General features: G+C 38.0%; 132 protein-coding genes, 5 pseudogenes and 1 riboswitch (1 of these 138 running past the window's edge). Of the genes and pseudogenes, 117 read left to right on the top strand and 20 right to left on the bottom strand.

What is annotated here, in order from left to right:
• From J2Y67_RS05290 to J2Y67_RS05270, 5 genes are all read left to right on the top strand, one after another.
• A protein-coding gene (locus J2Y67_RS05290; protein ID WP_310171473.1) for an MBL fold metallo-hydrolase crosses the window boundary here: on the top strand, nt 1-326 show its final stretch. 634 nt of this gene lie to the left of the window's left edge; the window shows 326 of its 960 coding nt (coding positions 635-960); its start codon lies beyond the left edge, outside the window; the stop codon is at nt 324-326.
• 9 nt (nt 327-335) lie between these two features.
• Nucleotides 336-1,133 (top strand): SDR family NAD(P)-dependent oxidoreductase, encoded by a 798-nt coding sequence (locus J2Y67_RS05285; protein ID WP_310171471.1) that lies wholly within the window; start codon nt 336-338, stop codon nt 1,131-1,133.
• Nucleotides 1,134-1,286: 153 nt separating this feature from the next.
• Entirely contained in the window at nt 1,287-2,666 is a 1,380-nt protein-coding gene (locus J2Y67_RS05280) for a beta-propeller fold lactonase family protein (RefSeq protein ID WP_310171469.1), read from the top strand.
• A 173-nt stretch (nt 2,667-2,839) separates the two neighbouring features.
• Nucleotides 2,840-3,562: a response regulator transcription factor gene (locus tag J2Y67_RS05275; protein WP_310171467.1), complete on the top strand. Its 723-nt coding sequence runs from the start codon at nt 2,840-2,842 to the stop codon at nt 3,560-3,562.
• On the top strand, nt 3,540-4,619 hold the full coding sequence (locus J2Y67_RS05270; protein WP_310171465.1) for a sensor histidine kinase: 1,080 nt from the start codon (nt 3,540-3,542) through the stop codon (nt 4,617-4,619). The genes J2Y67_RS05275 and J2Y67_RS05270 overlap by 23 nt, the downstream gene beginning before the upstream one ends.
• 67 nt (nt 4,620-4,686) lie before the next feature.
• Here the strand turns inward: J2Y67_RS05270 and J2Y67_RS05265 are convergent, their stop codons facing one another.
• Nucleotides 4,687-4,881 carry a YqzH family protein gene (locus J2Y67_RS05265; protein WP_310171463.1) on the bottom strand — a complete coding sequence of 65 codons (195 nt, stop codon included), beginning with the start codon at nt 4,879-4,881 and terminating at the stop codon, nt 4,687-4,689.
• Between the two features lie 160 nt (nt 4,882-5,041).
• Here J2Y67_RS05265 and J2Y67_RS05260 point away from each other — a divergent pair, with 160 nt between their 5' ends.
• The 4 genes and pseudogenes from J2Y67_RS05260 to J2Y67_RS05245 all read left to right on the top strand — a co-directional run bounded on the left by J2Y67_RS05260 (nt 5,042) and on the right by J2Y67_RS05245 (nt 8,320).
• Nucleotides 5,042-6,301 carry a Y-family DNA polymerase gene (locus tag J2Y67_RS05260; protein WP_310171461.1) on the top strand — a complete coding sequence of 420 codons (1,260 nt, stop codon included), beginning with the start codon at nt 5,042-5,044 and terminating at the stop codon, nt 6,299-6,301.
• Between the two features lie 142 nt (nt 6,302-6,443).
• Nucleotides 6,444-6,665: pseudogene (locus tag J2Y67_RS05255) on the top strand (IS607 family transposase); the annotation flags it as partial.
• Nucleotides 6,662-7,816, top strand: a pseudogene (locus J2Y67_RS05250) (RNA-guided endonuclease InsQ/TnpB family protein). The pseudogenes J2Y67_RS05255 and J2Y67_RS05250, both read left to right, overlap by 4 nt.
• A 168-nt stretch (nt 7,817-7,984) precedes the next feature.
• Nucleotides 7,985-8,320, top strand: a complete 336-nt coding sequence (locus J2Y67_RS05245) for a YolD-like family protein (protein ID WP_310171460.1) — start codon at nt 7,985-7,987, stop codon at nt 8,318-8,320.
• 50 nt (nt 8,321-8,370) lie between these two features.
• On the opposite strand, the gene J2Y67_RS05240 is transcribed toward J2Y67_RS05245, so the two are convergent.
• Nucleotides 8,371-8,577 carry a CDGSH iron-sulfur domain-containing protein gene (locus J2Y67_RS05240; protein WP_026573371.1) on the bottom strand — a complete coding sequence of 69 codons (207 nt, stop codon included), beginning with the start codon at nt 8,575-8,577 and terminating at the stop codon, nt 8,371-8,373.
• A gap of 122 nt (nt 8,578-8,699) precedes the next feature.
• Between J2Y67_RS05240 and J2Y67_RS05235 the strand changes: the two genes are divergently transcribed.
• On the top strand, nt 8,700-9,020 hold the full coding sequence (locus tag J2Y67_RS05235) for an iron-sulfur cluster biosynthesis family protein (RefSeq protein ID WP_310171456.1): 321 nt from the start codon (nt 8,700-8,702) through the stop codon (nt 9,018-9,020).
• Nucleotides 9,021-9,050: 30 nt separating this feature from the next.
• On the opposite strand, the gene J2Y67_RS05230 is transcribed toward J2Y67_RS05235, so the two are convergent.
• Complete coding sequence (locus J2Y67_RS05230; protein ID WP_310171454.1) at nt 9,051-9,971, bottom strand: alpha/beta hydrolase; 921 nt, start codon at nt 9,969-9,971, stop codon at nt 9,051-9,053.
• Nucleotides 9,972-10,065: 94 nt separating this feature from the next.
• Nucleotides 10,066-10,206 (bottom strand): hypothetical protein, encoded by a 141-nt coding sequence (locus J2Y67_RS05225; protein WP_310171450.1) that lies wholly within the window; start codon nt 10,204-10,206, stop codon nt 10,066-10,068.
• Between the two features lie 192 nt (nt 10,207-10,398).
• On the opposite strand from J2Y67_RS05225, the gene J2Y67_RS05220 reads away from it, so the two are divergent.
• Together J2Y67_RS05220 and J2Y67_RS05215 are read left to right on the top strand one after the other, a co-directional pair.
• Entirely contained in the window at nt 10,399-11,067 is a 669-nt protein-coding gene (locus tag J2Y67_RS05220; protein WP_310171449.1) for a 3-oxoacid CoA-transferase subunit B, read from the top strand.
• 138 nt (nt 11,068-11,205) lie between these two features.
• The gene (locus tag J2Y67_RS05215) at nt 11,206-11,448 is read left to right on the top strand and encodes a YqkE family protein (protein ID WP_310171447.1); all 243 of its coding nucleotides are present in this window, start codon (nt 11,206-11,208) and stop codon (nt 11,446-11,448) included.
• A 146-nt stretch (nt 11,449-11,594) separates the two neighbouring features.
• Here J2Y67_RS05215 and J2Y67_RS05210 read toward each other — a convergent pair whose 3' ends face one another.
• Together J2Y67_RS05210 and mciZ are read right to left on the bottom strand one after the other, a co-directional pair.
• A complete protein-coding gene (locus J2Y67_RS05210) occupies nt 11,595-12,506 on the bottom strand; it encodes an aldo/keto reductase (RefSeq protein WP_310171445.1) in 912 nt (303 codons plus the stop codon).
• Nucleotides 12,507-12,568: 62 nt separating this feature from the next.
• Entirely contained in the window at nt 12,569-12,700 is a 132-nt protein-coding gene (mciZ, locus tag J2Y67_RS05205) for a Z-ring formation inhibitor MciZ (protein WP_310171443.1), read from the bottom strand.
• A gap of 73 nt (nt 12,701-12,773) precedes the next feature.
• On the opposite strand from mciZ, the gene J2Y67_RS05200 reads away from it, so the two are divergent.
• The 19 genes from J2Y67_RS05200 to J2Y67_RS05110 all read left to right on the top strand — a co-directional run bounded on the left by J2Y67_RS05200 (nt 12,774) and on the right by J2Y67_RS05110 (nt 29,099).
• Complete coding sequence (locus J2Y67_RS05200; protein WP_310171441.1) at nt 12,774-13,328, top strand: NUDIX hydrolase; 555 nt, start codon at nt 12,774-12,776, stop codon at nt 13,326-13,328.
• A complete protein-coding gene (locus J2Y67_RS05195) occupies nt 13,325-14,491 on the top strand; it encodes an endonuclease Q family protein (protein WP_310171439.1) in 1,167 nt (388 codons plus the stop codon). The genes J2Y67_RS05200 and J2Y67_RS05195 overlap by 4 nt, the downstream gene beginning before the upstream one ends.
• Nucleotides 14,492-14,619: 128 nt before the next feature.
• On the top strand, nt 14,620-15,267 hold the full coding sequence (gene spoIIM, locus J2Y67_RS05190) for a stage II sporulation protein M (RefSeq protein WP_310171438.1): 648 nt from the start codon (nt 14,620-14,622) through the stop codon (nt 15,265-15,267).
• Nucleotides 15,268-15,375: 108 nt separating this feature from the next.
• The gene (fur, locus tag J2Y67_RS05185; protein ID WP_310171435.1) at nt 15,376-15,846 is read left to right on the top strand and encodes a ferric iron uptake transcriptional regulator; all 471 of its coding nucleotides are present in this window, start codon (nt 15,376-15,378) and stop codon (nt 15,844-15,846) included.
• Nucleotides 15,847-15,976: 130 nt separating this feature from the next.
• Nucleotides 15,977-16,204 carry a YqzK family protein gene (locus J2Y67_RS05180; protein ID WP_310171433.1) on the top strand — a complete coding sequence of 76 codons (228 nt, stop codon included), beginning with the start codon at nt 15,977-15,979 and terminating at the stop codon, nt 16,202-16,204.
• A 6-nt stretch (nt 16,205-16,210) separates the two neighbouring features.
• A complete protein-coding gene (xerD, locus tag J2Y67_RS05175; protein WP_310171431.1) occupies nt 16,211-17,104 on the top strand; it encodes a site-specific tyrosine recombinase XerD in 894 nt (297 codons plus the stop codon).
• A gap of 211 nt (nt 17,105-17,315) precedes the next feature.
• Nucleotides 17,316-18,500, top strand: a complete 1,185-nt coding sequence (gene deoB / locus J2Y67_RS05170) for a phosphopentomutase (protein ID WP_310171429.1) — start codon at nt 17,316-17,318, stop codon at nt 18,498-18,500.
• A gap of 15 nt (nt 18,501-18,515) precedes the next feature.
• Nucleotides 18,516-19,334, top strand: a complete 819-nt coding sequence (locus tag J2Y67_RS05165) for a purine-nucleoside phosphorylase (RefSeq protein ID WP_310171427.1) — start codon at nt 18,516-18,518, stop codon at nt 19,332-19,334.
• 38 nt (nt 19,335-19,372) lie between these two features.
• A complete protein-coding gene (locus J2Y67_RS05160; RefSeq protein ID WP_310171425.1) occupies nt 19,373-20,677 on the top strand; it encodes a pyrimidine-nucleoside phosphorylase in 1,305 nt (434 codons plus the stop codon).
• 162 nt (nt 20,678-20,839) lie between these two features.
• Nucleotides 20,840-22,012, top strand: a complete 1,173-nt coding sequence (locus J2Y67_RS05155; RefSeq protein WP_310171422.1) for a D-alanyl-D-alanine carboxypeptidase family protein — start codon at nt 20,840-20,842, stop codon at nt 22,010-22,012.
• A gap of 128 nt (nt 22,013-22,140) precedes the next feature.
• The gene (spoIIAA, locus tag J2Y67_RS05150) at nt 22,141-22,491 is read left to right on the top strand and encodes an anti-sigma F factor antagonist (protein ID WP_071355424.1); all 351 of its coding nucleotides are present in this window, start codon (nt 22,141-22,143) and stop codon (nt 22,489-22,491) included.
• A gap of 2 nt (nt 22,492-22,493) precedes the next feature.
• The gene (spoIIAB, locus tag J2Y67_RS05145) at nt 22,494-22,934 is read left to right on the top strand and encodes an anti-sigma F factor (protein ID WP_310171725.1); all 441 of its coding nucleotides are present in this window, start codon (nt 22,494-22,496) and stop codon (nt 22,932-22,934) included.
• 12 nt (nt 22,935-22,946) lie between these two features.
• Nucleotides 22,947-23,705, top strand: coding sequence for an RNA polymerase sporulation sigma factor SigF (sigF, locus tag J2Y67_RS05140; RefSeq protein ID WP_310171418.1), 759 nt, complete (start codon nt 22,947-22,949; stop codon nt 23,703-23,705).
• 111 nt (nt 23,706-23,816) lie between these two features.
• Nucleotides 23,817-24,437, top strand: a complete 621-nt coding sequence (locus J2Y67_RS05135) for a stage V sporulation protein AA (RefSeq protein ID WP_310171416.1) — start codon at nt 23,817-23,819, stop codon at nt 24,435-24,437.
• The gene (locus J2Y67_RS05130; protein WP_310171413.1) at nt 24,427-24,849 is read left to right on the top strand and encodes a stage V sporulation protein AB; all 423 of its coding nucleotides are present in this window, start codon (nt 24,427-24,429) and stop codon (nt 24,847-24,849) included. The genes J2Y67_RS05135 and J2Y67_RS05130 overlap by 11 nt, the downstream gene beginning before the upstream one ends.
• A 31-nt stretch (nt 24,850-24,880) precedes the next feature.
• On the top strand, nt 24,881-25,492 hold the full coding sequence (gene spoVAEA, locus J2Y67_RS05125) for a stage V sporulation protein SpoVABEA (protein ID WP_310171723.1): 612 nt from the start codon (nt 24,881-24,883) through the stop codon (nt 25,490-25,492).
• The gene (locus tag J2Y67_RS05120) at nt 25,443-26,921 is read left to right on the top strand and encodes a spore germination protein (RefSeq protein WP_310171412.1); all 1,479 of its coding nucleotides are present in this window, start codon (nt 25,443-25,445) and stop codon (nt 26,919-26,921) included. Before spoVAEA ends, J2Y67_RS05120 begins: the two co-directional genes overlap by 50 nt.
• A 155-nt stretch (nt 26,922-27,076) precedes the next feature.
• Nucleotides 27,077-28,381: a diaminopimelate decarboxylase gene (gene lysA, locus J2Y67_RS05115; RefSeq protein ID WP_310171411.1), complete on the top strand. Its 1,305-nt coding sequence runs from the start codon at nt 27,077-27,079 to the stop codon at nt 28,379-28,381.
• Nucleotides 28,382-28,748: 367 nt separating this feature from the next.
• Complete coding sequence (locus J2Y67_RS05110; RefSeq protein WP_310171410.1) at nt 28,749-29,099, top strand: GNAT family N-acetyltransferase; 351 nt, start codon at nt 28,749-28,751, stop codon at nt 29,097-29,099.
• 29 nt (nt 29,100-29,128) lie between these two features.
• Here the strand turns inward: J2Y67_RS05110 and J2Y67_RS05105 are convergent, their stop codons facing one another.
• Together J2Y67_RS05105 and J2Y67_RS05100 are read right to left on the bottom strand one after the other, a co-directional pair.
• Complete coding sequence (locus J2Y67_RS05105) at nt 29,129-29,650, bottom strand: DUF309 domain-containing protein (protein WP_310171408.1); 522 nt, start codon at nt 29,648-29,650, stop codon at nt 29,129-29,131.
• Between the two features lie 125 nt (nt 29,651-29,775).
• Complete coding sequence (locus tag J2Y67_RS05100; RefSeq protein WP_035423899.1) at nt 29,776-29,862, bottom strand: YjcZ family sporulation protein; 87 nt, start codon at nt 29,860-29,862, stop codon at nt 29,776-29,778.
• A gap of 203 nt (nt 29,863-30,065) precedes the next feature.
• Here J2Y67_RS05100 and J2Y67_RS05095 point away from each other — a divergent pair, with 203 nt between their 5' ends.
• From J2Y67_RS05095 to J2Y67_RS05080, 4 genes are all read left to right on the top strand, one after another.
• Nucleotides 30,066-30,836: a segregation/condensation protein A gene (locus J2Y67_RS05095; protein WP_310171719.1), complete on the top strand. Its 771-nt coding sequence runs from the start codon at nt 30,066-30,068 to the stop codon at nt 30,834-30,836.
• On the top strand, nt 30,823-31,410 hold the full coding sequence (gene scpB / locus J2Y67_RS05090; RefSeq protein ID WP_310171406.1) for an SMC-Scp complex subunit ScpB: 588 nt from the start codon (nt 30,823-30,825) through the stop codon (nt 31,408-31,410). The genes J2Y67_RS05095 and scpB overlap by 14 nt, the downstream gene beginning before the upstream one ends.
• 90 nt (nt 31,411-31,500) lie before the next feature.
• Nucleotides 31,501-31,908: a hypothetical protein gene (locus tag J2Y67_RS05085; protein WP_310171404.1), complete on the top strand. Its 408-nt coding sequence runs from the start codon at nt 31,501-31,503 to the stop codon at nt 31,906-31,908.
• 32 nt (nt 31,909-31,940) lie between these two features.
• On the top strand, nt 31,941-32,429 hold the full coding sequence (locus J2Y67_RS05080; protein ID WP_310171402.1) for a YpuI family protein: 489 nt from the start codon (nt 31,941-31,943) through the stop codon (nt 32,427-32,429).
• A 91-nt stretch (nt 32,430-32,520) separates the two neighbouring features.
• Here the strand turns inward: J2Y67_RS05080 and J2Y67_RS05075 are convergent, their stop codons facing one another.
• Nucleotides 32,521-32,688, bottom strand: coding sequence for a hypothetical protein (locus J2Y67_RS05075; protein ID WP_310171400.1), 168 nt, complete (start codon nt 32,686-32,688; stop codon nt 32,521-32,523).
• A gap of 76 nt (nt 32,689-32,764) precedes the next feature.
• Between J2Y67_RS05075 and J2Y67_RS05070 the strand changes: the two are divergent.
• The 15 genes and pseudogenes from J2Y67_RS05070 to J2Y67_RS05000 form a co-directional block, all read left to right on the top strand.
• Nucleotides 32,765-32,935, top strand: a pseudogene (locus J2Y67_RS05070) (IS5/IS1182 family transposase); the annotation flags it as partial.
• A 493-nt stretch (nt 32,936-33,428) separates the two neighbouring features.
• Nucleotides 33,429-34,319 (top strand): superoxide dismutase, encoded by an 891-nt coding sequence (locus J2Y67_RS05065; RefSeq protein WP_310171398.1) that lies wholly within the window; start codon nt 33,429-33,431, stop codon nt 34,317-34,319.
• A 119-nt stretch (nt 34,320-34,438) separates the two neighbouring features.
• The gene (locus J2Y67_RS05060) at nt 34,439-35,581 is read left to right on the top strand and encodes a D-alanyl-D-alanine carboxypeptidase family protein (RefSeq protein ID WP_310171396.1); all 1,143 of its coding nucleotides are present in this window, start codon (nt 34,439-34,441) and stop codon (nt 35,579-35,581) included.
• Entirely contained in the window at nt 35,574-36,161 is a 588-nt protein-coding gene (locus J2Y67_RS05055; RefSeq protein ID WP_310171394.1) for a nucleoside recognition domain-containing protein, read from the top strand. Before J2Y67_RS05060 ends, J2Y67_RS05055 begins: the two co-directional genes overlap by 8 nt.
• A gap of 7 nt (nt 36,162-36,168) precedes the next feature.
• Complete coding sequence (locus tag J2Y67_RS05050) at nt 36,169-36,705, top strand: spore maturation protein (protein WP_310171717.1); 537 nt, start codon at nt 36,169-36,171, stop codon at nt 36,703-36,705.
• A 175-nt stretch (nt 36,706-36,880) separates the two neighbouring features.
• Nucleotides 36,881-37,618: a 23S rRNA pseudouridine(2605) synthase RluB gene (gene rluB, locus J2Y67_RS05045; protein ID WP_310171391.1), complete on the top strand. Its 738-nt coding sequence runs from the start codon at nt 36,881-36,883 to the stop codon at nt 37,616-37,618.
• A gap of 99 nt (nt 37,619-37,717) precedes the next feature.
• Entirely contained in the window at nt 37,718-38,242 is a 525-nt protein-coding gene (gene resA / locus J2Y67_RS05040; RefSeq protein ID WP_310171389.1) for a thiol-disulfide oxidoreductase ResA, read from the top strand.
• A gap of 20 nt (nt 38,243-38,262) precedes the next feature.
• Nucleotides 38,263-39,894 (top strand): cytochrome c biogenesis protein ResB, encoded by a 1,632-nt coding sequence (gene resB, locus J2Y67_RS05035; RefSeq protein WP_310171386.1) that lies wholly within the window; start codon nt 38,263-38,265, stop codon nt 39,892-39,894.
• Nucleotides 39,895-41,079, top strand: coding sequence for a c-type cytochrome biogenesis protein CcsB (gene ccsB, locus J2Y67_RS05030; protein WP_310171384.1), 1,185 nt, complete (start codon nt 39,895-39,897; stop codon nt 41,077-41,079).
• 173 nt (nt 41,080-41,252) lie between these two features.
• Complete coding sequence (locus J2Y67_RS05025) at nt 41,253-41,969, top strand: response regulator transcription factor (protein WP_310171382.1); 717 nt, start codon at nt 41,253-41,255, stop codon at nt 41,967-41,969.
• Entirely contained in the window at nt 41,966-43,747 is a 1,782-nt protein-coding gene (locus J2Y67_RS05020; RefSeq protein ID WP_310171379.1) for an ATP-binding protein, read from the top strand. The genes J2Y67_RS05025 and J2Y67_RS05020 overlap by 4 nt, the downstream gene beginning before the upstream one ends.
• Nucleotides 43,748-43,976: 229 nt before the next feature.
• Entirely contained in the window at nt 43,977-44,528 is a 552-nt protein-coding gene (gene sigX, locus J2Y67_RS05015) for an RNA polymerase sigma factor SigX (protein WP_310171377.1), read from the top strand.
• A complete protein-coding gene (locus J2Y67_RS05010; protein ID WP_310171375.1) occupies nt 44,503-45,687 on the top strand; it encodes a hypothetical protein in 1,185 nt (394 codons plus the stop codon). The genes sigX and J2Y67_RS05010 overlap by 26 nt, the downstream gene beginning before the upstream one ends.
• A 170-nt stretch (nt 45,688-45,857) precedes the next feature.
• On the top strand, nt 45,858-46,595 hold the full coding sequence (locus tag J2Y67_RS05005; RefSeq protein ID WP_310171373.1) for a peptidoglycan DD-metalloendopeptidase family protein: 738 nt from the start codon (nt 45,858-45,860) through the stop codon (nt 46,593-46,595).
• An 80-nt stretch (nt 46,596-46,675) separates the two neighbouring features.
• Nucleotides 46,676-46,808, top strand: a riboswitch (FMN riboswitch).
• A 161-nt stretch (nt 46,809-46,969) separates the two neighbouring features.
• Complete coding sequence (locus J2Y67_RS05000) at nt 46,970-47,542, top strand: ECF transporter S component (protein WP_310171370.1); 573 nt, start codon at nt 46,970-46,972, stop codon at nt 47,540-47,542.
• A gap of 95 nt (nt 47,543-47,637) precedes the next feature.
• Here the strand turns inward: J2Y67_RS05000 and J2Y67_RS04995 are convergent, their stop codons facing one another.
• Entirely contained in the window at nt 47,638-47,886 is a 249-nt protein-coding gene (locus J2Y67_RS04995; RefSeq protein WP_144563023.1) for a ferredoxin, read from the bottom strand.
• A gap of 253 nt (nt 47,887-48,139) precedes the next feature.
• Here J2Y67_RS04995 and J2Y67_RS04990 point away from each other — a divergent pair, with 253 nt between their 5' ends.
• The 5 genes from J2Y67_RS04990 to J2Y67_RS04970 all read left to right on the top strand — a co-directional run bounded on the left by J2Y67_RS04990 (nt 48,140) and on the right by J2Y67_RS04970 (nt 52,543).
• On the top strand, nt 48,140-49,186 hold the full coding sequence (locus J2Y67_RS04990; RefSeq protein WP_310171365.1) for a YpbB family protein: 1,047 nt from the start codon (nt 48,140-48,142) through the stop codon (nt 49,184-49,186).
• Nucleotides 49,177-50,685, top strand: coding sequence for a RecQ family ATP-dependent DNA helicase (locus tag J2Y67_RS04985; RefSeq protein ID WP_310171363.1), 1,509 nt, complete (start codon nt 49,177-49,179; stop codon nt 50,683-50,685). Before J2Y67_RS04990 ends, J2Y67_RS04985 begins: the two co-directional genes overlap by 10 nt.
• Entirely contained in the window at nt 50,682-51,284 is a 603-nt protein-coding gene (locus J2Y67_RS04980) for a CPBP family intramembrane glutamic endopeptidase (protein ID WP_310171361.1), read from the top strand. The genes J2Y67_RS04985 and J2Y67_RS04980 overlap by 4 nt, the downstream gene beginning before the upstream one ends.
• The gene (locus J2Y67_RS04975; protein WP_310171359.1) at nt 51,281-51,994 is read left to right on the top strand and encodes a LysM peptidoglycan-binding domain-containing protein; all 714 of its coding nucleotides are present in this window, start codon (nt 51,281-51,283) and stop codon (nt 51,992-51,994) included. The genes J2Y67_RS04980 and J2Y67_RS04975 overlap by 4 nt, the downstream gene beginning before the upstream one ends.
• 93 nt (nt 51,995-52,087) lie before the next feature.
• Complete coding sequence (locus J2Y67_RS04970; protein WP_310171357.1) at nt 52,088-52,543, top strand: YpbF family protein; 456 nt, start codon at nt 52,088-52,090, stop codon at nt 52,541-52,543.
• A gap of 30 nt (nt 52,544-52,573) precedes the next feature.
• Here the strand turns inward: J2Y67_RS04970 and cotJC are convergent, their stop codons facing one another.
• Genes cotJC through J2Y67_RS04955 form a run of 3 tightly spaced genes read right to left on the bottom strand, consistent with a single transcriptional unit; the run spans nt 52,574 to nt 53,655 of the window.
• Nucleotides 52,574-53,143, bottom strand: a complete 570-nt coding sequence (gene cotJC / locus J2Y67_RS04965) for a spore coat protein CotJC (RefSeq protein WP_310171354.1) — start codon at nt 53,141-53,143, stop codon at nt 52,574-52,576.
• A gap of 24 nt (nt 53,144-53,167) precedes the next feature.
• Nucleotides 53,168-53,428, bottom strand: coding sequence for a spore coat protein CotJB (locus J2Y67_RS04960; protein WP_310171352.1), 261 nt, complete (start codon nt 53,426-53,428; stop codon nt 53,168-53,170).
• The gene (locus J2Y67_RS04955; RefSeq protein ID WP_310171350.1) at nt 53,425-53,655 is read right to left on the bottom strand and encodes a spore coat associated protein CotJA; all 231 of its coding nucleotides are present in this window, start codon (nt 53,653-53,655) and stop codon (nt 53,425-53,427) included. The genes J2Y67_RS04960 and J2Y67_RS04955 overlap by 4 nt, the downstream gene beginning before the upstream one ends.
• A gap of 146 nt (nt 53,656-53,801) precedes the next feature.
• Here J2Y67_RS04955 and J2Y67_RS04950 point away from each other — a divergent pair, with 146 nt between their 5' ends.
• From J2Y67_RS04950 to J2Y67_RS04905, 10 genes are all read left to right on the top strand, one after another.
• Entirely contained in the window at nt 53,802-54,437 is a 636-nt protein-coding gene (locus J2Y67_RS04950; protein WP_310171715.1) for a CBS domain-containing protein, read from the top strand.
• A 57-nt stretch (nt 54,438-54,494) separates the two neighbouring features.
• Nucleotides 54,495-54,860 carry a hypothetical protein gene (locus J2Y67_RS04945; protein WP_310171348.1) on the top strand — a complete coding sequence of 122 codons (366 nt, stop codon included), beginning with the start codon at nt 54,495-54,497 and terminating at the stop codon, nt 54,858-54,860.
• Nucleotides 54,861-54,886: 26 nt separating this feature from the next.
• Nucleotides 54,887-55,651 carry a metallophosphoesterase gene (locus J2Y67_RS04940; protein ID WP_310171346.1) on the top strand — a complete coding sequence of 255 codons (765 nt, stop codon included), beginning with the start codon at nt 54,887-54,889 and terminating at the stop codon, nt 55,649-55,651.
• An 86-nt stretch (nt 55,652-55,737) separates the two neighbouring features.
• On the top strand, nt 55,738-56,319 hold the full coding sequence (locus J2Y67_RS04935) for a genetic competence negative regulator (RefSeq protein ID WP_310171343.1): 582 nt from the start codon (nt 55,738-55,740) through the stop codon (nt 56,317-56,319).
• A gap of 232 nt (nt 56,320-56,551) precedes the next feature.
• Nucleotides 56,552-57,829: a Glu/Leu/Phe/Val family dehydrogenase gene (locus tag J2Y67_RS04930; protein WP_310171340.1), complete on the top strand. Its 1,278-nt coding sequence runs from the start codon at nt 56,552-56,554 to the stop codon at nt 57,827-57,829.
• 227 nt (nt 57,830-58,056) lie between these two features.
• Nucleotides 58,057-59,022: a YpdA family putative bacillithiol disulfide reductase gene (locus J2Y67_RS04925; protein ID WP_310171337.1), complete on the top strand. Its 966-nt coding sequence runs from the start codon at nt 58,057-58,059 to the stop codon at nt 59,020-59,022.
• Nucleotides 59,023-59,107: 85 nt separating this feature from the next.
• A complete protein-coding gene (prsW, locus tag J2Y67_RS04920) occupies nt 59,108-59,797 on the top strand; it encodes a glutamic-type intramembrane protease PrsW (protein WP_310171335.1) in 690 nt (229 codons plus the stop codon).
• A gap of 444 nt (nt 59,798-60,241) precedes the next feature.
• Nucleotides 60,242-60,943 carry a spore cortex-lytic enzyme gene (gene sleB, locus J2Y67_RS04915; RefSeq protein WP_310171712.1) on the top strand — a complete coding sequence of 234 codons (702 nt, stop codon included), beginning with the start codon at nt 60,242-60,244 and terminating at the stop codon, nt 60,941-60,943.
• Between the two features lie 12 nt (nt 60,944-60,955).
• A complete protein-coding gene (ypeB, locus tag J2Y67_RS04910; protein ID WP_310171334.1) occupies nt 60,956-62,305 on the top strand; it encodes a germination protein YpeB in 1,350 nt (449 codons plus the stop codon).
• 76 nt (nt 62,306-62,381) lie between these two features.
• Nucleotides 62,382-62,561, top strand: a complete 180-nt coding sequence (locus J2Y67_RS04905; RefSeq protein WP_310171332.1) for a YpfB family protein — start codon at nt 62,382-62,384, stop codon at nt 62,559-62,561.
• A gap of 102 nt (nt 62,562-62,663) precedes the next feature.
• On the opposite strand, the gene J2Y67_RS04900 is transcribed toward J2Y67_RS04905, so the two are convergent.
• Nucleotides 62,664-62,807: a hypothetical protein gene (locus tag J2Y67_RS04900; RefSeq protein ID WP_310171329.1), complete on the bottom strand. Its 144-nt coding sequence runs from the start codon at nt 62,805-62,807 to the stop codon at nt 62,664-62,666.
• A gap of 84 nt (nt 62,808-62,891) precedes the next feature.
• Nucleotides 62,892-63,366, bottom strand: a pseudogene (locus tag J2Y67_RS04895) (transposase); the annotation flags it as partial.
• A 490-nt stretch (nt 63,367-63,856) separates the two neighbouring features.
• On the opposite strand from J2Y67_RS04895, the gene cmk reads away from it, so the two are divergent.
• The 4 genes from cmk to fni all read left to right on the top strand — a co-directional run bounded on the left by cmk (nt 63,857) and on the right by fni (nt 67,489).
• A complete protein-coding gene (gene cmk, locus J2Y67_RS04890; RefSeq protein ID WP_310171327.1) occupies nt 63,857-64,534 on the top strand; it encodes a (d)CMP kinase in 678 nt (225 codons plus the stop codon).
• A gap of 2 nt (nt 64,535-64,536) precedes the next feature.
• Nucleotides 64,537-65,118: a lysophospholipid acyltransferase family protein gene (locus J2Y67_RS04885; protein WP_310171326.1), complete on the top strand. Its 582-nt coding sequence runs from the start codon at nt 64,537-64,539 to the stop codon at nt 65,116-65,118.
• Between the two features lie 160 nt (nt 65,119-65,278).
• Entirely contained in the window at nt 65,279-66,418 is a 1,140-nt protein-coding gene (rpsA, locus tag J2Y67_RS04880; RefSeq protein WP_310171324.1) for a 30S ribosomal protein S1, read from the top strand.
• A 12-nt stretch (nt 66,419-66,430) separates the two neighbouring features.
• On the top strand, nt 66,431-67,489 hold the full coding sequence (gene fni / locus J2Y67_RS04875) for a type 2 isopentenyl-diphosphate Delta-isomerase (protein ID WP_310171322.1): 1,059 nt from the start codon (nt 66,431-66,433) through the stop codon (nt 67,487-67,489).
• 37 nt (nt 67,490-67,526) lie between these two features.
• Here fni and J2Y67_RS04870 read toward each other — a convergent pair whose 3' ends face one another.
• A complete protein-coding gene (locus J2Y67_RS04870) occupies nt 67,527-67,673 on the bottom strand; it encodes a YpzI family protein (protein WP_310171319.1) in 147 nt (48 codons plus the stop codon).
• A gap of 109 nt (nt 67,674-67,782) precedes the next feature.
• Here J2Y67_RS04870 and J2Y67_RS04865 point away from each other — a divergent pair, with 109 nt between their 5' ends.
• The 29 genes from J2Y67_RS04865 (at nt 67,783) to J2Y67_RS04725 (ending at nt 93,307) form a co-directional block, all read left to right on the top strand.
• Nucleotides 67,783-68,391 carry a YphA family membrane protein gene (locus tag J2Y67_RS04865; RefSeq protein WP_310171316.1) on the top strand — a complete coding sequence of 203 codons (609 nt, stop codon included), beginning with the start codon at nt 67,783-67,785 and terminating at the stop codon, nt 68,389-68,391.
• A 176-nt stretch (nt 68,392-68,567) separates the two neighbouring features.
• Entirely contained in the window at nt 68,568-69,878 is a 1,311-nt protein-coding gene (gene der / locus J2Y67_RS04860; protein ID WP_310171314.1) for a ribosome biogenesis GTPase Der, read from the top strand.
• Nucleotides 69,879-69,898: 20 nt separating this feature from the next.
• Nucleotides 69,899-70,954: an NAD(P)H-dependent glycerol-3-phosphate dehydrogenase gene (locus J2Y67_RS04855; RefSeq protein WP_310171311.1), complete on the top strand. Its 1,056-nt coding sequence runs from the start codon at nt 69,899-69,901 to the stop codon at nt 70,952-70,954.
• Between the two features lie 209 nt (nt 70,955-71,163).
• A complete protein-coding gene (locus J2Y67_RS04850; RefSeq protein WP_310171308.1) occupies nt 71,164-71,349 on the top strand; it encodes a DUF2768 domain-containing protein in 186 nt (61 codons plus the stop codon).
• Nucleotides 71,350-71,379: 30 nt separating this feature from the next.
• Nucleotides 71,380-72,096 (top strand): hypothetical protein, encoded by a 717-nt coding sequence (locus J2Y67_RS04845; RefSeq protein ID WP_310171307.1) that lies wholly within the window; start codon nt 71,380-71,382, stop codon nt 72,094-72,096.
• Between the two features lie 329 nt (nt 72,097-72,425).
• Complete coding sequence (gene spoIVA / locus J2Y67_RS04840) at nt 72,426-73,904, top strand: stage IV sporulation protein A (RefSeq protein WP_310171304.1); 1,479 nt, start codon at nt 72,426-72,428, stop codon at nt 73,902-73,904.
• Between the two features lie 361 nt (nt 73,905-74,265).
• A complete protein-coding gene (gene hbs, locus J2Y67_RS04835) occupies nt 74,266-74,538 on the top strand; it encodes a non-specific DNA-binding protein Hbs (RefSeq protein WP_034676225.1) in 273 nt (90 codons plus the stop codon).
• A gap of 175 nt (nt 74,539-74,713) precedes the next feature.
• Nucleotides 74,714-75,280 carry a GTP cyclohydrolase I FolE gene (gene folE / locus J2Y67_RS04830; RefSeq protein ID WP_310171300.1) on the top strand — a complete coding sequence of 189 codons (567 nt, stop codon included), beginning with the start codon at nt 74,714-74,716 and terminating at the stop codon, nt 75,278-75,280.
• A 30-nt stretch (nt 75,281-75,310) separates the two neighbouring features.
• Nucleotides 75,311-75,592: a trp RNA-binding attenuation protein MtrB gene (gene mtrB, locus J2Y67_RS04825; RefSeq protein ID WP_310171298.1), complete on the top strand. Its 282-nt coding sequence runs from the start codon at nt 75,311-75,313 to the stop codon at nt 75,590-75,592.
• Between the two features lie 204 nt (nt 75,593-75,796).
• Entirely contained in the window at nt 75,797-76,609 is an 813-nt protein-coding gene (locus J2Y67_RS04820; protein ID WP_310171296.1) for a heptaprenyl diphosphate synthase component 1, read from the top strand.
• A gap of 2 nt (nt 76,610-76,611) precedes the next feature.
• Nucleotides 76,612-77,316 carry a demethylmenaquinone methyltransferase gene (locus J2Y67_RS04815; protein ID WP_310171294.1) on the top strand — a complete coding sequence of 235 codons (705 nt, stop codon included), beginning with the start codon at nt 76,612-76,614 and terminating at the stop codon, nt 77,314-77,316.
• A 40-nt stretch (nt 77,317-77,356) separates the two neighbouring features.
• Nucleotides 77,357-78,319, top strand: a complete 963-nt coding sequence (hepT, locus tag J2Y67_RS04810; RefSeq protein ID WP_310171292.1) for a heptaprenyl diphosphate synthase component II — start codon at nt 77,357-77,359, stop codon at nt 78,317-78,319.
• 107 nt (nt 78,320-78,426) lie between these two features.
• The gene (gene ndk, locus J2Y67_RS04805) at nt 78,427-78,873 is read left to right on the top strand and encodes a nucleoside-diphosphate kinase (RefSeq protein ID WP_310171290.1); all 447 of its coding nucleotides are present in this window, start codon (nt 78,427-78,429) and stop codon (nt 78,871-78,873) included.
• A gap of 170 nt (nt 78,874-79,043) precedes the next feature.
• Nucleotides 79,044-80,216, top strand: coding sequence for a chorismate synthase (aroC, locus tag J2Y67_RS04800; protein ID WP_310171710.1), 1,173 nt, complete (start codon nt 79,044-79,046; stop codon nt 80,214-80,216).
• Nucleotides 80,216-81,286, top strand: a complete 1,071-nt coding sequence (gene aroB / locus J2Y67_RS04795) for a 3-dehydroquinate synthase (RefSeq protein WP_310171285.1) — start codon at nt 80,216-80,218, stop codon at nt 81,284-81,286. Before aroC ends, aroB begins: the two co-directional genes overlap by 1 nt.
• 19 nt (nt 81,287-81,305) lie before the next feature.
• The gene (gene aroH / locus J2Y67_RS04790) at nt 81,306-81,680 is read left to right on the top strand and encodes a chorismate mutase (protein WP_310171283.1); all 375 of its coding nucleotides are present in this window, start codon (nt 81,306-81,308) and stop codon (nt 81,678-81,680) included.
• Nucleotides 81,681-81,716: 36 nt separating this feature from the next.
• Entirely contained in the window at nt 81,717-82,829 is a 1,113-nt protein-coding gene (gene hisC / locus J2Y67_RS04785) for a histidinol-phosphate transaminase (RefSeq protein WP_310171281.1), read from the top strand.
• A gap of 11 nt (nt 82,830-82,840) precedes the next feature.
• The gene (locus tag J2Y67_RS04780) at nt 82,841-83,944 is read left to right on the top strand and encodes a prephenate dehydrogenase (protein WP_310171280.1); all 1,104 of its coding nucleotides are present in this window, start codon (nt 82,841-82,843) and stop codon (nt 83,942-83,944) included.
• Between the two features lie 13 nt (nt 83,945-83,957).
• A complete protein-coding gene (gene aroA / locus J2Y67_RS04775) occupies nt 83,958-85,247 on the top strand; it encodes a 3-phosphoshikimate 1-carboxyvinyltransferase (protein ID WP_310171277.1) in 1,290 nt (429 codons plus the stop codon).
• Between the two features lie 103 nt (nt 85,248-85,350).
• Nucleotides 85,351-86,250, top strand: a complete 900-nt coding sequence (locus J2Y67_RS04770) for a hypothetical protein (protein WP_310171275.1) — start codon at nt 85,351-85,353, stop codon at nt 86,248-86,250.
• Between the two features lie 31 nt (nt 86,251-86,281).
• Nucleotides 86,282-87,550 carry a tetratricopeptide repeat protein gene (locus J2Y67_RS04765; protein WP_310171272.1) on the top strand — a complete coding sequence of 423 codons (1,269 nt, stop codon included), beginning with the start codon at nt 86,282-86,284 and terminating at the stop codon, nt 87,548-87,550.
• 33 nt (nt 87,551-87,583) lie between these two features.
• Entirely contained in the window at nt 87,584-88,150 is a 567-nt protein-coding gene (locus J2Y67_RS04760; RefSeq protein ID WP_310171270.1) for a ReoY family proteolytic degradation factor, read from the top strand.
• A gap of 42 nt (nt 88,151-88,192) precedes the next feature.
• The gene (locus tag J2Y67_RS04755) at nt 88,193-88,693 is read left to right on the top strand and encodes a YpiF family protein (protein WP_310171266.1); all 501 of its coding nucleotides are present in this window, start codon (nt 88,193-88,195) and stop codon (nt 88,691-88,693) included.
• A 142-nt stretch (nt 88,694-88,835) separates the two neighbouring features.
• Nucleotides 88,836-89,342, top strand: coding sequence for a QcrA and Rieske domain-containing protein (locus J2Y67_RS04750; protein ID WP_310171263.1), 507 nt, complete (start codon nt 88,836-88,838; stop codon nt 89,340-89,342).
• A 3-nt stretch (nt 89,343-89,345) separates the two neighbouring features.
• Nucleotides 89,346-90,020 (top strand): menaquinol-cytochrome c reductase cytochrome b subunit, encoded by a 675-nt coding sequence (gene qcrB / locus J2Y67_RS04745; protein ID WP_026573265.1) that lies wholly within the window; start codon nt 89,346-89,348, stop codon nt 90,018-90,020.
• Nucleotides 90,021-90,089: 69 nt separating this feature from the next.
• A complete protein-coding gene (locus tag J2Y67_RS04740; protein ID WP_310171259.1) occupies nt 90,090-90,863 on the top strand; it encodes a menaquinol-cytochrome c reductase cytochrome b/c subunit in 774 nt (257 codons plus the stop codon).
• Between the two features lie 234 nt (nt 90,864-91,097).
• Nucleotides 91,098-91,691, top strand: a complete 594-nt coding sequence (lhaT, locus tag J2Y67_RS04735) for a lipoprotein heptaprenylglyceryl N-acetyltransferase LhaT (protein WP_310171257.1) — start codon at nt 91,098-91,100, stop codon at nt 91,689-91,691.
• A 78-nt stretch (nt 91,692-91,769) separates the two neighbouring features.
• Entirely contained in the window at nt 91,770-92,564 is a 795-nt protein-coding gene (gene ypjB / locus J2Y67_RS04730) for a sporulation protein YpjB (protein WP_310171255.1), read from the top strand.
• 59 nt (nt 92,565-92,623) lie between these two features.
• Nucleotides 92,624-93,307, top strand: coding sequence for a zinc metallopeptidase (locus J2Y67_RS04725; protein ID WP_310171253.1), 684 nt, complete (start codon nt 92,624-92,626; stop codon nt 93,305-93,307).
• 30 nt (nt 93,308-93,337) lie between these two features.
• Here J2Y67_RS04725 and J2Y67_RS04720 read toward each other — a convergent pair whose 3' ends face one another.
• Nucleotides 93,338-94,210, bottom strand: coding sequence for a YitT family protein (locus tag J2Y67_RS04720; RefSeq protein ID WP_310171251.1), 873 nt, complete (start codon nt 94,208-94,210; stop codon nt 93,338-93,340).
• Between the two features lie 177 nt (nt 94,211-94,387).
• Between J2Y67_RS04720 and J2Y67_RS04715 the strand changes: the two genes are divergently transcribed.
• The 18 genes from J2Y67_RS04715 to J2Y67_RS04630 all read left to right on the top strand — a co-directional run bounded on the left by J2Y67_RS04715 (nt 94,388) and on the right by J2Y67_RS04630 (nt 110,117).
• Nucleotides 94,388-94,732, top strand: coding sequence for a nucleotide pyrophosphohydrolase (locus tag J2Y67_RS04715; protein WP_310171248.1), 345 nt, complete (start codon nt 94,388-94,390; stop codon nt 94,730-94,732).
• Between the two features lie 5 nt (nt 94,733-94,737).
• Nucleotides 94,738-95,541 (top strand): 4-hydroxy-tetrahydrodipicolinate reductase, encoded by an 804-nt coding sequence (gene dapB / locus J2Y67_RS04710; RefSeq protein ID WP_310171246.1) that lies wholly within the window; start codon nt 94,738-94,740, stop codon nt 95,539-95,541.
• Nucleotides 95,542-95,553: 12 nt separating this feature from the next.
• Nucleotides 95,554-95,973 carry a methylglyoxal synthase gene (mgsA, locus tag J2Y67_RS04705; RefSeq protein ID WP_310171243.1) on the top strand — a complete coding sequence of 140 codons (420 nt, stop codon included), beginning with the start codon at nt 95,554-95,556 and terminating at the stop codon, nt 95,971-95,973.
• Nucleotides 95,960-96,679, top strand: coding sequence for a bacillithiol biosynthesis deacetylase BshB1 (bshB1, locus tag J2Y67_RS04700; RefSeq protein WP_310171241.1), 720 nt, complete (start codon nt 95,960-95,962; stop codon nt 96,677-96,679). The genes mgsA and bshB1 overlap by 14 nt, the downstream gene beginning before the upstream one ends.
• Nucleotides 96,676-97,821, top strand: a complete 1,146-nt coding sequence (gene bshA / locus J2Y67_RS04695; protein WP_310171239.1) for an N-acetyl-alpha-D-glucosaminyl L-malate synthase BshA — start codon at nt 96,676-96,678, stop codon at nt 97,819-97,821. Before bshB1 ends, bshA begins: the two co-directional genes overlap by 4 nt.
• Entirely contained in the window at nt 97,814-99,013 is a 1,200-nt protein-coding gene (locus J2Y67_RS04690) for a CCA tRNA nucleotidyltransferase (RefSeq protein WP_310171237.1), read from the top strand. Before bshA ends, J2Y67_RS04690 begins: the two co-directional genes overlap by 8 nt.
• The gene (locus tag J2Y67_RS04685; RefSeq protein WP_310171235.1) at nt 98,998-99,975 is read left to right on the top strand and encodes a biotin--[acetyl-CoA-carboxylase] ligase; all 978 of its coding nucleotides are present in this window, start codon (nt 98,998-99,000) and stop codon (nt 99,973-99,975) included. The genes J2Y67_RS04690 and J2Y67_RS04685 overlap by 16 nt, the downstream gene beginning before the upstream one ends.
• A gap of 244 nt (nt 99,976-100,219) precedes the next feature.
• Nucleotides 100,220-101,056, top strand: coding sequence for a 3-methyl-2-oxobutanoate hydroxymethyltransferase (gene panB, locus J2Y67_RS04680; protein ID WP_310171233.1), 837 nt, complete (start codon nt 100,220-100,222; stop codon nt 101,054-101,056).
• Entirely contained in the window at nt 101,053-101,901 is an 849-nt protein-coding gene (gene panC, locus J2Y67_RS04675; RefSeq protein WP_310171231.1) for a pantoate--beta-alanine ligase, read from the top strand. The genes panB and panC overlap by 4 nt, the downstream gene beginning before the upstream one ends.
• A 45-nt stretch (nt 101,902-101,946) precedes the next feature.
• Nucleotides 101,947-102,330, top strand: coding sequence for an aspartate 1-decarboxylase (gene panD / locus J2Y67_RS04670; RefSeq protein WP_310171228.1), 384 nt, complete (start codon nt 101,947-101,949; stop codon nt 102,328-102,330).
• Between the two features lie 135 nt (nt 102,331-102,465).
• A complete protein-coding gene (gene dinG / locus J2Y67_RS04665; RefSeq protein ID WP_310171226.1) occupies nt 102,466-105,264 on the top strand; it encodes an ATP-dependent DNA helicase DinG in 2,799 nt (932 codons plus the stop codon).
• An 83-nt stretch (nt 105,265-105,347) separates the two neighbouring features.
• Entirely contained in the window at nt 105,348-106,202 is an 855-nt protein-coding gene (locus J2Y67_RS04660; protein ID WP_310171224.1) for a ComEC/Rec2 family competence protein, read from the top strand.
• 101 nt (nt 106,203-106,303) lie between these two features.
• Nucleotides 106,304-106,474 (top strand): YpmA family protein, encoded by a 171-nt coding sequence (locus tag J2Y67_RS04655; RefSeq protein WP_071353850.1) that lies wholly within the window; start codon nt 106,304-106,306, stop codon nt 106,472-106,474.
• Between the two features lie 12 nt (nt 106,475-106,486).
• The gene (locus J2Y67_RS04650; RefSeq protein WP_310171220.1) at nt 106,487-106,960 is read left to right on the top strand and encodes a cell wall elongation regulator TseB-like domain-containing protein; all 474 of its coding nucleotides are present in this window, start codon (nt 106,487-106,489) and stop codon (nt 106,958-106,960) included.
• A 27-nt stretch (nt 106,961-106,987) separates the two neighbouring features.
• Nucleotides 106,988-108,178, top strand: a complete 1,191-nt coding sequence (locus J2Y67_RS04645; RefSeq protein ID WP_310171217.1) for a pyridoxal phosphate-dependent aminotransferase — start codon at nt 106,988-106,990, stop codon at nt 108,176-108,178.
• Between the two features lie 128 nt (nt 108,179-108,306).
• Nucleotides 108,307-109,011, top strand: coding sequence for a DnaD domain-containing protein (locus J2Y67_RS04640; protein ID WP_310171214.1), 705 nt, complete (start codon nt 108,307-108,309; stop codon nt 109,009-109,011).
• A gap of 64 nt (nt 109,012-109,075) precedes the next feature.
• Nucleotides 109,076-109,738 carry an endonuclease III gene (gene nth, locus J2Y67_RS04635; RefSeq protein WP_310171213.1) on the top strand — a complete coding sequence of 221 codons (663 nt, stop codon included), beginning with the start codon at nt 109,076-109,078 and terminating at the stop codon, nt 109,736-109,738.
• The gene (locus J2Y67_RS04630; RefSeq protein ID WP_310171210.1) at nt 109,731-110,117 is read left to right on the top strand and encodes a YpoC family protein; all 387 of its coding nucleotides are present in this window, start codon (nt 109,731-109,733) and stop codon (nt 110,115-110,117) included. The genes nth and J2Y67_RS04630 overlap by 8 nt, the downstream gene beginning before the upstream one ends.
• Nucleotides 110,118-110,144: 27 nt before the next feature.
• On the opposite strand, the gene J2Y67_RS04625 is transcribed toward J2Y67_RS04630, so the two are convergent.
• Nucleotides 110,145-112,760 (bottom strand): transglycosylase domain-containing protein, encoded by a 2,616-nt coding sequence (locus J2Y67_RS04625; protein WP_310171208.1) that lies wholly within the window; start codon nt 112,758-112,760, stop codon nt 110,145-110,147.
• Between the two features lie 37 nt (nt 112,761-112,797).
• Complete coding sequence (recU, locus tag J2Y67_RS04620) at nt 112,798-113,412, bottom strand: Holliday junction resolvase RecU (protein ID WP_310171205.1); 615 nt, start codon at nt 113,410-113,412, stop codon at nt 112,798-112,800.
• A gap of 121 nt (nt 113,413-113,533) precedes the next feature.
• On the opposite strand from recU, the gene J2Y67_RS04615 reads away from it, so the two are divergent.
• Entirely contained in the window at nt 113,534-114,496 is a 963-nt protein-coding gene (locus J2Y67_RS04615) for a DUF2515 domain-containing protein (RefSeq protein WP_310171202.1), read from the top strand.
• A gap of 217 nt (nt 114,497-114,713) precedes the next feature.
• Here the strand turns inward: J2Y67_RS04615 and J2Y67_RS04610 are convergent.
• Nucleotides 114,714-114,967: pseudogene (locus J2Y67_RS04610) on the bottom strand (transposase); the annotation flags it as partial.
• Nucleotides 114,968-115,343 lie beyond the last annotated feature (376 nt).

Below are 115,343 nucleotides of genomic sequence, written 5' to 3'. Positions count from 1 at the left end.
TCATACAGCATAATGAATCCATGAAAAAATTGTTATCTTACCCGATTTCTGTTGTTTACACTGGACATGGGGATGAAGTTTACCAATTAGATGAGCTAATTAAAAAAAGGCTTACTCGTCAGCATGAGAGGGCTATGACAGTTTTAAACTGGCTGAGGGAAGAGCAGTTAAGTGTTTTTGAAATTTGCAAACGGCTGTTTCCTTCCGTCTATAAACGCGAACTGATGTTGACGATATCGGAGACCGTTGGGCAGCTTGACTATTTATCATCTATCGGTGAAATTACTAACAAAGACACACAGCCTGTTCTTTTTCAGGCTAGATGAGGTGATAAAGTGGTTAGAGAACATTTGAAAGGCAAAAATATTGTTATTACGGGCGCTTCAGGGGGGATTGGTGCGGAAATTGCTAAGCTGTCCGCTGCAAGCGGAGCCAATCTTGTCCTTTTGGCAAGAAGCATCGAAAAGCTGGAAAAGTTACAAAGTGAATTGCAGCAAAAACATCATGTTAAAGTGGTAATTTTTCAGCTTGATGTGTCTGATACTGATCAAGTTCAAGAAGTTTTTCGGCGTATTTTTGCAGAAATTGGTTCGGTCGATATTCTTGTAAATAATGCCGGCTTTGGAGTTTTTCGTGAAGCCCACGCGGCGACAATGGATGAAATCAAGGGGATGTTTGAGGTAAATGTGGTCGGGTTGATGGCGTGCACAAGCATGGTGCTGCCGAAAATGCGCGAGCGGCGGTTCGGCCATATTATTAATATTGCTTCTCAAGCCGGGAAAATTGCTACGCCAAAATCAAGCGTCTATTCCGCAACAAAGCATGCTGTTCTCGGTTACACCAATTCACTCCGAATGGAATTGGATGACTATAATATTCAAGTGACATCGGTAAACCCTGGACCGATTGCCACCAACTTTTTTAATATTGCTGACGAAAAAGGGACTTATGTGAAAAATGTTCAGCGATTCATGCTTAAGCCGGAGTATGTTGCTGAGAAAGTGGTTAACAGTATGCTTACAAAAACGAGGGAAATTAACCTGCCGCGCTGGATGAACATGGGCAGTGTCGTTTATGTTCTTTTTCCAGGATTGTTTGAACGGATTGGGAAAAAGGCGTTTAATCAAAAATAAGCAATAATTATTTAACCGCATTTTAGCGGTTTTTTTTTTTATATGTGTATACCTAAAATTGAATTTTAATCTTTATAAAATCTTTACAAAGGGCTTGTATAGTGATTACTAGGAAGTAATCAAGTAAAAATTCTAACCTGAGGTGAAAGAATGATGAAAAAAGTAAAATTAAAAAGTATGTTACTTGCTGTATTACTATTTGTTTTTATTCTTCCTGGTGCCAGTCTTGCCTCTTCCAATGAAACAAAAACACCTACAGAGGTGGAAGGTTTTGATGGTAATATCACGAACAACTCCCTTGCGGTAAGCCCGGATGAGAAGACCGCAATTGTATCGGATAGTCGTGAGCAATTTCTCCGTGTGTATAATTTAGGTAAAGGTACCTTGAGGAAGGAGATTAAGGGATTTGTTACACCAAGGAACATTGTATTCATCGCCGAAGGATCGGAGTTTGTCGTTTCTGACAGCACGTTAGGAACCTTACGTTTTTATAATACGAAAACATTAAAACTAAAGGATGAGGTCGTAGTGGGTCCAGGAGCATTTGGGACAGCTGTAAGCCCAGATGGTAGGACAATGTATGTTAATAACCAAGCACACAGCACGGTGACAATCGTTGATTTAGAGACTCGAAAGCCAACCGCTGTGATAACTGGATTCTCTCAACCGCGTCAAGGGATTGTTGTTTCGCCCGATGGAAAGTATGTTTATGTCACGAACTTTTTAGGAGATAAGGTGTCTGTAGTTGATGCAGCTGCTAAACGGATTGTAGGTGAGATTAACGGATTTTCTAAGATTCGAGCGATTTCCGTTACTCCGGATGGAGCTACCTTGTATGCAGCGAACAGCGGTCGTAATAGTATTTCTGCTGTAGACATTGCGCAAGGCAAAATTGTAGATGAAATTAGTGTGGGACAAGACCCATATGGAGCATCTTTATCGCCTGATGGAAAATTACTTTTCGCCAGCAATAAGCTGGATAATACCATCAATGTTGTTTCTGTTTCCAATAACCGTGTAATCGGAACGATTGAAGGTTTTAATGAGCCCCGCCAAGCAATCGTTTTCAGTAAAGATAGTAAACGGGCATATGTTCTTAATCATGATTTATCCATTTCTGTCGTGGATGTAAATAATCATACAATAATGGATACAATCCGTTATGACCGTCTAGATCAAAAAGACCAATATAGGCTTCAAGTTCTACATTCAGAAAAGGTAGGAAAATATTTAGCTGATTCAAAAGGAATGACACTTTATTATTTCACAAAGGATGAACCAGGAGTAAGTAATTGTACGGGTAAATGCCTTGAGATATGGCCTCCTTTTCATGCGGATAATGTAAAAGCTCCAAGTGGATTCCATCGGGATGATTTTGGAACAATCATCAGAGGGGATGGACAGAAGCAAACAACGTATAAAGGCTATCCGCTTTATTACTTCAATAAAGATCAAAAGCCTGGTGACGTAAATGGCCAAGGAGTAAATAACGTATGGTTTGTTTTAAATAAAAGTTTTTTGAAGGATAAGTAACAGGTCAAAAATTGTCTACTATAGGGCAAAAACCTCTTCTGAAATATAAGAAGAGGTTTTTGTTCCTTTTAAACTATCAAAATCTAATGAAAAATATGGCAGGAACATGATAATATAAAAAATGGTAATGAAAATAGTTCGAAATTTCTTTAAATTGAATCTTAGGAGGAGTCATGAAACTATCCTATTTAACCGGACCGGTTCTCGTTGTCGATGATAATCCATCCCTTGTTACTTTTCTTATGGATTATTTTGAAGGGTTAGGCTGTAAGGTGTATTGTGCCAAAAATGGACAAGAAGCTTTGAGTCTCATAAAGAAAGTATCTCCTTCATTTATCATATTAGACCTCATGATGCCGTTTTTAGATGGGTATGAAACCTGTAAAGAAATAAGGAGAAACAGCCAAGTACCCATTATTATGCTTACCGCTAAAGTCGAAGAGGAAGACAAACTCCGTGGATTATATTCGGGAGCAGATGATTATTTAACCAAACCATTTAGTCCTCGTGAGCTTGTCGCACGGATGCAAACCATTTTGCGTCGGTGTTTAAGTGAAACTGATTTTCCCAACAAACTTCAGTGTGGCTATCTTTTATATGATGAAGATAAGCATATGTTTTTTTGGAAAAAGTCACTTATTCATTTAACTCTTCAGGAGGCACAAATTGTTATTCATTTGTTGGAATGTAAAGGAAAAGTCTGCACTAGGGAACAACTCCTTAATTGTTTGTATCCGAACGGTGACTATGATGTAGTTGATCGTATTGTAGATGTGCATATCGGGAATATCCGGCAGAAAGTTAGAACTGTGGACCCTGAGTTTAATTTAATTAAAACGATACGAGGGATAGGCTACCGTTTGGAGGTGCCCAATGAAAATCAAGCTTTTATATAAGCTCCTAGCTATCAATGCTTTTGTAATTATAGCGACCGTGATCGGAATTAGCCTTGGTCTCAGGCATTATTCCATCGCATTAATTGAGCAGAATCGGATGATGGCTTATAACAATTTTCTAACTTTTAAACAAACAACAGAACAGTATCTGCTTTATACAAGTCTTACCATTATTCCGATTTCAATTATTTTTGGGTGGATTGTTACCCGTGCCATTGTTCGGCCGTTAACAAAAATGCGCGGACTTCTTAAAGAAATTGGAAGAGGAAATTACTTAGTCCAATTAAACGTTCGCTCTAAAGACGAGATTGGAGATCTTGCAAAATCATTTAACGAAATGAGTAAGGAATTGGAAAGAATTGAACGTCTACGGCGTAATTTAGTCGCTGATGTTGCACATGAATTACGAACACCTTTGTCTACTATTTGCGGGTACATAGAGGCACTGAAAGATGGGATTTTGCCAGCATCACCACAAGTTTTGGAAAAAAGCTATGCTGAGGTACAACGTTTAGTCCGATTAGTGGAGGATCTTCATCAATTAACTCTTATTGAAGGGGAGTACCGTGACGAAAATTGGCACGAAACAATTGATGTAGGAAAATGTGCTTTGGAAGTTGCGGAAGATTTTCTTCCAAGATGGAAAGAAAAATCCATTAAATTCCAAATGGGCTCGTTAGAAAAATCTCTAAGTGTAACGATGAAGAAATCTCGTTTTTTTCAGCTTTTTGTGAATCTATTTGATAATACCGTTCGCTATACTCCATCCGGTGAGTCCGTTCATTTGGAAATAAAAACTCAAAAAGAACATGTCTATATCCATTTAACGAATACTGGAATAGAAATCCCTGCTGAAAGTCTTACACTAATCTTTGAACGTTTTTACCGAATCGATCAATCCCGGTCCCGTGAACTAGGCGGCGGTTCTGGGATTGGACTTGCCATTGTGAGTGATATTATTAAACGATCAAATGGTAAGATTTGGGCCACAAGTGAAAACCAACAAACGACTTTCCATATCCTTTTGCCTTTAAGTAAACGATTTAAGTTCAATTAACTCAAGCTTCACGTAAAGAAGTCCCCATTATTAACTAGGGTGAACCTTGAGTTTCTTTTTTTTATACTTATCCCGTTAAAAACTCATAAACTGTATCATTAACAACCTCATACAAATCCGCTTCCGGTTCAAGAGTTTTTGTCCTTAGGACCTGATGATAAAGCTCCTCTAATTCCTTTTCATTCATCGGTAATGAATCTGCCTCTGCATTGTATTGTTTAAAGCAATTTCTAATCATTTTGATTATCAGTTTTTTGTCCACGGCCATGCACCTCCCTTCCATTATACTGTTTTTTGGTTACATCACCACAATGGAAAATTGTCATTAAATTCCCATTGAATACGAACGCATATTCGCTTACTATATAGAATATAATATAAAGGAACTAATGTTCGTATTTTGGGCCGTGGAGGGAAGAAGTATGGTCGATTACAGCATAGCACCGCAAAATAAAATTCTATGTGTAGACATGAAGAGTTTCTATGCAAGCTGTTCGGCTGTTATGTACGGGCTTGATCCGCTTGAGTGCTATTTGGTTGTGGCCGGCAATCATGATCGGCAGGGGAGTGTCATCCTTGCCGCCTCACCAAGGATGAAAAAGGAATTTGGTATTAAAACTGGCTCCAGGTTATTCGAGATTCCCAATGATCCGCGGATTCAGGTAGTCGAGCCGAGGATGGCTACCTATTTACGAATTTCCACAGAAATTAGCCGTGTTTTCAATCGCTACGTTCCAAAGGAAGCCATTCATACGTATAGCGTGGATGAAAGTTTTATAAAAGTGGATGGTGTAATCCATCTATGGGGGGATGCTCATACCATTGCCCAAAAAATAAAAAGTGACATTGAGCGAGAGTTCCAGCTGCCATGTGCGGTCGGAATCGGACCGAATATGTTAATGGCGAAGCTTTGTCTTGATTTGGATGCAAAAAAAAAGGGGATTGCTGAATGGACCTATGAAGATGTGCAGACAAAGCTTTGGAGGGTGTCACCGCTTCGAGAAATGTGGGGAATTGGCAGAAGGGTTGAAAAAACGTTAAATGGGATGGGGATTTTTACGGTCGGACAGCTGGCCCGTTATGATTTAGAACAGTTAGAAAAGAAATTCGGCATCATGGGCAACCAGCTTTACTATCATGCTTGGGGCATTGATCTTTCTGAGTTAGGTGCACCGATTGTCGAAGGACAAATCAGCTTTGGAAAAAGCCAAATTCTCTTAAGGGATTATAAAGAGGAAGAGGAAATTAAGCATGTCATTTTAGAAATGTGTGAGGAAGTGGCGCGAAGGACCAGAACGCATCGAAAGGCTGGGAGAACGATTAGTCTTGGAATTGGCTACAGTCAGGATGAATTTGGCGGAGGATTCTACCGCTCAAGGACGATTGCGCAGCCGACCAATGTGACAATGGAGCTTTACCGTGTTTGTCTTGAGTTGTTTCATGAGCACTATAATGGCAAAACCGTAAGGCAGATTTCACTCTCACTTGGCAATATTGTTGATGACAAGGAGCTCCAGCTTGATCTGTTTGACATGGATGCATACAAAAAACGAGATTTGGGTTATGTAGTAGACTCGATTCGCAGCCGCTTTGGAGCAGGTTCTTTATTGCGGGCAGTTTCCTATACGGCTGCAGGAACTGCTAAACATCGAGCCACACTCGTTGGCGGGCATAAGATGTAATAACGAAAAGCGGAAGCGCCTTGGGTAGGCACTTGAGCTAGATCATAATACAGAAAGAAGGAGGGCGTAATAGTTATCAAAATCACAGGAAAATATAGACACTTCAAAGGGAAGAAGATACTATACAGAAGAACAGTACAAGATTATCATTGCTCATAAGGACCGTTTTGTTCGTTTTGGTTATGATTGGTTTGAAAGATTATTAAGCAGAAACAACGTAGAAATTTTTAATGTAAACAATGAAAAAATGTCTCCGCAAGAAGAGCTTGTTCAAGATTTAATTTCTATCATCCATGTCTTTTCTTGTTGTATATACGGATTAAGAAAATATAAGAAAAAGATTAAAGAGGATGATGGAATATGAAAAGAGCATTTAAAACAGAAATTCTTTTAACAGAAGAATAATGTCAAAAAGTCCATCAGACCATTGGTGTTTGCCGCTATGTGTACAATTTGTATCTTTCAACAGCTCAAAGTCATTATCAAGATACAGGCAAGCACTTATCAGGCTTTGATTTTTCTAAATGGTTGAATAATATTCATACAAAACAGACTGATTTCTGGATTAAAGATGTTTCCAGTAAAGCTGTTAAACAGTCTATCATGAATGGAGACAAAGCGTTTAAAAACTTTTTCAAAGGTTTAGCCAAGTTTCCGAAGTTTAAAAAGAAGAAAAAGCAAGATGTAAAAGCATATTTTCCAAAAAACAATCCAACTGATTTATCAGTGGAACGCCATCGGATTAAGATTCCAACTCTGGGTTGGGTGCGTTTAAAAGAATATGGACACATTCCATCCAATGCAAAGGTATATAGTTGTACGGTTTCACAAAAAGCAGACCGTTATTATGTATCGGTTTTGTGTGAAGTCGATTCAAATGAAAATACTCAACTAAATAATAACGGTGGGATTGGCGTTGATGTAGGCATTAAAGTTTTTGCTACATGTAGCCATCATGAAACATTTAAAAATATCAATAAAACACAAAAGGTAAAGAAATTAGAAAATCGTTTAAAACGGCAGCAACGAAAGTTAAGCCGTAGTTTTTTATTAAATAAAAATCGAAAGAGAGGTGAATTCTGCGCTAAAAACAAGCAGAAGCAACTTGTAAAAGTTCAAAAACTGCACGCTAGACTAACCCATATTCGCAAAGAATATGTCCAATCTGTGGTGAATCAGTTGGTGAAAACCAAGCCGGCTTATATCACGATTGAAGATTTAAACGTAAAAGGCATGATGAAAAATCAACATCTATCCAAATCCGTCGCGCAGCAAAATTTTTATTATTTTAAAGAATGGCTCACAGCTAAATGCAGGCAATATGGCATCGAACTAAGAAAAGTAGACCGGTTCTACCCTTCTTCCAAGTTATGTTCCTGCTGCGGTCACAAAAAAGTGAAATTAAGCCTTTCTGAAAGAATTTTTACGTGTGAACATTGCAATGTCGAGTTGGACCGCGATTTTAATGCCAGTTTAAATCTAAAACATGCAACAGAATATACAGTTTTAACTTAACTAAACTGTATATGTATACGGTCGGCTAGATCGGAATTGACGCCTGTGGAGTGTTATATCAATTGTAGTAGCGGGCATTTGGCGAGACAGGACACGTAGAAGCAGGAAATTGTCTAGCATAGATGAATATATGAGTATATTTATCTGTGTTTTTAGTAGCAGAAGCGGATGATTCGTGACCGTGGAAGAATCAAATGGACATCGATGATGCTTCCCGAGCATGTTAAATTGCTGAGGGATTGGGTAAAGGAAGACGGATATGAAAATAGAAAAGAAATGGATGAGCAGCAGCTTGAGTTAATGAATGAAATCCTGCTTGAGTCAATTGAGTTTGATCAGTTTGTTACGATTACCTATTTTCGGAATCGCAACTATGAAATTGTTATCGGAAAAATCCATTACTGGGACGAAATGACCCAAAAGCTCCATGTCGTTGACCGTTTTGAAGGAGCACATCGTATCCCCCTTCGCGAAATTGCAGACATCCGGTTGACCGATGTGTAGTTTAAGCGAAATAAAAAAGAGCGGCTGATGATGACAACCGCTCTTAATAATTAATCTTCTTGAGGAACCCGAACCTGGGATTCGAAATTACCTTTATGTGATCCGTCACAAAAAGGTTTATTTTTCGATAACCCACAGCGGCAGAGGGAAAAGGATGGCTTTGTTGTATAAACATTTCCTGAACCGTCGATTAATTCCACATCACCTGTAATTCGATAGGACCCGTTATCATTTACTTTGATTTGAACTTTTGACATTCCCAACACTCCCTAAGAAATATTTATTATATTTGTAACTTGAAAAACCTTAGGCAGAAAAATAAGCGCTTAAAAAAACATATGATACAATCATCATATGTCAATAAAGGGGGCTTTTAAACATGAAAATAGAAATTACCTTAGCGGCTGCTGAAAAAATAAAGACGAGAACAGAAGGCCGCGGGGGCTATTTAAAGCTAAAATATGATACAGACGGCTGCGGTTGTGCGGTAAATGGGGTAGCAGCATTGTGGTTTGTACCAGAATTGGATGAGAACGACATTCAGATTGAAACGAATGATGTACCGATTTATATCGAAAAAGCAAAAGCCGTTTTCTTTGATGAACAAATGAAAATTGATTTTTCAACTGTATCAAATTGCTTTCAATTAAAAAGCCCACAGCAAATTTTAAACGGTCATATGAGCCTTATCGTCAAATAAAAAACAGGCTGTTCCGATTGGACAGTCTGTTTATTGAGAAAGTTCCGGATTTACATATTTTTGCAAAAACTCATCAATCACTTTTTCGTAATCAGCTCGGTTTTCATTAAATGATTGGGCATGCCGCCCTTTTTCAGCAATATAGAGCATTTTTGGCCCTTTTTTATGTTCAAATAAATCTTGTGTCATCGAGGGTAAAATATAATCATCCTTACGGCTATGAATGAACAAGACTGGATGTTGAATATTTTCAATAACCGATATGGGCGAGACATTAAGGATTGAATATTTATCCCGAAAACGTAATATAAGGTCTCCAATCGGTAATAAAATTCCAGGAAAAAGCTTAAAGTCCTTTTTAATCAAATAAGCAAGCTGAGCCCTGAAATCGGAAAATGGACAGTCGGCGATGTAAAAATCAGCGCCATCCTCAAGCATTCCTGCATACAACAGCATTGTTGCAGCTCCCATTGATTCACCGTGAATTCCCAGCAAAAGATTCGTTCCTTTTTCTTCTTTCAGCCAGTCAACGACGGCTTTTAAATCAAATTTTTCATAATAACCGAAGCTCGTGGTTCTTCCCCCAGATTCCCCATGGCGCCGATGATCATAAATCAGCACATTAAAACCGCGCTCAAGGAACAGATTCATATATTTGATCGAATTGATTTTCGTTTCGGTTACACCATGCGAAATAATAATATAGCGGTCTGTTTGGTGCGGTTCAACAAGAACAGCTTTAATTTCATAACCAAAGGGTGAAGGAATCTCGATTTTCCGTTTTGGCAGTGTTTTTAATTGCGCAGGATTAAATCTTCCAGCTTCTTTTTCTCGCTTTAAAATAAATTCCTCATCCTTTTTTTTCATATACATCAGCCGGTTGGTAAAATAAATTGCAAGCGCCAACCAAAAAAATAATAAAATAAACAAGGTCCGAAATGCCTTTTTCACGCGCGGCACCTCCTGAGTGTTTCAAACAAAATTTCCTATTAGCGCTATATTAACATAAAAAAAGCCGCAAATTCCATTCGCGGCTTTCACTATTTTATTGTTCTGCATTCTGTCTTTTCGTCGGATGGGTTGCTTTTTCTACTTCTTCAGCAGCCATCATCCTTTGCCCGCCGCCTGCTGAATCTGCATAGTTTTTTCCCTTTTGGCTGTTTCCTTTTTCTCGTTTTTGGCTCATCATTGGTACTCCCTTCAAGATGGTTTCACCATATAAGATGCATGAATGGGAGTATGATTATTCATAAAAAGTCGAGATTCAATGATTGTTGCTTACTGAGATAAATTCAGCATCATTTTCCTTTTCCAACATTCATACTTTCATTGTAGGGAGTTAAATTTAATTGGCGGGGTCAAGAAGGGGGAGAGGCAAATGGAAAATGGAAGGGTCTCTGTCAGGGAAAGAATTGCGATCAGGGCGGAGAGGGAAATCGAAAACGGCTTTTACGTCAACTTAGGAATTGGCATGCCAACTCTTGTAGCCAACTTTATGTCAGAAAACAAACAAGTGGTCCTGCAATCGGAAAACGGTCTGCTTGGAATTGGACCGTATCCAAGGGAGGAAGAGGTCGATGCGGATTTAATCAATGCTGGAAAAGAGACGGTAACGGCTATAAGCGGTGCTGCTTATTTTGATAGTGCTGAATCATTTGCGATGATTCGCGGCGGTCATATAAATCTGGCCATCCTTGGGGGAATGGAAGTTTCTGAAACCGGAGATCTAGCAAACTGGATTATTCCCGGAAAAATGATTAAGGGCATGGGAGGGGCAATGGATCTTGTCCATGGGGCACAAAAAATCATTGTCATTATGGAGCATGTTAATAAACGCGGTGAATCAAAAATTTTAAAGAAATGCACCCTTCCCTTAACAGGAAAAGGTGTTGTCAATCGTATTATCACAGAGAGGGCTGTAATGGATGTGACCGATTCAGGATTAAAGCTTGTTGAAGTGGCAAAAGGATTCACGGTTGAAGAGGTTGTAAATTCAACAGAGGCAGCTTTAATGGTGGATGGGAATGTGTTACTTGAGGCTTATTAAGGAAAAGAAAGCAGGCTATTAGTAGGGAGGGGGGGATTTCCAATTTCCTGCCTATTTTTTTGAGGTAAATCTAAAGCTGTTTTATTGCATCAAGTGGTATAATAGTGGCAAATTCGTTATGAAGGGGGAGGCCTAACCGTGAAAAAGCAACCGAAACAAAAACCGAAAAAAGATGAATCCGTTGTTACGTTGAAGGATATGATGGATCCTAATTTACTAAAGCAGCTTAAAAAGCAGCAAGAGCAGCTAAAAGCTGAGGAAGAGAACAGAAGAGCGGAAGAGGAGTTTAAAAAACGGGAAGAAAGAAGATTAAAAGAAAAGAACAAATCCTTTGAAGAACTGTTAAATGATAGCGGTATGAACTGGAAGGATTTTAAATAGGGTTCTTAGAGTGTGAAGAGAGGGAAAAGGTCTTTGAAAATGGCTTAAGGACAAAATTCGGATGAGGCACGAAATGTCCTTCACATCCATCAAAACTATTACCCACCCACAAATAACCCACTGGATAACGCCCAGTGGGTTTACTTTTACCGATGGTCCTGATAAAAGCTTGCCTTTGTCAGCTTTTTAATAACGGTTATCTCCTCATTTGACAACGGCTGGCTTCTTACCGCAGCGGCATTCCTCCTTACCTGTTCCGGACTGCTTGCTCCAGCTATAACAGAAGCAACCACTGGGTTTGCTAGATTATATTGTAATGCAACTTCTGTAAAGGAACGTCCTAAAGCAACCTTTTCTTTCAAAAACGGCAACACTTCTTGCAACTCTTGCAAGCTATAGTCTAAATAGCCTTTTTCCGAGGCTTTTTCAAGCATTTGATCACTAAGAAGTCCTTTGGCAAGAGGACCACGGGTAACAACACTAATCCCATGCTCAGCAAGCAGCGGTAATACCTCTTCTTCAGGCCGACGGTCCAAAATACTGTATTGCATCATCACAGACACCATTTTAGATATCCTTACATATTCACGAATGACATTTGGGCGAATCGATGAAATTCCATAATAGCGGATATAGCCTTCAGCTTTTAACTCTTCAAATGCATCAATTGTCTCCTCAATTGGATCCTCAATGGTGCCGCCATGAAGTTGGTAAAGATCAATATAGTCAGTACCAAGTCGTTTCAAACTGTTTTTTACTTCTTCCTTTATGTAAAACTTGGATGGGTCCCAAGACCAGCTGGATCGGTTCTCACTCCAGCGATTGCCTACTTTTGTAGCAAGAATCACCTTTTCTCTGATAGGCTTCAAAGCAGTGCCGACTAGTTTTTCATTTACCCCAAAATCATATAAATCAGCGGTATCGAAGTAGTTAATACCCTCATCCAAAGCAGTATCGATAATATAGCGGGCTGCTTTTTCATCGGTGCCGAGGGACATACAGCCCAAACCTAATTCGGTAACAAATAAATCAGAATTTCCTAATTTTCTTTTTTTCAAAAAATCACCCCGTTCTTTCCTACAATTTTATAAAAGAACTGGGGAGACTACAAACGGAACGATTACTTTTGCGAAACAACCTTCATCCAGTCAACAACATAAACGAATTCCTTATTATATTCCTTAAGCTTTTGTAATACCTCCCAGCCTTTACCAACAAGGATTACACCCTTTTCGTGTACATACACCTTCATCCCATACCCCTCCAAATAAAGTATGGTAAAATGTATGAGCGAAGATTAGCGGATTAGAACAGGAGTGACAATAATGAGCAATCTTGAAGAAAAAACAATTCATAGTGAAGAAATTTTTTCTGGAAAGGTCGTCAGCCTGCAGATACAAGAGGTTGAACTTCCAAACGGGAAAAAATCAAAACGAGAAATTATCAAACACCCTGGTGCAGTGGCAATCATCGCCATCACTAATGAAAATAAAATTGTTATGGTGGAGCAATACCGAAAAGCTTTAGATAGAACAATTGTTGAAATTCCTGCGGGAAAGCTTGAGAAGGGAGAAGATCCAGCCCTTTGTGCCCACCGGGAGCTTGAGGAAGAGACTAGCTATGTATGTGAAAGCCTTAAACTGCTGACCTCTTTTTATACATCGCCAGGTTTTGCCGATGAAATTATTCATGTTTATCTGGCAAAAGGACTTACGAAAAAAGAGAATTCAGCCGCTCTTGATGAAGATGAATTTGTAAATATTGAAGAATTGACTCTGGATGAGGCCATTCAATATATGAAAGACCAAAAAATCTATGATGCCAAAACAATTTATGCTATTCAATATTTGCAATTACAAGAGGCTTTAGCAAAAAAATGAGAAATTACTATGTAGATTTACATATTCATATTGGCAGAACTTGGACCGGTAAGCCTGTTAAAATTACCGGTGCCAAATCGTTAACCTTTACAAATATCATTGAACATGCAAGACATGAAAAGGGGCTAAATATGGTGGGGATTATTGACAGCCATTCCCCGGAGGTTATTTTAGAGATGGAAAGCCTCATCCAAAGCGGAGATCTTCACGAGCATCCTGATGGTGGTTTAATTTTTGGAGATTTAACGGTGATTCCTGGGTCAGAGTTGGAAATTTATGATGAGGGGTGCAATGGACCAATCCATATACTTGGCTTTTTTCCAACCTTAGCCATTATGAAGGAATTCTCCTCATGGCTCTCAAAGAACCTTAAAAATATTCAGCTAAGTTCACAACGGGTATATGTAACGGGTGCGGAGTTGCAAAAAAAGATTAAAGACTTAGGCGGGATTTTCATCCCGGCACATGTTTTTACTCCATTCAAAAGCTTATATGGGAAAGGAGTGAATCGTTCTTTAACAGAGGTTTTTGACCCAAACCTAATTGATGGGATTGAGCTTGGTTTAAGTTCAGATACCGACATGGCCGATCAAATTGAGGAAATTCACAAATATACTTTTGTGACGAATTCGGATGCGCATTCCCTCGCAAAAATTGCCCGAGAGTACCAAATCATTTCCATGGAAGAACCAACCTTCAAGGAATTGCAAAAAGCATTGAATAGTGAAGGCGGTCGCGGAATTGTTGCCAATTATGGGCTTGACCCGCTCCTTGGCAAATACCACAAAACTGTTTGTGCAGAATGCTTACATCCAGCAAACGAAGACGATCAAATTTGTACACTCTGCGGTAATAAAAAAATCATTAAAGGCGTGGCTGACAGGATTTTAGAATTAAAAACAGCTGAGGCTGGCCCTGCAAACAGGCCGCCATATGTTCACCAGGTACCACTGGAGTTCATTCCAGGACTGGGACCAAAACTGCTCGGAAAACTTGTCAATCATTTTGGCAGTGAAATGGCAATTTTGCATGAAGTTCCGGCTAAAAGCTTAAAAGAAGTGGTTCCACCCAAAATAGCTGAACTAATTATGAAAGCGAGAGAAGGAAAAATTAATCTATCTGCAGGCGGCGGCGGAAAATACGGAAAAATTGCGGATCAATAATATTAGTTTAAGGGTCTGACCCCCAGGGTCAGACCCTTTCTTCTATACTCTATTAAAATTTTCGTCATAGAAAAAATAGATAAGCATAGTATGTAATAACTGATTGTCCGAATAGGGAGGAAACGCAAATGAAGAAACGATTGTACCAGTCCGATGCCGCCAGTTATTTCCGTGAGCATTCCTCGATTTTTTTATTTGTCATCGTATTATTTTTGATGGGTGTTATTTTTGGAGCAATTGTGGTAAATAGCATGGGAATCACGCAAAAGGAAGATTTATTCTACTATTTGTCACAATTTTTCGGTCAGATTTCAAATGGAAAAGTAGCTGAAACGAATGACTTGTTTTTCCAAAGTCTCTTTCATAACAGCAAATTTATCGGACTTATGTGGATCTTGGGAATTTCCATCATCGGTTTACCAATTATTCTTATTCTTTTATTTTTAAAAGGGATGGTAGTTGGTTTTACTGTTGGTTTTTTGGTCAGCCAAATGCACTGGAATGGATTTTTGCTTGCATTTGTATCCATTCTGCCGCAAAATTTAATTATCATTCCGGTATTTATCATCATGGCTGCATTTTCAGTTATTTTTTCAATCCGAATGATTAAAAAGCAGTTTTTAAAAAAGTATGGACAGCCGATTATGCCATTTTTTAAACGTTATATTTTTGCTCTGCTGGCAGCCGTTATTTTCATTACCGCTGCTTCAGGGATTGAAGCCTATTTGTCACCATGGTTAATGAAAACAATCATTAGTTCAACTAATTTAAAATGATTATATAATAATAATATTTATAAAGACTTGTTTATAATGATTTTATTTTGAATCTCTTTTCCCATCTGTTATAATGAGAATTAACAGTGGCGAGGGAGGGACTTCGGGATGGAAACTAGACTAGAAAGAATAAAAAAACAGTTGCACTCATCGAGCTACAAGTTGACACCTCAACGAGAAGCAACTGTTCGAGTTTTACTTGAAAATGAAGAGGATCATTTGAGTGCGGAAGATGTATACCTCCTCGTTAAAGAAAAATCGCCGGAAATTGGCTTAGCAACTGTTTATCGAACTTTGGAACTTCTAACTGAATTAAAAATAGTCGATAAAATTAATTTTGGTGATGGAGTATCACGTTATGACCTTCGTCAGGAGGGGGCGGCACACTTTCATCACCATCTTGTATGTATTGAGTGTGGTGCGGTGGATGAAATTCAGGAGGATCTTCTTGAAGATGTAGAAGAAACGGTTGAACGCAGATGGAATTTTAAAATTAAAGATCATCGGCTCACCTTTCATGGCATTTGCTATCGCTGCCAAGACAAAAAAGCGGAACAGGAAAAAACAGAACAAGAATAAACGAGTCCTTTTACATAAAAGGGCTTTTTCTATTTAAAATAAATTTCCCTATTTATAGCTTGTAAGGTATAAAACTTGTACAATTTGGCATACCTTTTAGTATTATGAAGCAATTTGGGGGAAGAAGAGAATGGTTTCTTTTATAAAAATCGCACTTCAAACCATAAAGGTTTTTATCATTTTTACTGGATGCACGATTCTCTTTTATTATGGTATCATGTGGGTAAGTCAAGAATATCAAAATTACCATCGCTATGATACGCCGGAGGGTGCTGCGTTAAAGGTATCCAGTGAGGTAAAGAGCGAAAATCCCAGCTGGTTAAACCGGTTGATCTTGTTTTATTTAAATGGGGAGTAAAAGATAATGGGAGACCAATTAAGAGATTTTTTAGAATTTTTAATAGTAGGTAAGGGCTTGGCCCAAAATACGATTATGTCCTATGAACGAGATTTAAAGAGTTATATCCGCTTTTTACAAAATGTTGAAAGGATATCCTCCTTTAACCTTGTTCAGCGTGTGCATATTGTACAATTTCTCAGTTTTTTAAAAGAACAAGGGAAGTCATCGAAAACTATTGCGAGACACATTGCCTCTGTCAGAGCTTTGCATCAATTTCTATTAAGGGAAAAAGCAACCGAACAAGATCCCTCTGTCCTAATCGAAACCCCAAAATTAGAAAGGTCGCTTCCAAAAGTATTAAGTCTGAGGGAAGTAGAAATATTGCTGGATTCACCAAAGGAAAATAATCATTTTGGAATAAGAGATAAAGCCATGATTGAACTCCTCTATGCAACGGGAATCCGTGTCAGTGAACTGATTAGTTTTGATATTGAGAATGTTCATTTAACCATGGGATTTGTTCGATGCATTGGAAAAGGTAATAAAGAACGAATCATTCCAATCGGCAGAACAGCTGCAGAAGCTATTAATCGCTACTTAGAGCATGGAAGGCCGCATTTTGTTACAAAAAAACATCATGATAATGCATTATTCTTAAACCATCAAGGGAAACGGTTAACACGACAAGGATTTTGGAAAATATTAAAAAAGCTTACAACAGAAGCGGGAATCGAGAAAGAGTTAACCCCTCATACACTTAGGCATTCCTTTGCAACACACCTGCTTGAAAATGGTGCAGACTTAAGAGCGGTGCAGGAAATGCTGGGACATGCAGATATATCCACAACACAAATATATACACATGTAAGTAAAACGAGATTAAAAGATGTTTATAGTAAATTCTTTCCTCGTGCTTAATAGAATCATAGTTTTCATGTTCAAAAAACTGTCTAAAATTAAGGCAGTTTTTTTTCTTGTATTTTCCTAATCTTTTAGTAAAATAGAGATGTCAGACTTCTGACAAATGAATGTGCTTTCATGGTTAATTAGGATTAAAAAGGGTAACATATCGTTGCATAATATTTTTTTCTTAGTGGAACCGTTATCATGAAACAAGGAGGAAAATCGAATGACTGAAAATATATATAAACGAATATTTTTGATCGTAATGGACTCAGTAGGAATTGGCGAAGCACCTGATGCTGAGCGGTTTGGTGACAAAGGGGCTGATACTTTTGGGCATATTGCGGAGAAAATGAACGGTCTTCATATGCCAAACATGGCTAAGTTAGGATTAAGTAATATTCGTGAAATCAAAGGAATCCAAAAAGCAGCACAACCACTTGCATTTTATACCAAGATGATGGAAGCCTCTAACGGCAAGGATACGATGACAGGACATTGGGAAATCATGGGATTAAATATTCAAACTCCTTTCCGTGTATTCCCTGAAGGCTTTCCTGAAGAACTTGTTTCAGAATTAGAAAGACGAACTGGAAGAAAGGTAATTGGGAATAAACCTGCAAGCGGCACGGAAATTTTAGTTGAGCTTGGGGAAGAGCATGTGAAAACGGGCGCAATAATCGTTTATACCTCCGCTGATTCCGTGCTTCAAATAGCTGCCCATGAAGAAGTGGTACCTCTTGAGGAATTGTATAGAATTTGTAAAATTGCCCGCGAATTAACGCTAGATGAAAAGTATATGGTTGGCCGGGTTATTGCTCGTCCATTTGTAGGCGAGCCGGGAAATTTTAAACGTACAGCCAATCGTCATGACTATGCATTAAAACCATTTGATCGAACCGTTATGAGTGAGTTAAAAGACGCTGGTTTTGATGTTATTGCGATTGGAAAAATTTCTGATATCTATGACGGGGAGGGAGTAACACAATCCCTAAGGACTGTTTCAAATATGGATGGAATGGATAAGTTACTTCAAACCCTGGATATGGACTTTACCGGGATTAGTTTTTTAAATTTAGTTGATTTTGATGCTCTTTATGGACACCGCCGCGACCCTGAAGGATATGGCAAAGCATTAGAGGAATATGATGCTCGTTTACCTGAAATGTTTGCGAAAATGAAAGAGGACGATTTGCTGATTATTACAGCAGACCACGGAAATGATCCAACAGCGCCGGGAACAGACCATACAAGAGAATATGTCCCATTACTTGTTTACTCTAAGACAATGGAACAAGGAAAAGAGCTTCCATTAAGAGAAACATTTGCAGATATTGGGGCTACTGTTGCCGAAAACTTTCATGTGAAAATGCCGAATTACGGTAAGAGCTTTTTAAGTGAATTGAAATAGAAGGGGGAATGGAAAATGAATTTCGAAAAAATTCAAAATGCGGCAGAATTTTTAAAAGGGAAATATTCAAAAACTCCAAAAATCGGTCTGATTTTGGGCTCAGGTCTTGGTGTACTAGCAGATGAAATCATTGATCCTGTAAAAATACCCTATCATGAGATACCGGAATTCCCTGTTTCGACGGTTGAGGGCCATGCTGGACAATTAGTTTTTGGTTCCCTAAGTGGTGCAGAAGTTGTCGCTATGCAGGGACGCTTTCATTTTTATGAAGGATACAGCATGGATAAAGTGACATTTCCAGTGAGAGTAATGAAAGAATTGGGAGTTGAAATGCTGATTGTGACAAATGCCGCGGGCGGTGTGAATGAAAGCTTCTCCCCTGGAGATTTAATGATTATTACGGATCATATCAATTTCATGGGAACAAATCCGTTAATTGGTCCAAATGACTCCAATCTTGGCGTTCGTTTCCCGGATATGTCTGAAGCCTACACGAAAGAATTACGGTCGATTGCGAAAGAAATTGCCGGAAGCATTAACATCGAGGTCAAAGAAGGTGTTTATGTTGGTTTTACAGGTCCTGTTTATGAAACCCCTGCAGAAATAAGAATGGCCAGAGTGCTTGGTGGTGATGCGGTAGGAATGTCGACAGTCCCAGAGGTAATTGTGGCACGACACGGCGGCTTAAAGGTTTTAGGAATATCCTGTATCACAAATATGGCAGCCGGTATTTTAGATCAGCCATTAAGCCATGATGAAGTGATTGAAACGACCGAAAAGGTAAAAGCAAACTTTCTTTCCTATATAAAAGAAATTGTGAAAAGGATCGCTTAATTTTTTGTATTTTTAAACTAGTAAAGTGGTGATAAATAATGAGAATGGTTGACTTAATTGAAAAAAAACGCGATGGGCATGAATTATCAACAGAAGAAATTAAATTTATCATTAATGGCTATACAGACGGCTCTATTCCCGATTATCAAATAAGTGCATGGACAATGGCCATCTTTTTTCAAGGAATGACTGAAAAAGAACGAGCGGATTTAACAATGGCTATGGTAGAATCCGGTGATCAAATTGATTTATCAAAAATCGAAGGAATTAAAGTGGATAAACACTCGACCGGCGGTGTAGGCGACACCACCACTCTTGTCCTCGGTCCGCTTGTTGCTGCCCTCGGAGTACCGGTTGCGAAAATGTCCGGGCGCGGTCTTGGTCATACAGGAGGAACCATTGATAAATTAGAGGCAGTAAAAGGATTCCATGTGGAAATTGAAAACGAAGAATTCATTGATCTCGTCAATAATAATAAAATTGCGGTTATCGGTCAAAGTGGAAATCTGACGCCTGCTGATAAAAAGCTCTATGCTCTTAGAGATGTTACGTCCACTGTTGACAGCATTCCCCTTATTGCAAGTTCAATTATGAGTAAAAAGATAGCAGCGGGTGCAGACGCGATTGTCCTTGACGTAAAAACAGGTGCCGGTGCGTTCATGAAAACATTGGATGATTCCAGAGAATTGGCTAAAGCAATGGTTCGGATTGGAAACAATGTCGGCAGAAGAACCATGGCGGTTATTTCAGATATGAGCCAGCCGCTTGGATTTGCCATTGGGAACGCCCTTGAAGTAAAAGAAGCCATTGATACGTTAAAAGGGGAAGGTCCTGATGATTTAACAGAGCTTTGCTTAACACTTGGAAGTCATATGGTTTATTTGGCCGAAAAGGCGGAATCCTTGGCAGAAGCCCGTAAAATGCTTGAAAACGTGATAAAAAATGGGGAAGCGCTTGAAAAATTAAAAACCTTCTTAAGCTCACAAGGCGGAGATGCTTCCGTTGTTGACGATCCTTCCAAATTGCCTCAGGCAAAATTCATCTTTGAATTGGAAGCGAAAGAAGATGGATATGTATCTGAAATTATTGCTGATGAAGTTGGAACTGCAGCAATGCTTTTAGGTGCGGGCAGAGCAACAAAGGAATCTATAATTGATTTAGCGGTTGGTCTTGTCTTAAGGAAAAAAATCGGTGACCAAGTGAAACAAGGTGAATCATTGGTCACAATTTATAGCAATTTTGAAGATATTCGTGAAGTGAAAGAAAAACTTTATGAAAATATTAAGGTTTCCACTTCAATAATAGAAGCGCCAATCTTGATTCACGAAGAGATTACTGAATAATGCATTGCTTGCAAAGTCCGGGTGGGAAACCTGGTCTTTTTTTGTTGGCCGATAGGAAAGTATAACTTTCCTGTTGTTTTCTTTATATTTGCAGGAAATTACTGTATAAAGTTGTTTGAATTGGAAAAAATGGTATCTATATAAAGAATGGAGGGTTATGCGATGAAACGAATCGTCACTTTAATGATGATATCTTTTTTGGTTACAAGTTTATGGATTCCTTCCGCTTTTGCAGCTGAAGAAAAGAATAGTACCGAGCTTGTAAATAATGTCAGATCAGCTGTGTTAATTGAACGAGATACGGGAACAGTCCTTTTTGAAAAAAATAGTCAAGAGGAACTTCCACCTGCAAGTATGACCAAAATCATGACGATGCTTTTAATTATGGAAGCAATTGATCAAGGAAAATTGAGCTGGAATGAAAAAATTCGGACGAGTGAATATGCTGCCTCAATGGGCGGTTCACAAATTTTTCTTGAGCCCGGCGAAGAAATGACCACAAAGGAAATGCTGAAAGGAATTGCAATTGGTTCCGGAAATGATGCTTCTGTAGCAATGGCCGAAAGAATCGCAGGCTCTGAAGAGGCATTTGTCGACATGATGAATAAAAAAGCTAAAGAGTTAGGATTAAGGCATACTTTCTTTAAAAATACCACTGGGCTTCCAGTAAGCGGCCATTATAGTTCAGCACAAGATATGGCGATTATGGCAAAAGAACTATTAAAATATGAGGACATCACGAAGTTCACGGGAATGTACGAGGCTTACCTTCGCGAAAATACGGACAAAAAATTTTGGCTCGTTAACACGAACAAACTTGTCCGTTTTTATCCAGGTGTGGATGGCTTAAAAACTGGATTTACCGGTGAAGCAAAGTATTGTTTAACAGCGACAGCTCAAAAGGATGGTATGCGTGTCATTGCCGTTGTTTTTGGTGCTCCAACATCAAAGGAAAGAAATGCTCAGGTTACAAAAATGCTAAATTATGCTTTCAATCAATATCAAACCCATCCTATGTATAAGCGGAATCAAGTGATAAGCAAAGCACATGTTAGTAAAGGAAAGGAAAAAACAGTGGAGGCTGTTACAAGTGAACCACTTTCTTTATTGACGAAAAAGGGTGAAAAAACGAAAGGTGTAAAACAAAAAGTCATTTTAAAGAAAGGTTTGGATGCTCCTATAAATAAAGGAGATAAAATTGGAACCATTAAACTGATTAAGGATGGAAAAGTAGTTTTGGAAAGCCCATTGGTTGCAAAAACAGATGTTAAAGAAGCAGGCTGGTGGACCCTTTATAAACGTGCATTTGGAATGTTTACAAAATCCGGTAAATAAGCACATGTCGAAAATAAAAAGTTATCCACTAGTTTTGGCGAATCGCGACTAGTTTTGTCCCGATAGGAGGAAATGAATACCCCTCTATCGAATTGACTCACTATACCAGATTAAGGAGGTCAGGGATAGTGAGTCTTAACATTGAATTGGAAATAAAACATGATGTTTTATGTATTCGATTGAGCGGTGAATTAGATCACCACACAGCAGACGAACTCCGTGAGCAGGCTGCAAATGCAATTGAAAAAAATGATATTCGTCATATTGTTTTAAATTTGGAACATTTGACCTTTATGGATAGCTCGGGGCTTGGGGTTATTTTAGGAAGATACAAACAAATTAAGCAGGTGCACGGGGAAATGGTTGTTTGTGCAATCTCCCCTGCAATACAAAGGTTATTTGATATGTCGGGTTTATTTAAGATTATTAAAATGGAGCCGACTGAAAGCTTTGCATTGCAAAGATTGGGGGTTGCATAATGATGAAGAATGAAATGAATCTTCAATTTAGTGCGTTAAGTCAAAACGAATCGTTTGCCCGTGTAACCGTTGCTGCTTTCATTGCGCAGCTTGATCCGACAATGGATGAACTGACTGAAATTAAAACAGTTGTATCAGAAGCGGTAACGAATGCAATTATTCATGGTTACGAAAATGATTCGACAGGAATTGTTTTTATTGACGTTAGCATTGAGGATAACGTAATTGATATGACTATTCGAGACGAAGGAATTGGAATTGTAGATGTGGAGGAAGCTCGTCAGCCATTATTTACAACAAAACCGGACTTGGAAAGATCCGGTATGGGATTCACCATCATGGAAAATTTCATGGATGAGGTCGAGGTTCTCACGCAGCCAGGTAAAGGAACCGAAGTAAGATTACGAAAGCATTTACAATCTCGCAAAATGCTGTGCAATTAAGGAGACTTGCCGATGGATGTGGAGGTCAAAAACGATAAAAGCAAACCGTATTTAAAGGATCATGAAGTAAAAGAGCTAATTAAAAAGAGCCAAGATGGGGACCAGGAATCTAGGGAGTTAATTGTTGAAAAAAATATGCGTCTTGTCTGGTCTGTTGTCCAACGTTTCTTAAATCGGGGCTATGACCCGGATGATCTTTTCCAAATCGGTTGTATTGGTTTATTGAAGTCAGTTGATAAATTCGACCTTTCTTATGATGTAAAGTTTTCCACCTATGCTGTTCCGATGATTATTGGCGAGATTCAACGATTTATCCGAGATGATGGAACGGTTAAAGTGAGCCGATCATTAAAAGAAATGGGCAACCGAATTCGAAAGGCAAAAGACGAATTATCCAAGACGCTCGGCAGGATACCGACAGTGAATGAAATATCGGAATACCTTGATTTATCACCAGAAGACGTCATTCTTGCCCAGGAAGCCAGCAGAACGCCATCTTCTATTCATGAAACAGTCTATGAAAATGATGGTGATCCCATCACCCTCCTTGATCAAATTGATGACGGCAATGATGGAAAATGGTTTGATAAAATCGCCTTAAAAGAAGCGATTCGTGAATTGGATGAGCGTGAAAGACTAATTGTCTATTTAAGATATTATAAGGATCAAACTCAATCTGAAGTTGCACTAAGGCTGGGAATCTCTCAGGTTCAGGTCTCAAGGCTCGAGAAAAAAATATTGATGCAAATGAAAGACCGAATGGATCTATGATTCATACGGTCTTTTTTTTATCCTTTCAATTCCATTTTTTGGGTTTCATTAAAAACTCAATATTATCCATACTATTTATACGAGGATATCAATGTGTGGGAAGTGAATGTTTTGGAAAAAACAATCTACATCCGCATGCGGAATCGTGTGAAGACTAATCCGGAAGATGTGATTATGTTGAAGGATGTGGCACAAATAATTGCTCCGGAAAACGACATAATCAAATTAGAAAATACGGTAATTTATCGAATATCCGAGAAGGATCGAAATATTGTCGTCCTTGATGTAATGAAAGTGATTAATCAAATAACTGGAAATTTTCCAGAAATGGAGATCCAGACAGTTGGTCCTGCACAAACAATTATCGAAGTGATAACAAAGAAAAAAGGAGTTTCTGTTCCTTTTTTTCTGTTAATTTGGTTTTTATTATTTTTTGGTTCAGCCATGGCGATTATGAATTTTCATGATGATGTCAGCATGAGAAGTGTTCAGGAAAAAATTTATACGATTATTACCGGGAGAAAGGAATCAAAGCCATGGTTATTTCAAATTCCTTATTCCATTGGTTTAGGTTTAGGAATGATTTTATTTTTTAATCATGTGTTTAAAAAGCGAATCAATGAAGAGCCCAGTCCACTAGAGGTCGAAATGTTTAATTATCAAATGGATTTAGATAATTACTTGGTCATTCATGAAAATAAAGAAAGTACGAAGAAAATTGATGACAATTAAAATTTTAGCAGTGCTCTTTTTTGGTTTGGCAAGTGGATTGGCTGTTGGTTCTGGCTTTGTAGCATTTTTAACTGTACTCGGGATTATTCCAAGACTGACACAATTATCAAAAACACAAAAAATGATACAACAATATGAATGGGCAGTTGTATTCGGAGCACTTGCGGGATTAGTAGTAAGCCTAAGAGATCCGATATTAGGGATTTCAGCATATTTTTTGATTCCTCTTGGTTTAACGGGAGGAGTCTATGTGGGGATGCTTGCAGGTGCATTAACAGAAGTATTAAACGTGCTTCCAATTCTTGCAAAAAGAATCCGGTTGGATGAAGAGATTATCTATTTAATAATGGCTATTGTATTAGGGAAAGTCGCAGGCTCCCTATTTCAATGGGTTTATTTTATTCATCATTAACATGAATTCAGCCATGAAAGGACATCACATCATGACCATTCGGAGACGCGTAATATTAATTACTGATGGAGATGATTATGCGAGAAGAGCTGTAGAGCATGTTGCCAAGGAAGTGGGCGGACGCTGTATTTCAATGTCTCATGGGAATCCGTCCAAATTAACAGGCTCTGAGCTTATCCATTTAATAAAAAAAGCTCCATATGATCCGGTGTTGGTGATGTTTGATGATAGTGGCATTGTGGGTGAGGGTGCGGGTGAGAATGCCCTGAAATTTGTTGCATTACATAAGGATATTGAAGTACTGGGGATTATCGCGGTTGCTGCAAAGTCAAGACATGAAGAATGGTCAAGGATTGATGTAAGTATTGATCGTGATGGTGAAATAACTCCCTATGGGGTAGATAAATTTGGTATACCTGAACTGGAAATTGGCAGAATAAATGGAGATACCGTTTACTGCCTTGACGAATTGGATGTCCCGCTAATAGTTGGAATCGGCGATATCGGTAAAATGGCAAGAAGAGACGATTACAGGATCGGCTCACCGATAACGAAAAAAGCGGTGGAACTTATTCTCGAAAGGAGTGGTTTTAATGACAAGCCAGGAAGAGCAACAATGGCCAATCCCGGAATCAGTGAGTGAAGTTGAACATTACATGAAACAAAGGGTTGGTTTAGGAGTTAGCTTCGATTTAAATATTCGAAAATTAAAGATTTTAAAGAAGGATGTACATATCTATGCTGTCAGCGGTTTAGTTGATACTCGATATGCGATTGAATTGGTCGAAGAATTAGTTGAAATTAATGACCATGAAAAATTATCTACAGATCTTTTTAAGATTATTGAAAACCGACTAGTTAACCAATCTGTACAACCAATCACATTACTAACCGAAATGGTCGATTATATCCTTTCTGGATTAATTGTTGTAGTAATCGATGGTGAAAGTACCGCATTTGTAGTCGATGTAAGGAGCTACCCTGGGCGCTCGCCCCAAGAGCCCGATACAGAAAAAGTTGTCAGAGGTGCACGGGATGGCTTTGTCGAAAATATTATTCTTAATACTGCTTTAATTAGAAGGAGAATAAGGGACGAACGTCTTCGATATGAAATGATAAAGGTTGGGAAACGTTCAAAAACAGATGTTTCTTTATGCTATTTAGAAGATGTGGCAGACTCTGATTTATTAAATATTCTTAGAAAAGAATTAAAGTCGATTGACGTAGATGGAATCCCAATGGCTGATAAAACGATTGAAGAGTTTATCTTAAAGCAGGGGTGGAACCCTTTTCCACTTGTACGGTATACAGAGAGGGCTGATGTGGCTGCTGCACATGTATTAGAAGGTCATGTAATTATTCTTGTGGATACATCACCAAGTGTAATTATCACTCCAACTACTTTTTTTCATCATGTCCAGCATGCTGAAGAGTTTCGCGAATCTCCTGCTATGGGTACCTTTTTAAGGTGGACCAGGTTCTTAGGTGTCCTGACATCTATTTTCTTACTACCTTTGTGGCTGCTTTTCGTACTGGAGCCATCTTTATTGCCTGAAAAGCTTTCGTTTATTGGTCCCAATGATCAAACCAATATTCCAGTAATTATTCAAATATTTTTAGCGGATTTTGGGATTGAATTTTTAAAGATTGCTGCCATTCATACTCCGACACCGCTATCAACAGCAATGGGCTTAATTGCAGCTGTGTTAATTGGACAAATTGCAATTAGTGTCGGTCTGTTTGTACCGGAAGTTATTCTTTATGTAGCGGTCTCAGGGATAGGCACGTTTACCACACCTAGTTATGAATTAAGCGTTGCGAATAAAATAGGCAGGCTTACGCTACTTTTGCTGGTTGCTTTTTTTCATACACCCGGGTTTGTTATTGGCGCAACATTGCTGTTTCTTTTCCTTGTTAAAATGCGTGCGTTTAATACACCATATTTTTGGCCATTCCTGCCGTTTGAACCTAAAGGCTTTTTACAGATTATTTTACGCAGAGCCATTCCAGGTTCTTTACTTAGACCAAGTATTGTTCACCCGCGAAATAGGTATCGTCAGCCGCCGGAGTGAAGGAAGGCATAAATTAAAAAAATTGCAGATTTTCCGCTGTTATGCTAAAGTAATTTTAATTTAAAATTGTAAAGATAGGCAGTATCTTTTGCAGATTCTGTCTATTTATTTATTGATGCCATTTGAATTTGAGTCATTGCGGGGAGAGGGAAATAATGCATTTTTATAGTTCAACAGGAATAAATAGTAAGGGAAATTTAGAAATAGGCGGTCTCGATGCAATTGATTTGGCAAGAGAGTATGGTACCCCTCTATATGTTTATGATGTTGCATTAATCAGAGAAAGAGCAAGAGGATTTAAACAGGCCTTTGAGGAGCAAAAAGTTCAAGCCCAGGTTGCTTATGCCAGCAAGGCTTTTTCAACGATTGCCATGCTCCAGCTTGCAGAGGAAGAAGGTTTATCACTTGATGTTGTCTCAGGTGGTGAATTGTATACTGCTTTAGCTGCAGGTTTTCCTGTTGAACGAATTCATTTTCACGGAAACAACAAAAGCAGAGAAGAATTGGAAATGGCTCTGGAAAAAGGAGTCGGCTGTGTGGTTGTCGATAATTTCTATGAGTTGGATCTTTTGAAATCAATTTGTATGGAGAAAAATACGACGGTCAAAATTTTATTAAGGGTTACACCCGGAATTGAAGCCCACACGCATGATTATATCTTAACAGGGCAGGAAGATTCCAAATTCGGGTTTGACCTGCAAAATGGGCAGGCAGAAGAGGCATTAGCTATAGCACTGCAATTTAAAAACTTGGATGTTTTAGGAATCCATTGCCATATTGGCTCGCAAATTTTCGAGACAACAGGATTTTTATTGGCAGCTGAAAAACTAATTGAAAAATTAAATGAGTGGAAAAACAAATTATCGTTCGAAGCAAAGGTTCTAAACTTAGGTGGAGGCTTTGGAATTCGTTATACCAAGGAAGATGAACCATTACTTCCCTATCAATATGTCAGTGAAATTATTAAAGAAGTAAAAAGGTTAGCAAGCAACTATTCGTTAGGGATGCCGGAAATTTGGATTGAACCGGGTCGATCACTTGTTGGAGATGCCGGTATTACACTATACAAGATCGGATCATATAAAGAGGTCCCTGGAGTTAGAAAATATTTGGCTGTTGATGGTGGAATGAGTGATAATATTAGGCCTGCACTCTATCAAGCTAAGTATGAAGCGGTCCTGGCAAATAAACCGCTGGAGAAAGCGGATGAAATTGTTTCAATTGCTGGAAAATGCTGTGAGTCCGGTGATATGCTCATCTGGGATTTGCCACTTCCTAAACAGGGAGAGGATGACATACTTGCCGTTTTTTGTACAGGTGCTTACGGCTATTCGATGTCAAATAACTACAATCGTCTGCCCAGACCGGCAGTTGTATTTGTTGAAAACGGTAAATCTACGCTTGTTGTTAAAAGGGAAAGCTATGAAGATTTAATCAGACTGGATTTGCCGCTCAAATGAAGTAAGCTGCCCATATTCGGGCGGCTTATTCCCATTCAAAAGAGAAATAGATTATTTTTGTCAGATAGTGTAGAATATAGGAAGCATCTTCAATCATTTTGGAGGAAGTCTTGAATGAAAAAAAGTAATTGGCTTTTGTTTGGTCTCTTAATTGCCCTATCCATCATCTGGGGAATTATTTATTGGGTTTTTATTGGTCCTAAGCATCCCTAATTTTTGGGATTGATGAATAAGCATTTATTTTGTATGATTGACAAGAGCGCAACTAGGGCGGTTAAGACATATAATACATAAATTGTAATCAGTAAATCTTTCGTAGAGGTAGAACCATTTTTGCGGGGTTTATTTAATATAATGAGGGATCAATATGTTAATTCGGTATAAAAAAGCTTTCGAAAAAATTGCTATGGGTTTATTGTCCTTTATGCCAAATGAAAAGGATTTAAAAAAACTCCAGCAAACAATGAAGGAATATGAGACAGAAGAATTTATGCAGTTGTTTTTGTGGAAGGAAGAAGATATCATTGGTCTTCTTGGTGTCCTTAATCTTGATGCATCAAATGAATTAGAGATTCTGCATATCTCAGTGAACCCTTCTCATCGTCATCAAGGGGTCGGTAAAAAAATGGTTAAGGCACTCAAGGAAATGTACCCTGATAAAACCATTACTTCCAATGAACAAACTCAAGCTTTTGTTGAGAAATGCGATATATGTTAAAATCATCACCAAAAGGCAACGATTACAATTTATCGTTGCCTTTTTTTAATAGAGAAAGCACGTTCCCTTTCCTCAAGTACTCCTGTTCGGTCACGTAATTTATGCCGGTGAACTAATGAAGCATTTGTTAGATCACTATGCTTCCCCCAGTCGAATCCCGTTCGTTTACATGAATGTTTGCATTCTTCCAGCAAACTGGAATTACAAATAGGAAGTACCATGCTGGAATAGGGCAATCTTTTTTCAATCTCTGACAAACGTCCATTCAAATCCTCAATCAATTTTGTATATTCTAAGCCTAATTGTGTAATTACTTCTGATTGACTTTTGAAAATGGCGATGGCTTTTTCCAAAGTCCTTTTTGCTCCCATAATATTGGTCCGCCGATGATGATAATTTGCAACTGCTAATTGAATAAATCCAACCCAAATGGATTCTTTATTCCCTGGGTCTATTCTTTTCCAATATTCTTCAAGAATTTCATGGCATTCAAAATAATCCCGGTCACCATGAAAATGGACCATATATTCCACAAATTCTGTTGGGTACAACCCTCATCCCCCTTCCCCTTTTTCGTATATATAGTTTATCATAATTAAGATTATCCTTGCCTTAAGAAGAGATAAAATAAAAAAGCCCGCCATGAAGGCAGGCTTGGTGCTTCCGCTTTGTTAAATTACCAAACCCAAGAAGCACCAACAATAATTAACAGAATGAATAAAACTACGATTAACGCAAAACCGGCACCAAAACCGTCAGCCATATTCAATACCTCCTAAATGTTTATTTGATTTGTTCAATGTCATCATATGTAGAGAATTTGTCCAGTGTTTGGGCAAACATCACGTTTTGTCTATTATCGTTTCAAGAAGGGGGATTTTTCTATTGGATAACGAAACTGATTCCTCTATACTAATAATAGTCGAAAAAAGTGCGACGAATTTTTTAGGAATACTGGTGAAAACAATGCCATACAAGGTTAAAATTGATGCGTTTGAAGGGCCTTTGGATTTATTACTCCATTTAATTAATCGGCTCGAAATCGATATATATGATATCCCTGTTGCTCAAATAACTGAGCAATATTTAATCTATATTCATACAATGAAGGAACTGAAACTTGATATTGCCAGTGAATTTTTAGTAATGGCTGCTACATTATTAGCAATCAAGAGTAAAATGCTCTTACCAAAAAATGAAGAGACGATTGAAGATATGGATAACGAAGTTCCTTATGATGAGGATCCAAGGGATGAGCTTGTGGAACGATTGATTGAATATCGAAAATTTAAAGAAGCTGCCAATGATTTAAAATCAATGGAAGAAGAACGCAGCCTCATGTATACGAAGCCGCCTAGTGATCTATCGGATTTTGCAAAAGAAAAACAGCCGGAAAAAGCAGAGCTTAATGTTTCGCTTTATGACATGCTGGCAGCATTTCAAAAACTGCTAAGAAGAAAAAAACTTCAAAGGCCAATGTCCACAAAAATTGCGCGACAAGAAATTTCGATTGAAAAGAGAATGTCCGAAATCATGGATGAGTTAAAACATTTAAAAGGACGCAAAAATTTTAATGACCTTTTTTCTTATCCGGAGAAAGAGCATGTGGTTGTCACTTTTTTGGCCATCTTAGAGCTGATTAAAAGAAAAGAAATTGATGTAGAACAACAAGAAAACTTTGGTGATATTTTTGTTGAAGCAATACAGGAAGGAAGAGAAGTGGTTGGAAATCATTAATTGGAGTAGTATTTTAGAAAGTCTTTTGTTTGCAGCGGGTGATGAAGGGCTGACATTAAAACAAATTGCCGAGGTTTTAGAGGTAGACGAGCTAAAGGCAAGTGAAATTATTGAAGAGTTGATACGAGAATATGAGCGTAACAAGCAAAGAGGAGTTACGATTGTGCAGCTTGCCGGTACGTTTCAGCTTGCAACGAAGAAAGAAAATGCCGTATATTTAAAAAAACTAGTCGATTCTCCCAATACATCCACACTATCACAGGCAGCATTAGAAACACTTGCGATTATTGCCTATAAACAACCGATAACCCGTGCTGAAATTGAGGAAATCCGCGGGGTAAAAACAGAGAGACCGCTTCATACACTTGTATCAAAGGTACTTATTAAAGAGGTTGGCCGTGCAGAAGGTACAGGTAGGGCCATTTTATATGGTACAACAAAGGAATTTCTTGACTATTTTGGTTTAAAGAGTCTTAAGGAATTACCACAGCTACCTGAAAAAGCAGAAGAGGAATATGTCCAAGAGGAAGTGGATTTATTTTTTGAGAAGTTTCAAGAAACACTTGAATCATAGAATTATTCAGGAACATAAAGGAATATTTATGTTAAAATAGAAATAGCTTTCAAATTTCATTAATTCTTATTGTTTAGGAGTGGGATTAAGGTGCTAATTAATCAATGCGGCGGGTATGAATTAGAAAAGGAAAAATCAAATACCTCTGAAGATTTCTTTAACAGAAGTGAAGTAACTTTTGTGGATGATGGAGAGGAAAAAACCCTACACGTTCTCTATGTAAGGTATTTTGATGAATCTTTTAATGAATTCACTCCCTATGAGCAGGATCCAATTTTTGATGAAGTAGAATTCAAGGATATTGTTGCCCTTGTTTGCTTAATTAAAAATCCAGGCCTGCGCCATCGTAAACGGGTATATATTAATTCAAAGCATGAGTTTGCAGCCTATTTCCAGGATATTGATTTTAATAAGCTGCCTGAAATTTTTCAATCCCTTAAACAAAACAAAAGTTATGAGTTAAAATCACCGCTTGCTTTTATTATGCAGCCAAAATAATATTTGATTGGAACAAATTCGGGGGTGTAAATGTGGGTAATACTTTAGTAGAATCACAACTTAATGATGTTAAGGGGTTTTTAAAAGGGACCATTCAGACAATTGAAGGTTTCTTAGATGAAACAACCATTTCACAATTAAATCCTGAAACCGAGGAAAATCACAACTACTTAAAATTAATTGTTTCAAGTTTACGGAAACTTCTGGTTTACAGTGAGGAAAGCATCGAGACATGCGCACTAATTCTCCAAAGTGAGCCATTTCAAAAGGCTGCTGCGGAAAAAACGCTTTACCGTATTTATCATCAATGCATCGAAGAATTCTTTTCTCCTAAAAACGATGCATGGTATGAGGATAGCAGATCTGCTTATACAGGTAAAAATTCAATTAAGTATTATCAACCCGTACCGGAAACCATTCAAAATCTAATTAAAGGTTTAGAAGGTGATTTTCAACGGATTAGAGAAGAATTGGAGTTTTACGAAACAGATTATCGTACAAAAATGGCCCAGTCAAAATAAAAAGAAAAGGTTATTCCTTTATTTAGGAATAACCTTTTCTTTTTATTCTCCTTCTTTAACAATTAACCGCGTTAATTTGCTAAAATAAATATTAATATATGCTTTTCAACAGGTCCGTTGATTTCCGCTCCAGGCGCTTCGCTTTCCGCGGGCGTGCCGGGGAGCCTCCTCGTCGCTTCGCTCCTGCGGGGTCTCCCCTGCCCCGTACTCCCGCAGGAGTCTTCGCGCCTTCCGCTCCAATCAACTCTGCGGTATTCAATAAAGACTTTCCTCTAAACTAATAAAATAAAAATAAGTGATGAAATTAATGTTTAAGCCAAAGTGAATATGAATTTGTGTCTATTGATGTACTAGATCCGAAAGATCACCTTCTGCGTTTGATTGACAAATATATAGATTTTTCATTTCTTTAGAAAAAGTTTGTCCTTTTTATAGCGAGGATAACGGGCGACCGTCCAATCCCCTCATTCTTTAAAATGATGTTCATTGGATATCTTTTTGGTATAGAAATTAAAGAAATTTGGGTTAGTAAAACAGCCCCTGAATGCGTAAGAGAACAGGCTCTTCTTACTGCAGCATGCAAAATATGAAAAAGATTACAACACACTTATCAAGGATGGAAAATGTGTGTTGCAATACTTAATTGATTTGCATCCCTGTTGATTGGAGCGGAGGGCACTCGACTCCTGCGGGATATAGAGGTCACTGGAGACCCCGCAGGCGCCAAAGTGCCGAGGAGGCTTCAGGACCTCCCCGCGGAAAGCGAGTGCCCGTAGCGGAAATCAACAGGCCCGTTAGCAGGAATAAACAATAAAAATTTGGTAGTTTATGTTTGGACAAAAATTGCCGAGAAAAAATCCCCTTTCTCGACAATCTGAGGTTATTCCTTATATTAAGGAATAGCCTTTTCTTTTTTGCATGAATAAAAGTTTCGGAACATACCATTTAGGTAGACTTTGGTTCGAACCATAAAATAGGCTTTTTGAAATGAGGGAGACCATGAGTAAATTCCGAAAATATGTAAATGAACTTTTTGAATGGAATGTGCAAATGAGAGATTTTTTAGAAATGGAAAAGGTGGAGGCGGATTCGGATTTATGGAAGAATCTTGACGACTTTAGCGACTTAATTGAAAACACGAATCGAGAGTTATCGGATGCGGAACTTCTTTCCTTGCAGTCAAAGGCTGAGTCCATTCATGAACAAATGGAAAATTATTTTCAAAGAAAGCAAGAAGTGGGGAATATCTGGTTATTAGAGAAATCACTTGCTGCAGGTGGCCACACACTTCCGGAATTGTCCTACCCCTATAATGCCCTTGAACCATACATTTCTGAAGAGATTATGAGACTTCACCATGGTCAGCATCATCAATCATATGTGAATGGCTTAAATAACGCTGAACTGAACCTTAAAAAAGCACGGGAAAGCAATGATTATTCTCTTATAAAGCATTGGTCACGAGAACTAGCCTTCCATGGGTCAGGACATTATCTTCATACGATTTTTTGGAAGAATATGAGTCCAAATGGAGGTGGCGTACCACAGGGGCCTCTAAAGGACGAGATTGAGAGCTATTTTGGAAGTTTTTCAAGTTTCAAGAGGCATTTCACCGAGGCAGCGAAACAGGTTGAAGGAGCAGGATGGGCTTTGCTTGTATGGTCACCGATGGCAAGACATTTAGAGATACTGCAAACAGAGCGCCATATGCTGTTAACACAATGGAATACAGTTCCGCTGCTTGTTCTAGATGTATGGGAGCATGCCTATTATCTACAGTATAAAAATAAACGTGCTGAGTATGTGGAAAATTGGTGGAACATCATCAACTGGCATGACGTAGGAATGCGCTTTGAAAAGGCAGCAGACATTAAATGGAATGCTATTTAAAAAACGAAGGCAATCGCATAATCAGGCGATTGCTTCGTTTTTTTCCTCAATCATGCATAACAAGCCTTGTCCTGCATAAAATTGTAAAAGAAATTAAAGAAGGGGACGAGGTAAAACTAATGAGAATGATATGGAAGCTAGTTATTTTTTCCCTCGTGGTCACACTATTCATTGCTAACATTCCTCAAAAGGTGGATGCTTCCGTTTCCGTAGGTGCTGCCAGTGCGGTTTTAATGGAACAAAAAACGGGTCGAGTCCTTTATGAAAAGGATGCACACACAAAGAGAAGGATTGCCAGTATAACCAAGATTATGACCGCCATTCTAGCGATTGAATCAGGAAAAATGAATAAATATGTGAAGGTAAGTGATCAAGCTGTCAGGACAGAAGGTTCCTCTGTTTATCTAAAGCCGGGTGAAAAAATAAAACTAAAAGATTTAATCTATGGTTTAATGCTCAGGTCCGGAAATGATACTGCAGTAGCGATTGCAGAGTATGTCGGAGGGAGCGTGGAAGGTTTTTCATTATTAATGAATGAAAAAGCCAGGGAAATCGGCATGTATGATTCCCATTTTTCGAACCCTCATGGGCTTGATAATTCGCCTGACCATTATTCATCTGCCTATGATATGGCTTTGCTTATGCGTTACGCAATGAACAACAAACAATTTAGAGAAATTTCCGGTACGAAGGTCCATCGTTCTCCAAACCCAACAGAAGATTGGGACCGCGTATGGAAAAATAAAAATCGATTGTTAACAAAATACAAATATTGTACGGGAGGAAAGACTGGGTATACGAAGCTCGCGAAAAGAACGCTCGTTACAACAGCAACAAAAGGGGACATGAGTCTTGTTGCCGTAACATTGAATGACTCGGATGATTGGAACGATCATATTGCCATGTATGAAAGTGGATTTAAAGGATTTGATATGGCAGAGGTTATCTCTAAGGGCAAGCTTGATATCTCTACTAATAAAATCTACAAGAATCATTTGTTTATAAAAAATTCAGTAGTCTATCCTGCCACAAGCGAAGAAATGGATTCATTTAGTATTAAATATAAATTGAACAAGCCATCTAAAAAATGGGGGGATTCGAAGAAAACTAGAAAGGTCGGTAAAGCGATGGTTTTTTTGGACGGAAGGGTCGTGAAACAAGTACCAATTTATTATAAAGGCATCAAGGTTAATAACGATGGATTATTCGAATTTGTAAAAGAAATCTTTCTCTCGATTATTGGTGTGAAAACAAATGGTTAACTATATATGGGTTGGAATGACCATCATTGGTATTGTGTTTGCGTTGATTAATGGGAAAATGGAGGATGTAAATAAGGCGATTTTTTCAGGCGCGCAAGATGCCGTAACACTATGTATTGGTCTAATCAGCATCCTCGTGTTTTGGCTTGGAATGATGCGGATTGCTCAAGAAGCGGGACTTCTTGAGAAACTCTCCAAATTATTCACGCCACTGGTAAAACGTTTGTTTCCCGAGGTGCCCGTTAATCACCCAGCGATGGGGTATATATTGTCCAATATGATTTCCAATATGTTTGGACTGGGAAATGCGGCCACTCCCCTTGGTATTAAAGCAATGGAGGAGCTTAAGAAATTAAATGGAGGCAAGAATTCTGCCAGCAGGTCTATGGTTACCTTTTTAGCAATTAATACAGCAAGTATAACGATTATACCCACCACCGTTATTGCCATCAGAATGACCTACAACTCAGCATCCCCTACGGAAATAGTTGTTCCAACATTAATTGCCACTATCTTATCAGCATTTGGTGCAATCCTGATTGACCGTTATTTTTATTATCGAAGAAGCCGAAAAGGATGAAAAGGACATGGAGCTGATCTCAGGTATCTCTCTTGGTTTTATTCCTATTTTAATAGGTTTTATTTTACTGTACGCAACGTTCAAACAAGTTCCTACCTATGAAAGCTTTGTAGAAGGGGGAAAGGAAGGAATTAAAATTGCAGTTTCAATTATTCCTTTCCTCGTTGGGATGCTTGTTGCCATAACGGTATTCCGGGCATCAGGAGCATTGGATGCTTTAATGAAATGGATTCGCCCCGCAATGGAGGCAATCGGAATCCCTGCTGAGATTGTTCCTTTATTGTTTATCAGACCTATTTCAGGAACAGCCGCATTAGGAATGACAAGTGATTTGATCAAAGTGTACGGTCCTGACTCCTTTATTGGCAGGCTGGCATCCGTCCTGCAAGGAAGTACGGATACTACTTTTTACGTTTTAACAGTCTATTTCGGTGCAGTTGGAATCAAAAAAATGGGTGATGCCTTAAAGGTCGGCCTTTTAGCGGATGTCGTCGGCATTGTTGTTGCCATCATCGTAGTTGCTTTTGTGTTTGGGGCAAAATAGGGGAAAAATAAAAATAAAGAAAGCAAGTTCCTGCGAGAGGAACTTGCTTTCTTTATTTTAGTATATCATTAGCTTTGAAAAATGTTGAAGTTATGTCATAATTCATTAGGATGGAATAAATCTAATTGCTTCCTTATTTATGGTTTAAAAGTAAAATCCCCGAGGTGAAAAATAAATGGAACGATTGCAAAAAGTAATGGCGCAAGCGGGCATTGCTTCAAGAAGGAAATCGGAAGAATTAATAAAAGAAGGAAAAGTAAAGGTAAATGGTAAAATTGTCACCGAGCTTGGTGTAAAGGTCTCAGGAAATGATAAGGTTGAGGTTAATGAAATACCAATAGAAAGGGAAGTACCAGTTTATTTTCTATTGTATAAACCGCGCGGTGTAATATCAAGCGTTAGCGATGATAAGGGCAGAAAAGTGGTCACTGATTTCTTTTCGGAATTTAAAGAAAGGATCTATCCTGTCGGGCGTCTTGATTTTGATACATCAGGCCTCCTGCTGCTGACGAACGATGGAGAATTCGCAAATTTATTGATGCACCCAAGAAATGAAATCGAAAAGGTTTATGTTGCAAAAGTAAAGGGAATTCCGCAGAAAGAAAGCTTAAGAAAATTGGAAAAGGGGATTCGGCTTGAGGATGGGAAAACGGCTCCCGCAAAGGTAAAGATGCTCTCTTTGGATAAAAAGAAACAAACAGCGATTGTTGAAATTTTGATCCATGAAGGCCGAAATCGCCAAGTTAAAAGAATGTTCGAAGCAATTGGCCATGAGGTAATAAAATTGAAACGTGAACGTTACGGATTTCTAACATTAAATGGTCTAACGGCAGGTGAAGCAAGAGAATTAACTCCTCATGAAGTAAAGCAGTTAAGGGCACTTGCTATGGAATCTACAAAGAAAAATTCATAGAAGTTTCACAATTGCCTGTTTTTAATAACAATATGGTAATGTTGGAAAATGATATAATTTAGACAAACTGTTTCAAAAGGGGTTTCTGGAGGGGTAAAAATGAAAAAACAGCGTTTAGTGATGAGGACCATTATTCTGCTTGTACTTGGGTTAGCTGTTGCTTATACGCTATATCAAAATTTAACCAAGGACGACCAGCAAAAAGTAGCAATTGGTAAACAGGCACCTGACTTTGTTTTGACCGATATGCAAGGGAAAAAGCATCGTTTATCCGATTATAAGGGACAGGGAGTATTTCTAAATTTCTGGGGAACATGGTGTAAGCCATGTGAAAGAGAAATGCCTTACATAAATAATCAATACCAGCAATTTAAAGATAAAGGGGTACAGGTTCTCGCTGTTGATATAAACGAGTCGAATATTGCCGTAAATCAATTTGCGGAACGCTATAAGCTTGATTTTCCAATTGTCATTGACAAGGATAAGCAAGTGATGAACGTATATGGTATTGATCCGCTTCCAGCAACATTTTTAATTGATAAAAATGGCAATGTCGTAAAATATTTTACTGGTCAATTAACGGAAGACAGGGTAAGGGAATTTATGGAGAAAATTAAACCTTAAGGTTGTTGGGAGTTTTTATCATGAAAGATGTAAAATGTGAATGCGGACATGTGAATCCTCATGGAACCGTGTTGTGTGAAGCGTGCGGAAAAGTATTGGATGAGCAAGAAAAAGAAAAAAAGCTTGTTGATATGCGCTATGAAGGAAGTGCACGCCGTTCGCAAACGTATAATAAAACCTTTATTGATAAAATATGGAATTTCTTCTCTTCTGTAAAGGTAGGGGTATGGCTGATTGTCATTACTTTAATTGCCTCCGCCGTAGGGACCATTTTTCCGCAGGAAATGTATATACCGCAAATCATGCCTGCAGAGGAGTATTATCAACAGGAATATGGCTGGATGGGGAAATTATATTACCAGCTGGGCTTTAATGATTTATATGGTTCATGGTGGTATTTGTTATTAATTGCCATGATTGGGATTTCCTTGATTATTTGCAGTCTTGACCGAGTTGTCCCTTTATACAAGGCTTTAAAGGCACAAAACGTTACAAGACATGAAGATTTTTTAAAGCGGCAGCGTGTTTTTGGAGTGAACACATCCGTTAATGTGGATGATCTTGCAAAGGTTAAAGAGCATTTAAAAGCAAGACGCTATCATATTCGTGAAGAAAACGGAGATTTATTAGCAGAAAAAGGGCGTTTTTCCCGCTGGGGCCCGTATGTAAACCATGTAGGTTTAATCATTTTTTTAATTGGTGCAATGCTTCGTTTTGTTCCTGGAATGTATATTGATAAGTCCTTATGGATCCGCGAGGGAGAAACTGCAGTTATTCCTGAAACAGATGGTAAATACTATCTGAAAAATGAAAAATTTATTTTACAACTATATAATAAGGACAAAGATAAAAAATTTGATCAGGCCCTTAATAGAGTCAACCAAGTAGCCAAAAATTATCAATCTAATGTCGTCCTATATGAAAGAGTTGGCGAGAACATCCCTGGTGAAAAGCCAAAGCTAAAAAAGGTCAAAGAATATGGTATTCGTGTTAATGAGCCATTATCTTTTAATGGGTATTCAGTCTATCAAGTCGATTACAAGCTTGATGAGCTGCAGTCCATGTCTTTTGCATTGACGAATAAAGCGACCGGAAAATCTTATGGAGACTTAAAAATCAATCTTTATAATCCTAAGCCTGTATATGATCTTGGTAATGGGTATTCTGTAAAAATTCTAAGCTATTTTCCTGATTTTGAATTTGAAAAAGGCGGGGAGCCTACAACGAAATCAAGGGTTCCAAACAATCCTGCTTTTGTATTTCGGATGATTACACCGGATAAACCGAAAGGGGAAACTAGTTTTGTTGCAATCCGGCAAAATATTGAGCCTTTTGGTAATAATAAGTATAAAATGACATTTAAAGGCATTGAGACAAAAAATGTTTCCGGATTAACGGTTAGAAAGGATTTAACCCTTTGGGCCATCATTCTTGGTGGTATTGTTTTCATGATTGGGGTTATACAAGGTGCTTATTGGAATCATCGCAGAATCTGGATTCAACATAAAAACGGAGAGGTGTGGGTTGCAGCCCATACAAATAAAAACTGGTACGGTCTAAAACGAGAAATTGAAACGGTATTAGAAGACACGCACCTTACCATGCCAGAAGATCGGCTTCAAATAGAGAAGCCGGAGAAGGAGGAAGCATAGTTGGTATCACTTAGTAGTAATTTATTGTTTATTGCTTTTATTCTTTATTTAATTGCGACCCTATTCTATGGAGGAGCAATTAAAGCAAAAAAAGATATCAATATGAAAAAAGGAATCAACAGATGGGGAAAGATTGCTGTATTTTTAACGATTGTTGGTTTCATCTTTCAACTAGGTTACTTTATTCTTAGATGGATTGCTTCTGGACATGCACCGGTAAGTAATATGTTTGAGTTTACAACCTTTTTTGGTATGGCTCTTGTCGGTGCATTTATTGTTATCTTCTTTATTTACCGGGCCGTCCTTCTCGGATTGTTTACCATGCCAGTAGCCATTCTGGTCATTGCTTACGCAAGTATGTTTCCACGTGATATAACACCGTTAATTCCAGCGTTACAAAGTTACTGGCTCTACATCCATGTTACAACTGCAGCAATTGGTGAAGCGATTTTAGCCATTAGCTTCGCGGCGGGCTTAATCTATCTGGTAAAGGCGGTTAATCAATCAAAAGGAAGTAAACAAACATTTTGGCTGGAAATTGTCATGTTTGGGCTTATTACCACATTAGGATTTGTTTTAGTTTCTTCCGTATTTTCCGGAATCGGTTATCATGAGAAATTCAACTGGATTGATAAAAATAAAAATCAAGTCCAGGTTGAATATACAATGCCTGCTGTTATTGGACCTCATAAGGGGGAATTAGTTACAAAGGGCGGTTTTGAACCAGTTGTAGAAATGCCGGCAATGGTCAATGCTAAAAAAATGAACACGGTTATGTGGTCCTTTGTTGGCGGACTAATTCTTTATGGAATTATTCGATTAATTCTCCGAAAACGGATTGCTGCAGCACTTCAACCTTTTGTTCGAAATATTAAGCTTGATTTTGTTGACGAAATTAGCTATCGTTCAGTTTTAATTGGTTTTCCTGTATTTACACTTGGTGCTCTCATTTTTGCGATGATTTGGGCCCAAGTTGCCTGGACACGATTCTGGGGATGGGATCCAAAGGAAGTATGGGCTCTCATTACCTGGTTGTTCTATGCAGCTTTTTTACATCTGCGTCTGTCAAAAGGCTGGCATGGTGAAAAATCGGCTTGGCTTGCTGTAATTGGATTTGTGATTATCATGTTTAATCTTGTGGCCGTTAACCTGGTAATTGCAGGACTTCATTCATATGCGGGATAAAAAATAAAAATAGGTTTAATCTTATAGCCTTCACGATTGGTAAGTGAAGGCTATTTTTAATAATAATTATTATACCTTGTCATAATTTTGACACTTTTAGGAAAGCATTTCTTTTGAAAATATAGCAAAAAATAAACTCATTTTGTAAAATAACAACATGGGGGGATTATTTAATGGAAAAAGACGTAAAAATTTTAGTTGTTGATGACGAGGAAAGAATTCGCCGACTTTTAAAAATGTATTTAGAGCGTGAAAATTATATGATTGACGAAGCTGAAGATGGAGACGAAGCTTTGTCAAAAGCAATAGAGAATGAGTATGACGTAATCCTTTTGGACCTAATGATGCCAGGTAAGGATGGTATTGAGGTCTGCCGTGAATTGCGGGAAAAGAAAGCTACCCCTATCATTATGTTAACGGCAAAAGGTGAAGAGATAAATCGAGTGCAAGGTTTTGAGGTTGGGACAGATGACTACATTGTAAAACCTTTTAGCCCTAGGGAAGTTGTCTTGCGTGTAAAAGCTTTATTAAGAAGATCTTCGCAAACAAGTTATTTACAAACAGAAACGACCACTAAAGACGTTATTGTCTTTCCATTTTTAACAATTGATAATGATGCACATCGAGTTACTGCAGAGGGAAAAGAAGTTAGTTTAACACCAAAGGAGTATGAATTACTTTATTTCTTGGCAAAATCACCGGATAAGGTTTTCGATCGTGAACAATTACTAAAAGAAGTGTGGCATTATGAATTTTTTGGTGATCTGAGGACAGTGGATACCCATGTAAAACGTCTTCGTGAGAAATTAAACAAAGTATCTGAGCAGGCTGCAAGAATGATTGTAACCGTTTGGGGCGTAGGATATAAATTTGAGGTTGTAAATGGATGACCTTTATACGAAGTGTAGTAGGTAAACTCTGGATTACCATCCTATTACTAGTATCAGTCGTACTGTTTATTTTAACCGTGATGCTCCTTGAATTTTTCCAAAACCAAAATATTGATGAAACAAAACATAATTTAACTCATTCTGCTGAGAAAATTGCTCACGTTTTGGAGGAGCATCCAAATGATCAATTTTCACTTGCTTTAGATATATCGTGGGAAATTATTGATGATGTCACAAAAGTAGTTATAGTTAAAAATGATCATGAGATTTACTATTCTCCAAATACAAAAGAAGAGAAAAGATTAACATTTTCCGATATTAAAAAAGACCCTGAATTAGCAAAAGTATTTAAAGAAAATAAAACGGTAGAAAAAATTTCAGACTTTACTGCAGATCAAAGTGAAAATAATCAAGATACAAGCTATTCCATTATTGGAGTGCCGCTGCATTTGCCAAATGGAAAAATGGGTGCAGTTTTCATCTATCAGTCATTGAAGGACATGCAGGAAACGACCCATTCCACAACGCGATTTATTTTACTTGTTGCTGGTGTTGCAACTATTTTAACGACTATATTTGCTTTCTTTTTATCAACTCGAATTACAGCACCACTTCGAAAGATGCGAGAAGCAGCATTTGAAGTCGCGAGAGGAAAATTTGATACGAAGGTTCCAATTCTTACCCATGATGAAATTGGAGAGTTAGCAACAGCTTTTAATCAGATGGGAAGACAATTAAAATTCAACATGAATGCTCTTAGCCAAGAAAAAGAGCAGCTTGCAAGTATCCTTAGCAGTATGGCAGATGGGGTCATTACCTTTAATCGTGATGGGACCATTCTAATTACCAATCCGCCTGCAGATAGGTTTCTTCACTATTGGTATTATGAAAAAGGATTATCGTCCCATTCAGAGGCGATTCCCACCAAGGTTATGGAACTTTTTCAACAGGCAGTTGATACTGAAAAGGAGAAAATGGGTGAAATTTCTCTTCAGGGCCGACATTGGGTCATTCTTGTCAGTCCGCTATACAGCAACCGGTTTATTAGGGGGGCTGTAGCGGTCTTACGCGATATGACAGAAGAACGGCAGCTCGAGAAAATGAGAAGAGATTTTATTGCGAATGTGTCACATGAACTTAGAACTCCTATTTCAATGCTTCAAGGATATAGTGAAGCGATTGTCGATGATATTGCGGAAACACAAGAAGAGAAAAAAGAAATGGCAAAAGTCATCTATGACGAATCATTGAGGATGGGTCGTCTTGTAAATGAACTTCTTGACTTAGCAAGGATGGAAGCTGGTCATATTCAATTAACAGTAGAGGAAGTGAATCTGTCTTCCTTTATCAATAGGATTATTCATAAATTCCAAGGTCTTGCCAAGGATCATTCAATCCTCTTAAATTCAAATATCGGGAATATAGTCAGTCCAATTTCCTTTGATCCCGATCGTATTGAACAGGTTTTAACAAATCTAATCGATAATGCAATCAGACATACGCCGAAAGATGGGACTGTTACATTAAAAATCTATGAAGAAGATAAAGGGATTATTATGGAAGTGGCTGATTCAGGTTCTGGGATTCCAGAGGAAGATTTGCCGTTTGTATTTGAACGTTTTTATAAAGCGGATAAAGCCCGTACTAGGGGCAGGTCAGGGACTGGATTAGGACTTGCCATTGCCAAAAATATTATTGATGCCCACCATGGACATATTTCCGTTCAAAGTAAAATCGGCCAAGGAACGACATTTTCCTTCTTCCTTCCGCAAAAATAGGGAAAAGAATAAATATTTTGACGATTGTTCTTGATACACGAGAAACATTTTAGCCCATCCATTCAAAAATGGATGGGTTTTTTGCTTCAAAAAGTAAATTGAACAGGATTGGAGATGGAAGTAACGTTCAAGATATTCCTTTCCTTTTTATATAAAACGGACTATATTTAATTAATGAAACTTTTTATACATATATGCCGACTAATCTTTTGAACGGGGAGGGGAATAGATGGACTCCGTTTTCGATGAGCTTTATCATAAATATCATCATGACGTCTTACAATTTCTATTTTATATGGTTAGAAATAAAGAACATGCCGAGGATCTTGTCCAAGAAGTCTATATTCGCGTATTTAAGTCTTATAACCGTTTTGAGGGGAAAAGCAGTGAAAGAACATGGCTATTTTCAATTGCCAGAAATGTTGCCATCGATTTTTTCCGAAAGCAAAAAGGCTGGAAGGACCGTTTATTAGAAAAATTCGATTGGTCCACAAGTCAAGTAAAGGATGAATATCCAATTCCAGAGGAAATAACGGTTCAAAAAGAAGAAATCATGAGTGTATACAAATGCATGGAATATTGCACAGTGGACCAAAGATTGGTAATTATTCTTCGTTATATCCATGATTTATCAATAGCAGAGACAGCCGAAGCACTTGGCTGGACAGAAAGCAAAGTCAAAACTACCCAGCACCGTTCTTTAAAGATATTAAAGAAACATATGGATCTGCTTTCTGAAAAGGAGGGATTAAAAAGTGAAAAAGTCAGAGTGGAGCGATAAACAGCTCGAAGAATTACTGCGGCAAATGCCAAGAATTAAAGATCATCGCAAGCCTCATGACATTTACCAAAACCTTTCTTTAAAAAGGCGGAAAAAACAAGCATGGATTTTACCCACGATTGCTTCAGCAGCTGCAGTACTTCTTATCGTCATTCTAATTCCAAAAATCCTAGTTGGAAATCAGTTTTCCATGAATCAAGCAGGTGAAAAATCGAGCAAAAAAATGGAAATTTTATCAAATAAACAAGACACAGAAATTGAGATGAAAAAAGGTGAATCTTCCTCTAAAGCAATGGATCAATCAGGGACAGAAAAGTTTGGGCTTATGCGGGAGATGAATCTGAAAACAGCTGCATATGAGGGGGATGTCGGAAATAGAAAGGTTTTAACCTATTGGATTCCAGACCATCAAGGGCAACTTTTGATTCCTGTTTCTACAATCGTGAAACGAAAAGCTAATCAATCATGGATGACCCTATTCAATGAAAATATGGTTCATTTAAAAGAGGAAAAATGGGGGTTAAGCGATTTTTACCCGATGAATGCAACGCTAACCTTAAATGATAAGGGGAATAGTGTAAATGTAGACGTTCCGAAAGTCCATCCATATAGTCAAGGAGCAAATGAAACTATTTTTGTAAACGCAATTAAAAAAGATATTTCCACAAACAGTAATGTAAAAAGAATAAGGTTTTCAACTAATCAGCAGCCAGGGATTGAATTGGGGAATTTTGGTCATTTGGAAGAAATAAATGCTGAAAATGAGAAGAATAGAGCTTTTTTTCAATATGTTCCAAATAATCAGGATAAACCTTTTTTAGTCCCGTCACAAGACAAATATAAAACCATAAAAGCGGCCATTGAGGCAATGAAAAAAGATCAATCTGAATGGGGATTAAAAGCATCTTTATTACCTGCAATGAAATTTAAAAAGACAACTATTAGAAAGAATACTCTTTTTCTAACGCTAAAAGAAAAATCAAGGCTGGAGGATTCGCCGAATACGATTTATTCAATTGAGGCATTATTATTAACAGCAAAAGAGTTTGGAATAAAAGCCGTGTTCATACTTGATGCGCCATTAGAGCGGGTAGGTAACTTTGATTTAACAAAAGAAATCAAAGTGCCCGTGGCACCTAACTTACGAACAACACCTTAAATGAAACGATCAACCCTTCCTGGTTGATCGTTTTTTAATGTATAAAAAGCAGTTTGTCTCCAAATTATAACAAGTATGCTTTACCATTCCTCTCCAGTGAAGGTTCTAAACGGAAGCGAATTAACATATGGTGTGTTGGAGAGGAACAGATTTAAGGAGGAAAGTAAGTAATGTTGGATTATGTTAAAAGGTTTTTAATTGCAGCTATTTTGGCGGTATGTGTCAGCTTGTTATTTTTAGGGGGAAGGCATACTGAAGCAAGCATGTTAAAGGCTAACGAAGTAAAAGTTGATTGGATTTGGCCCGCAGATGGTGTCATCTCTGATACATATGGAACAAGGTTTGGGAAACATAAAGGGATTGATATAGCAGGAAAATTATATTCTCCTGTTTTAGCTGTTGATGATGGAGTAGTGGTCAAATCCTACTACTCTAATACATATGGAAATGTGGTTTTTATTAAACACCCTAATCAATTTGTTACTGTATATGCTCATTTACATCAGCGTTTTGTAAAGGAAGGTCAAGTTATTAAACAAGGAAAAATGGTTGGGAAAATGGGTAGAACGGGACAAGCTACTGGAGTTCATCTGCATTTTGAAACACATGAATTAGCCTGGACCTATGACAAGAAAAATGCTTTTGACCCTGAAAGACTATTAGGAAAGGCTGAAGTAGGTGAAACAGTACAAGGAGGAATTGCGAGCAGTGGAAACAGTATCGTAGCCGTAAGCTCCGAATACCGGCGGGAATCTCGAGAAAATCCAAATCAATATATTGTCAAAAAAGGTGACACCTTGTCTTCGATTGCCAGGAAAAGAAATTTATCCATAAAAAAAATTAAAAATCTGAATCGGCTTAAATCAGATTTAATTAAACCAAAACAAATTCTGATCGTGCCTGAATAAAGAAAAGCCTGCAGACTGCAGGCTTTTCTTCTTTCCAAAATCCTAATTTTTAAGTATAATTATCTAAAAAAATAATATCGATCTATCTTCGGGGCAGGGTGAAATTCCCGATCGGCGGTATTGAGAAGTAATTCTCTTAGCCCGCGAGCCTTTTAGGCAGGATTTGGTGTGATTCCAAAGCCGACAGTATAGTCTGGATGGGAGAAGATGGAGGTTCTGCAAACGTTCAAAAAATTTTTATGTATTGGACGTTTATTAAGCGTGCCTTTTTAAACTCCCTCAAGAAATTTCTTGAGGGTCTATTAATTTATGCAGGCTGCTAATTTTGCTGAACCTCTCTTCCTAACTTGATGGATCAAAAAGGAGAGAGGAAAATGAAAGTAAAAGCCATTGTATCAATTGGAATGCTGAGCGGTATTGCCTATCTGTTAATGCTGTTTAATTTCCCACTGCCAATTTTCCCTAATTTCTTATTAATCGATTTTAGTGACATTCCGGCATTGATTGCTGCATTGATTTTTGGTCCAATTGCAGGTATTCTCGTTGAATTTTTTAAAAATGTTTTGAATTATTTTATGACAGGAAGTGCCACGGGTGTACCGGTAGGGCATATTGCTAACTTTGTCGCCGGACTTCTGTTCATCTTACCCGCCTATTTTATTTATATAAAGTTAAAAACTCGCAAGGGAATGTCTTTTGCATTAGTAATCGCAACCATTACGATGGGAGTTTTAATGAGCGTATTAAATTACTTTGTTATTTTTCCTGCCTATACATTCTTTTTAGGGATGGAAGAAATGTCAGCTCCTGCCCTTCGAAACTTAGTAGTAACAGCCATTCTGCCATTTAATATTTTAAAAGGTGCGGTCATGTCCGCAATTTTCATGCTCTTATTTATTCGAATGCAATCTTGGATTAACAAACAGGCAATGTTTAAAAGTGTTTAATAAAGAAAAAAGCGACACGTTAAGTGTCGCTTTCTTCATATAAAAAAACCCTCTCTGATGAAGAGAGGGCTAGTAGCTCAACTAATGTTGATTGATTATTCAAATTTAGTTGGATTACCTTCGAATGGTTCGTCAGCTACTTTAATTGAATCAGTAGGGCAGCCTTCAAATGCATCCATCATGTCATCGATTAATACATCTGGAATTTCAACGATCCCTTCGTTATCATCAAGAGTAACAAATGCAATGCCTTCATCATCATAATCATAAATGTCTGGTGCTGCTGCTCCACATGCACCACAAGCAATGCAAGTCTCTTTGTCAACTATTGTGTACTTCGCCATGAAAAAAACCTCCCAAAAAATAACAAAAATTAAAATTTCTCTTTTCCACTTATGTATGGAAAAGCATTTCTCATTCCTATTGTAAAACTGTATGTGTAACTTTTCAATAGAAAAATGGTTACAAATCAATGGATGTTTTAGCTTGCCCTATATTCTTCAATATTTTCATGAAACCAGATGGTCCATTTCATGGTAGAATATAAATGAAAAATGACTAAAATTGTCGATGAAATCAAAAAAGTGGTGGACCCGGATGCAATCCTTAGAAAACATTATTCTATATTGCTTAAAGCAATTAAATGGGGAACGAACGATTTATTCCATTTACCATCTCTTGAATGGAAAAAAATCATCACAAACCATCCAAGATGCACACCTATATTCACTTAAAAGATTTTTTCGGATTATCGAACCTTTCCCGCGAGAATCCTTTGATCTCATCATTCAAAGGATTCATGAAAAGGGATGGATTCGTCCGAATGGTGACCAACAATTTTTACTCACACCTTTAGGGGTGCTTCATTTAAAGAATCATCCTTTGCCTTGCTATTTGCAAGGCTGGGAATATCATCATTTATCCAATCCTTTTTGGGAAAGGCTTTCCTTACTTGTCCAGGTCACGTCCAATTTAGTTTATCAAGAGAGCCGATATATTCCGATACAAAAAAACAAAGATACTCATTTATGGATAAAAGTGTTCGTAAAAAAATTCAAGCATTCTCGAGATGAATTAGGAAAAATGCTTTTTTTAGAATTAATCGATGTTTTTGATTCATCGCCGGGCATTAATCCGGATGTAATGGTATATCGATTAACCGGTTATCGGCAAATTGGTTTAACAACAGGACAAAATGCAAAAATGTTAAATATGGAAAAACTTGATAATCATATTGAATTTATAAATATCATCCACTTTTTCATCCAAACGATTCAAGTTGATTCTGGTCGTTATCCACTATTATCATCCATTTTTCAAGGAATAAGCAAAAACGATTCTTTAACCATATCTGCGCGTAAAACTTGGGAATTATTAAAAAAGGGATTTAGCATAGATGAAATTGTAAAACTGCGTCATTTAAAACAAAGTACAATTGAAGACCATTTAGTTGAATTTGCCTTAAATATAGATGATTTTTCAATCGAAACCTATGTGGATAAGGAATTGCAGGATAAAATCATGAATCTTTCTTTTCAGTTACAAACAAGGCAGTTGAAGATAATCAGGAACCATTTGACCCAGGCAAGCTATTTTCAAATTCGCCTAGTATTGGCAAAGTATGGTGAATTGCAATGGAATTAGAAGCATTATTAAAAAAGCATTTTGGTTTTGATACATTTAAAAAGGGACAAAAGGAAGTTATATCATCGATTTTAGCAGGTAAAGATACTTTAGGTATTCTTCCTACGGGTACCGGAAAATCTCTATGCTACCAATTACCCGGTTATATCCTAAACGGACAAATTATGATTATATCGCCACTATTATCGCTCATGCAGGATCAGGTCGAACAGTTAATGCAAATGGGTGAAAAACGAGTCGTTGCTTTAAATTCCTTTCTTTCCTCTGAGGAGAGAAAAAATGTTCTACAAAACCTAAGAAAATACAAGTTTATTTTTATTTCACCGGAAATGCTGGGCATTGATTTTATGATTCACAAGCTTCAAGAGCTTTCGATTTCACTGTTTGTTATTGACGAGGCGCATTGTATTTCTCAATGGGGCTATGATTTTCGCCCTGATTATTCAAGAATAGGTGATGTTCGTCAGAAATTAGGCAATCCCCTTACTCTTGCCCTTACTGCTACTGCTACAAGGAGGGTTAAGGAGGATATCATTCAATCCCTCAACTTACAAGATGTTGAAAAGATTGAATCCACAGTTGATCGCCCAAATATTGCCTACTATGTAGAAAAGCTAGCAGATAAGCAGGAAAAGCAATGGCGAGTATTAGAACTTGTATCAGAGCTGCAAACACCCGGTATCATTTATTTTTCAAGTAAGAAAGCTGCGGAACAAATGGCGTCCTATTTGATAGAGAATGGTGTAGCAAAAGTGATGGCTTATCACGGCGGACTGGATCACGAGCAACGAATATTAATACAACAGCAATTTATTTACGGTCAACTGGATGTCATTTGTGCTACCAGTGCTTTTGGAATGGGAGTAAATAAAGAAAATATTCGGTTTATCATCCACTTTCATATGCCAATGCAGCTCGAATCGTACCTTCAGGAAATCGGCAGGGCCGGGAGAGATGGTTTACCAAGTGTTGCGATATTTTTATACTCCCCATGGGATGAACAGCTTCCTTTACATCTCGCAGAAGGAGAATTGCCTTCTGAACTGCAGCTGGACTGGCTGTTCGCCAGGATAAAACAAAATTTAAATATACATCAAGATATCTCCGATATGAGTCATCAATATAAGGAAAATGGTGGATTTTCGGAAATTCAATGGAGGATCATTCAAGCTTTTATAAGGCAATACCAGGAAGTAACAGGACCGGATGAACTTAAGGCAATCATATCAATTTATGTAATGGAAAGACGGACAGTAAAAAAAAATTATATTTATCTAATGAAAAAATGGGTAGAATCTAACACGTGTAGAAGGGAAGTTATTTTAAATTATTTTGAAGAGACGCCGATTTCAAACAAGGTAAATCCTTGTTGTGATTGTTGTGGGATGAATCTTCTTGATTATCAATCCATTGATAAACAGGATTCTACGGAAGAAAGTCAAAAGAAATGGAAGGAATATCTTGAGAAAATTTTAATCAATAGTGAGATGAGTAAATGAAAAATAAGTATAATGATTTAATCAGGGGGTTAACAGATCAAGAATTACTATTCCATCTGTATATGACTCAAATTATTCTATTAACCATTTCTATAATTTTAGGTATTTTTTTATTTGATCATTTTTCTTTTTTAAGTTATTTCCATTTGGATGATGGCAGGATCATTAAAATAGGGCTGCCTGCTGGAATCATGGTTGTAATTGTAGATATTCTCTTAATGAAATGGCTGCCATCCTCTTTTTATGATGATGGCGGACTCAATGAAAGAATTTTTAAAAATAAAAATATGCTTCAGATTATCTGGATTGCTGCACTTGTAGCTTTCAGTGAAGAATTATTATTCCGGGGAATTATTCAAACAAAAGTTGGGCTGATCTTTGCCAGTGTTATTTTTGCGGTCATTCACTATCGGTATCTATTTAATTGGTATCTATTTTTCAATATTGTATTGCTCAGCTTTTTCATTGGATTTATTTATGAGTGGACAAATAATTTTGCCGTTACAATTGTGATGCACTTCGTAATCGATTTTCTATTGGGGATGTATATAAAAATTAGACAGAAGAAGTATGACGAATGGGAAGGGGACGCACCATGAATCCAGAGGAACCATATAGAGATCAGGCTGAGCGATTAAAGCGACGAATCGAAAAAATAAATGAAAAGACGGAAAATGGAGAACGATTACCCCCAAGGGGCCAGCTTCACCGTCAAAAACCGAAAAAAACCAAGATGAAATTAAAATATCCGGTTATTCGTCTATTGGTTTTATTGTTTATCCTTCTGCCTGTCACATGTTTCAGCATCATTTCTTACTATCATGGAAAAAAAATAAATGGGGTACATAAAGTATTAGAGAATCAATCAGGGTATGAATCCATTAAGCTTGAAACGTCAAAGCAAGGTAAAGAAACTGACACGGATATTTCTAAATCAAAAGAGCAGGAAATAAAAAAAGACAGCAGTAACACAACCCCTGCCAGTGATGATAATAAAACGGTACCAGCAGTCAGCCAGCCGCAGGAAAAATCTGAAGAGGCAGAAAAACCTGTACAAAACACAACAGTGGATCGTCAAACTAGTCAGAATGAAATTGAAAAAAATAAAAACGAGCAGCCGAAAACAGCTGCTTCGGCTGAGAAAAGTAGAATAATCTATCACACCGTTCAACCGAAGGAAACACTATTTAGGATTGCTATGAACTATTATCATTCTAAGTCAGGAATTAACATCATTCGAGATGCCAATCATCTTTTTAATGATCAAATTTATACGGGCCAGGTTCTAAAAATCCCGTTAAATAACTAACCGGTCAGAAAAAAACTGATCGGTTTTTTTGTATTTCAAACATAATTTATCGGACAAGTTCATATTGTTATAAGGAGAAATGGAGGGGATGAAATGGATACTCCAATCCTTAAATTACAATATACCGATGAAACGACGAAACAAATTCTCGAAAACGTCAGAAAAAGAAAGAAGAAGTTTGACGACGCAAAAAGACTGCATAATTATTGGATTATGGCAACCCTTGTCGTGTCCTTTATATATCTTTATTACTTCTATATTACAATTGGAAAGCAGTACTCTTATTCCTTTTTTTCCATGTTTTCTGTTTCGGTCAGCGATGTAAAAAATTTAATCTTATTAGCCATGACCATCTTAATGTATGGGTGGATGAATGTATTAAAGCAAAAAAAAGATAAGTTCGAAAAAGAGTATCATGAATTACGATGTGAAGTGGTCGACAGAAGTAAGGATTTATGGAAAAAGGAAGATCAATGGAAAAATCGTCATATTGATTTTGAAATTATGAAAAAAACATATGACATAAATCTATATCATGCGAAAAAATAAGAAGCAGGCCAAGGACTGCTTCTAAAACCGTTAAAATATTTTCTTACGGTCACGTTCTTCCTTTAAAATTTCTACTGCTTCACGGAAACGCTGGGAGTGAATGATTTCCCGTTCGCGAAGAAAACGGAGGCTATCGTTAATATCCGGATCATCACTTAAATTGATTAACCACTGATAGGTAGCTCGTGCTTTTTCTTCTGCAGCAATGTCTTCATATAAATCTGCAATCGGGTCTCCTTTTGCTTGGATATATTGAGTGGTAAAAGGGATCCCTGCAGCATTATGGTAGAATAATGCACCATCATGATCAGCAAAATGGGCACCGAGCCCAGCTGCTTTCAATTGCTCTGGTGTAGCATCTTTTGTTAATTTATAAACCATTGTGGCAATCATTTCGAGGTGGGCAAATTCCTCCGTGCCGATATCGGTTAAGAGACCAATTACCTTATCAGGGATGGTATAGCGCTGATTTAAATATCTTAACGCAGCGGCTAATTCCCCATCCGCGCCCCCATATTGCTCAATTAAGTATTTTGCCAATGTAGGATTACAGGTACTTACTTTTACTGGATATTGCAGCTTTTTTTCATAAATCCACATGAAATCACCTTCCTTTTATCTGTTCTAAACTTGCCAAGGCCAAGGTGTATCATCCCAATTCCAAGGGTGACCGGAGTAACTGTTGCCAAATTGCAATAGTGGACCAAATTGGCTTTCGAACGCCTTTTTCAAACGTTTTCGCTCTTTTGCATAGTGATTGAATTGGTTTATGGCTTCGAGATCATCATTATGTGTATCAAGGTAAAGCGTGAGATCGACTAAAACAAAATCCACCGCTTGCAGCTGCTCCATCAATTGGTAGTATTCAGGAGGGAGTTGTTTCATGAAGGCAAGCCTCCTTTCGGTTTTTCAAAAGGATTATAGTAAGGGTCATAAAAATCCTTCCATAAAGTCCCTGCCCTAAGAGCCTCCAGGGGTGAAAATTGCGGTAAATTTGGCGGTTGAAATCCCATATATAAATGCGGCGGAGTCGAATAAGTTTTTACTGTAATCGGCTTACAAGGGTCAAACGGGCTGGCATAAGGATGATAGGTTTTGTTATGAGTGTTCATCATAACCCTCCTTGTTTTAACATCATAGATAAATATATGAGGATAATTTGGAAACATGACATCAAAGTTTAACAACAAAGAGGGTTTTGGACGGCAATATTGAATTATAATAATGATGTAGGATTAAAAGTCTTGAGGTGATGAAATTGTTCGTAAAAAACATGATGATTCCCAAGCATGAGTGTTTTACAGTTCAGCATGATCAAACATTGAAACAAGCTTTGGATCAGCTAGAAAAATACCAAATTGATGGTTTACCTGTACTCAATGGAGCAAAGTATGCAGGTGTTGTCACCCGATATGGAATATACGAAAACTTTTTTAAATCCAATCAACAGCGTGATGACTATCTGTCTGCCATAACCGTAAATGAGGTTGCAACACATCAAGAAAATTTCTTAGAAGGTGGAGAGGTCTTTGAAAAGACACTTCTGGAACTTAAAGATTTTCCATTACTAGCCGTTGTGGATTCAAGTAGAAGCTTTCTTGGAGTCGTAACACGTTCAGATGTGTTAGGAGCATTTGAAAGTGCATTTGGGGTAAAACGCCCAGGTGTCCGAATTGCCTTTACATCGGTTGAAACGGAAGGTCGTATTGCTCGCCTTTCAGAAATTGCCCATCATTTCCACGAGCATATTATTTCACTCGTTACGTTTGATGAAACCGATAAACTTGTACGCAGAATTGTAATGAAGGTTGAAAAGAAGGATAATATTGATAAGTTTACGAAGAAACTTGAAGAGCATGGATTTAGAATTTTAAGTATTCAAGAAGATGAATAAGATGGACCTAGGAAAGAAATTATTTCCCTCTCATACATTGGTATGGGAGGGATTTTTTTGGCAGCGAATATTTGGAAACTTAGCATGGTCTTTTTATGTGGATACCTTATTCATATATTGATTCCAATTGACCACCCCTTTATTCTAACTGATTTTTTTATTCGATTTATCGTAAAGCCATTAGAATTTTTTGCGGGATCCATTGCATTTTTTATAGGGTTGGTTATGAATGCACGATACATACGTGAAAACATACTGAAGAAAAAACAGCTTCAAGAACAAAAACGCCGGGGATGGAAAATATTCGCTGCACTACTCGGCATAATGCTGGTTTTTTCTGTGCTTTTTTATATAGGACCTGAATTGACCCTTCTTTTTTTTAGTTTAAGTTTTCTTTATGGTATGATTTCCGTAGAAAGATAGAACGTGTAAAGGGGAAACTTTAAAAAATGGTTATAATCATCGTTTTGTTAGTGGGAATTTGCCTTTTGCTATATATGTTCAGAGAAGCATTTCTAAATCAAGTAATAGAAGAGGAAATTGAATTTAATGATTTTCCAAAATCATTTGGTAAGGTTTCTCTATTCTTTATCTCTGATGTACACCGGCGCAGTATTTCCGACAAAATTATTAACGCGGTAAAAGGTAAAACCGATATCGTCATTATCGGAGGGGATTTAACAGAAAAAGGTGTTCCTTTTTCAAAAGTAAAAGAAAATCTGAAAAAATTAAAAACCCTTGGACCCGTTTATTTTGTTTGGGGAAACAATGATTATGAAGTGGATTATCATGAGTTAGATGCGCTCTTGTTGGATTTTGGGGTTAAGGTTCTCGATAACACAGCCGTAACCTTTGAATCAGCAGAAGGGGATAAATTATGTCTATTAGGGGTGGATGACCTAAGCCAAGAAAGAGACCGGCTGGATTTTGCGCTTATGGATGCAGATCCGAAAAGCTTTAAAATTCTTGCCAGTCATTATCCCAATATAACGGATAAAATTAAGGACGAACATGAAATTCGCCTGGTGCTAAGCGGACATACTCATGGAGGGCAAATTCATATTCTTGGATACAGTCCATACAAAAGAGGTCAATTGAAAAAGTTAGAGAATACCATGCTTTTGATTAGTAACGGGTATGGAACAACAACCGTTCCGTTAAGGCTGGGGGCACCCGCAGAAAGCCATTTAATAACATTGAAAAAAGGAATCTAAGCGATAAGGTGAGGTAGACAATTCACCATTAAACGGTGATGACATACACTAAACACAAGAGTTATGTCACGGCAGGGGGCAAAAGCATGCGCTTAGAACGCTTAACAGCCAATAAAATAAAAATTTTCTTAACCACTGATGATTTATTTGAAAGAGGTCTTTCCAAGGAAGATATTTGGAAGGACTCAATAAAATGGCATCAGCTCTTTCATGATATGTTGGAGGAGGCAAGTGAGGAATTTGATGTAGAGATACAGGGTTCAGTTGCAGTAGAAATTTTCTCATTACAGGCACAAGGAATGATTATGATTATTACCGTCGATGAAACTTCTGAAGATGAGGAATCGCTATTCGATGGCTTTATTGAAATGCAGGTTAGGGTTGAAGGATCTGAAGACCTTTTGTATGAGTTTGCCAGTTTTGAAGATATCATAAACCTTTCGAAAAGGCTTAGTTTAATCAATATTTTAGAGGGTTCATTGTATTCAATGAATGACCTATACTATTTACTTATAAATAAATTGGATGCGATAACAAATGAAAGAGCTGCATCCCTATTATCTGAATATGGGGAGCCTTCCCTACTTAGTCCATACATGCTTGAAGAATATGGGAAAAAAATAATTGAAAAAAAAGCGGTGGAAACCATTCTTCATTTTTTTAAATAGGCTTTTATTATAAGCCTAATGGAGAGGGAGCCACCGCTCCTTTCTGCAGAAATTAGGAACTGGATATTAAATTCCAAAAAACCACTCATACATAGGAACGATTACGCTTACATAAAATTTCTTTAAGAAAGTGGAAAAGTGAATTTTTCTTCTTGCATTAATCATTTAGTAGTGTATACTTGTGTCTGAAAGCGGACAACATTCGTAGAAGAGATTCTTAGGAGGTTTACAAATGGTAGCCGAAAATGGTACTAAAAAGACTAATCAAGAGGAAACGAATAATGTGTTAAAATCTACACAAACCGTTATACATAAAGCTCTTGAAAAATTAGGTTATCCTGAAGAGGTATACGAACTTTTAAAAGAACCATTACGCATGATGACAGTAAAAATTCCAGTTCGTATGGATGACGGTTCAACAAAAATATTTACTGGTTATCGTGCCCAACATAATGATGCTGTTGGTCCAACAAAGGGCGGTATTCGTTTCCATCCTGGTGTGACAGAGACGGAAGTGAAAGCCCTTTCAATTTGGATGAGCTTAAAATGCGGTATTGTTGATCTTCCATATGGCGGCGGTAAAGGTGGAATCGTTTGTGATCCACGCGATATGTCTTTTAGAGAACTTGAAAGATTAAGCCGCGGCTATGTACGTGCCATCAGCCAAATTGTTGGACCGACAAAAGATATTCCAGCGCCAGATGTATTTACTAACTCACAAATTATGGCTTGGATGATGGATGAATACAGCCGGATTGATGAATTTAACTCACCTGGATTTATTACAGGAAAGCCTCTTGTTCTTGGAGGATCACATGGCCGTGATTCAGCAACTGCGAAGGGCGTTACCATCTGTATTCGTGAAGCAGCGAAAAAGCAAGGTATCCAAATCGAGGGTGCAAGAGTTGTTGTTCAAGGCTTTGGTAATGCAGGAAGCTACTTGTCTAAATTCATGCATGATGCAGGTGCAAAAGTGGTTGGTATTTCAGATGCGTATGGAGCACTTTATGATCCAAATGGTCTTGATATTGACTATTTATTGGACCGTCGTGACAGCTTTGGAACCGTGACGAAATTATTTAATAACACGATTTCAAACAAAGAATTACTTGAGCTTGAATGTGATATTCTTGTTCCTGCTGCCATTGAAAATCAAATTACGAAGGATAATGCACACGATATTCGTGCTAAGATTGTTGTTGAGGCAGCCAATGGTCCAACAACACTTGAAGCAACTGAAATCCTTACAGATCGCGGTATCCTGCTTGTGCCTGACGTATTGGCATCTGCCGGCGGTGTAACGGTTTCTTACTTTGAGTGGGTTCAAAATAATCAAGGTTATTACTGGTCAGAAGAAGAAGTAGAAGAGAAGCTTGAAAAAATTATGGTTAAATCATTTAACAGTATTTACGATACTGCACAAACACGCCGTGTTGATATGCGCCTAGCAGCCTATATGGTTGGGGTAAGAAAAATGGCAGAGGCAAGCCGTTTCAGAGGCTGGATTTAAGTTTAAACATTGAAACATAATGAAAAAACTCCTATCATAGTGATGGGAGTTTTTTTCTTTTATGAAATTTATGATTTTGAGAATTGTCTAGCTCCAGCGCCTAGGGGCTCTATGGTCTAAGCCAATCCGTCAAGAAGGTTAAAAAGCAACCTTCTCGCCGGCTCGTCTTATGCTTGTCGCCCCTGGGCAAGGCGCTTCCGCTTTTCTCGTTAAGGAGTGCATTTGTTATGCAAACTGAAGATATAATTATTGTTGGAGGAGGTCCATGCGGGCTTGCTGCAGCCATTTCTTTAAAAGAAATGGGGAAAAACCCACTTGTCATTGAAAAAGGAAATGTAGTAAACGCTATTTATCATTATCCAACACATCAGACTTTTTTTAGTACAAGTGAGAAATTAGAAATTGGCGAGGTTCCTTTTATAACAGAAAATTATAAGCCGCGCCGTAATCAAGCATTGGTTTATTACCGGGAAGTAGTAAAAAGAAAACAGTTACGTGTTCATGCATATGAAAAAGTAACGAAGGTAACGAAACTGGGAAAAATGTATGAAATCAAGACGGATAAGTGTACCTACCAGACCCCTTATGTAGTCATTGCAACGGGGTATTACGACCACCCTAACTATATGAATGTGCCTGGTGAAGATCTTTCAAAGGTTTTTCATTATTTTAAAGAAGCACATCCCTATTTTGATAAAGATGTCTGCATAATAGGTGGTAAAAATTCCAGTGTGGACGCGGCTATTGAACTTGAAAAGGCCGGAGCAAGAGTTACGGTTTTATACCGGGGAAATCAATATTCTCCAAGTATTAAGCCATGGATTCTCCCAGAATTCGAAGTGTTGGTCCGAAATGAAAAAGTTACGATGGAATTTCGGGCGCATGTAAAAGAAATTACTGAAAAACAAGTAAACTATATAAAGGATGGCGTAGAATACACATTAGACAATGATTTTGTTTTTGCGATGACAGGTTACCATCCGGACCATCAATTTCTAAAAACGATGGGGATTGATATTGATAGGGAATCAGGTAGACCTTATTATAATCAAGATACAATGGAGACAAACATGGAAGGAATTTTTATTGCCGGGGTTATTGCAGCAGGAAACAATGCAAATGAAATATTTATTGAAAACGGTCGTTTTCATGGGGGACTTATTGCAAAATCCATCATGGAAAGGGAAACATAATGATAATTAACTAGAAGAATCTTTCATTTCATTTGGGTTCGTTACATGATACGATATAAAAAACGGATTGAAAAGAGGATCCTAGATGCTGGCAATTTTATCGGCGGGAATTGCTCCCGGGTTAGCCCTATTAAGTTATTTTTATTTAAAAGATGAATATGAAACGGAACCTGTTCCTGTTGTTCTGAGGACTTTTTTGTATGGAGCTCTGCTTGTTTTTCCAATTATGTTTATCCAGCACGTATTTGAAACGGAACACCTCATAAAGTCTGAAGTTATGGATGCTTTCTTGAGTTCAAGCCTTTTGGAGGAATTCTTCAAGTGGTTTATTCTTTTTTATGCCATTTACTCTCATGTTGAATTTGATGAGCCCTTTGATGGAATCGTTTATGGAGCTGCAGCTTCTTTAGGGTTTGCCACTGTAGAAAATATTTTTTATTTGGTTGCTAATGGTATTGAGCATGCAGTAACAAGGGCATTACTCCCTGTTTCAAGCCATGCCCTTTTCGGTGTGATTATGGGTTTTTATATTGGAAAGGCAAAATTTACAGATGGTTTGAAAATGAAGTGGATTATCCTCTCTCTGCTCTTACCTTTTATTCTTCATGGTGTTTATGATTATATTCTAATAACCCAAGAAAACTGGATCTATATTATATTTCCTTTTATGATTTTTTTATGGTGGCTTGGGTTAAGGAAGGTTAAAATGGCGAAAATACTAAGTGCAAATCATTTTAAAAAGAAATATACTGTTCAAAAATCTCTTCAATCCTAATGAAGGGATTTTTTTGGCTAGTATGTGCCTCCTCATTTTTATATAGACTCTCGGCATTCGCCGAGTCAGATGGTTCAAGGGTTTTCTTAAACCACTTATATTTAATTCCTCCTACTTTGTATAGGGGGAATTTTTTTTTTTTTCAAAAAGGCTCTGTTAAATTTGCCTGTTGATTTCCGCTCCAATCAGCGGAAAGCGAGCATCCTGGAGCGGAAATCAACCACTTCTCTAAAAGCAACAAAGTTTACGAAAACAGCCTTCACCTAGTCGATTTTTTTAAAAAATGATAGATGTAGGTTTATTTATTCCGAGAGTCTATTTATGAATAAAATTTCCATGAAAACAAAAAATAGGGTTACTGTAAAAAGATTTACATTTGGGGGTTACAATTCCATGAAAAAGAAAAAAATCCTAATGAAAATTCTCATTTTAAGCTCTTTTTTTATGATGATATTTTCCTTGGTGGAACCGAACAAAACGAAAGCTTTTAGCAATCAAGTCATCCAGCGTGGAGCAGTAGGTGAAGATGTAATTGAGCTTCAATCACGGCTTAAATATATCGGTTTCTTCCATGGGAAGATTGATGGAGTTTTTGGATGGAGTACATATTGGGCATTAAGGAATTTTCAATATGAATTTGGGCTCCCTATTGATGGGCTTGCAGGAGCTTCCACAAAGGTTAAACTCGTTAAATCAACAAAATACAATCGCTCGAATGTTACTCAAAATAATGCACCGCCTAAAAAAAATACACCCAAAAAACCAAATGCATCGAATACACCAAATGGATTTTCTCAAAATGATATACAGTTGATGTCGAATGCTGTTCATGGCGAATCCCGGGGAGAACCATTTATTGGTCAGGTTGCCGTTGCGGCAGTCATTTTAAATCGGGTAAATAGCGCGAATTTCCCCAATACGGTTTCAGGGGTTATATTTGAACCCGGGGCATTTACAGCAGTAGCAGACGGACAGATTTGGCTAGCCCCAAATGAAACATCGAGAAAAGCGGTTATTGATGCAATCAATGGCTGGGATCCAACTGGTGAAGCCCTGTACTATTTTAATCCTGCAACCGCAACAAGTCCATGGATTTGGTCAAGACCACAAATTAAGAGAATTGGGAAACATATTTTTTGCAAATAAGGAGGTGTAGAGATGATTAGAGGAATCTTAATCGGGGTTTTAGCCATTGGTGTTGCAGGAACCGCCTTTTGGGGGTATCAAGAACATCAGGAAAAAAATGCAGTCCTTTTAAATGCTGAAAACAACTATCAACGGGCATTTCACGGTCTAAGCTACCAAATGGATTTACTGCATGATAAAATCGGAACCACCCTTGCAATGAACTCAAGAAATTCGTTATCTCCATCACTTGCAGAAGTGTGGAGAATTACATCAGAGGCCCATAACGATGTTGGTCAACTGCCGCTAACATTGCTTCCATTCAATAAAACGGAAGAATTTTTGGCGAATATTGGGAATTTTAGTTACCGCACAGCGATTAGAGATTTGGATAAGGAGCCGTTGAATAAGAAAGAATATGACACTTTGAAGGTTCTTTATAAACAGTCAGGAGAAATTCAAAACGAACTTCGGAATGTTCAAGCAATGGTTTTAAAAAACAACTTACGTTGGATGGATGTTGAACTTGCTTTAGCTTCCGGTAAGGAAATGACGGACAATACCATTATTGATGGTTTTAAAACGGTGGAAAAAACAGTAACGGGCTATGACGAAACGGATTTAGGACCAACTTTTGCCAATATGCAAAAAAAGGATGAAAACTTTAAAAATATTAAAGGAAAGAAAATTACACGCTCTGAAGCAGTAAGTGAAGCAAAAAAATATATGAAGTTTGATGGGAATTCTAAAATAAAAGTTACTGAAAATGGAAAAGGCTCTGATTATGGTTTTTATAGTGTTTCCATTAAAAATAGCAGGACAGGTCAAGAGGCAAGTATGGATGTTACCAAAAAGGGAGGATTTCCAATTTGGTTTATTAATCACAGGGACGTAAAAAAACAAGCAATCAGCTTAAATGATGCAGGAAATCGTGCAGCTAAATTTTTAAAGGAACAGGGCTTTAAAAATTTAGAGCTTTTCGAAAGCACACAGTATGATCATATCGGTGTTTTTAATTTTGTAACCAATCTTAACAAGGTTAGGATTTATTCGGAATCCATTAAAGTAAAAGTAGCCCTTGATAATGGTGATATTATTGGCATTTCCGCTGAAGAGTATTTAAAAACACATCATGAACGAAAAATTCCATCACCGGTAATCACCATGAAACAGGCTCGTTCTAAGGTGAATCCTAATTTTAAAGTAATGGAAGACCGTGAGGCCATTATAGTGAACGATCTAAATAAAGAGGTATTGTGTTATGAGTTCCTCGGCACCATAGGTGAAGATACTTACCGAATTTTCATAAATGCACAAAATGGAATTGAGGAAGATGTAGAAAAGCTGAAAAATGCAGAAGCTGTTTATAATGATGTCCTATAAAGTAAGGAAAACGATTTCTGAATAAAAAATAGTACCCCCTCCAATAATAGGAATAATTTATTATTGGAGTGATTCTATGAAAGTGGTAGAAAGAGTACTAATAAAAATGGTGATCATTCAATTTGTTTTTCTTTTATTAACACAGCTTTTATTCCACCAATATAGTATTTTTCCTGAGTTAACACAATTAACAAAATATGAAGGTGTCAGTGAAAATTCATTTACTGAAATAATACAAACCCTATCCGGAAAATGAGGAAGCAAGATTGCTTAGTTTCAGATTGTCGAGAAAGGCTATTTTTCTCGGCAATTTTTCATTTTGTCTAATCTAAAATACCGATTTTTATTAAAAGATTGTCTATGCGACCGGTCCTGTTGATTTCCGCTCCGGGTGCTTCGCTTTCCGCGGGCGTGCCGGGGAGCCTCCTCGTCGCTTCGCTCCTGCGGGGTCTCCCCTGCCCCGTACTCCCGCAGGAGTCTTCGCACCCTCCGCTCCAATCAACAGGGGGAAATCAACCAAAAGAATTGCTACACAACTTTTCAATCCTGGCTAAGTGTGTGGCAATCTTTTTTATATTTCGGAGACTTCAGTAATATTATTAAGGTTCATGTCTGTAGACCGGTGGGCAAGATAATAAAACATTTCCTGCTTGTTTTCACGGGACATAAATCCATGTTCAAGGTCTGTCGTACTAACCCCAATTTCTTTAGTCTCCTTTAGATCCACCATTTCCTTTAAAGGCCTTTTTCATGCTTAAAACTATCCTCTTCTATAGCGTTGTTTAATTATTCAAAGTATTCACGTGTCTCTACTCCTACCTCTTCCCTAGGAAACTTATGCTTATTTGCGTTTGCCTTTAAAAGAGTTGAATCCGTAAATAAAACCTGCTCCCAACCATTTTGTGGTTCATTGCTTGGAGAACAATTTTATTAAAAATATCCTGAAAGATATTACTATCTATAAAAAGGACGAACTTTTTCTAGAAGAAATGAAAAGTCTATGTATTTATCAATAAGGCGAAGAAGATGGTCTTCTGGATCAAGTTCATCAATAAACACACAAATTCTTATTCATTTTGGCTAAACACTTTTGGCTTATTGATATCACCACTTATTCTTACTATTTTTATATGAAGTTAAGTTCTATATTGAATACTACACCGTTGATTGGAGCGGAAGGTGCGAGACTCCTGCGGGAGCAGCGGGACAGGTGAGACCCCACAGGCGCTTTAGCGCCGAGGAGGCTCACCGCCCGCCCCGCGGAAAGCGAGCATCCTGGAGCGGAAATCAACCCCTCTCTTTTTAGTTAAAATAGCAACAAAGTTTACGAAAACAGCTATTATTAAAAAAGGGAATAAAATAAAAGGCTATCGAAAGTTTTTCGACAGCCTGAAAGTAAGATTACTTGCTTTCTTTTTCTATTTTTAGAAGAATAGCTCTTGTAAGAAATTCAAATATTAAGGAGTAAAAAAAGGAAGTATTCCAATTTCTTATGGTAAAATAAATAATAGAATTGATCATTTACGGATCATGATGTTTCTAGGAGGATTTATGGAAAATAAGAAGATTTCAATCGCAATTGACGGTCCTGCTGCAGCCGGAAAAAGTACAGTAGCAAAAATTGCAGCGGAAAAATTATCGTATATTTACATTGATACAGGCGCAATGTATCGTGCTTTAACATATAAAGCAATCCAGAAAAATTTAAATCTGGAAGATGAAGAATCCCTATACGATACTCTCCTCACAACCGAAATTGTATTGGAGCCATCTGAGAATGGACAATTGGTTTATCTTGACCACAGCGATGTTACAACAGCTATTCGTACTGCTGAAGTGACCAATTCCGTTTCAATTGTAGCTAAACAACAAAAGATTCGTGAAGAAATGGTAAAAAGACAACAGGCTCTTGCTTCTAATGGCGGTGTTGTGATGGATGGAAGAGATATTGGAACCCATGTATTGCCAAATGCAGAAGTAAAAGTATTTTTATTGGCCAGTGTGGATGAAAGAGCTGAAAGACGTCATACTGAAAATTTACAAAAGGGCTTTCCTTCCGATTTGGAAAAATTAAAAGAAGAAATTGCCCTTAGAGATAAAATTGATTCAGAAAGAGAAATTGCGCCATTGAAAAAAGCGGATGATGCAGTTGAAATAGATACGACATCGATGACCATTCCTGAAGTAGTAGAAAGAATAATGGAACTAGTGCAGGAGAGGATTGGTTAAGAGTGACATTTTATACCTTCGCAAAATCTGTCTGCTATGCGATATTAAAACCTTTGTATCGAATGGAAGCAATTGGGCTCGAAAATTTTCCTAAAGAGGGTGGGGTCCTTCTATGTTCGAATCATATCAATAACTTTGATCCACCTGTTGTTGGTAGCATGATTCCTAGAACCGTTCATTTTATGGCAAAGGAAGAATTATTTTCAGTTCCAGTTTTCGGGAAAATTGTTCGAATGTGTAATGCCTTTCCGGTAAAAAGAGGTATGACTGACCGCGATGCCTTAAGAAAAGGTTTAAGTGTATTAAAAGAAGGGCATGTATTGGGAATATTCCCCGAAGGAACAAGAAGTAAAACAGGGGAATTAGGCAAGGGACTTGCAGGGGTTGGTTTTTTCGCCCTAAGATCGAATGCACAGGTTGTACCATGTGCGGTGATTGGCCCATATAAAATCTTTCGTAAATTACAGGTTGTTTATGGAAAGCCAATTCCGATGGAAGAACTCAGAAAGGCCAAAGCCTCTCCTGAAGAAGTGACTGAATTGATTATGGCTGAAATTCATAAACTTATTAAAGAGTACCGATAGCTTCTACTTGACAAAATAAGCTATTTATAAGAAGTTAATTAAAAGAGATTTTTTTTTGAATATTCTCAAGCTTATCTTATGAAATGTTTTTTATATGGGATGGAAGCATACACCCCAATATATAGAGTTTTTGCAGTAATTGGATTAAGGAGGAATACATATGTCGGAAGAAATGAATCAAGTAGAAGTAAGATCTTTTGAAGTCGGTGATAAAGTTACAGGACAAGTTTCAAAAGTAGAAGAAAAGCAGGTATTAGTAAATCTTAAGGACAGTAAACTAGATGGAATCATTCCGATAAGTGAACTTTCAAGCCTGCATATTGAAAAAGCTTCGGATGTTGTTTCAGAGGGCGATGAACTTGAACTGGAAGTACTGAAAGTGGAAGAGGATGCCTTAATTCTTTCCAAAAGAAAAGTAGATGCTCTTAAAGCTTGGGACCAGCTTGAAAAGCAATTCCAAAACGGCGAGATTATTGAAACTGAGGTTAAAGATGTAGTTAAAGGTGGTCTTGTTGTTGACCTGGGAGTTCGCGGCTTTGTTCCAGCTTCATTAGTAGAGGCTTTTTTCGTAGAAGATTTTTCGGATTACAAAGGTAAAAATCTTACCTTCAAAATTGTTGAACTTGATAAGGAAAAGAATCGCTTAATTCTTTCCCACCGTGCTGTAGTAGAAGAAGAAAAAGGGAAGAAAAAGCAAAATCTTCTTGACTCCTTAACTGCAGGACAAGTGATTGAGGGAACTGTTCAAAGAATTACTGATTTTGGAGCCTTTGTTGATATCGGTGGTATTGATGGACTTGTTCATATTTCACAATTATCTCATGAACATGTTGATAAACCAACAGATGTGGTTCAGGAAGGTCAAAAAGTCCAAGTTAAGGTATTGAACGTTGATCGTGATAATGAACGAATTTCTTTATCCATTAAAGAAACTTTACCTGGACCTTGGGCAAATATTTCAGAAAGAGCGCCAAAGGGCAGTGTTTTAGAGGGTACAGTAAAGAGAATTGTATCTTACGGTGCATTTGTTGAAGTCTTTCCTGGTGTTGAGGGCCTTGTTCATATCTCACAAATTGCCCATAAGCATATTGCCACACCTCATGAAGTATTAAAAGAAGGGCAAGAAGTGAAAGTTAAAGTTCTTGAAGTACATGAACAGGAACAGCGTCTTTCTTTAAGCATTAAAGAACTTCTAGAAAAAGATACAGAAGAAAACTTGGATTATGAACTCCCTGAAGAATCAAAAGGTTTTCAGCTTGGAGAAGTAATTGGTGAGCAATTAAAGAATCTTAGAAAATAATGGTGATTTTACGTGTCTAGATTTGAACGAAAATGGGACCACATACGCTATGCTTTAGATAACAAGCAGGAATACTCAGCAGCATTTGAAGATATTCATTTTATTCATCAGAGCTTACCGGATCTTAATGTGTCCGATGTTCGATTAGACCATTCAATTGGCGAACTTTCTTTAAGTTCGCCAATTTTTATCAATGCGATGACGGGCGGCGGCGGTGAAAAAACCTTTGAAATTAATAAAGAGCTCGCAGCTGTTGCGAAAATTTCTGGTATTGGAATGGCGGTAGGATCTCAAATGTCTGCGTTAAGAGACAAGCAGCAGCAATATACGTATGAGGTGGTCCGAAGGGAAAATCCAACAGGAATTATTATTGCCAATCTTGGCAGCGAAGCCACACCTGAACAGGCAAAGGCAGCCGTTGATATGATTGATGCTAATGCTTTGCAGATTCATTTAAACGTTATCCAGGAATTAGCTATGCCCGAAGGAGACCGGGATTTTTCCGGTGCATTGAAACGGATCGAAACAATAGTGAAAGCGGTCGATGTTCCTGTAATTGCAAAAGAAGTCGGCTTTGGAATGAGCAAAGAAACGGTTGAAACCCTTTTATCTATCGGGGTTTCAGCTGTGGATGTCGGCGGTTTTGGTGGGACAAATTTTGCAGAAATCGAAAATAAGCGTAATAGGAAGCCGCTTGCTTTTTTTAATGAGTGGGGGATTCCTACTGCCATTTCAATCCTTGAAGCATCAAACCATTCAAAGCAACTTTCAATCATTGGGTCAGGCGGTTTTCGTTCCAGCCATGACATTGCAAAAGGACTGGCCATTGGGGCAAATGCGGTTGGGATTTCCGGCCATTTTTTGCGAATACTCGTAAAGAACGGGAGAGAAGCCTTGCAAGAAGAGATTAATCGCCTTCACCAGGATTTAGTGATGATCATGACCGCATTAGGAGCAAAATCTATCTCAGAATTACAACAGGCTCCTGTAATGATTTCCGGGCATACCTATCATTGGTTAAATCAGAGGGGTTTTGATACAAAAAAATACAGCCAGCGCCGAATTAAATAAAAGCTCTCGCCAAAGCGAGAGCTTTTTCTTTTGGTTCTTATTCGTCGTACTTCGAGTCGTTTAGTGATCTTGCTTCTTCTGGGCTTTGTAATTTGGTAGCGCCTGGATAATGCAATGCTTGATCCCTGTCAGATTCCACTCTTCTGCTTGCTTTTAGTTTTTTTTCTTGACGGTCTTTTCCCATTCTTCCTACACCTCCTCTTTATAAGATGAATCAAGGAGTTAAGATTATACAGGTTAGTATGAAAATACATAGTATTAACCAATAATGAAGATAATAGGAGGTGTTGAAGGTGGAAGGTTCCATGTTTTATTGGATTTGTTGGTCTTTTTGGGTCTATTTAACATTCTTTTTAAATAAGCAAAATCCATATCGTTTCAAATTAGCAGCATCCATTTTAATTGTCATTATTCTTTCAACCATTCATTTCGGTATTGGTAATACTGAAGTTTATGCAAGTGGTTTATTCATATTTATCCTTACCTTTATTTCTTATAGTAAGGAAAAGCTTAGGGCAATTATTTATTTTTTTATTTGTTCCTATATCGTGGGAATAGCTTACGTTACCTTTCATTTGTTTGAAATTTTCGATCCCGTTTGGATCATTATTAAAAAGGAATGGATGATGGGGATTTTATTGGGATATTTAGCGATTCTTCTGCAAAAAACACTCAGGGGACGATTATTAATCGTTTTAAACGGAACAATGCAAGGAGAATTCTTGTATGCGCTTATTTTAAGTAAATATCATTTTCCTTACTCCATTGGTGCATATGCCTATCTTGATGTCTGTGCATTGATCAGCTTTTTGCTTGTTGGATGGAGCTTTTTTGAAAATGCAGGTACGATATTTCAAAATCATTTTAATTATACTGGAAAAGCGAAGCAAAAATCATCTTGACCTCATAGGTTTCGATTGCGGGAAAGGATTAACATTGTTAAACTAGTTAAGTTGGCCCTTCTCATGGAAAGAAGGGTTTTATCATTAGCACTTATTACTGAATGATTTAACCTGAGCTTTTTGCTTAGAGGATTAAATAAGTTGTTGAGTAACTATTGGAAAGGATGGGAATGTAGATGGTAAAACCGGTTATTGCCATTGTGGGTCGTCCCAATGTAGGAAAATCCACTATTTTTAACCGAATTGTTGGGGAACGTGTTTCGATTGTAGAAGACATCCCAGGTGTGACAAGGGACCGCATATATAGTTCTGGTGAATGGCTGAATCATGATTTTAATGTGATTGATACAGGAGGTATTGATATCGGTGATGAACCTTTCTTGGAGCAAATTCGCCAGCAGGCTGAAGTAGCGATTGATGAAGCCGATGTCATCATTTTTTTAACAAACGGAAGAGAAGGGGTAACGGCTGCAGATGAAGAAGTAGCCAAGATTCTCTATAAATCGAAAAAACCGATTGTTTTAGGTGTAAATAAAATTGATAATCCCGAAATGCGTGAACAAATTTATGATTTTTATGCATTAGGTTTCGGTGAACCTATTCCAATTTCGGGATCACATGGTCTTGGCCTTGGCGATTTATTAGATGCTGCGGCAAAACACTTTCCCAAAGACATAGGGAACGATTATGATGCGGATGTCATTAAGTTTTCATTAATTGGACGTCCGAATGTTGGGAAATCATCCTTAGTAAATGCTATATTAGGAGAAGAACGTGTTATTGTCAGCGATATTGCTGGAACAACACGGGATGCAGTGGATTCACCCTATACCTATAATGGCGATAAGTATGTCATTATTGATACGGCAGGTATGCGTAAAAAGGGAAAGGTTTATGAGAGTACTGAGAAATACAGTGTACTAAGGGCACTTAGGGCGATTGAACGTTCCGATGTTGTTATGGTCGTTTTAAATGCTGAGGAAGGTATCATTGAACAGGACAAAAAAATCGCCGGATATGCTCATGAAGCCGGAAGAGCGGTCGTTATTGTTGTCAATAAGTGGGACGCAGTTGAAAAAGATGAAAAGACCATGAAGGAGCTCGAACAAAAAATAAGGGAACATTTCCTTTTCTTAAGTTACGCACCAATAGTCTTTTTATCTGCTAAGACCAAAAAGCGGATTCATACCTTGCTTCCAATGATTAATATGGCCAGTGAAAATCATTCAATGCGTGTTGATACAAGTGTGTTAAATGATATTATTATGGATGCGGTTGCGATGAATCCAACTCCAACCGACAAAGGAAGACGCCTAAAAATATATTATGCAACCCAGGTAGCAGTTAAGCCGCCTACCTTTGTCATATTTGTTAATGAACCGGAGTTATTGCATTTTTCATATCAGCGTTTCCTTGAGAATCGAATTCGTGATGCCTTTGGATTTGAAGGAACTCCGATAAAAATCTTTGCGCGAGAGAGAAAATAAAATAAGGCAGGTGTGAAGTAATGGAGCAAAAATCTGAAACCATTGCTGTTCTAGGCGCAGGCAGCTGGGGAACAGCTTTGGCAATGGTTCTGGCTGATAATGGTCACCATGTCCGTTTATGGAGTCATAACGAAAATCAAGTGACAGAAATCAATCAATTTCATACAAACAAAAAATATTTACCGGGAATCGAGCTACCGGAGTTGATTGTAGGCTATGCTTCCTTAAGTGATGCGTTATCAGGTGTAGAAACAATGATTTTAGCGGTGCCAACAAAGGCAATTCGCGAAGTTATTGGGAAAATCGCTTCGGTTGCAAAAAATCCATTTATTATTGCGCATGTGAGCAAAGGGATTGAACCTGACTCGTTAATGAGAATCACTGAAATGATTGAAGAAGAAATGCCGAAAGAGTTTTTAAAAGATGTTGTTGTACTTTCCGGCCCAAGCCATGCTGAGGAAGTCAGCTTGCGCCATCCAACAACCGTTACCGTTTCATCGAAAAATATGGAGGCAGCTGGAAAAATCCAGGATTTATTCATCAATAATAATTTTAGGGTCTACACTAATCCTGATTTAATTGGTGTTGAAATTGGCGGGGCCTTAAAGAATATCATTGCGCTAGCGGCAGGGATTACAGATGGTATGGGCTATGGAGATAATGCCAAAGCTGCATTAATCACCAGAGGCCTTGCAGAAATTGCCCGTTTAGGAACGAAAATGGGAGCGAATCCATTAACATTTTCTGGTTTAGCGGGTATTGGTGATTTAATTGTAACCTGCACGAGTGTCCATTCCAGGAACTGGAGAGCTGGGAATCTCCTTGGTAAGGGAAAAACACTGGATGAGGTTCTCGATAATATGGGGATGGTGGTAGAAGGGGTAAGGACGACAAAAGCAGCGTATCAACTCGCAAAGAAATATGATGTCGTGATGCCAATCACCTTCGCCTTGTATGATGTTTTATTCAACGGAAAAAACGCAAAAGACGGCGTTGATATCTTAATGGGCCGTGGAAAAAAAACCGAAATGGAAGACCTGACAAATATTTTAGACGAAAGAAACGATTTAAACTAAAAATGTGCCTTTTTGACTAAAAAAATAGGCGTTCGATGATACGCTTTTTAATAAGTCAGCATACAATGCAACGAAGCACAATGGTAGTATGAAGCTGGAGTATGGGTTATTTTAGTCCAAATGACTGAAGTAAAGAATTCGCCCCTCTTTACTTCAGTTTTTTTATGGTCATGTGTTATAATAATTTTCGGTAAAAGGGGGAATTATTTTTGTCACCTGGTATGCTTAAAATGTGGATTTCTGTTGCCGGAATCGGTTTAATGTTTTTAGCGATTTTCACCATTTATCTTAGCCGCTTTAAATTCAAAGGAATTGTTCGGATAATAACAGCAATCCTTGCTTATTTATTTATGATTATTGCAGGAATTATTTTATTTATTGTGCTATTTACTTAAATTCTTATTACATAAAATAAAGGTGATTATATGAAACGGCTCGTGCTAGGCTGTGTTTTTGTATTTACAGCTATTTTTTTATCTGGGTGCATGTACCCTAATGAAAAACTTGCAAAGAATCAAATCCCATATAAAGATCAAATTCAGGCAGTGCAAGCAGCGGTGGATTCTTTCCAGAAGGATAATGGCGGCATCTTGCCGATTAAAACAAAAGAAGCGAATACGCCAATTTATCTAAAATATCCGATTGATTTTAAAAAAATTTCACCAAGGTATGTGGCAGAGCCTCCAGGAAATGCTTTTGAAAATGGCGGAATTTTTCAGTATGTACTGGTGGACGTTGAAAAGAATCCAACCGTAAAACTGTTGGATTTAAGGATGGCTGAAACTTTACGGGATATTAATTTAAGAATTAAAACAAAAGGGTATCCTCCCTATAAAGAAAGTATTGCAAATAACGTTTATACCTTGGATTATAAAAAGCTTGGTCTTGAAGATCCGCCATCTGTAGTCAGCCCTTATTCAAATCAAAACCTCCCTCTTGTGATTACCGGGAATGCGGAGGTCTATGTAGATTACCGTGCTGATTTATACCAAGCATTAAAGAAAACGAAAAAAACCTTTAAACCCGGGGAGGATATTCGCTCCATTCTCGTGAACAACTCCATGTTTGTCCCGGCGTATTCTTTGCCCTATACAGTGGATTCTAAAACAAAAGAGCCTGTTTTTATGGAACCTAAACAATGAACAAATAAGATAATATTAAATTGTCATAACCCTTTTCCTGTGAAATATATTGTAGGAGAAGGGTTTTTTTAGGTTAATAGGTTAACAAAATCTATCCCAATAAGGATAACACCGGAGTGAAAGCTGTGTATCTTTATTCGAAACCCTCACTTGATCCAAACCGTTCAGACACGACACATACTTGTAGAGCACTGAATTTTGAATAGGGGGGTAAAAAAATTTAGAAAAGTGTCATAACAATATAGGACAACGTCATAAACATATACTGTCCAATAATACCAAGATGGATAATATTATCCCACTTTAGTCTATGATCGGGAGGGGATCACTTGGAAAAGGTTGATATTTTTAAAGATATTGCCGAGCGAACTGGCGGTGATATTTATTTAGGGGTCGTAGGAGCGGTACGGACAGGAAAATCAACATTCATTAAAAAATTTATGGAGCTGGTTGTTTTACCGAATATAAACAATGAGGCTGACAGATCCCGTGCTCAAGATGAACTTCCACAGAGTTCAGCTGGTAAAACAATCATGACAACAGAGCCGAAATTTGTTCCAAATCAAGCGGCATCGGTTCATGTTGATGATGGTTTGGATGTGAATATAAGGCTTGTAGATTGTGTTGGTTATACAGTACCAGGTGCAAAAGGTTATGAAGATGAAAATGGACCGCGAATGATTACCACTCCTTGGTATGAAGAACCGATTCCATTTCATGAAGCAGCTGAAATTGGAACAAGGAAGGTTATCCAAGAACATTCGACTATCGGGGTTGTCGTTACGACCGATGGCACAATTGGAGAAATACCGAGAAGCAATTATATCGAGGCAGAAGAAAGAGTGGTTGAAGAGCTGAAGGAAGTTGGCAAACCATTTATCATGGTTGTCAACAGTGCTCAGCCGTATCACCCAAGTACAGAAACACTTCGGTCGAGCCTAGCTGAAAAATACGACATACCAGTCATTGCAATGAGCGTGGAAAGCATGCGGGACAGCGATGTTCTCAATGTCCTCCGTGAAGCATTGTATGAGTTCCCAGTGCTTGAAGTGAATGTCAACCTGCCAAGCTGGGTGATGGTGTTAAGAGAGAATCATTGGCTCCGCGAGAGCTATCAGGAGGCCGTAAAGGAAACGGTTAAAGATATCAAGAGATTAAGAGATGTTGACAGGGTCGTGCAACAATTCAGTGAATACGATTTTATTGACCGAGCAGGCTTAGCAGGGATTGAGATGGGGCAAGGGGTTGCAGAAATTGACTTATTCGCTCCAGATGAGTTATATGATGATATTTTAAAAGAAATTGTTGGTGTTGAAATTAGAGGTAAAGACCATCTTCTTGAACTTATGCAAGATTTTGCACATGCTAAAGCAGAATATGACCATATCTCTGATGCATTAAAAATGGTGAAGCAAACGGGTTATGGTATCGCCTCACCTACGCTTTCTGACATGAGTCTTGAAGAACCGGAAATTATCCGTCAAGGCGCGCGTTTTGGAGTGAGATTGAGAGCAGTAGCACCTTCTATCCACATGATAAAGGTGGATGTTGAATCTGAGTTTGCTCCAATCATTGGTACGGAAAAGCAAAGTGAAGAACTGGTTCGTTATCTAATGCAAGACTTCGAGGATGATCCTTTATCGATTTGGAATTCTGATATATTCGGAAGATCGCTAAGCTCTATTGTTCGAGAAGGGATTCAAGCAAAGCTTTCCCTAATGCCTGAGAATGCCAGATATAAATTAAAAGAAACATTAGAGAGAATTATAAACGAAGGATCAGGCGGTTTAATTGCTATTATCCTTTAGAAATAGGGACTCCGTATGGGGTCTTTTTTCTTTTTTGTAGTATTTTGTAAGGGGATGGAAAGAAAAAAGTAGAATTTTGTCGTTTAAAAGAAAAGATTACCATTATTTCATGAAATTTTCTTGATATGCTGAAATGATTATGATAATCTTTTAACAGAATTACGTTATGGTGCTGAAAACCTTTATATAATAAGGTTTTTTTGAAAAAAATAGATTGTACGATGAGAAAAAGTCATTTAAGATTAAATTGTTAATAAAACCGCACTATGACGTATAGAAATTGAAAAATTTGTTTAGAAATGTAGATAAGTAACCTTATTTACGAGTTTTTGAATAAATGCTTTGGGAGGAGGTGAATGGCATGAACAAGACAGAACTAATTAATGCAGTAGCTGAAGCAAGTGAGCTTTCTAAAAAAGATGCTACCAAAGCAGTTGATGCTGTTTTTGATTCAATTTTAGATGCTTTGAAAAACGGTGATAAAGTTCAATTAATCGGTTTTGGTAACTTTGAAGTACGCGAACGTGCAGCACGTAAAGGTCGCAACCCTCAAACTGGTGAGGAAATTGAGATTGGTGCAAGCAAAGTTCCAGCATTCAAACCAGGTAAGGCGCTTAAAGACGCAGTAAAATAATTACATAGTTTATTGCTTTAAGCGAATGCTTAAGAGCTAAGGTCATGGTTAATGCCATGACCTTTTTTCATAGGTGTAAAGAAGGGACTATTTTCTTTTTTGCCCTTAGTGAAAAAGTTGTGCTAATATGTATGTGTCATATATACTTGACAGATACATATTAGGAGGAATCACCATGTCAGAAGTAAATCGTGCCCAAATTGAAGAGGCGGTGCGTTTAATATTAGAAGCAATTGGCGAAAATCCAAACCGTGAAGGATTACTTGATACACCAAAACGTGTAGCAAAAATGTATGAAGAAGTGTTTAGCGGATTGAACGAGGATCCAAAAAAACATTTTGAAACGATTTTTAGCGAAGATCATGAGGAATTAGTTTTAGTTAAAGATATTCCGTTTTATTCGATGTGTGAACATCACCTTGTTCCTTTCTTTGGGAAGGCGCATGTTGCCTATATTCCCCAAAACGGCCGTGTTACCGGATTAAGTAAATTAGCAAGAGCAGTGGAAGCCGTTGCAAAGAGACCACAACTACAAGAAAGAATTACTTCAACCATTGCTGATAGTATTATGGAAAAGCTTGATCCGCATGGTGTAATGGTCGTTGTGGAAGCGGAACATATGTGTATGACAATGAGAGGGGTAAAAAAGCCCGGCTCAAAAACAGTAACGACTGCCGTTCGTGGAACACTTGCCAATGATACCATTGCACGTTCCGAAATTCTTACATTAATAAAAAATTAGTCAATCGGAAGTTTCTGGGGGGATTTATAATTGGAAAAGCGCCAATCTCAAAATAGTGATTATGTCGTGATAAAAGCCTTAGATGACGGCGTAAATGTAATCGGTCTTACAAGAGGAACGGATACTAGATTTCATCATTCTGAGAAGCTTGATAATGGTGAGGTATTAATTGCCCAATTTACGGAGCATACTTCCGCAATTAAAATCAGGGGAAACGCAAAGATTTTAACTCAATTTGGTGAAGTAGAAAGTGAAATGAAAAAATCATCAGTGAAAAATCTATCATCTTCAATATCAAATCAACATGTTTAATCCTATTCCCTTTGTTGAAAATGTGTTAATTTTGCGAAATTCCGCTCACGGTAATTCATTTATGCTATAATTGTGACTGTCTTGTTTAGAAAAGGATAGCAAATAATCGATAATAGATGATTTACAGGCATGAATGTCCGTTTTTATTAGAAAATAACAGTTATGAAAGAGACATCAATTTTTGGGGAAGCAAGGGTGATTAGAGTGTCAGACATTCGACAAAAATTCACAGATATTCTACAGCAGGTTGAGCAAAGGGTATTAGACCCATACCTGCTTAAATATATTGAAACCCCCATTATTGACGAAGATAAACTTCTTATCCTTGTATCAATTATGGATGGACTCGAATTGTCTTACAGGGAAGTGAAAAACTACTGTTTATCAACAATGCTTATTCAAATTGCCCTTGATACCCATGAACAAAATTCGATTTCGTCCGAAGATGAAAAAAGCCGTCAATTAACTGTTTTGGCAGGGGATTATTTCAGCGGTTTATATTATAAACTTCTTGCGGAATCAGAAGATATTATGGTGATAAAAGCACTTTCTGAAGGAATTAAGGAAATTAATGAAAATAAAATATCGGTTTATCATAGAGAAGCGGATTCAATTGACAAACTGATGATGAGCATAAAAAGGATTGAAAGCTCTTTACTAATCAAGCTCACTGAATATTTTCAAGGAGATGGTTGGAATGAGTTTTTCGAAAATCTCTTTTTCATTAAGCGGCTGCTCAAAGAGAAAAAACAGTATCTTCACTACGGCAGTTCATTATTATTTGAAGGATTAAAAAGTATTATTTTTCCGTATAATGAACATCAATCATCAAATCTATCGAGCGATCAGCAGCAGGACCTGCTAATGGTCTGTGATCGCTATATTAATAAAACAAAACAATTTCTTGAAAAAGGGAAGAATCAGTTTCCTTATTTAAATGAATTAATTGAACATCGAATTTCCAGTATTTTAGATCGAGCACAGCCAATTGCAAAAACTTTTGTAGAGGAAGGGTAATCATGCAGCAATCGAAAGAACAGCGGGTTCATAAGGTTTTTGAAAAGATTTCTGATAACTATGATAAGATGAACTCAGTGATTAGTTTTCAACAGCATATCAAGTGGCGGAAGGACACGATGAATAGGATGAAAGTAAAGCCTGGTTCAAAAGCCCTTGATGTATGCTGTGGAACGGCAGATTGGACGATTGCACTAGCAGATGCAGTGGGTCCTTCCGGAGAAGTAATTGGATTGGATTTCAGCAAAAACATGCTTAAGGTAGGTCAGGAAAAAGTTCAACATTTAGGCCTGAATCAGGTTAAATTAATTCACGGTAATGCGATGGAACTCCCATTCCCAGATCAAAGTTTTGATTATGTGACAATTGGCTTTGGTTTAAGGAATGTACCCGATTATTTGCAAGTTTTAAAAGAAATGAACCGTGTATTAAAACCTGGGGGGGTTGCAGTATGTCTTGAAACTTCGCAGCCTACTATGATCGGATATCGACAACTGTTTTATTTTTATTTTCACTATATTATGCCTTTATTTGGAAGGCTGTTTGCAAAAAGCTATAATGAATATTCTTGGCTTCATGAATCAGCAAGAGATTTTCCGGGCATGAGAGAGCTTGCCCGCATGTTTGAGACTGCAGGCTTTAAGAAAGTTTTCTATAAACCCTATAGCGGGGGCGCCGCTGCCGTTCATTTTGGGTATAAGAACTAATTGATGATATGTAGACAGGATGAAAAGCTGGTGAATACAAATGAAATTAAAAATGATGTATTCATTTTTGAATTCGGATATAAACATAATTGAAAAGAAGCTTGAGGAAACGATTCAGTCAGACTCGTTTCTTTTAAAGCAAGCTTCGATGCATACACTTCAAGCTGGAGGAAAAAGAATTCGTCCTATTTTTGTTTTGCTTGCGGGAAAATTTGGTCATTATGATATTGAAGTAATGAAAGACGTTGCGGTAGCCTTAGAGCTTATCCATATGGCTTCACTTGTTCATGATGATGTTATTGATGATGCTGATTTAAGAAGAGGGAAGCCAACGGTAAAATCAAAATGGGATAATCAGATTGCGATGTATACAGGTGATTTTGTTTTTGCTCTATCGCTTGAATTAATGTCTAATATTAAAGAGCCTGCAGCGCATAAAATTCTAGCCAATACAATTGTAGAGGTTACAATTGGGGAAATCCAACAAATCAAGGATAAATACCGTTTTGAGCAAAATTTCCGTGATTATTTCAGAAGAATTAAGCGGAAAACGGCCTTGCTAATTGCTGCAAGCTGTCAATTGGGGGCTATTGCAGCTGGTGCCAGCGAATCTGTCCATAAAAAATTATATCGTTTTGGGTATTATGTAGGGATGTCCTTTCAAATAACCGATGATATTTTGGATTTTACTTCTTCTGAAGAAGAACTTGGAAAACCCGCAGGAAGCGATTTGCTACAAGGAAACATTACGGCACCAGTTCTATATGCAATGGAAAATGAGAAAATTCGCCGGGAAATCGTAAAAATAAACGGGAATACACAGCCGTATCAGATTAGCGAAATCATTTCCTTAATAAAACAATCAGGAGCGATTGAAAAATCGATTGCATTGAGTGACCTTTATCTTGATAAAGCATTGACCGTTCTTGAAGAACTGCCTTCAAATAAAGCAAAGAAAACGCTGCGAGATATTGCGAAGTATATTGGAAGACGCAAGTTCTGATGTTTATCCAGGCTTTCTGGTCTTGCGGAATTATCAAAAAAATGGTACTATTTTTGTTGATTGCTTTATCATGGCAATCATATACATATTGATTTAGGAGTGGAATTATGGAAAGAACATATTTAATGGTAAAACCTGATGGCGTACAGCGTAATTTAATTGGTGAAATTGTGGCACGTTTTGAAAAAAAAGGATTCCAACTTGTTGGAGCAAAATTAATGAGTATTCCAAAAGAAGTTGCTGAAGAACATTATGGTGAGCACAAAGAACGTCCTTTCTTTGGCGAATTAGTCGATTTCATTACATCCAGTCCAGTATTTGCAATGGTTTGGCAAGGTGAAAACGTGATTGCTACTGCTCGTCAAATGATGGGATCTACAAATCCTAAAGATGCAGCACCTGGAACGATTCGCGGCGATTTCGGTGTAACCGTTGGTAAAAACGTAATCCATGGTTCTGATTCACCTGCAAGTGCAGAGCGCGAAATCGGCATTTTCTTTAAAGAAAATGAGTTGGTTGAATATTCAAAACCTGTAAATGATTGGATTTATTAAAAAAGTATGGAAAAAAGCACTTGTATAATTTTTATACAGGTGCTTTTTTGTATGCGATTTCAAATACTTTTTGCCTATTTTCGGAATAGTTTTACTATGTTTATTGTCCAGGATATGTTATATTGATAAATAATTCTTTAATGAGTTGAAGGGAGAAAGAACAAATGGGGATGAGATATTTAACAGCAGGAGAATCCCATGGGCCTCAATTAACAACAATCATCGAAGGTCTTCCTGCGGGTATGCCGTTATTAGCTGATGATATAAATGAGGAGCTAGCAAGAAGACAAAAAGGTTATGGCCGTGGCAGAAGAATGCAAATTGAAAAAGATACTATTGAAATTGCATCAGGAATCCGTCATGGATATACCCTTGGTTCACCAGTTGCTTTAGTAGTAAAAAATAATGACTGGAAGCACTGGACGAATATAATGGGAGCAAATCCACTTCTTGAAGGGGAAGAGGATGAGATAAAAAGAAAAATTACACGACCCCGACCAGGACATGCCGATTTAAATGGGGCAATTAAATATGGTCATCGTGATATGAGAAATGTTCTTGAACGCTCATCTGCACGTGAAACAACAGTAAGAGTTGCAGCGGGTGCAGTGGCAAAGAAGCTTTTGTCATTGGTAGGAATTGAGCTTATTTCTCATGTCGTTGAAATTGCCGGAATTAAAGCAGAAGTTGACCCATTCTTAACCTATGAGTCCCTTAAGGAACGGACTGAAGAATCTCCTGTTCGATGTGCAGATCCGGATGCAGCACAGAAAATGATGGCTGCGATCGATGAAGCGAAGAAAAATGGAGATTCTATCGGTGGAGTTGTAGAGGTTATTGCGACAGGTATGCCGGCAGGGGTTGGAAGTTATGTACATTATGATCGAAAATTAGACTCAAAATTAGCTGCAGCAATTGTCGGAATTAATGCGTTTAAAGGGGTCGAAATCGGTATTGGTTTTGAGGCAGCAAGAAAGCCTGGCAGTGAGGTGCATGATGAAATTGCCTGGGATAAGGAAAAAGGTTATTACAGAAAAACCAATCGTCTTGGCGGCTTTGAGGGCGGTATGACCACCGGTATGCCAATCGTTGTCCGCGGGGTTATGAAACCAATCCCTACGCTTTATAAGCCGCTTATGAGCGTCGACATCGATTCAAAGGAGCCGTTTTCTGCAAGTGTCGAACGGTCTGACAGCTGTGCCGTCCCAGCAGCTGCTGTTGTAGCAGAAAATGCAGTGGCTTGGGAACTTGCGAATGCCCTTGTGGAGCAATTCTATAGCGATCGCTTCGATACGTTTGCTGAGGAAATTAACAGACAGCGGGAATATGCGAGGGAATTCTAATGCCAATTATTCCTATTCAAACTGAGTCAAAACGTTATCAAGTTTATGTTGGGGAAGGGATTCGAAAGGAAATACGCTCTTTTATAGACAAGCATTTTAACAAGCTGACAAAAATATTAATCATTACAGATGAGACAGTCGGCAGTCTTCATCTTAAAAAACTATTAGACTGTCTTATGCCTTTGGAACCGGTTATTTTTACCGCGCCAAGTGGAGAGAAAGCTAAAACTTTCGATGTTTATTACTCGGCATTAGGGACCGCTTTAGAAAATCGATTAGACCGTAAGTCTGTAATCCTGGCTTTAGGCGGTGGAGCAGTTGGGGATTTATCCGGGTTTGTTGCTGCCTCTTTTATGAGGGGAATCCCATTTATTCAAATTCCGACAACCATTTTAGCTCATGATAGTGCTGTTGGCGGGAAGGTTGCCATTAACCATCCATTGGGAAAGAATATGATTGGTGCTTTTCATCAGCCTGAAGCTGTTTTTTATGACCTTGAATTACTTTCTACATTACCCGAGCAGGAAATACGCTCTGGTTTTGCAGAAGTCATAAAACACTCGCTCATTTACGATCCCGACTTTTATCGTTGGCTAAAAAACAATATTAGTGATCTTACAACCTTAACAACCGAGCAATTAACCTATTCATTAACAAAAGGAATTGCCATCAAAAACGAATTTGTTTCAAAAGATGAAAAAGAAACAGGGATTCGGGCCTATTTAAATTTCGGACATACACTTGGACATGCCATTGAATCAGAAATGGGATATGGTAATTTTACCCATGGGGAAGCTGTTATGATTGGGATGGTTTTTGCGTTAAAACTAAGTCATGATTTAAACCGTCTTTCATTTAATTTAAACGAATTTATCGAATGGGTTCAAAGCCTTGGCTATGAGACTAAAATCCCAGATGGATTAGTGAATGAACAATTAATTGAAAAAATGAAACAAGATAAAAAAACAATTGGTGAAAATATTCGATTTGTTTTACTTGAACAAATTGGTAAACCAATTCTTCAGGAAATTACTGAAGAATTATTATTAAAAGAACTAAATAGTTTTTAAACAAGGGGGAACTTTTTTCATGATTAGAGGGGTGAGGGGAGCAATTACAGTTAGCGGAAATACCGAGGATGAGATTGTTTCTGCAACTGAAGAGCTCGTCAAAGAGATCATTGATAGCAATCAGATTCACCCAACTTCTGTTGCATCAGTTTTTATTTCAACAACAGAGGACCTAGATGCAGCATTTCCTGCTAAGGCTTTACGGAAGTTTGCCGGATGGACCTATGTACCTGTAATGTGTATGCGGGAATTGCCTGTACCAAATTCCTTAAAACTTTGTGTCAGAATTATGATGCATGTTAATACGGAAAAAATGCAAGAAGAAATTAACCATATCTATTTAAGAGATGCAAAAATTTTAAGGCCTGATTTAGATGACAGTATTGAGCTTTAATGAAATAGCAATATTCTTTCGATGGGGTGGAGAAAAATGAGATGGAAAGAACAATTATTAAGCTTAACTCCGTACCAACCGGGGAAATCCATTGATTCAGTAAAAAAACAATATAATCTTGAACAAATTGTAAAGCTGGCATCGAATGAGAACCCATTCGGATGTTCAAAAAAAGTGCTCTCAGCGCTGCAATCAAATGATATTGGTTTTGCCATTTATCCTGATGGATATGCAACCAATCTAAGGGAAACATTAGCTGCCTTTTTGCAGGTTAATCAAGATGAACTAATCTTCGGAAATGGTTCGGATAACCTTATTCAAATTATTTCAAGGGCATTACTTCATCCGGATTCAAGCACAGTAATGGCATCTCACACTTTTTCACAGTATAAACACAATGCAGTGATAGAAGGAGCAATCATTAAGGAAGTTCCATTAATCAATGGGGACCATGATTTAGATGGAATGCTTGCAGCGATTGATGAAAAAACAAACATTGTTTGGGTATGCAGTCCAAACAACCCTACAGGTACATATATTCCTGAAAATACATTAGTTTCATTTCTAGAAAAAGTTCCGCCTGAAGTTTTGGTAGTCCTTGACGAGGCTTACTTTGAATATGTTGTGGCTGATGATTATTATGATTCAATTTCATTAACAAGAAAATATCCAAATTTAATTGTGTTAAGAACATTTTCAAAAATTTATGGTCTTGCATCGCTCCGGATTGGTTATGGTGTTGCCAACCCTAAAATTATTAAAGCACTGGAACCTGCAAGAGAGCCATTTAATGTAAATTCATTTGGGCAACTGGCAGCTGCGGCGGCACTATCGGATGATGGATTTATAAAGAAATGCCAAACGGTAAATAGACAAGGTCTTGAACAGTACTATCAATTTTGTGAGCAAAATCAACTTACTTATTATCCTTCCCAAACAAACTTTATTTTGATTGATTTTAATGAGGATGGAGACAAGGTATTTCAATATTTACTAGAACGCGGGTATATTGTTCGTTCAGGAAAGGCACTTGGATTCCCAACTTCTGTTAGGATTACTGTTGGTTCATTTGAACAAAATGAAGGTTTGCTAAAGGTGCTGAATGAGTTCCTTCGTGAAAGTCGTGTGGAACAGCACCAGGGAAAGTAGGAGGAATATCTTTGAAAGGCCGTGTTTTTGTTATTGGATTGGGGCTAATTGGTGGTTCCCTAGCATTGTGTATAAAAAAGGAACATCAAGATGCCACAATCATTGGATTTGATATTAATGTCGAACAGGTACGCCTGGCAAAAATGCTGGGAGTGATTGATACTTCAGCCGAAAGTATCAAAGAGGGTGCTCTTTCGGCTGATTTAATTATTATTTCAGCACCGGTAAACGAAACACAGGCAATTATTGAACTTCTTTCTGATCTGCCATTAAATCCTGAAGTGATTGTAACAGATACGGGAAGTACAAAAGGAAAAATTGTAGAGAGTGCCCGCAGGTTAAAAGAAAAAGATATTGTTTTTATTGGCGGTCATCCAATGGCTGGTTCCCATAAAAGCGGTGTTACTGCTGCAAAAGAAATTTTATTTGAAAATGCATTTTATTTATTTACGCCTGAAGGGCATGTCGAAAATTCAAAGTTGGAGAAATTAAAATATTGGCTCAAAGGAACAAGGGCAAAATTTTTAACGATATCACCTGAAAATCATGATTTTCTTACTGGAGTCGTTAGTCATTTTCCACATATTATTGCTGCATCAATTGTTCGCCAGACTGAAAAATTGGCTTCAGATGAGGTGCTGATTCCACGATTGGCAGCCGGCGGGTTTAGAGATATAACAAGGATTGCCTCTAGCAATCCGGAAATGTGGAAGGATATCTTATTGAATAATCGGAAGATATTAATGGGTCTTCTCGATCAATGGCAGGCGGAAATGAATGGAGTTAAGGATCTGCTAGAAGAGGAAAACTCACAGGCCATCTTTCAGTACTTTCAACAAGCGAAGGAATTCCGAGACCGTCTGCCTGTCAGGGAAAAAGGGGCTATTCCGGCCTTTTATGATTTATATGTGGATGTTCCTGACTATCCGGGGGTAATTTCTGAAGTTACAGGCTATCTCGCTAAAGAAAAAATCAGCATTACCAATATTCGGATCATTGAAACTAGGGAAGAAATATATGGGATACTTGTCATCAGCTTTCAAACAGAAGAAGACCGTGAAAGAGCGGAACAATGTATTGCCACGTATTCTAGTTACGAAACTTCAATAGGGTAAAAAAGGTGATTCTATGAAAGATTTACAATTACAAACGAACATAAAAGGCTTAACAGGGAAAATTGATATTCCGGGAGATAAATCTATCTCTCACCGTTCCGTCATGTTTGGCTCAATTGCACATGGGGAAACAAGGGTAACGAACTTCTTACTCGGTGAGGATTGCTTAAGCACAATATCGTGCTTTAGGAAGCTGGGAGTGAGCATTTCGAGAGAAGGTAACGAGCTTAAGATCATTGGAACAGGATTTGAGGGTTTAAAAGAGCCGGATGAATTGTTAGATGTCGGAAATTCCGGAACGACGATTCGCTTACTATTGGGAATTCTTGCCGGCAGACCATTTTTTAATTCACTGATCGGTGATAAATCAATCGGTAAAAGACCAATGACAAGGGTAACCAATCCGTTGAAGCAAATGGGTGCACAAATAGATGGACGCGAGAACGGTGCTTACACGCCTCTATCCATTCGCGGCGGCAAACTTAAGTCCTTTACCTATGAATTGCCAGTTGCGAGTGCGCAAGTGAAGTCTGCTCTTATTTTAGCCGGACTCCAGGCTGAAGGGGAAACGACCCTCATTGAACCGGCAGAAACGAGGGATCATACAGAAAGAATGATCCGAAAGTTTGGCGGGGAAATCGAGAAAGACAATCTGACCATAAAAGTAAAAGGCGGTCAACAGCTAAAAGCAGCAACGATCCACGTCCCGGGGGATATATCATCTGCAGCCTTCTTTCTTGTTGCGGGTGCCATTGTTGAAGGTAGTGAAATTTCCTTGAAAAATGTTGGGTTAAATCCTACCCGAACAGGTATTATTGAGGTCATGCAGGCCATGGGTGCTAATATACAAATTCAAGTCCAGGATGAAAGTTCTTTTGAACCGGTTGGGGATATTGTAATTAAAACCTCCAAGCTGAAAGGGACAGTTGTTCAAGGTGAGATTATTCCAAGATTAATTGATGAAATCCCTATTATCGCCCTATTGGCTACCCAGGCTGAGGGTACCACAATCATTAAGGATGCGGAAGAACTGAAGGTGAAAGAAACAAACCGGATTGACACGGTTGTTAATGAGTTAACCAAATTAGGGGCATCCATTGAAGCAACAGATGACGGAATGATTATTCACGGAAAATCTGAACTGGGTGGGGGAAAAGTGTCCAGTCATGGTGACCACCGAATTGGTATGATGCTGGCGATTGCTTCACTTCTATGTAAAGAAGAAGTAGTTCTTGAAAATTCCGAAGCCATTTCTGTTTCCTATCCCAACTTTTTTGACCATTTACATTCACTTATTAAGTAGAAAGCTGCATTCTCTGCAGCTTTTTTTCTATAGTGAAAATATGGAAGGCATATTTCACAAAATCCCACATAGCTTGTCTTAAAGACAAGTAAAGGGTGATTTTATGGTCTATATAATCGAAAATGCCAATATTCTAAAAGATAACCAATTGCAAAGACGCTGCCTGCTAATTAAAGATAATAGAATTGCCTCCATACGAACAGATGTTAGCCAATACAAATGGATGAAAATGAATGCAGAAGCCTACATTATGACCCCCACATTTGTCCTACTTAATAACCATCTCCCTTCTAAGGGAACCTTTCAAGAAATTAAAAAATATATGACCGACACATTTTTAATAAAAGGCTGCACGACAATTTTAACCTGCGTGAATGTTTCCTACGAGAAAGAAATACTTGAAAAATTGCGAGAAATGAAAACAGCACTTATGGGCAGTCCTGTAGATTTTATCATTGGTGTAAAAATTCCAATAAAATTGCTCACACAATCATTGATCAGAATCTGCAAAAGAGAAAGGATACCAGCCATTTTTGTAGAAATAAATAAAGTAGAGGAGCTCGAGATGATTCCATGGGGGTGGATAAGAGAGGCTATGTTTCCATTTAATAATCCTCTAATCCCAGTAATATCTTCAAAGGACAAAAAAGAAGCCAAAGATATCTTGAACAGATGGAATATGATCATGATAAAAGAAAAAATCCCATGCCTTTCCGGGGAATTGGAAGAAAATGAACCACTGTCGGCAGCTGTTTTAAATAAAATAGGTCTATATCCTCAAAAGGCAAGTTTAATGCATGGGGCTGAGGTAAGCTATAACCTATATTTAAAGGCTAGAGAAATCAAGAATGTTGATGAAGTGAGTTTATTTCATTATCATGGTGATAGACTTGTAGTGACAATTCATAAAGGAAAGGTTATTCGTTCAGGGAGAGAGGTTTTATATAGACCGGGGAATGGTGAATATGTTAAAGTGAAAACCACATCTTATTTTACTATTTAACCGAGAAACCTGGGAACGAGAGGATAAGAAAATGGACCGCATAAATAAAATTATTCAAATGTTAGAGAAAGGCCAACATAAAGAAGCATTAAATGAATATAATGTTGTATTAAACAGCGGCATGTCTGACGAAAAATTCCTTTTAGCAGAGGAGTTATACCAGTTTGGGTTTTTAGATGAAGCAAAAGCTCTAGTTGAAAATCTTTTAGAGATTTATCCTGAAGAAGGTGAACTTCTGGTTCTTCTTGGTGAAATCCTAGTTGAAGCAGGTGAAGAGGAAAGAGCAATTCTTGTTCTTGAAAGAATCGCTGAGGTAGATCCAAATTATGGACAATCGTTATTATTGCTTGCTGACTTGTACCAAGTTCAAGGACTATACGAGGTTTGTGAAAGAAAGCTTCTAAAAGCGAAGAAAATTTTACCTGAAGAAGTAATTATTGATTTTGCGCTAGGGGAACTTTACAGCGAACAGGGTGAAATCATCAAGGCGATGGCCGCATATGAAATTGTATTAAAAGAAAACAGTATGATTGCTGGGGTCAATATTAATCAACGTTTGGCTGAACTGTTAAGCTCCTCAGGCGCTTTTGAAGAGGCTCTGACCTACTATGATAAGGCACTCGATGAAAAGTTAGAAATTAATACCCTTTTTGGCTATGCATTCACAGCACTCCAAGCGGATTACAATCGAACATCAATTGAAAAGTTTGAGGAATTAAAAGTACTTGACCCCGAGTACCACTCCTTATATTTACATCTTGCAAAAGCATATGAGCGTGAAGAAGAACTGGAAAATAGCTTTCGCACCATTCAGGAGGGAATTAAACAGGATGAATTTAACAAGGACCTCTATTTTTATGGGGGGAAAATAGCGATTAAACTGGGAAAAACAGACGAAGCCGAACAGCTCTTTCGAGAGTCGCTTGCATTAGATCCCGGTTTTACTGAAGCAGCCCTTACGTTAAATAAACTGTTTATTCAACAAGAGCGATACGAGGATGTCATTGATTTAATCACTCAGCTGGATTATGAGGAAGACGAAGAACCTCAGTTTTTATGGGATGCCGCACTTAGCTTTCACAGGTTAGAGGAATTTTCATATGCATTAGACAAATATGAAGCTGCATATACTTTTTTTAAAAACAATTCAGACTTCCTGCGAGATTACGGATATTTTTTAATTGAAGAAGGAAAAACGGTCACGGCTGCCGAAATTTTTAAACAGCTGCAAAAAAACGATCCAACAAATGAAGAGTACATTGATTTACTTGAACGTCTCAAAGGTACAGAAGATTACTAATAAAGCTGAAAAGCGCAGAGGAGGGAAACTTTTATGGCAACCCCTGTTTCTGTCAACGAGAAAAAGGACTTTATTCGCTGGTTTTTAAATCATTATCAACTGAAAAGAAGAGAATGTGTGTGGATCCTCAACTATTTAATGAGCCACGATCAATTAATGGAAAAGGTTCATTTTGTCGAGCAAGCACAGTATTGCCCACGGGGACTGATTATGTCTACCCATTGTGTTGATAAAGTACCGTTTCGCTTTTATAAAGAAAATGTGATGACAACAGATGCTGAGAAATCTTTTCACGATATCCGTTTAAATCGTGATGAAGAAATTTTTATTCAATTGAATTTCCATGCATCGAATCAGGCACATCAATATGCAGCTGTACTGGAAGAAAATCCTTTTGTACCGAAACACCTTCAGGTAAATGAAAAAGACGGGATTATCGCAGAACAATTTCTGCAAAAGAGTATCGAACGCTTCCAGAGGGAGAAACTGCTTCAGTTGATTGACGAAGCTTTAGACAAACAGGATCAAGCAGCCTTTCTTGAATTAACCGAAAAATTAAATAACCTGAAAAAAATTGAGCAAAAAGGTGGCTTGCTATAGGCAGGCCTTCTTTTTTTGTTCCTTGTTAATGGCGAAAATGGTATGATGGTATTAGTGAAATTAAAGGCTGGTGTAAAAATGAAATGGATTCCGAAAGATATTGATACATTTTTAGGCGCAAAAGAGTACATAGATACGGCGATTGTTCCGATTTACTCTGTTTCCTTTGGGGATGAAATGAAAGACTCGGCGTCAAAGCACGAGTTTATTACCTTGCTTACAAGTTATTTGGAAAGACAGTTTACCGGAAGAATTTTATTATTTCCCCCCTATACATACTTAAAAAATGAAAGAATTGAAAATACTATGAGTGAATTAAAAAAATGGGAGGAAAATATCAAAAATAGTGAGCTAAAACATATTTTTTTCATTACATCTGAAATCGAATGGAAATCGCAAGAAGAAAAACTTAACGGTTCGTTAATTTGGCTTCCTTCAATACCACTCGAGCATATGGACGAGACTCAGAAGGTATCAATCATTGATTCACAGGTCAAACAGCTTGTAAACCTTTTTACCGAAAAGTGGCACAAAAATGACTAATTCTCTGGTTATAATATGTTTTTAAAATAGTATGATATTGACCTTGCTTAAAGATTGATATATCATGATTATGTCCTAGTTTTATATGTGTTTAATAAATGTCCGTGTGGACTAAAACTTTAGAAATAGAGGGGGGATATGAATGAGTAAGAATCGCGTTACAAGACGCCAATTTTTAAGCTACACATTAACTGGCGTAGGTGGTTTCATGGCAGCGGGGATGTTAATGCCAATGGTCCGTTTTGCTGTGGATCCTGTTTTAAAAGCCGACGCGGGCGGTAACTTCATACCAACAAAGCAAAAGGCGGCTGATTTAACAAGTGAGCCTGTTCGTGTTGACTTTACCTTTAAGGAAAAGGATGCATGGTATGAGTCCGAAGTTACCAATACTGCCTGGATTTATAAGGACGATAATGGGAAAATTGTTGCTCTTTCACCAATTTGTAAACATTTAGGCTGTACGGTTAACTGGAATACGGATAAGGCACATCCGAACCAATTCTTTTGTCCTTGCCATTTTGGCCGTTATGAAAAGAATGGTAAAAACATTCCTGGAACACCGCCGCCACAACCGCTTGATCTATATCCGGTCAAGGAAAAAGACGGTTATATTCTTTTAGGTAAAGCACAACCACGGACGGAGGTGTAATAATTGTTAAACAAAATTTACGATTGGGTAGATGAACGTTTAGATATTGCGCCTTTGTGGCGGGATATTGCAGACCATGAAGTACCTGAGCATGTAAACCCCGCGCATCATTTTTCTGCGTTTGTATACTGCTTTGGCGGTCTAACGTTTTTTGTTACCGTAATTCAAATTCTTTCTGGTATGTTTTTAACAATGTATTATGTACCGGATATTAAAAATGCTTGGGAGTCCGTTTACTATCTCCAAAATGAAGTAGCATTCGGGCAAATCGTACGCGGAATGCATCACTGGGGAGCTAGTTTAGTTCTTGTCATGATGTTCTTACATACGTTACGTGTCTTTTTCCAAGGTGCATATAAAAAACCTCGTGAACTTAACTGGATTGTCGGAGTACTTATTTTCTTCGTCATGCTTGGATTAGGTTTTACAGGATACCTATTGCCTTGGGATATGAAAGCGTTATTCGCTACAAAAGTAGGTCTTCAAATCGCCGAGGCCACACCATTTATCGGCTCCTATATCAAAGTATTGCTTGCGGGGCATGAACACATTGTAGGTGCTCAAACCTTAACCCGTTTCTTTGCGATTCACGTGTTCTTCCTGCCTGGAGTATTATTTGGTTTAATGGCTGCCCACTTCGTTATGATTCGTAGACAAGGGATTTCAGGGCCACTTTAATACTCTAATTGATAATGGAGAACTAGTAACTATTTTTTCACTTTTACGGAAAAAGGAGGGGATCGCTCGATGCATAAAGGTAAAGGTATGAAATTCGTAGGTGACTCTCGTGTGTTAGCACCTGAGGCACGTAAAAAAATGCTGCCAAAGGATTACTCAGAGTATCCTGGTAAAACAGAAGCATTCTGGCCTAACTTTCTATTAAAAGAATGGATGGTTGGGGCAGTATTCCTTGTCGGTTTTTTATGTTTAACAATTGCACATCCGGCCCCGCTAGAAAGAATTGCGGATCCAACTGATACAGGCTATATCCCATTACCGGACTGGTACTTCCTCTTTTTATATCAATTACTGAAGTACTCATATGCTTCAGGTCCATATACGGTTATCGGTGCTTTGATTATACCTGGTCTTACTTTCGGAGGACTATTATTGGCTCCATTCTTAGATAATGGTCCGGAGCGTCGTCCATTTAGACGTCCGATTGCAACAGGTTTAATGCTGCTTGCATTGGCTGCTACAGTCTTTTTAACTTGGCAATCAGTTGCAACCCATGACTGGGCTGCAGCAGAACGTCAAGGTAAAATTGTGGCTAAAGTTGAAATTGATAAATCAAATCCTGGATATGAAGTATTTAAAAGTCAAGGCTGTATTAACTGTCACGGTGAAAACCTTCAAGGTGGTGCCGGGGCACCAGCACTTACTGCTACAGGTTTAAAGCCTGAGGAAATTGCGAAAATCGCAAAAAATGGTAAGGGTGCAATGCCTCCTGGTATCTTCAAAGGGAATGATCAGCAGCTTAAACAGCTTACTGAATTTATTTCAGGTCTTGGAGCAAAATAATAGAAAAAAGAAAAAGCTGGCGGTTTCGTCAGCTTTTTTATTCATATAAGATAAGAATAAATAAAATTTTTGACTTCGAGAATTGTCCAGCTCCAGCGCCTAGCCCCTCGAGGTTGCTTCGGTCCCGCCAATGAAGTCAAAGAACGACTTCACTGTCGGGCCCTCCAGCACTTGTCGGGGCTGACCAAGGCGCTTGCGCTTTTCTTATCTAAAACAATGATAGGGGGAAAATAGGTGGGATGGGTTTATCCTCTTCTGGCTAATCGTTCGATACTTAAACTTTTACTGATTGTTAATATTGTTGGAACTGTTTATGGGTATTATTGGTATGGATGGCAGTTAAAAGACACACCGGCAAAATTTTTAATTTTTGTTCCGGACAGTCCAACGGCAAGTTTATTTTTTGTTTTTGTTCTTATCGCATTTTTAATGAAAAAAAACTGGCCCTTAATAGAAGCCTTAGCGATTGTTACCCTTTTTAAGTATGGAATTTGGGCAGTAGTCATGAATATTCTCGTTTATTTTGTTGAAGGAGAACTAAGCTGGGCTGGGTATATGTTAATTTTCTCTCACTTTGCCATGGCTGTTCAGGGACTATTATATGCTCCGTTTTATCGTTTAAAATGGTGGCATTTAATTGTTGCCGCTATTTGGACTTTACATAATGATGTGATTGATTATGTCTTTTTCATGCTCCCGCGATACGAAATGTTAGATCAGTACATACCTGAAATTGGATACTTTACTTTTTGGCTATCGATTTTGTCCTTAGGAATTGCTTATTTTTTATGCATCCGTCCGAAACACTATACGCTTGAAATAAAATAAAAGTAACATTTTAAAATTTGGTCTATCCTTGTCCAACCCTTCATACATTTTATTAGTAATGAAAGGGGGGGACAAGGATTGAAATTTAAATGGCTTTTATTATTTGCAATGGTTTTGCTGCTCGCTCCCATAAGTGTAAATGCTGAGCAAACTTCACCGATGGAAAAGCTTGATGATATCTCTGATGAAGCACTTCAAATGGTGAAATTCCATAGATATGATGATGCTAAACAGCTGCTTAATTATTTCTCTGATCAATTTACAAGTATAAAAAATATACAACAGCCATTAACGGTGGACGAGCTAAGAATTATAAATACTTCACATGATGAAGCGCTGGAGGCGGCAGCAAGCCCGGATATGAAATATGAGGAACGGATCAATAAATTAACAAAATTCCGACTGGTTATTGATGCGATTGCGACAAGCCATAGACCGCTTTGGACGGAAATGGAAGGTCAAATCATGACTGTTTTCCACCAAGCCAAAGAAGCAGCCCAAGCACATAATTCTGCTGATTTTCATTACAATTTTAATAAATTTCTCTCCCTTTATAATGTCATCTATCCAAGTATGAAAGTGGATGTTAGTGCAGAAAATATTCAAAGAATTGATGCCCGTATTCATTTTATTGATGAATATCGTACTCAAATGATAAGTGATTCTAAAAGCCAGAAAGAACTGGACGGATTAGATTCGGATTTAAAAAATCTTTTTGAGAATATGGACGAGGATGAAGCAGATCCGTCCCTTTGGTGGGTAATCATCTCGACAGGAAGCATCATTATAGCAACCTTATCCTATGTCGGATTGAGAAAGTATAAAGGTGATAAAGAAATGAAAAAAGGTCGCTCCAGAGATCAAAAAAATTGACGAATTGATTCGGCAACAGTAAACTGATAGGCAACAAGAGCTAAAATTGGAGGTTCATCATGTTTTACCTAGTATATTTTGCAATTATTGTCTTGATTCCGTTATGGGCTCAGCTGAAGGTGAAAAGTACTTTTGCAAGATATTCACAAGTACCATCCGCCACGTACCGGCAAGGTTCGGAGGTTGCCAGAGAGATATTAAATGCCAATGGCCTATATAATGTGGGAATTGAACAGGGGCATGGTTTTTTAAGTGATCATTATGATCCAAGGACGAAAACAGTCCGGTTATCACCGGAAAACTATCATGGACATTCATTAGCAGCAGCAGCGGTTGCTGCTCATGAATGCGGGCATGCCATACAAGATTCACAAAGATACGCTTTTCTAAGATTTCGCCACGCCCTTGTACCGGTAGCAAATATTGGTTCTAATTTTTCATGGGTGCTGATTATGATTGGGATGCTTGCCCATCAGAGCGGGATGCTGCTTTTAGGAATAATTTTTATGGCAGCTGCTGTCCTTTTCCAACTGGTAACACTGCCGGTTGAATTGGATGCCTCGAGCCGTGCTATGAAGCAAGTTGTTTCGCTAGGTTTAATTCGAAATAATGAAGCAAGGGAAACTCGGAAAGTTCTTAATGCGGCAGCCTTAACATACGTGGCAGCAGCAGCTGTTGCGGTTTTAGAATTACTAAGACTTGTGCTGATTTATACGGGGATGACTCGAAATAATGATGACTAAAAAACAATGTCCGCACTGGACATTGTTTTTTTAATCTACAATTGGCATCTTGTTTTCATCTAATGTGAACCCTTCCCCATGAACATCATGAACAATGCTGACCGATATAAAAGCATGTGGGTCGATTGCCGTTATTAAATTTTTTAACCGGACAATTTCATTTTTTGCAACGACACAATAAAGGACTTCCCGGTCGTTTTTCGTATAGGAGCCATACCCTCTTAAGGCAGTAACCCCACGCTCCATTTCATCCATGATTTTTTTTGAAATTTCTTCATTTTTTTCAGAAATAATCATTGCACCTCTTGCGGTATAGGCACCTTCCTGCATAAAGTCTATGACTCTTGCACCAACAAAAACAGCTACTAACGTATACATAGCCTGCGTATATTTTAGATAAGTAAGCAAGGATAAAATAATAACACATGTATCAAACATGAACATGGTTTTACCCATATTCCAGCCAATATACTTTTGGACAAGTCTGGCGATGATATCTACTCCTCCTGTTGTTCCTCCTGATCGAAAAATAACTCCCAGTCCAATTCCTGCAAAAACCCCGGCAAATAAGGCTGCCAATGTGAGGTCGTGCTCAAGGGGCATTTTAATCGGAAATCTTTGGAATATCCATAAGAAAATCGAAACGCCAACAGTGCCAATAATGGAATAGATGAATGCATTTCTCCCTAATATCTTCCAACCTATGAGGAAAAGAGGGATATTTAAAATAAGGTTTGTATAGGAAGGGTCCCATTTAAACAAAAAGTATAATAGGAGTGTAATTCCGGTAAAGCCGCCTTCAGCTAATTTATTTTGCATATTAAAATTGACAAGACCAAATGACATAATGGCAGTTCCAATTAAGATGAAAAGGATATTCTTTATTTTAAGGCCAAAAATCATCAAATTTCCCCCTTTGTTTCCATATTTTTCTCTTTATCAATGTTTTTTATTATATCTAAATACAATGGGAAGAGCAATCCTATCAGAAAGTTCCCAATTTCATCAAAAATATTTGTAAAATAGCGTTATTTTAGCTACTATGAATAGCAGTAAGACACTTATTTAGAGGTGAAAAGGATGTCGAACGGGAAGTCGATGAAGGACCTGCAAAACGAGGTTGATCAATACATAAGCCAATTTAAAGAAGGATATTTCAGTCCATTAGCGATGTTGGCAAGGATGACAGAAGAATTAGGTGAACTTGCAAGGGAAATCAATCATTTTTATGGTGAGAAACCGAAAAAAGACAGTGAAACTGAAAAAGCCATTGAAGAGGAGCTTGGAGACCTATTGTTTGTATTGATTTGCTTCGCTAATTCTTTAAATATAGATTTGGAAGATGCTCATGATTATGTCATGAAAAAATTTAATACAAGAGATAAAAATCGCTGGACAAGAATTAATATAGAAAATGGAGAGTGAGTTAAATGGAACAAATAAAAGTAATTATTGCAGGACCGCGTGGAAGAATGGGAAAAGAGGCCGTTTTGCTGGCTGCAAATACGGAGCATTTTGAGCTGACAGCTGTTGTCGATTATAAATATGATGGGAAGCAGCTAAATGACATACAAGGCTTTCAGCTTCCTATTGAAGTACCGGTTTTCGGAAATCTTGAAGCCTGTTTGCAAACCATTAAAGCAGATGTATTAATCGATTTAACAACACCGGAAGTCGGCATGCATCATACAAAAACAGCGCTTGAATATAATGTAAGGCCTGTTGTTGGAACCACCGGATTTTCTAAAAGTGACTTAGAAGAACTGGAGAGATTATGCAATGAAAAAGAATTAGGCTGTATCATTGCACCTAATTTTGCAGTTGGTGCTGTCTTAATGATGAAATTCTCGCAAATGGCCGCAAAATATTTTCCGGATATTGAAATTATTGAACTTCATCACGACCAAAAGCTTGATGCGCCATCCGGCACAGCTGTTAAAACGGCGGAAATGATTGCCGAAGTGAGAGAAGTAAAGAAGCAAGGGCATCAAAATGAGAAAGAAACAATTGCGGGTTCAAGAGGGGCTGATTTCGAAGGAATGCATATTCATTCAGTTAGATTGCCAGGTTTAGTTGCACACCAGCAGGTTTTATTTGGATCTGATGGACAAACCTTAACCATAAGACATGATTCTTATAATCGCGCCTCTTTTATGTCCGGGGTGAAAGTGGCTGTAGAAACAGTTATGAACCTTAAAACATTTGTGTATGGTCTTGAAAATATTTTAGAATAGGAGTTCCTTCATATGAATATCGCATTAATTGCCCACGATAAAAAAAAGAACGATTTGGTTCAATTTGTTACGGCCTATCAAACGATTTTTTCAAAGCATTCGCTATTTGCAACTGGAACAACCGGTTTAAGGATTGGTGAAGCAACGGGATTAGAATTGACACGGTTCAAATCCGGTCCGCTTGGAGGGGATCAGGAAATTGGTGCATTGATTGCAAAAAATAAAATGGATGCGGTATTCTTTTTTCGCGATCCACTAACCGCACAGCCGCATGAGCCTGATGTAACTGCACTTGTTCGCTTATGTGATGTGTACTCAATCCCGCTTGCGACGAATATGGGCTCTGCAGAATTATTGATTCGTGGGTTGGACCAAGGACTGCTTGAATGGAGAAATGTGATGAAAAATGGTGAGACAGATGGAAAAGAATAAGTCCTTACATATCCTCGCATTCGGTGCTCATGCTGATGATGTAGAGATTGGCATGGGCGGGACTATTGCTAAATTTTCCGAGCAAGGTAAGCGAATTGGGATTTGTGATTTAACTGATGCAGGACTTTCCTCAAATGGGACGGTGGAGCTGAGGAAAACAGAGGCGGCAAATGCTGCAGAAATTCTCGGAGTGACCTATAGAACATCACTTGCCCTGCCGGATAGAGGATTATATATAACTGAGGAATACATAAAAATGATTGCCGGGGTTATAAGACAATTGAAACCCAATATCGTGTTTGCCCCGTATTTTGAAGATCGCCATCCTGATCATGGGAATTGTGCACGCCTTGTTGAGGAGGCAGTTTTTTCTGCAGGCATTCGCAAATTTAAAACAAATCAAGATGAGGCACCGCATCGGGTTGAAAGAATGTATTTTTATATGATTAATGGTTTCCACAAGCCGGATTTTACCATTGATATATCACAGCAAATGGATAAAAAAATTGAGACATTAAGGGCATATAAGAGTCAATTTGAACGAACGGAAGAAAGCTTCGATACACCGCTTACGAATGGATACATTGAAACAGTTGAGGCAAGGGAAAAAATGTTTGGAAAACTGGTTAGCGTCCCTTTTGCTGAAGGATATAAGACAAAAGTTCCTCTCCTTGTAGATTATGATTTATTAGGAGAAACAAAATGAGGAAACTAAAAATCGGGATTACCTGCTATCCGACAGTCGGCGGTTCAGGTGTTGTCGCAACAGAGCTTGGAAAAATGCTTGCAGAGAAAGGGCACGAAATTCATTTTATTTCATCGAGCATGCCGTTTCGACTAAATCGGATGTACCATAATATTTATTACCATCAGGTAGAAGTAAATCAATATTCTGTATTTCAATATCCACCCTATGACATCGCGTTAGCCAGTAAAATGGCAGAGGTAGCGAATCGAGAGAAATTAGATATCCTTCATGTTCATTATGCCATTCCACATGCGGTTTGTGCCATTTTAGCAAAACAAATGAGCCACCATGAATTAAAGATCGTCACGACCTTACATGGAACAGATATAACCGTTTTAGGATATGACCCTTCTTTGACCGACGCAATTAAATTTGGCATTGAAAAATCAGATGCCGTGACGGCTGTATCAAATGCTTTAATTAATCAAACCTATGAACTAATTAATCCGGACAAGCAAATTGAAACGGTTTATAATTTCATCGATGAGCGAGTCTATCAAAAAAGTGATGTACAGCATCTAAAAACTGAATTTCAAATAAAGGAATCGGAAAAGGTAATTATTCATGTTTCCAATTTTCGTGCTGTAAAACGGGTTCCGGATGTAGTTAAAACGTTTGCGAAAATTTCCGCGGCTTTGCCTGCTAAATTATTATTAGTTGGTGATGGGCCGGAAATGACGAATGTTTGTAAGCTCGTCCGTAAATTAGGTATAGAGGACCGTGTTCTCTTTTTAGGAAAACAAGAAAGCCTTGAAGAATTATATTCAATCAGTGATTTAATGCTCTTATTATCAGAGAAGGAAAGCTTTGGCCTTGTGGCACTTGAAGCAATGGCATGTGGTGTTCCGTGCATTGGGACAAATGTTGGTGGTATGCCTGAAGTGATTGAACATGGAAAAACGGGATTCATATGTGAATTGGGAGATATTGAAGATGTCTCTAGTAAAGCAATTGAAATTTTAAAGGATGTACATCTCCACGAAGACTTTTCGTCAAGAGCAGTGGATACGGTTATAAATAAATTTAATGCCCAAAAGGTAGTTGCACAATACGAACAATTATATTTTAAGCTTTTGAAAAAAGGTGAAGTGTATGATTGAACCTTTTTTGTCTGCCCTGCCAGTTCTTCAAAAATTAGCGGACTCAGGCTATGAGGCCTATTTTGTCGGGGGATCTGTCCGAGATTTTCTTTTAGGGAAGCCAATAAGTGATGTAGATATTGCTACATCCGCGACACCGGATGAAGTGAAAAAAGTTTTTTCTAAAACCGTAGATATTGGTATTGAACATGGAACCATCCTTGTTTTGTACAGAAATTCATCATATGAAATTACAACGTTTAGAACTGAATCTGAATACCAGGACTACCGAAGACCAAAAGAAGTCTCGTTTATTCGGAACCTGAAGGATGATTTAAAGCGCAGGGATTTTACGATGAATGCCATCGCAATGGATCAAAGCGGTAACCTTATTGATCCTTTTGAAGGTCAAAAGGCGATTCAGGAAAAAATCATTAAAACTGTCGGACAAGCCGAGGAACGATTCCAAGAGGATGCACTAAGAATGATGAGAGCAGTCCGCTTTATAAGCCAGCTGTCTTTTTCAATTGAATCGCAAACATTATTAGCGCTCGAAAATCTTGCTCCCCTGCTTGGTAAAATTGCTGTAGAACGGAAACGGGCAGAACTAGAAAAATTACTGATTGGTCCAAATTGCAAGGAAGCAATCAATATTTTGCTTAACACAGGCCTATACCGCTACTTGCCTGGTTTAGATAATCAAAAGGAGCAACTAAAAAAACTTTTTCGTTTGAATTGGAACAGTCTGACCAAAAATGAAATGTGGGCGCTAGTACTGTATTGTATAAACTTAAAAGGAAAAGAGATTGAACTTTTTTTAAGAAATTGGAAGCTGGCCCTAAAAGATATTAGGGAAATTCAACAAGTCATCTTTTTCCTCGAGTCGCGGCTTAAAAAAGACTGGGAGCCATATGATTTGTATTTAGCGAAACGGGACATCATTGTATCAGTTGAAAAGCTTTTTCAGGTGATAAATGGAACGAGTGAGGCACGAATAATTGACGATTTGGTAAAAAGCTACGACAGGCTTCCCATAAAGGAACGGGGAGACCTGGGGGTTACAGGGAATGATTTGCTAGCCTGGTTCAATCAAGAAGCCGGTCCATGGTTAAAAGATTCTCTTTTATCAATCGAACGAGCTATTGTCGAGGGAAAAGTATTGAATGAAAAAAACAAAATCAAGGAGTGGCTGATGGAGTGCAATCAGAAATAAGAAAAGAATTGCTGGATGCCTTCACAAATGCAGGCGAATCCTATTTATCAGGACAACAATTAGCTGAATTAATTGGCTGTTCCAGAACGGCTGTTTGGAAGCATGTGGAAGAGCTCCGTAAGGAAGGCTTTGAACTTGAAGCAGTTCGACGAAAAGGGTACCGAATTTTGAAAACACCTGAGAGGATAACGGCAGATGAGATCAGGCTTGGATTAAAAACTGAATACATTGGCAGGAATATTCATTATGAGGAAAGTGTGGAGTCAACACAAAAGATTGCCCACCGGCTAGCACATGAAGATGTTCCTGAGGGAACAACCATCATAGCGGAAGAGCAGCTATCTGGGAGAGGAAGAATGGAAAGAAAATGGCATTCTCCGAAATATACAGGTATCTGGATGAGCATAATCCTTCGCCCGAATATTCCCTTAATAAAGGCACCCCAGTTGACGCTGTTAACGGCCGTTGCGGTCGTACAAGCCATAGAAGAGATTACAGGTTTAATACCGGAAATAAAATGGCCAAACGATATCTTAATGAACGGTAAAAAGGTAACAGGTATTTTAACCGAACTTCAAGCGGAAGCAGATAGAATTCACTCCGTTATTATCGGGATCGGGATCAATGTGAATCAGAAAAAAGATGATTTTCCTGAGGAGCTTCAGGAGACGGCAAGTTCTCTATTGATTGAAAAAGGAGAACCAATTTCCCGCGCTGAACTAATTAAAAGTATTTTTATTCATATTGAAAAATGGTATGGTCTTTATTTAGAGAAAGGCTTTTCTTCACTTAAGCTACTTTGGGAAAGTTATGCAGTTAGTATCGGCAAACATCTAAAGGCTCGTACTTTAACAGAGGTAATTGAAGGAAAAGCGCTTGGTATAACTGAAGATGGTGTTTTACTCTTAGAAGATAATAATGGTGTCATCCGGCATATTTATTCTGCAGATATAGAGCTTTAACAATCTTTAGTTGCACATTTTGGATATTTTGTTATAATTTCATTGGGCAGTATCAATCAGAACTGCACCTGTAGATTGAAAAAACATATAAAAATGGATTCTGCCTAGATCCGAAATTTCGGACCGGGACAGAGGGATGAACATAAACAAGAGTAACAAAGATCCTCTCTGCCTTCAGAAGGGTCTTTTTATTTGCTAACTCTTAACGTTTACTCGCCTCTTCCTAATAAAAGGAGGTATGTTGATGAAACAAAGTACTGATTTTCTTAAAATGAAACAAAATGGGGAAAAAATCGTCATGTTAACGGCCTATGACTATCCATCCGCTAAACATGCCGAGCAGGGAGGAGTAGACATCATTTTAGTTGGGGACTCATTGGGAATGGTTGTCCTCGGTTATGATTCTACTATTCCAGTAACCCTTAATGACATGATTCACCACACAAAAGCAGTTAAGCGTGGAGCCAAAGACACCTTTATTGTCGTGGATATGCCATTTTTAACGTATCATTTGTCTGTTCATGAAACGCTGAAAAATGCCGGAAGACTGATTCAAGAAACAGGAGCTCATGCGGTAAAGCTTGAAGGTGCAGATGATGTCATTGAAAAAATAGCTGCCCTTACGAAGGCAGGAATACCAGTTTGTGCCCATTTAGGGTTAACACCACAATCGGTTGGTGTTTTAGGTGGATATAAGGTTCAGGGGAAAGATGCCCATGCAGCAATCAAATTAATGGAGGATGCAAGAGAATGTGAACGTGCAGGAGCATTTGCTGTTGTTTTAGAATGTGTTCCAAAGCAGCTTGCACATGAAGTTGCAAAAGAATTGAACATTCCCGTGATTGGGATTGGTGCGGGGCAAGCTGTAGATGGACAAGTCCTTGTATATCATGACATCCTAGGGTATGGTGTTGAACGGGTACCTAAGTTTGTAAAGAAATATTCAAATCTAAATCCATTTATTACGGAATCAATCCAAGCCTATACCGAAGAGGTTAAATCAAATAAATTTCCGGAAGAACAGCATTCCTTTACGATGAAACAAGAAGAACTTCAAGGTCTTTATGGAGGAAAACAATGAGGGTTATTACAACTGTCAAAGAAATGCAATCAGAGGTTATAAAACAAAAAGGACAAGGAAAATCTGTCGGCTTTGTCCCGACCATGGGTTTTTTGCATGAGGGTCATCTCAGTCTTATAAAAAAAGCGAGAAAAGAAAATGATCTGGTTGTGTTAAGCATATTTGTAAATCCCCTTCAGTTTGGTCCAAATGAAGATTTTGCCACATATCCCCGTGATTTTGAACGGGACCGGGCATTGGCAGAGTGTGAAGGCGTTGATTTTCTTTTTCACCCCTCTGTTGAGGAAATGTATTCAAATCCTTCATCCGTTACCTTAGTGGTTCAAGCGCGTACGGACGTTTTATGCGGCAAATCCCGTCCCGGTCATTTTGACGGGGTGGCAACAGTTCTGACGAAGCTTTTCCATATTGTACAGCCGACTAGGGCTTATTTCGGGAAAAAGGATGCTCAGCAAGTGGCGGTTGTTGAAGGGTTAATTACTGATTTAAATTTCCCGGTGGAATTGGTACCTGTTGATATTGTTCGAGAAGCAGACGGACTTGCTAAAAGCTCAAGGAATGTAAATCTTCTTCCTGAAGATAGACAGAAGGCAGTTGTTCTTCATAAAAGCCTGCTGCAAGCGAAAAAGTTGATTGGTGAGGGTGAAAGAAAGCCTGATGCGCTAATCAGCTTAATTAAGGAAATGATTACTTCAGAGAGCAGCGGCCGTATTGATTACGTAGAAATATTGTCCTACCCTGAGTTACTTCCCTTAGAAAGAATAGAGGGGAAATTCATTATCGCATTGGCTGTACATTTTACTAACGTTCGTTTAATTGACAATTTCATCTTAGAAATGGATTAATCTGTAACAATAGAAAAACATCCAAAGACCAGGAGGAAAACGATCATGTTTCGTACGATGATGAATGGAAAAATCCATCGCGCAACTGTTACAGAAGCGAATTTAAACTATGTGGGCAGCATTACCATTGATGAAGATATTTTGGATGCAGTTGGAATGCTTGCTAATGAAAAGGTACAAATTGTCAACAATAACAATGGAGCACGTCTTGAGACCTATATTATTCCCGGCGAGCGCGGCAGCGGTGTGATTTGTTTAAATGGTGCGGCGGCGCGGCTGGTTCAAAAAGGGGATATTGTCATTATTATTTCCTATTGCCTTGTTTCAGAAGAAAAATTGTCTGAACATAGACCAAGGGTTGCTATCATGGATGATAATAACAAGATAAAAGAATTGATACACGCTGAACCGGCGTTAACAGTGATGTAAGTCCCCTTTTTTAGGGGATTTTTCTTTTTTTATTTGTTTTTTATATAATAGTTTTAAATCTCGGGAAATGAATTCTTTTTCTTTTACCCTTTTTGTGATACCGTTTTTAATGAGCGAAGGTTTGAGGTGTAAATTATGATAGAAAATAAATATGTTGTGATAGATTTAGAAACCACGGGCAATCTTCCTAAAAAAGGCGATAGAATTATTCAATTTGCAGCTGTGGTCATTGAAAACGGTGTAATCACAGAAAAGTTTTCATCACTGGTTAATCCCAAAAAACAAATTCCCGCTTTTATTGAGGAATTGACTGGTATTCATGATGATATGGTAAAGGATGCACCTCAGTTTGCTGAAATTGCTCCAAGGATTGAGAAAATTCTCGAAGGAGCTTATTTCGTTGCACATAATGTGTTATTTGATTTGTCATTTCTTCAGGAAGAATTACAGCTTGCCGGTTTTGAAGGATTTTACGGATCTGTATTAGACACGGTGGAAATGGCAAGAATTTTGTATCCAACAGCAGACGGCTATAAGCTGTCTGATTTAGCCGAAAAAGAAAATTTACAGCATGATCGTCCGCATCAAGCCGACAGTGATGCCGAAGTAACTGCAGAGCTTTTTCTCCTTTTGCTGGAAAAACTGGCATCTATGCCAATTACAACATTAAGACAGCTTTCCCAGCTATCAGGCGGTCTTAAAAGCGATTTGCAGCAATTGCTCGACGAATTGCTTGGAGAAAAGGATATTACTTCAGAAGTTCTTCCGGAAGGGCTTGAAATGTTTAAAGGTCTTGCCCTGAAAAAAATGCCAAAAAGGGAAGCTGTGAATGGGAAAAAGGAGTTTTTCCCTTACCCTGAAAAAGAAGCGGAAAAAATCGAAATGGTAAAACAGGGTTTTAGAATCTTCGAAAATAGAACCGGACAATTTACCATGATGGATGGAATTTATCAAGCATTTCAAAAACAAGAACATTTGTTGATAGAAGCGGGCACAGGGGTAGGAAAATCAATTGGTTATTTATTGCCCAGCGTATTTTATTCCAAGCAAAACGGGCAGACAGTTGTGGTAAGTACTCATACCATTCAACTCCAGGAACAGATTATTAAAAAAGAAATCCCAATCCTTGAAAAGATGCTTCCTTTTAAATTTACTTCAGTTCTTTTAAAAGGAAGAAATCACTATTTAAGCCTAGAGAAATTCAACGAGACCTTATTCGATGAAAACGATAACTACGATACAACCTTAACGAAAATGCAAATCCTTGTCTGGTTAATGGAAACGGACACCGGTGATAAAGACGAATTAAATCTGGCAAGCGGAGGAACTTTCTATTGGAATCGAATAAAAAATGACCCTGCTGCTTTTTTACAATCAAATGAATGGCTGGAAAAGGATTTTTATCATCGAGCAAAACAAACAGCCGAGGAAGCCAATTTAATCATTACCAATCATTCTCTATTATTAAGTGATCTTTCCGCCAACGGGACCATTCTGCCTCATTTTGATTTCTGCATTATTGATGAAGGACATCATTTTGAGAAAGTGGCCAGTCAGTTTTTTGGCTTTAGCTTGGATTATTTATCCACGAGAATGCTGCTAAGCCAATTTGGTCACTATGAACAAAAGCAGCTTTTTTATCAATTAGAGGAACTTCTGAAATTAAACGGCTTTAAAGGGGAAAAGTTAATACATACATCTAAATTAAATCAGCTGACAACAGATTTATTTTACGAAATGGATGAATTTTTTAAGCTGATTGCCCTATATGCCAAAAAGATAGGTAGTTTTAAAAAGGGATTCACGCGTGCAAAGGTGCGTTTTTCTGACGAGGATCATGGAAAAGAGAAGTCAGCACTTGTCCATAGTGCAGAAAGATTTGCATTCCTGGTTAAGGATTTGCATTCAGCGATGATGGACAGATTAGCATGGATTGAGAATAAGAAAGACATACTTACACAAGAACAAAAGAGTAAAATCGAGGAAATGATTACATTCCTTCATGAATTGGAAGAATTAAAGAATACTGTTCAATCATGCTTTATTTTAAAGTCGAATTTTGTAAAATGGATGGAAGTAGATTACAGGTCTCCGCAGAACGTAACCACCTTTTTAGCAAAGCCGGCCTCTGTTGCGGTATCGCTAAAGGAAAAATTTTTTACCAAGAAGAAAAGCGTTGTTGTGACATCAGCTACGTTAACGGTAAACCATTCATTTGATTATATAAAGAATGAAATTGGTCTTCCTTCAGCTTCAACCATGATGATTCCTTCTCCATTTGAATATGGAAATCACGTTCAGCTATTGATTTCTGAAGATTTACCGGAAATTAATTCCGTATCACTCGATGATTATGTTGTAGCAATTACGGAACATATTATTTCACTATCGGAAGCAACAAATGGAAGAATGCTGATTCTTTTCACAGCCTATGACATGCTGAAGAAAACATATGAACTCATTAAAGAAAGTGGTTTTTTAAGTGATTTTGCGATTTTCGCTCAAGGTATTACAAGTGGAAGCAGAACAAGGCTAACAAGAAATTTTCAGCGCTATGATAAGGCCATTCTATTAGGGACAAGCAGTTTTTGGGAGGGGGTAGACATTCCTGGAGAGGATTTATCCTGCCTCATTATTGTCAGGCTTCCGTTTAGCCCGCCGGATGAACCCTTTACAGAGGCAAAATGTCAATATATCAGCCAGCAAGGTGGGAATGCCTTTTATGATTATTCCCTTCCAGAGGCCATTCTTCGTTTTAAACAAGGCTTTGGCCGCTTGATTCGAACCACTTCAGATAGGGGAATAGTTATCGTTTTTGATAAAAGGATTATTACAACAAAGTATGGAAATGCCTTTTTAAAATCGATACCTGCTGTTCCGGTTAAAAAAGGAAATATATATGAACTTATTGAGATTATTAATGATTGGTTATGATTATGGAAACTCCTGCTTATTAATGTGGGATAAAATTTGGTAAAATTACACATCCTATAGATGATATAGGGGAGGGAATGTGTATGCGAATTTTACTAATCCTAATAACTCTATTTTTACAAAACACCTCATTGGGTTTTGCCGCTTCGTTAATCCCGGACGATTTTGAAAGTATCGACTTAAAATTGAAAGACCACGAAATGGCTGTGTCCTTTTTGGGGTTAACAAACGGGGAGGCAACCCTTATTCAAGGTCCCAATGATGAAAATATATTAGTGGATACAGGCGGAGAGGGCGTAGAGGCTGAATTAGATGAGTGGCTGCGATTTTATGGAGTTAAAGAAATTAATTCTTTAATTTTAACGAATAAACAAGGATTAAATGATTCTCAAATCAATCATTTAATCTCAAAATATTTTATAAAAGAAATCGTGACAACGCGTGAAATTTCAGGTCAATTATCAACGCATTTCCAGGGCACCAATCTAATCCCTATTAAGGTCTGGGGAGAAGGGACATCGAAGCAGATTTTACCTGAAGCATTAGCCAACGTTCTCTTTGCAGGAAATGAGCAGGATGAGGGGTTAGATTTTACTCTAAAATTTCATAAGCATCGTCTCTTTTTTATGACATCCTATAGCCAAAGGTCACAGCAGATGTTACTGAAAAAAAATCTAGGTGATATCAAGGTCTTTAAGGTTCCAATGATGAAAGAGGACAATTCTTTATCTGAAAAACTCATTCATACTGTCAATCCACAAATATCGATTCTTTTTTCAGCAGAAAAAAACTCACCGGACATCGATATTATTCAGGATTTACAGGATTCCTGGTCGGAAGTATATTTTACGAAGAAGCAAGGGACTGTGACCATTAAATTTACACAGACCAACTATGAGGTTTTTAACATCCCAATTGAAGAGGATGAAAAAAGTTAATAAAAAAATAATCTAATATTAGGTAATTTAAAACACGAAAACGTGCACACCTGTTATAATAGTTGAAGAGTTTTCAGATTTGGCAATAAGGGAGGCAGGATATGGAGAGTAAAATTGAAGTCTTATCAACGGTAAAAATCCAGCATGGTCCGGATTTATATAAAATAGTCGATGCCCTTAATCGAACATTAAAGGAAAAAGACCTCATGTTTGGACTTGCCCTTGATCAAGAAGATAAAAATAAAGCGATTTTTACCATTTATCGTACATAGTGAAGTGATAAAGTGAAAAAATGGATTATTAGTGTTATTGTAATTGTTTTATTCTTTACAGGGATTTTGATTAAAGTTTATGTAAAAGCACAAGAACCAATCAATTCTGCAGAAAAAAAAGCCGTTGCTCTTGCAAAGAAAACTGTTGCCATAAAAGAAGTGGATGATTTTCATGTTTACCATGGAAACGATACGGTTAATGTCATTGAAGGAAAAGCCAATAACGGTGAAAAAATGATCGTATGGATTCCTGAAAAGACGAAACAGGTTATTGTAAGGAAGGCAAAATCCGGTTTAACAAAACAACAAGCAATTAATAAGCTTTTAAAAGAGAAAAACCCTGAAAAAATTATTTCCGTTCGATTAGGAATGGAGAAAAATATTCCTTTATGGGAAATTTATTACCGTTCAAAAAATAATTTAATAAATTATTATTACATTCAATTTGATACAGGTGAATGGCTAAAAAAAATTGAAAACTTTTAGCAAAGTTGGCGAATGGAGGAGAAAAAGTTGGTAAATCTTGCAGATAGGGTGTTGGCGTTAACGCCTTCATCAACATTAGCGATTACAGCAAAAGCAAAAGAATTAAAAGAACAAGGTGAAGATGTTATAGGGTTAGGTGCTGGTGAGCCTGATTTTAATACACCGCAGCACATTTTAGACGCAGCAACAGAGTCCATGCAGGCTGGGCATACAAAATATACTCCATCAGCAGGATTGCCTGCACTTAAGAAAGCAGTAATTGAAAAATTTGAAAAGGACCAAGGGATTACCTATAAAGCAAATGAAATCATTGTAGGAAATGGGGCTAAACATGTTTTATATACCCTTTTCCAAGTGCTGTTAAATGATGGCGATGAGGTAATTATTCCAACTCCTTATTGGGTAAGCTATCCTGAACAAGTTAAGCTTGCCGGGGGAGTACCGGTCTATATTGAGGGTAAAGAAGAAAATCAATTTAAAATTACTCCTGATCAGTTAGCGAGTGCCATCACAGATCGGACTAAAGCAGTGATTATTAATTCACCAAGCAATCCTACTGGTGTTCTGTACACAGCTGATGAGCTTCAGGAATTAGGAAAAGTTTGCTTGGAGAAAAATATCCTAATCGTTTCTGATGAGATTTATGAAAAGCTTGTCTATGGAGAAAATAAACATATCTCAATTGCTCAATTATCTCCAGAACTAAAAGAACAAACGATTATTATTAATGGGGTCTCAAAATCACATTCCATGACAGGATGGAGAATTGGATATGCTGCTGGTAACAGTCAGATTATTCAAGCAATGACAAACCTGGCGAGTCATAGTACCTCGAATCCTACGACAACAGCGCAATATGCGGCTATTGCGGCTTATAACGGCTCTCAGGCTCCTGTCGAGGAAATGCGTCAAGCTTTTGAACAAAGATTAGAAATTATTTATGATCAATTAGTTTCCATTCCTGGTTTTTCATGTGTGAAACCACAAGGAGCATTTTATTTGTACCCGAATGTGAAAGAAGCCGCAAAGCTCACTGGATTCAGTAGTGTAGATGACTTTGTAACGGCATTGCTCGAAGAGGCTAAAGTAGCTGTAATCCCGGGTTCAGGCTTTGGAACTCCTGATAATATTCGTCTTTCCTATGCAACATCACTAGACCTATTAGAAAAAGCTGTTGCAAGAATGCGTCAATTTGTTGAGTTAAAGCGTCAAGGATAGTCTTTATTGATGAAAAAGTCTGCTAATGCAGACTTTTTTTACTGCTAGTTTTCTTTACCAATGTTGGTTTTCTAATACTCTTACTACCATGGCCTGTTCATGTTATACTTAGTCTTGAGGTGTCTAATATGAAATCAATGATTGTTTCATGGCTTCAGGAAGGTACGATTACTGTCCCGGCCATTTTATTTTCAGAGTATCGAAATCTAAATCTAAACGAATACGAACTTGTTCTTTTATTAAATATTATGACTTTTATCGAAAAAGGAAATCAATTTCCGACCCCTGAAGAACTCTCCTCCCGTATGACGGTTTCCGTAGCAGAATGTAATGAAATGCTTCGAAGATTAATCCAAAAGGGATTTATCGAAATCATTGATGAATATTCACATGATGGAATCCGGTTTGAAAAGTATTCAGTGGTTCCCTTGCTAGAGAAATTGGCTGAACAATTCTTAATGAAAAATAAACGGCTTGATGAAGCAAATAAGAAATCCGAAGAAACAGATCTTTATACATGTTTTGAAAAAGAATTCGGCCGTCCGTTGTCTCCATTTGAATGTGAGTCATTGGCTATGTGGATGGATGATGATCATCATGACCCAATGATTATTAAAGCTGCTTTAAGGGAAGCAGTGATGTCCGGGAAATTGAATTTTCGTTATATTGATCGGATATTATTTGAATGGAAGAAGAACGGAATTAAAACAATTGAACAAGCAAAAAACCATGGTCAAAAATTTCGTAATAAACAACTGCAAAACAAAAAAACAAGCCAGGATCATTCGGAACAGCCCCCAACAGTTCCTTTCTACAATTGGCTGGAACAATAAACTCCCAGTTGGCGAGAGAACTTTCTCTCGTTTGTTTTTATTTATGCTAGGTAGGTGAAGAGTTTTGTTGAATAATACACAAATCCGCTATTGTCTTGACCAAATGGGCGAGATGTTTCCTGATGCCCATTGTGAATTAAATCATTCCAATCCATTTGAATTAATTATTGCTGTATCATTATCCGCCCAGTGCACAGATGCACTAGTCAACAAAGTAACGAAAAACTTATTTCAAAAGTATAAGAAACCTGAAGACTATTTAAGCGTAGCACTGGAAGAATTGCAAAATGATATCCGTTCAATTGGGCTATACCGTAATAAAGCTAAAAATATTCAAAACCTGTCCCGCATGTTACTAGAACAGTATAATGGGGAAATTCCAATGGACCGTGATGAATTAACAAAACTCCCTGGTGTTGGAAGAAAAACGGCAAATGTCGTTGTTTCTGTAGCTTTTAATATACCGGCTATTGCTGTAGATACCCATGTAGAAAGAGTGAGTAAGCGGCTTGGCATATGCCGCTGGAAGGACTCTGTCCTTGAAGTGGAAAAGACGCTTATGAGGAAAATACCACCCGAGGAATGGTCAGTAACACATCATCGTTTGATCTTTTTTGGAAGATACCATTGTAAAGCGCAAAATCCGCAATGTCCTTCATGCCCATTATTAGAGTTATGCAGGGAAGGGAAAAAGAGGATGAAGGCAAAGGATGTTTCCTATGGATAAACGTATTGATTTTGAAAAGCCATGGGAGAAACCTTCGGAAGTGGTTCCAATTCTCCTTTTGGAATGGGGAAATTTAAAAGAGGATTTGGAAAGATTTTATTCCATTCGCGATCAGGAAAATACGAATTTAGGAATGAAAAAGGGGATTGACCTATTTCTTAAATTTTTATTTTGGTCGAATGAAAGGCCGATTGCTGATAAAGAACCGCTGCCTCTAGATTCATTAGAATATAAGCCCGTAAATATTGGCGAAAGGCTTGGATTCATCCTTAAAAGACCCAACCTTTTTCATTCCTATCGTCAGCTTTCTGAACTTTTTCTTGAACAAGAAAAGTTATTTGTAAAAAAGAATATCATGAAAAAAGCGTCTAAGCCGTGAGGCTAGACGCTTTTTTCCTAGTTTTCATTAGGTCCCGGGCTGTTCAGTGTCCTGACTGCTGGCACCACTGTCTGTTGTGCCGGTATTTGTATCACCGGAGCCTTGGTCATTATTTCCTTGATCAGTTCCTTGTCCGTTCCCATTACCCTGATCTTGGCCTTCACCTTGACCTTGTCCCTGTCCGTTGCCATTGCCCTGGTCAGGATTGGTTTCAGATGGTGTGCCGTTATTATTTCCGTTATTCCCATTCTCACCATTGTTTTCAGTTCCAGGGGTTGTTTCTTCAGGCGCTTTTGGAACGGTGAAGCTTGCAGCAGCGGCATCACTTTTTCGACTTCCGTCGGTTGCAACAATGGTAAATCTATAGGTTGCTCCCGGTGTAACATTTGGAACTGTAATTGAATTTTTCGCCGTTGTCAAACTTGTTTGTCCAGAACCGCTATCGACGGTAACCGCGAACTGAATATTTGCTGAAGACTTATTTTTATAGCTCCACTTAAGAACAAGTTGATTATTTTTTTCGTCATATTTTACTGAGGCATTACCAGGTGTATTCAATTTATCATATCGTGTTGATACCCTGCTCGGTGCATTCCCTTTAACAGCATATTCTGTAATGACTAAATCTGATGGCGTATATTGGCTTGCAAGTACTGGCGGCATCGAGCCTTTTTCAATTCTTACCCTCTGAACACTATTTGGAACAGAGAAATCGGATGTTTGTTTTCCTTCAGATACATAAGAAATTAAATTTCTAAACATATCCTGAGCAATTTTTTGTCCCTCTCCCGGCGCAATCGGGGTGGAACGGTCCTTATATCCGGTCCATATCGATGCCGTGTAATTTGGTGTATAGCCGGAGAACCAGGCATCTGGAATATAAGAGCTACTCGGGATATTCCACTGTCTTCTTTCCTCATCCGTATAATTGGTTGTTCCTGTTTTCCCTGCGATATGAAGACCAGGGACGTTAGCCCTCGTACCTGTACCAGGATACTGGAGGACACTTTTCAGCATATCCGTAATCATAAAGGCTGTATAATCCTTCATCACCACTTTTGTTTCTGGTGTGGTGTTAATGACCGTTCCATCACGAAGTTTGATTTTAACGACTGCATATGGTTTTGTATAAAAACCATTATTGCCAAAAGCACTGTACGCCCCTGCCATTTGAAGAGGGGATACACCGTCTCTTAATCCACCGATTGCATAGGATTCATAAATCTCTTTTAAAGGAATCCCTAAATTATTAGCAAACTTTTTAGCTTGAGTTAATCCTACCTGCTGTAAGGTTTGAACAGCAGGAGTATTTCTCGATAACTGCAAGGCGGTGCGAATGGTCATTCTGCCCATGTAGCGGTCGTCCCAGTTTCCAAAGGTTTGACCTGTTGAATATTTTACCGGTTTATCATCAATCGTCTGATACGTTCCCCATTTTAAATATTCAATGGCCGGACCGTAATCCAGTATAGGCTTGATCGTTGAGCCCGGTTGTCTTCTCGTATCAATTGCATAGTTAAAACCGCGTTTTACTTGCTGGTTTCGACCGCCGCCGATTGCCCGGATAGCTCCAGTTTTCGTATCAAGAAGTGTAATCCCTGCCTGGAACTTTTCATCGGGATAGTTAATAACATCTTGGGTGTTCAACATCTTATAAACATATTTTTGTGCCTTTGGATCTACAGTTGTATAAATGGTTAAACCATCGGAAAAAATATCAAAATCTCCTTGCTGTTTCACTTCATCTATTACCGCATCAACAAAAGAATCGAAAGGCTTCTCATCAATCTTGTGCTTGTCTTCTTTTACCAAGCCTTTTTTAATAGGAACTTTAATTGCCGCTTCCATCTCTTGCTTGGAAATAAAACCGTGCTGGTGCATTAATGATAAAACGATATTACGTCTCTTTTCTGCCAAGTCAGGATTTGTAAAGGGATTGTAATTATTAGGACTTTGCGGCATTCCAGCCAGCAGTGCAGCTTCCGGCAAAGTCAATTCCTTTAATTTTTTCCCGTAATAAGTTTCTGCAGCTGTCGCCATTCCGTAGCTACCTTCTGACATATTTACCTTATTGACATACATTTCAAAAATTTGATGTTTTGTATATTTTTGCTCAAGCTGATAGGAGAGCCATACTTCTTCTACTTTTCTTTTTAATGTTTTTTCAGGTGTTAAAAACGAGTTTTTAATCACCTGCTGGGTAATCGTACTTCCACCTTCGGCACCAAATCCGTGTTGAATATTCGCAAGTACAGCACCGCCAAGACGAATCGGATCAATTCCATGGTGCTTATAAAAGCGATAGTCCTCTGTAGCTAGGACGGCATTTTCCAAAAGCTTTGGTATATCTTCATAGTTAACGTATTCTCTGTTTACGGCACCAACTTCAGTCAGCAGGTGTCCATTCATATCTAAAATCTTCGATGAAATGGGATCTTTTAAAACCTTTGGATCAAGTTTTGGAGCGTCTTTCACCATGTAGGCAAATGTTCCAACTCCGGCCAAAATCACTACAATCCCTAGGGCAACCAGGGTTAAAAATATCTTTTTTATCATCCCTTTAGGTTTTTTCTTTGTTTTAGGTTTGCCCTTTACTTGCAGCTGTTTTCGGCGCTCCTCTCTTGATTGATATTGATCAGCCATTTTAAAGTCCTTCCTTTCCAACTTCACTCAAGGTTATTTAAGACAATTGATAAAGCGTTTCTAGTATACTAATATAGTCAATTCTTGCTTGGAATCCAAGCGGAATATAGTACCCATGTTGTTCGATTTCATCCTTGGTAATCGATTTTCTTCCCCCTGTTTTCATTCTTTCCCAAAATCGTAATAAGTTTTTCGCTTCGAGCAAATAAACTTGTTCATATTTTGTAAATCTTAAAATGACAAAACAGATTCCATCCTGATCCAGTACCTCTTCCATATGACGGATCTGGTGCTCATGGAAATTCTTTAAGGGAAATGAACTTGAATTCTGGGTTTCTTTTGCTTCAAAATCAATATATTTACCTTTATATACCCCATTATAATCGGTAGTAGACGCCTGCTTAAAATAAGCTTCTTTTATAACAGCCGCACTGCGCATCGGATAATCCACCTGAACAATTTGAACAGGTGTAGGTTTTTTGTGAACAACCGCAATTTTTTTCTCACGGTAAAATTCATTCGTAATATTTAAGTCTTCTTCAAGAGTCATTCCCCGATTACTGTAAGATTCATTTTTTTTCTTATTAGCATTTTTGGCATTTGCCGCTTCATTTGGAATATACCGTTTTCCGTTGGGATAATTCACACTCATATCTTGCACCTCTCAAACTATTACCTATCATAACAAATCATAGCGGAATTAGGTGCATAAAAAATTTATAAGTTCCATATTCTAATCATTACAACTTTTATTTAACCAAGGGAAGAGCATTATGAATCATTTTACAATACAGGAACAAGAGATTATCCGTCAAATAATAACTGAAACGGAAAAGAAAAATATCGATAATATTTCCAGAACAAATGCTTATTTACGCTATTTTAAAAAAAAACCTGATATTATTTGGTCCTTTCTTGCCCATATGGTTTCACGGAATGGGGGATGGAATATGTGTGACCTTGAAGGAACCATTTTTCCTCATTTATTAGAACCAAAAATAAGAAAGCAGCTTTTCTTAACCTATGAGCGGGCTAATTGGTTAATTTTCCACGACGTTTTCCCCCAGTTATTGCTCTATCAATATTCGACGAAATTAGAGCGCCCCATGTTTCATTTACTCCCATATTTCAACGTTTCTTCATTTATTCAAAAAGAATGGGTTCGCTATTGGAATGAAGGTGATAAACATAGAATGACGACGGCATTAATTATTAATGAACAAAATGTCATTCAGCAACCAATCATTGAGCATCCTGTATATAAGAAGAAAGTGTTTCGTTCAATGATTTTTGCTTTTCAGGATTGGCTTCATTTTAGCTGTGTATTGTTTCCAACCAGTGGGGGAGAAGTATACGGGGCCAGCGTTTATGGATTTCGATCTGTTTCAAAAAGGATTCAATTGGGGAAAAGGCTTGCAAACATTCTTTTTGATTCACGTCTATTTCCTTATTTTTTTGAATTTGCAAATCGTACCCCTCATACTGGTTCACGGTATGATTATGAACAGTACTTTAAAACAAAGATAGTAAGAAAAACGCCGATACTAAGAGCGGCTTTTCCTGTGATTGAACATCATCGACATACCTATGAGGATTGGAGTAAACATCAGTTTGTATCGCCAATTTGGCTGCATGGGCCAGTCAGTCATAAACATCCGATTCACTTAACAGATTGGTATTTCAAAAAATTAAGTCAATTGGAACTCATGCTTGCCTTAAAAAATACCCTTTCATAAACGGAAAAAGCAAATTTCCTTACTCAGATTATCAAATCTATATATCAATTTATTGATTGTTCCTGAAAAGGGCCTGTTAATTTCCGCTCCGGTCTCTCGCTTTCCGCGGGGAGGTCCTGGAGCCTCCTCGGCGCTTGCGCCTGTGGGGTCTCCAGTAACCTCTCTATCCCGCAGGAGTCGAGTGCCCTCCGCTCCAATCAACAGTGGGCAAATCAACTTAAAGTATTTCACACACTTTTTCAAACCTTGCTAAGTGTGTTGCCATCTTCTTTATAATTTGGCAGGCTGCAGTATGGAGAGCCTGTTCACTTGCATTCTTCAATCCCCGTAACTGGCAGTAGTGAAGCCCATGCAGCTCTTTGAGTCTACGAAGCTTCGCTCATTTATTTCCTTTCTAAATTTATAAAGCTTTTTTCTTGTTTTAGATAAGCAATTTAACCTTACCTTTTCCTTATACTCTTCCCATACATTGCCCAATCGAGCTGGAATTACTGTTAAAAGGGAAAAGAAAAGTGGTTTCATTGCCCGAACGAGCTGGTTTTCTCGTTAAAAGGGAAAAGAAAAGTGGTTTCATTGCCCGAACGAGCTGGTTTTCTCGTTAAAAGGGAAAAGAAAAGTGGTTTCATTGCCCGAACGAGCTGGTTTTCTCGTTAAAGGGAAAAGAAAAGTGGTTCCATTGCCCGAACGAGCTGGTTTTCTCGTTAAAAGGGAAAAGAAAAGTGGTTTCATTGCCCGAACGAGCTGGTTTTCTCGTTAAAAGGGAAAAGAAAAGTGGTTTCATTGCCCGAACGAGCTGGTTTTCTCGTTAAAAGGGAAAAGAAAAGTGGTTTCATTGCCCGAACGAGCT

It is taken from the genome of Neobacillus niacini, from assembly GCF_031456445.1.
In the GTDB taxonomy this organism is placed as follows: Bacteria; Bacillota; Bacilli; order Bacillales; family Cytobacillaceae; genus Neobacillus; species Neobacillus niacini_I.
This window is presented reverse-complemented; position numbering and strand designations above follow the sequence as displayed.

Coding starts and splice junctions, on each gene's coding strand:
- J2Y67_RS04630 (WP_310171210.1), top strand. CDS start 109,731: ATGGATAAACGTATTGATTTTGAAAAGCCATGGGAGAAACCTTCGGAA.
- J2Y67_RS05120 (WP_310171412.1), top strand. CDS start 25,443: ATGACAAGCCAGGAAGAGCAACAATGGCCAATCCCGGAATCAGTGAGT.
- J2Y67_RS04615 (WP_310171202.1), top strand. CDS start 113,534: ATGAATCATTTTACAATACAGGAACAAGAGATTATCCGTCAAATAATA.
- J2Y67_RS04980 (WP_310171361.1), top strand. CDS start 50,682: ATGAAAAATAAGTATAATGATTTAATCAGGGGGTTAACAGATCAAGAA.
- J2Y67_RS04960 (WP_310171352.1), bottom strand. CDS start 53,428: ATGAAACAACTCCCTCCTGAATACTACCAATTGATGGAGCAGCTGCAA.
- lysA (WP_310171411.1), top strand. CDS start 27,077: ATGCATTTTTATAGTTCAACAGGAATAAATAGTAAGGGAAATTTAGAA.
- J2Y67_RS05165 (WP_310171427.1), top strand. CDS start 18,516: ATGAATTTCGAAAAAATTCAAAATGCGGCAGAATTTTTAAAAGGGAAA.
- J2Y67_RS04870 (WP_310171319.1), bottom strand. CDS start 67,673: ATGGGAAAAGACCGTCAAGAAAAAAAACTAAAAGCAAGCAGAAGAGTG.
- prsW (WP_310171335.1), top strand. CDS start 59,108: ATGCTGGCAATTTTATCGGCGGGAATTGCTCCCGGGTTAGCCCTATTA.
- J2Y67_RS04720 (WP_310171251.1), bottom strand. CDS start 94,210: ATGATTTTTGGCCTTAAAATAAAGAATATCCTTTTCATCTTAATTGGA.
- J2Y67_RS04750 (WP_310171263.1), top strand. CDS start 88,836: ATGAGTAAGAATCGCGTTACAAGACGCCAATTTTTAAGCTACACATTA.
- J2Y67_RS05220 (WP_310171449.1), top strand. CDS start 10,399: ATGGAAAATGGAAGGGTCTCTGTCAGGGAAAGAATTGCGATCAGGGCG.
- J2Y67_RS05110 (WP_310171410.1), top strand. CDS start 28,749: ATGTTAATTCGGTATAAAAAAGCTTTCGAAAAAATTGCTATGGGTTTA.
- J2Y67_RS05050 (WP_310171717.1), top strand. CDS start 36,169: ATGGAGCTGATCTCAGGTATCTCTCTTGGTTTTATTCCTATTTTAATA.
- J2Y67_RS04970 (WP_310171357.1), top strand. CDS start 52,088: ATGGATACTCCAATCCTTAAATTACAATATACCGATGAAACGACGAAA.
- J2Y67_RS05270 (WP_310171465.1), top strand. CDS start 3,540: ATGAAAATCAAGCTTTTATATAAGCTCCTAGCTATCAATGCTTTTGTA.
- resA (WP_310171389.1), top strand. CDS start 37,718: ATGAAAAAACAGCGTTTAGTGATGAGGACCATTATTCTGCTTGTACTT.
- J2Y67_RS04655 (WP_071353850.1), top strand. CDS start 106,304: ATGGAGAGTAAAATTGAAGTCTTATCAACGGTAAAAATCCAGCATGGT.
- ypeB (WP_310171334.1), top strand. CDS start 60,956: ATGATTAGAGGAATCTTAATCGGGGTTTTAGCCATTGGTGTTGCAGGA.
- J2Y67_RS04845 (WP_310171307.1), top strand. CDS start 71,380: ATGAAACGGCTCGTGCTAGGCTGTGTTTTTGTATTTACAGCTATTTTT.
- recU (WP_310171205.1), bottom strand. CDS start 113,412: ATGAGTGTGAATTATCCCAACGGAAAACGGTATATTCCAAATGAAGCG.
- J2Y67_RS05275 (WP_310171467.1), top strand. CDS start 2,840: ATGAAACTATCCTATTTAACCGGACCGGTTCTCGTTGTCGATGATAAT.
- spoIIAB (WP_310171725.1), top strand. CDS start 22,494: ATGAAGAATGAAATGAATCTTCAATTTAGTGCGTTAAGTCAAAACGAA.
- xerD (WP_310171431.1), top strand. CDS start 16,211: ATGGGAGACCAATTAAGAGATTTTTTAGAATTTTTAATAGTAGGTAAG.
- J2Y67_RS05245 (WP_310171460.1), top strand. CDS start 7,985: ATGATTCGTGACCGTGGAAGAATCAAATGGACATCGATGATGCTTCCC.
- sigX (WP_310171377.1), top strand. CDS start 43,977: ATGGACTCCGTTTTCGATGAGCTTTATCATAAATATCATCATGACGTC.
- J2Y67_RS04740 (WP_310171259.1), top strand. CDS start 90,090: ATGCATAAAGGTAAAGGTATGAAATTCGTAGGTGACTCTCGTGTGTTA.
- fur (WP_310171435.1), top strand. CDS start 15,376: ATGGAAACTAGACTAGAAAGAATAAAAAAACAGTTGCACTCATCGAGC.
- J2Y67_RS05020 (WP_310171379.1), top strand. CDS start 41,966: ATGACCTTTATACGAAGTGTAGTAGGTAAACTCTGGATTACCATCCTA.
- J2Y67_RS04985 (WP_310171363.1), top strand. CDS start 49,177: ATGGAATTAGAAGCATTATTAAAAAAGCATTTTGGTTTTGATACATTT.
- cmk (WP_310171327.1), top strand. CDS start 63,857: ATGGAAAATAAGAAGATTTCAATCGCAATTGACGGTCCTGCTGCAGCC.
- J2Y67_RS05240 (WP_026573371.1), bottom strand. CDS start 8,577: ATGTCAAAAGTTCAAATCAAAGTAAATGATAACGGGTCCTATCGAATT.
- aroA (WP_310171277.1), top strand. CDS start 83,958: ATGAAAGATTTACAATTACAAACGAACATAAAAGGCTTAACAGGGAAA.
- rluB (WP_310171391.1), top strand. CDS start 36,881: ATGGAACGATTGCAAAAAGTAATGGCGCAAGCGGGCATTGCTTCAAGA.
- J2Y67_RS05280 (WP_310171469.1), top strand. CDS start 1,287: ATGAAAAAAGTAAAATTAAAAAGTATGTTACTTGCTGTATTACTATTT.
- J2Y67_RS05160 (WP_310171425.1), top strand. CDS start 19,373: ATGAGAATGGTTGACTTAATTGAAAAAAAACGCGATGGGCATGAATTA.
- hbs (WP_034676225.1), top strand. CDS start 74,266: ATGAACAAGACAGAACTAATTAATGCAGTAGCTGAAGCAAGTGAGCTT.
- aroB (WP_310171285.1), top strand. CDS start 80,216: ATGCCAATTATTCCTATTCAAACTGAGTCAAAACGTTATCAAGTTTAT.
- spoIIM (WP_310171438.1), top strand. CDS start 14,620: ATGAAGAAACGATTGTACCAGTCCGATGCCGCCAGTTATTTCCGTGAG.
- J2Y67_RS05055 (WP_310171394.1), top strand. CDS start 35,574: ATGGTTAACTATATATGGGTTGGAATGACCATCATTGGTATTGTGTTT.
- J2Y67_RS04995 (WP_144563023.1), bottom strand. CDS start 47,886: ATGGCGAAGTACACAATAGTTGACAAAGAGACTTGCATTGCTTGTGGT.
- J2Y67_RS04640 (WP_310171214.1), top strand. CDS start 108,307: ATGAAATCAATGATTGTTTCATGGCTTCAGGAAGGTACGATTACTGTC.
- mgsA (WP_310171243.1), top strand. CDS start 95,554: ATGAATATCGCATTAATTGCCCACGATAAAAAAAAGAACGATTTGGTT.
- J2Y67_RS04765 (WP_310171272.1), top strand. CDS start 86,282: ATGGACCGCATAAATAAAATTATTCAAATGTTAGAGAAAGGCCAACAT.
- J2Y67_RS04755 (WP_310171266.1), top strand. CDS start 88,193: ATGATGGTATTAGTGAAATTAAAGGCTGGTGTAAAAATGAAATGGATT.
- J2Y67_RS05130 (WP_310171413.1), top strand. CDS start 24,427: ATGACAATTAAAATTTTAGCAGTGCTCTTTTTTGGTTTGGCAAGTGGA.
- J2Y67_RS05000 (WP_310171370.1), top strand. CDS start 46,970: ATGAAAGTAAAAGCCATTGTATCAATTGGAATGCTGAGCGGTATTGCC.
- J2Y67_RS04725 (WP_310171253.1), top strand. CDS start 92,624: ATGTTTTACCTAGTATATTTTGCAATTATTGTCTTGATTCCGTTATGG.
- J2Y67_RS05060 (WP_310171396.1), top strand. CDS start 34,439: ATGAGAATGATATGGAAGCTAGTTATTTTTTCCCTCGTGGTCACACTA.
- J2Y67_RS05195 (WP_310171439.1), top strand. CDS start 13,325: ATGAGAAATTACTATGTAGATTTACATATTCATATTGGCAGAACTTGG.
- rpsA (WP_310171324.1), top strand. CDS start 65,279: ATGTCGGAAGAAATGAATCAAGTAGAAGTAAGATCTTTTGAAGTCGGT.
- J2Y67_RS05225 (WP_310171450.1), bottom strand. CDS start 10,206: ATGAGCCAAAAACGAGAAAAAGGAAACAGCCAAAAGGGAAAAAACTAT.
- J2Y67_RS04935 (WP_310171343.1), top strand. CDS start 55,738: ATGCGCTTAGAACGCTTAACAGCCAATAAAATAAAAATTTTCTTAACC.
- J2Y67_RS04925 (WP_310171337.1), top strand. CDS start 58,057: ATGCAAACTGAAGATATAATTATTGTTGGAGGAGGTCCATGCGGGCTT.
- J2Y67_RS05200 (WP_310171441.1), top strand. CDS start 12,774: ATGAGCAATCTTGAAGAAAAAACAATTCATAGTGAAGAAATTTTTTCT.
- J2Y67_RS04715 (WP_310171248.1), top strand. CDS start 94,388: ATGTCGAACGGGAAGTCGATGAAGGACCTGCAAAACGAGGTTGATCAA.
- J2Y67_RS05005 (WP_310171373.1), top strand. CDS start 45,858: ATGTTGGATTATGTTAAAAGGTTTTTAATTGCAGCTATTTTGGCGGTA.
- aroC (WP_310171710.1), top strand. CDS start 79,044: ATGAGATATTTAACAGCAGGAGAATCCCATGGGCCTCAATTAACAACA.
- J2Y67_RS04940 (WP_310171346.1), top strand. CDS start 54,887: ATGGTTATAATCATCGTTTTGTTAGTGGGAATTTGCCTTTTGCTATAT.
- panC (WP_310171231.1), top strand. CDS start 101,053: ATGAGGGTTATTACAACTGTCAAAGAAATGCAATCAGAGGTTATAAAA.
- panD (WP_310171228.1), top strand. CDS start 101,947: ATGTTTCGTACGATGATGAATGGAAAAATCCATCGCGCAACTGTTACA.
- J2Y67_RS04770 (WP_310171275.1), top strand. CDS start 85,351: ATGGTCTATATAATCGAAAATGCCAATATTCTAAAAGATAACCAATTG.
- resB (WP_310171386.1), top strand. CDS start 38,263: ATGAAAGATGTAAAATGTGAATGCGGACATGTGAATCCTCATGGAACC.
- sigF (WP_310171418.1), top strand. CDS start 22,947: ATGGATGTGGAGGTCAAAAACGATAAAAGCAAACCGTATTTAAAGGAT.
- J2Y67_RS04990 (WP_310171365.1), top strand. CDS start 48,140: ATGCAATCCTTAGAAAACATTATTCTATATTGCTTAAAGCAATTAAAT.
- J2Y67_RS05155 (WP_310171422.1), top strand. CDS start 20,840: ATGAAACGAATCGTCACTTTAATGATGATATCTTTTTTGGTTACAAGT.
- aroH (WP_310171283.1), top strand. CDS start 81,306: ATGATTAGAGGGGTGAGGGGAGCAATTACAGTTAGCGGAAATACCGAG.
- der (WP_310171314.1), top strand. CDS start 68,568: ATGGTAAAACCGGTTATTGCCATTGTGGGTCGTCCCAATGTAGGAAAA.
- J2Y67_RS04855 (WP_310171311.1), top strand. CDS start 69,899: ATGGAGCAAAAATCTGAAACCATTGCTGTTCTAGGCGCAGGCAGCTGG.
- spoVAEA (WP_310171723.1), top strand. CDS start 24,881: ATGACCATTCGGAGACGCGTAATATTAATTACTGATGGAGATGATTAT.
- J2Y67_RS04760 (WP_310171270.1), top strand. CDS start 87,584: ATGGCAACCCCTGTTTCTGTCAACGAGAAAAAGGACTTTATTCGCTGG.
- bshB1 (WP_310171241.1), top strand. CDS start 95,960: ATGGAAAAGAATAAGTCCTTACATATCCTCGCATTCGGTGCTCATGCT.
- J2Y67_RS05065 (WP_310171398.1), top strand. CDS start 33,429: ATGAGTAAATTCCGAAAATATGTAAATGAACTTTTTGAATGGAATGTG.
- deoB (WP_310171429.1), top strand. CDS start 17,316: ATGACTGAAAATATATATAAACGAATATTTTTGATCGTAATGGACTCA.
- panB (WP_310171233.1), top strand. CDS start 100,220: ATGAAACAAAGTACTGATTTTCTTAAAATGAAACAAAATGGGGAAAAA.
- J2Y67_RS04690 (WP_310171237.1), top strand. CDS start 97,814: ATGATTGAACCTTTTTTGTCTGCCCTGCCAGTTCTTCAAAAATTAGCG.
- bshA (WP_310171239.1), top strand. CDS start 96,676: ATGAGGAAACTAAAAATCGGGATTACCTGCTATCCGACAGTCGGCGGT.
- J2Y67_RS05235 (WP_310171456.1), top strand. CDS start 8,700: ATGAAAATAGAAATTACCTTAGCGGCTGCTGAAAAAATAAAGACGAGA.
- J2Y67_RS04955 (WP_310171350.1), bottom strand. CDS start 53,655: ATGAACACTCATAACAAAACCTATCATCCTTATGCCAGCCCGTTTGAC.
- J2Y67_RS04930 (WP_310171340.1), top strand. CDS start 56,552: ATGGTAGCCGAAAATGGTACTAAAAAGACTAATCAAGAGGAAACGAAT.
- J2Y67_RS04975 (WP_310171359.1), top strand. CDS start 51,281: ATGAATCCAGAGGAACCATATAGAGATCAGGCTGAGCGATTAAAGCGA.
- ndk (WP_310171290.1), top strand. CDS start 78,427: ATGGAAAGAACATATTTAATGGTAAAACCTGATGGCGTACAGCGTAAT.
- J2Y67_RS05260 (WP_310171461.1), top strand. CDS start 5,042: ATGGTCGATTACAGCATAGCACCGCAAAATAAAATTCTATGTGTAGAC.
- J2Y67_RS04815 (WP_310171294.1), top strand. CDS start 76,612: ATGCAGCAATCGAAAGAACAGCGGGTTCATAAGGTTTTTGAAAAGATT.
- J2Y67_RS05100 (WP_035423899.1), bottom strand. CDS start 29,862: ATGGCTGACGGTTTTGGTGCCGGTTTTGCGTTAATCGTAGTTTTATTC.
- folE (WP_310171300.1), top strand. CDS start 74,714: ATGTCAGAAGTAAATCGTGCCCAAATTGAAGAGGCGGTGCGTTTAATA.
- dapB (WP_310171246.1), top strand. CDS start 94,738: ATGGAACAAATAAAAGTAATTATTGCAGGACCGCGTGGAAGAATGGGA.
- hisC (WP_310171281.1), top strand. CDS start 81,717: ATGAGATGGAAAGAACAATTATTAAGCTTAACTCCGTACCAACCGGGG.
- J2Y67_RS05025 (WP_310171382.1), top strand. CDS start 41,253: ATGGAAAAAGACGTAAAAATTTTAGTTGTTGATGACGAGGAAAGAATT.
- cotJC (WP_310171354.1), bottom strand. CDS start 53,143: ATGTGGATTTATGAAAAAAAGCTGCAATATCCAGTAAAAGTAAGTACC.
- mciZ (WP_310171443.1), bottom strand. CDS start 12,700: ATGAAGGTGTATGTACACGAAAAGGGTGTAATCCTTGTTGGTAAAGGC.
- J2Y67_RS05095 (WP_310171719.1), top strand. CDS start 30,066: ATGCCATACAAGGTTAAAATTGATGCGTTTGAAGGGCCTTTGGATTTA.
- J2Y67_RS04905 (WP_310171332.1), top strand. CDS start 62,382: ATGAAAGTGGTAGAAAGAGTACTAATAAAAATGGTGATCATTCAATTT.
- hepT (WP_310171292.1), top strand. CDS start 77,357: ATGAAATTAAAAATGATGTATTCATTTTTGAATTCGGATATAAACATA.
- J2Y67_RS05180 (WP_310171433.1), top strand. CDS start 15,977: ATGGTTTCTTTTATAAAAATCGCACTTCAAACCATAAAGGTTTTTATC.
- J2Y67_RS04625 (WP_310171208.1), bottom strand. CDS start 112,760: ATGGCTGATCAATATCAATCAAGAGAGGAGCGCCGAAAACAGCTGCAA.
- dinG (WP_310171226.1), top strand. CDS start 102,466: ATGATAGAAAATAAATATGTTGTGATAGATTTAGAAACCACGGGCAAT.
- sleB (WP_310171712.1), top strand. CDS start 60,242: ATGATGATATTTTCCTTGGTGGAACCGAACAAAACGAAAGCTTTTAGC.
- J2Y67_RS04660 (WP_310171224.1), top strand. CDS start 105,348: ATGCGAATTTTACTAATCCTAATAACTCTATTTTTACAAAACACCTCA.